Origin of the sequence: Paraburkholderia nodosa (assembly GCF_001718195.1) — a bacterium.
Classification (GTDB): Bacteria; Pseudomonadota; Gammaproteobacteria; order Burkholderiales; family Burkholderiaceae; genus Paraburkholderia; species Paraburkholderia nodosa_A.
Genome location: NZ_MCNV01000006.1, coordinates 1 through 112,199, shown reverse-complemented (window position 1 = coordinate 112,199; position 112,199 = coordinate 1). Strand labels below are relative to the sequence as shown.

Genomic DNA, 112,199 nt, shown 5'->3' with positions numbered 1-112,199 from the left:
CACGGGCCTCGGCACTGTGGAAGGCCGCATGCTGATCCTGATGGACATCGAAAAACTGATGACGAGCCGCGAGATGGCTCTGATCGAGGCGCTGGTCTAACGCGCCGAGAGTTAAACCGGGGGGCCGCGAGGCCAGCGTGAGAGAGAGCGGAAAGCCGCCGCCAAAGAGCGGCAAGCCGCCTTCGTTTTCGCGCGCGCTTCGCGCAGGGGCCCGGGCGTCGCCGTGCCTATGCCGGCCGCGCTTGACCGCACAGCCCGCCCCGATTCGTACAGGACAGGAGCAAACGAGATGCTGCAAAGATGGTCGATCCGCACGACGCTCACGGGCGTCGGGGTCATTCTGGTTGCGCTGACCGTGCTGGTCGGCACACTCGGGCTCGTCGCGCTCGGGCGTGCGAGCGATGCGTTCACCGAAATCGTGCGAGGCGATCTCGTGGCGATGCATGCGCTGAACGACGCGTCGTCGTATCTGCTGCGCACGCGTGTCGCGATCGACCGCGCCAGCGCGCTCACGGCAGCAGGCCAGGCCGACGATGCGAAGAAGGTGATCGATCGCGCCCAGGAATTGCTCGGCAAATCCAACGAAGCCTGGCAAGCGTTCCAGAACGCGCCGAAGGGCGGTCTCGACGCCGCCGCGCTCGACGCGCTCGTGGCAAAGCGCGCCACGCTCATGCAAGACGGCGTGCAGCCCGAATTCGCGGCCCTGCGCGCAAACGATCAACCGGCCTATCACGCCATCGCCGACACGAAGATCAGTCCGATGTTCGTCGATTACGACAACGTCGCCGGTCCGCTCGCGCAGGCCCTGGAACAAAGCGCGCAGGCTCGCGAGGCTGGCGCGCACGACAAGATCGCCGTCATGCGCATCGCGATTGGCGCGGCGATCGCCGTGGCGCTCGTGCTCGTCGTGGTGATCCGCTTCGCCATGCGCGGCCTCATCGTGCAGCCGCTCGAGGACGCAGTGACGTGCTTCGAGCGCATCGCCCACGGCGATCTCACGCAGCCGGTCACGGTCTACAGCGACAACGAGATCGGGCGTCTGTTCAGCGGCATCAAGCGCATGCAGGAAAGCCTCGTCACGCTCGTGAGCGCGGTGCATACGGGCGCAAGCTCGATCGACGTGGGCGCGCGCGAGATCGCCATGGGCAACACCGATCTCTCGCAGCGCACCGAGCAGCAGGCCGCTTCGCTGCAGGAAACGGCGTCGAGCATGGAGCAGCTCACCGGCACCGTGCGCCAGAACGCGGAGAACGCGCGTCAGGCGAGCCAGCTGGCCGTCAACGCCTCCGACATCGCGACGCGCGGCGGCGAGGTGGTGGGTGAAGTCGTGAACACGATGCAGGGCATCGCGGCGAGTTCGGCGAAGGTCGTGGACATCATCAGCGTGATCGAAGGCATCGCGTTCCAGACCAACATTCTTGCGCTCAACGCGGCCGTGGAAGCGGCGCGCGCGGGCGAGCAGGGCCGCGGCTTCGCCGTGGTGGCCGGTGAAGTGCGCAGCCTCGCGCAGCGCAGCGCCAGCGCGGCGAAGGAAATCAAGGAACTCATCAACGACTCGGCCGAGAAAGTGCAAAGCGGCTCGCAGCTCGTGGGCCGCGCAGGCGCGACGATGGAAGAAATCCTTCAGGCCGTGCGTCGCGTGACCGACATCATGGGTGAGATCAGCGCGGCTTCCGAGGAGCAGTCGGGCGGCATCGAGCAGGTCAACCGCGCCGTCACGCAGATGGACACCGTCACGCAGCAGAACGCGGCGCTGGTGGAGCAGGCGGCCGCTGCGGCCGCGTCGCTCGAAGAGCAGACGCGCCAACTGCAGAACGTGCTCGGCACGTGGACGACGGGCGGCGCGTCGGCGCGCAGCGTGGGTGCAGGTCCGGCTCGCGTCACGCCGGCCGCGCCGGTTGCCGCGAAACGCGCGACGCCGTCTTCGGCTGCGGCGGGGGCGAAGCCCGCGGCGGCAACGTCGTCGTCGGCGTCGTCGGCGTCGGCGGCACCGGCGGACACCGCGAAGCCTGCGACAAAGCCCGCTGCGCAACCGGCAAACAAGGCGGTGGCAAAGCCTGCAGCGAAACCGGCCGCGCCTGCGCGCGGCGAGACGTACGTGAGCACGGCAGCATCCGCTTCGGACGATTCGGACTGGGAAACGTTCTGATCGAACGCGGCATGGAAGAGTAGTGAAGTACTGAACACGACGAGCAACTGCAATGCACATGAGCGCTACACAACGGCAAGACCTGCCGCGCCGGGCCCCACGGCCCGCGCGTGCTGCGCAGGCCGCCCATGCGCCGCACGCATTGCAACCGGGCAGGCGCGGCGCGCAGCAGTCCTGCGCCGCGGTATCCCATGCAGTGGGCGGCGCGCAATGCGAAGGAGCATCAGCATGAAAGCGCTGCGAAATACACGCCAGGACGCCGGCGAGACGGGCGGTTCGGGCGTCGAGAGCAACCGCGATTTCGATTTCACCTCGGCGGACTTCGAGCGCATTCGCGCGCTCATTCACCGCCGCGCGGGCATCTCGCTCTCGGACCACAAGCGTGACATGGCATACAGCCGCCTTGCGCGGCGCCTGCGTACGCTCGGCCTCGACAGTTTTCGCGAGTACCTCGACCAGCTCGAAGCGCGCAACGACGCGACCGAGTGGGAAGCGTTCACGAACGCGCTCACCACGAACCTCACCGCGTTTTTCCGCGAGGCGCATCACTTCCCGATCCTCGCGGATTTCGTGAAGCGCAGGGCGGGGGTGGCAGGTGCGCAGCCGGTTTCGGTGTGGTGTTCGGCGGCTTCCACGGGCGAAGAACCGTACTCGATCGCGATGACGCTCGTCGAAGCGCTCGGCGACCGCGCCGCGCGCGAGGCGCGCGTGCTCGCCACCGACCTCGACACCCAGGTGCTCGCCAAGGCCGACGCGGGCGTCTACTCGTTCGACCAGGTGAAGCATCTGTCGCCGGAGCGTCTGAAGCGCTTCTTCTTCAAGGGCACCGGCTCGCACTCGGGACTCGTGAAGGTGCGCCCGGAGCTGCGCGCGATGGTCAAGTTCGAGCAGCTCAATCTCACCGACGCGGACTACGGCTTGCGCACGACGTTCGACGCGATCTTCTGCCGCAACGTGATGATCTATTTCGACAAGCCGACCCAGGCACAGGTGCTCACGCGCTTCGAGCCGCTCATGAAGCCGGACGGCCTGCTGTTCGCGGGCCATTCGGAGAACTTCACCTACGTCACGCAGGCGTTCCGTCTGCGCGGCCAGACGGTGTACGAACTCACGCGCGGCGCCGCTGCCAGTGCCGCGCCGCGCCGCGCGAACGACGCGCTCGGAGTGCCCGCATGAGCGCCCGCCTTCCGATCGCGACGAACCGCTATTTCGACGCGCATTTCCAGCGCCCCGGCGTCAAGCTGCTGCCCAACGAGTTCTACACGACGGGCGAGGACATGGTGCTCGTCACGGTGCTCGGCTCGTGCGTGGCGGCCTGCATTCAGGACCGCACCGCCGGCATCGGCGGCATGAACCACTTCATGCTCCCCGACGACGGCGCGGACTCCGCCCACGCCCTCACCGGCGCCTCCGACGCCATGCGCTACGGCGCCTACGCGATGGAAGTGCTCATCAACGAGCTGATCAAGGCGGGTGGCCGCCGTGAGCGTTTCGAGGCCAAGGTGTTCGGCGGCGCAGCCGTGCTCGCGGGCATGACGACGATGAACATCGGCGACCGCAACGCCGTGTTCGTGCGCCGCTATCTCGCGACCGAGAACATCCGCATCGTGGCCGAGGACCTGCAAGGCTCGCATCCGCGCAAGGTGGCGTTCCTGCCGCGCACGGGCCAGGTGATGGTCAAGAAGCTGCGTCTCTCGCAGGACACGAGCGTGGCCGAGCGCGAGCAGCAGCTCGCCGCGCAAACCGCCGAAGCGCGCGCCGAGCGGCTCGCGCGGGCGCGGGCGCGCGTCGAGCTGTTCGGCGTCGGCGGCGCGGGGCGTGCGGGCCCGGGCGCCACGTCGCCGGCAGCAAACTCGGCAGCTCATACGCCCCAGATTTCCCAATCCCAGCCGCAGGGCGCGCGCCCTCGCATCGAGCTGTTCGGCTCGAGCGTGTCGTCCGCGCTGCGCGCATCCGGTCAAGACAACGCCAGGACAGTAGAGGAGGCGTGAACGCTGTGCAAAAAATCAAGGTTCTCTGCGTCGACGATTCGGCGCTGATCCGCAGTTTGATGACGGAAATCATCAACAGTCAGCCCGATATGACGGTCGTCGCCACCGCGCCGGATCCGCTCGTCGCGCGCGAGCTGATCAAGCAACACAACCCCGACGTGCTCACGCTCGACGTGGAAATGCCGCGCATGGACGGCCTCGACTTCCTCGAGAAGTTGATGCGTCTGCGGCCCATGCCGGTCGTGATGGTGTCGTCGCTCACCGAGCGCGGCAACGAAATCACGCTGCGCGCGCTCGAACTGGGCGCCGTCGACTTCGTGACGAAGCCGAAGGTCGGCATTCGCGACGGCATGCTCGAATACTCGGAAAAGCTCGCCGACAAGGTGCGCGCCGCCGCGCGCGCCCGCGTGCGTGCGCACCATGCGCCCGCCGCCGCATCGGCGGGCGCGGCAGCGCACGCGCACGGTCACGCCGCTGCGCACCCCGCGGGCCCGGCGCCGATGATCAACAACCCGCTCGTCTCGACCGAAAAGCTCGTGATCGTCGGCGCGTCGACGGGCGGCACCGAGGCGATCCGCGAAGTGCTGCAGCCGCTGCCGCCCGACGCGCCCGCGGTGCTGATCGCGCAGCACATGCCGCCCGGTTTCACGAAGTCGTTCGCACAGCGCCTGAACGGGCTGTGCCGCATCACCGTCAAGGAAGCGGAGCACGGCGAACGGGTGCTGCCCGGCCACGCCTACATCGCGCCGGGCCACGCACACCTCTTGCTCGCACGCAGTGGCGCGAACTACATCGCGCATCTGTCCGACGACCCGCCGGTCAACCGGCACCGTCCGTCGGTCGACGTGCTGTTTCGCTCGGCGGCGCTGCACGCGGGCAAGAACGCCATCGGCGTGATTCTCACGGGCATGGGCCGCGACGGCGCAGCCGGGCTGCTCGAAATGCGCCAGGCCGGTGCGTACACGCTCGCGCAGGACGAGGCGAGCTGCATCGTGTTCGGCATGCCGCGCGAAGCCATCGCCATGGGTGGCGCCGACGAGATCGCCTCGCTCTCCGACATGAGCCGGCGCGTGATGACCCGACTCGCCTCGATGGGCGACAGGGTTCAGCGCGTCTAAGAAATTGCCGATATAGAGAGATCATGCAGGCCGCAAACGCTTGCTCGATCGCTCGCGATTAATTTATCTGGATAGGCAGTGCGCTTCTCTGGATAATTGCCCGGGTTTTCGCCTGGAGGAATGGAACGTGATGGATAAGGGAATGAAGATTCTGGTGGTGGACGATTTTCCGACGATGCGCCGGATTGTCCGCAACCTGCTCAAGGAACTGGGCTACTCGAACGTCGACGAAGCCGAAGACGGTGCAGCGGGCCTCGCCCGTCTGCGCGGCGGCAACTACGAGTTCGTGATCTCGGACTGGAACATGCCGAACCTCGACGGTCTCGCCATGCTCAAGGAGATCCGCGCCGACGCCAACCTGACGCATCTGCCGGTGCTGATGGTGACGGCCGAGTCGAAGAAGGAGAACATCATCGCTGCGGCGCAGGCTGGCGCGAGCGGCTACGTGGTGAAGCCGTTCACGGCCGCCACGCTCGACGAGAAGCTCAACAAGATTCTCGAGAAGATGGCCAAGACGGGGAGCTGACGTGAACGAGCCCATCAGTGAGCAGTCCGGCGCTCATTCCGGTGAGTGGCCGGAAGCCGATGGCATCGAGCCGCTCCCGCAGCCGCCCGAGTTCGACTTCGAGCCGTCCGCCGCGGGCGAAGCCGGCGAGCTGGCGACGGACCGCATCCTCGCGCGCATCGGACACCTGACGCGCAGCCTGCGCGACTCGATGCGCGAACTCGGCCTCGACAAGCATGTGGAGCGCGCCGCCGAGGCGGTGCCCGACGCGCGCGACCGGCTCCGCTATGTCGCGAACATGACCGAGCAGGCCGCCGAGCGTGTGCTGACCGCGATCGACATCGCCAAGCCGCTGCAGGAAACGCTCGAACGCGACGCGAAGGAACTGACGAGCCGCTGGGCGACCTGGTACGACGCGCCGATCGGCCGCGAGGAAGTGCGCCAGCTGATGGACGACACGCGCGCCTTCGTGGATGGCGTGCCGCAAGCCACCGCGGCGACCAACGAGCAACTCCTCGCGATCATGCTCGCTCAGGATTTCCAGGACCTGACGGGCCAGGTGATCAAGAAGATCATGGACGTGGTCTATCTGATCGAGCAGCAGTTGCTCACCGTGCTGGTCGAGAACATCGCGCCGGAGCGGCGCGAGCAGTTCGCGGCCACGGCGGCGGCGCTCGCGGAGACCCAGAGCAGCACGGGCAGCCCCGAAGGCCTGCTCAACGGCCCTCAGATCAATCCGGAAGGCAAGACCGACGTCGTGCAGGACCAGGCGCAGGTCGACGATCTGCTCGCAAGTCTCGGGTTCTGACCCCTAACGTGCAGCTAATCGTTCGGTTAGCTGCCGCATGTAGTCCAAGGCGGGCATACTAGTGCTCATGCCTTCGTGCCCTGCGGCGGCGAACGTCGCGGTGGGGCAACGAAGCATAGCCAGCCGTTGCCCGTCCTGCTGCGTCCCGCCGCGACCTTCCCGCGCGGCCCCGACAGCGTATGGTGCAACGCGCCATCGCAACAGGGAGGGGACGCCTTGTATCCATACACATCGTTCTGTGGCAACGCGGCGCGCTCGTTTGCGCGCCGCGTCAAACGCGGCCGCGCACCCGGCGCGGCGCTTCTCGGTTCCCTGCTTGGTGTGCTGCTCGCGGCGCCGGCGGCTCACGCCGCGCTCGGCGGTGCGCCCATGCCCACGCCGGCGGGCGCGAACGTCAGCACCCTGAGCGCCGCTTCGGCGGCAGCCGCGGCCGGCAACGCCTCGGCCGTGGCGCGCGCAGCGGTGCAAGGCGCGGCGTCTGGCGCTTCCACGACTCCCGCCTATACCGTTCAGCAGACCACGCTCGCCAACGGCACCGTCGTGCGCGAGTACCTCTCGCAGGCCGGCACCGTATTCGGCGTGGCCTGGGACGGCCCGCAGATGCCCAATCTCGCCACGCTGCTGGGCGGCTATTTTCCCCAGTACACGGCCGGCGTGAAGGCGAGCCACGCCGCCGGTCACGTGCGCGGGCCGGGCGTGGTCGAAAACTCGAACGTCGTGGTGCATTCGGGCGGCCACATGGGCGCCTTCTCCGGGCAGGCATGGCTGCCGCAGGCGCTGCCTGCGGGCGTCAGCGCCTCCGATATCCAGTGACGAGCGGAGGCCGAACGTGCTGACTTCAGTGCTGACTTCACGCTATTCGCGCAACGTGTGGCTGCGCCCTTTCCGGTTCCTTTCGGGCGCCGCGCTCGTTGCCCTGGTTTCGCTCGTCGCCGCCTGCGGGGGCGGGGGCGGCAGCAGCGGTAGCAGTAGCAGCAGCTCGAGCGGCAGCAGTGGCGGCAGCGGCTCCGCGGTTCCCAGTCCCACACAGCAGCCCACCGCGGCTACCGCCGCGAATACCGTGGGCGTCGTCGTGAACCGCGGACTGACCGGCACGCTGCCCAACATTCCCACTGTCAGCGTGACGATCTGCGTGGCCGGCACGAGCACCTGCGAGACCGTCGACAACATTCAGGTCGATACGGCGTCGTTCGGGCTGCGCCTGCTCGCGTCGGCGCTGCCGAACCTGTTGGGCTCGCTGCCCAAGGCCACAGCCAACGGCGGCACCCTCGCCGAATGCACGGCCTTCGCCGACGGTTACACATGGGGCACGGTGCGTCCCGCCGACGTGAAGATCGGCGGCGAAACGGCGTCCAATATTCCGATCCAGATCATCGGCGACCTGAACTCGAACACGGTGCCGTCGGCGTGCGCGAGCTTCGGCAGCGCGCAGGACACGGTGCAGGACCTGGGCGCGAACGGCATTCTCGGTATCGGCGTTGCGCCTTATGACAACCTCGGCACTTATTACTCCTGCCCCGGCGACACGAACTGCGTCACGGCAACGGTCACGCAAACCCAGTTGGTGGCCAATCCGGTGCCCAGGTTCGGCACGGACGGCAACGGCGTGATCCTCGAGATGGCCCCCGTCTCCGATACCGGCGCGCCCAGTGCGACGGGCACGCTCGTGTTCGGCATCGGTACGCAGTCGAACAACGCGATGACCGCCGCGCAAAGCTACAACACGGACTCGTGGGGCAGGCTCAGCTCCACCTTCAACGGGCGCACGCTCCAGACCTTCCTCGACTCGGGTTCGAACGCGATCTTCTTCGTCGACAGCGCCCTGCCGCAGTGCGGCGGCAATCTCGGCACGTTCTATTGCCCTACGTCCACCCAGTCCTTCAGCGCTGCACTCGCGTCCAATAACGGCGCAACGACGGGCACCGCGACCTTCAATGTCGCGAACGCGAACGCATTGCTCGGCAGCGGCGCGAACTATGCGGCCAACAACCTGGCAGGGCAGTTCGGGTCGGCCGCGGCGCTCGACCTGGGGTTGTCGTTCTTCTATGGCCGCTACGTGTACTACGGCATGGACATGAGCGCGTCCGGCGGCAAGGCGCCGTTCGTCGCGTTCTGAAATCGCGGGCCCTGAGGGTGCGTAGGCCGTGAAGTTGGCGGCCCGCGAGCGCGCGCGCATCGTGTGCCGGCGTTCGCCGATGATGCCGCCCCGGTTCCATCGGCCGAAATACCCTGATTTCCCCGTCCTACTCCGCCAATCGCCGCTTGGCTTGCGCGGCAATAATCGCTGTCACTGAAAAAGGGCGCGCGCCAGCCGCGCAGCCGCGACGAGCGGCGCGTGCCCGCGACCGGAGCATGCGTGGCTGAGGACAGCGACCTCGAGAAAACCGAATCCGCCACTCCCAAGCGCCTCGAAAAGGCGCGGGAGGAGGGGCAGGTTCCGCGTTCCCGGGAGCTGGCGACATTCGCGCTGCTCTCGGCGGGCTTCTATGGCACGTGGATGCTCTCCGGCACGATCGGCCAGCATCTGCAAGCCATGATGCGCGGCGCGTTCTCGTTCAATCACGCGGGGGCGTTCGAAACCAGCCGCATGCTGATCGGCGCCGGCGTCGCCGCGCGCGAAGGTCTCATGGCGCTCATGCCGGTGCTCGCGCTCACGGGGCTCGCCGCGCTGCTCGCGCCGATGGCGCTCGGCGGCTGGCTCATCTCGACGAAGGCGCTGCAGCCGAACTTCGGCCGCCTCAATCCGATGTCGGGGCTCGGGCGGATCTTCTCCGTGAACGGGCCGATCCAGCTCGGCATGTCGCTCGCCAAGACGCTCGTGGTGGGCGTGATCGGCGGCTGGGCGCTGTGGAGCCGGCGCGACGAGATTCTCGGGCTCGCCATGCAGCCCGCGGCGCGCGCGTTCGCCGACGCGATGCATCTGATCGGCGTGTGCTGCGGCATGACGGTCGCCGGCATGTTCGTGGTCGCCGCGCTCGACGTGCCGTACCAGCTCTGGTCGTACTACCGCAAGCTGCGCATGACCAAGGAAGAAGTGAAGCGCGAGCACAAGGAAAACGAAGGCGATCCGCACGTGAAGGGGCGCATTCGCCAGCAGCAGCGCGCCGCCGCGCGCCGCCGCATGATGACTCAGGTGCCCAAGGCCGACGTGGTCGTGACCAACCCGACGCACTTCGCCGTCGCGCTCAAGTACGCCGATGGCGAGATGCGCGCGCCGAAGGTCGTCGCCAAGGGCGTGAACCTCGTGGCCGCGCGCATCCGCGAGATCGCGACCGAGAACAACGTGCCGCTGCTCGAAGCGCCGCCGCTCGCCCGCGCGCTCTATTACAACGTCGACATCAACCGGGAAATTCCGGGTCCGCTCTACGGCGCGGTCGCCCAGGTGCTGGCGTGGGTCTATCAGCTCAAGCGCTTTCGCGAGCATGGGGGCGACGTGCCGATGGAGCCGACCGACCTCGACGTGCCACCCGAAATGGACAAGGGCGCGATGAGTGACGAAGACGAAGCCAGCGAAGCCGACGAAGCCCTCACCCCCGAGGAGCGCGCGGCCGCCGAGGCCGCCAGTCGCGCGAACGCGGCAAATTCCACGAACGCAGCGAACGCGGCGAACGCAAACAACGCATCGAATACCGCTGGCCGCGCCGATGACAATCCGGCGCGCGACGGCACTGAAGGAGCAACAGAATGAACGCCCGCACCGGTTTCCTCGCGCGGCGCCCGGAGATGCTGCAAAGCACGAATCTGCGCGCGCTGGCGGGACCGATCCTGATCTGCATGATCCTCGGCATGATGATCCTGCCGTTGCCGCCGTTCCTGCTGGATCTGCTGTTCACGTTCAACATCGCGCTTTCGGTGATGGTGCTGCTCGTCAGCATGTACACCATGAAGCCGCTCGACTTCGCGGCGTTCCCGAGCGTGCTGCTGTTCTCCACGCTCCTGCGGCTCTCGCTGAACGTGGCCTCCACGCGGATCGTGCTGCTCGAAGGCCACACCGGCCCGGGGGCAGCGGGCCAGGTGATCGAGTCGTTCGGCCACTTCCTCGTGGGCGGCAACTTCGCCGTGGGTATCGTGGTGTTCGTGATCCTCATGGTCATCAACTTCATGGTGATCACGAAGGGCGCGGGCCGTATCGCCGAAGTGTCCGCGCGCTTCACGCTCGACGCGATGCCCGGCAAGCAGATGGCGATCGACGCCGACCTGAACGCGGGCCTCATCAACGAAGAAGCGGCCCGCAAGCGCCGCAGCGAGATTGCCCAGGAAGCCGAGTTCTACGGCTCGATGGACGGTGCGAGCAAGTTCGTGCGCGGCGACGCCATCGCCGGCCTGCTGATCATGGTGATCAACATCGTGGGCGGCCTGATCGTGGGCGTCGTGCAGCACGGCATGCCGCTCGCCTCGGCGGGCGAGACCTACACGCTGCTGACCATCGGTGACGGCCTCGTCGCACAGATTCCGTCGCTCGTGATCTCGACGGCGGCCGGCGTGATCGTCTCGCGCGTGGCGACCAACGAAGACATCGGCACGCAGCTCACCGGCCAGCTCTTCACGAACCCGCGCGTGCTGATGATCACGGGCGCGATCATCGTCATGATGGGCCTGATTCCGGGCATGCCGCACTTTGCGTTTCTGCTGCTCGGCGGCGGTGCGATCCAACTCGGCCGCACGCTGAAGAAGAACGCCGCAGCGAAGAAGGCGAGCGCCGTGATCGCCGACGCCGCGCCCGCCGCGCTTGCACCCGTCGAAAACGCCGAGGCGACCTGGGACGACGTGGCGCTCATCGACACGCTCGGCCTCGAAGTGGGCTACCGCATCATTCCGCTCGTCGACAAGAACACCGACGGCGAGCTGCTCAAGCGCATCAAGAGCATCCGCAAGAAGTTCGCGCAGGAAATCGGCTTCTTGCCGCCCGTCATCCATATTCGCGACAACCTGGAGCTGCGCCCGAACGCCTACCGGATTGCGCTGAAGGGCGTGGAAGTGGGCACGGGCGAGGCCTACCCGGGCCAGTGGCTCGCGATCAACCCAGGCCAGGTGAGCGCAGTGCTGCCCGGCACGCCGACCACGGACCCGGCGTTCGGCCTGCCCGCCGTGTGGATCGATTCGAACGTGCGCGAGCAGGCGCAGGTGTTCGGCTACACGGTGGTGGATTCGAGCACGGTGGTGGCGACGCACCTGAATCACCTCGTCGTCATGCACGCGGCCGAACTGCTCGGGCGCCGCGAAGTGCAGGCGCTGCTCGAGCGCGTGCAGAAGGACACGCCTTCGCTCGTGGACGACCTCGTGCCGAAGGTGCTGCCGGTCACGACGCTGCAGAAGGTGCTGCAGAACCTGCTGGAAGAAGGCGTGCCGATCCGCGACATGCGCACGATCATGGAATCGCTCGCGGAGCACACGCCGCGCATCACCGACGCCCACGATCTGACGGCGGCGGTGCGCATCGCGCTCGGCCGCGCGATCACGCAGCAATGGTTTCCCGGCAACGCCGACATGCAGGTAATGGGCCTCGACGCGAACCTCGAGCGCGTGCTGTCGCAGACGCTCACCTCCGGCCCGAACCCCGGCCTCGAACCGGGTCTCGCGCACACGCTGCTCACGCAGACCGAGCAGGCGATGGGGCGTCAGCAGGCGCTGGGTCTCGCGCCGGTGATGCTCGTGCAGCACGCGCTGCGGCCCATGCTGTCGCGCTTCCTGCGCCGCAGTCTGCCGCAGCTCAAGGTGCTGTCGTATGCCGAGGTGCCCGATACGCGCAACGTGAAGGTGGTGAACGTGATCGGGGCGCACTGATCGCGCTGCCGTATCTGGACGAGAAAAAGCCCGCTTCTTGCGGGCTTTTTCGTTAGCCGCGCCGCGTGCGAGCCTTTCTGCACGTAATTTTTGCCTGTGCGCAGCTCCGCCACCGATTCCGCGAATTGCCCGCATTTCTCCGCCCTGATCCATCGATCATGGGGGGCTCACCTTCGAAATAATTCCAACATCGGAAAAGGCCTTGCACAGGACGCCAGGCCGGCAGCAATCCAGCGCCATTCCAGCAACAGACGACCGGCGGCGGCATTGGCCGCTCACCTCATCAGGGGCTTAGCTTGAACATTCGCAAATTCATCGGTGGCACCAGCCGCGACGCGTTACGGCTCGTACGCGAAGCGTTGGGTGCGGACGCCGTCGTTCTGTCGAACCGTACGCTCGACGACGGCAGCGTCGAAATCGTCGCGCTCGCGGACCGCGATCTCGCGGCGATCGCGCCGGCCGATGCTGCCGCCGCGCAAGGCCTGAGTGGCCTCGTGGCGCAAAGTGGTCAAGGCGCCCCGTTCGCGCAGCCCTCCGCCGCCATGACACAGATGTCGCGCACGCCGCGCAGCGCGCCTGGCGCCGCTCCCGCGGCGCTCGCCGCCCCGGTGGGCGGTGCGAACCCCTACGCGAGCGGCATGCCGGACGTGTTCTCGTCGGTGTTCGGCGCGAGCCCGGAAGTGGGCGCCGAAAACGGCGGCGCGAGTGCCGACGCCGATGCCGATGGCGACCAGGCCGCCGACACCGCCGTCTCGCTCGGCAAGGAAGCGGCGGCCGCGTCGGCCGCCATTGCGCCGCTTTCGGCTTCGTCGCCTTCTTCGCGCGCCGCGGCAGGCCAGCAGGCCGCGCAATCGGCGATGCCGCCGACGCTGCAATCCGCGATGCAGGCCGCGCAATCGCAACAAGCTGTCCCGCATGCGCATTCGCCGCTGCAAATGGCGCTGCAGGCCGCGACCGACTCGCTCGCCTCGCCGGCCTTTGCACCATCGTTTGCGTCCACGGCGCCGACCGCCAACGCCAACGCCCAGGCCGCCGCACGTGAAGCCGCAGCGCGGCTCGAACAGGCCGCCGCCGCGCAGACGAGCGACGCGCCGCGCACGATGGCCGAATCGAACCCCTGGCTGATCGACCACGCCCGCCGTATCGCGAACCAGCAGAACGCGCCGCGCGTGCCGGGCATGACGCCTGCCACCGCCGCCGCGCGCGGCCTTGGCAGCGTCGCCGATCCGGTGCTGCCGCCCGACGTTGACGCCAGCACGCCCGACTGGGCGCTCGAGGCCGCTCATGTCGCCGCGCGCCGCGCCGCGCAGCGCCTCGGCCACGGTCCGGAAGCCGCGGGCCCCGCGCCCGGCAGCCGCAATGCGCAGGGCGCCGATGCGGCGCAAAGCGTGAGCGAAGCGATCCGCGCGCGCATCGAGCAGGTCGTCAACGAAACCGTGATGAACGAGCTCGCCTCCATGCGCGGCATGATGGAAGAGCAGTTCGCGGGCCTCCTGTGGGGCGAGCGCCAGCGCCGCAGCCCGGTGCAGGGCGCGCTCACCAAGCAGCTGTTCGCCGCAGGCTTCTCGGCGCAACTGGTGAAGATGATGATCGACCGGCTGCCCGACGTGCAGACCGAAGAGGCCGGCATGGAGTGGCTCCAGTCGGTGCTCGAATCGAACCTCCCCGTGCTCGAAGACGAACAGGCGCTGATGGAGCGCGGCGGTGTGTTCGCGCTGATGGGCCCGACGGGCGTGGGCAAGACCACGACCACCGCGAAGCTCGCCGCGCGCTGCGTGATGCGCTTCGGCGCGAGCAAGGTGGCGCTGCTCACCACCGACAGCTACCGGATCGGCGGCCACGAGCAACTGCGCATCTTCGGCAAGATCCTCGGCGTTTCGGTGCACGCGGTGCGTGACGGCGCGGACCTCCAGCTCGCGCTCACCGAACTCAAGAACAAGCACATCGTGCTGATCGACACGATCGGCATGAGCCAGCGCGACCGCGCCGTGGCCGACCAGATCGCCATGCTGTGCGGCGCGGGCCGCCCGGTGCAGCGCCTTCTGCTGCTCTCGGCGACCAACCACGGCGACACGCTCAACGAAGTCGTGCAGGCCTACCAGAGCGGCCCGGACAACGCGCCGCTCACGGGCTGCATCCTCACCAAGCTCGACGAGGCGACCAACCTCGGCAGCGCGCTCGACACCGTGCTGCGCTACAAGCTGCCGGTGCATTACGTCTCGACGGGCCAGAAGGTCCCCGAGAACCTTTACGTGGCGACGCGCCGCTTCCTGATCCGCAGCGCTTTCTGCATTCCGCGAGAGAGTTCGCCGTTCGTGCCGCACGAAGACGATATCCCGGCGCTGCTGTCGGCACTCTCGACGCGTACGAATTCGCAGGCTCCCGAGGTCAGGTTTGGATAAGTTCGTAATCGATCAAGCTGAAGGGCTGCGGCGGCTTCTCGCGCGTGAAGGCTCGCGCGTGGTCGCAGTGACGGGCGGTGCAGGTTCGCCCGGACGCACGACCACGGTGGTCAATCTCGCGGCGGCGCTCACCGCGCAGGGCAAGGACGTGCTCGTGATCGACGAGTGTCTGGGACCCCGCTCGGTCTGTGCGCTGGTGGGCGGTGTGCGCGGCGCAGGCAACTTCGCCGCCGTCGTGCGCGGCGAGCGCACGCTCGACGAAGCCGTGGGCCGCCATGCGCTCGGCTTCGGCGTGCTGGCCGCCTCGCGCGACAATCGCGCGCAGTACACGTCCGCCCAGCTGCAGAAGGTCATTTCGGGCCCCGCGGACATCGTACTGATCGACGCGCAGCTCGACGCCGATGGCGCGCTTTCGCCGCTCGCCATGCATGCGCACGATGTGCTGATCGTGATGCGCATCGGTGCGCAGTCGATCACGGACGCCTACGCGTGCATGAAACGGCTGCACTTCGCGCATGCGATCGCGCAGTTTCGCGTGCTCGCGAATCATGTGGCGAACGCGAGCGACGCGCAGGCCGCGATCGAGAATCTCGCAGGGGTGGCGAGCCGCTACCTGAGCGTGTCGCTCGACAGCGCCGGAAGCGTCGCCGCCGATCAGCACATGGCGCAGGCGCTCAGGCTTGCGCGCTGCATCGTCGATGCGTTTCCGTCGACGGCCGCCGCGCGCGATTTCCGCCACGTGGCCGCCGAACTGCCGCACTGGCCGATGCGACCCGCGGTCTCGGCGTGCTCGCCGGCCACGGCACGCGCGAATGCACTGTTCGGCGCGAAGGACGAAGAACATGAAGCGGCGGGCCACGCACCCGTCGACGATCCGGACGGCGCGCCGCAAGCCGGCGTCCAGCCCCACGCTACCCATGCAACAAACGCCGCACACAGCACGCTCGCCGCGAACGCCGATTCGTTCGTAGCGGCCGTGACGGGTGTGCATCCCGCACCCAACGCAACATCCGCGTCCGCTCCGGCCCATGTGGGCTGGCGGACCGATACGCCCGCGCAGCGGACGTCGCCGCAGCACGTCTGACGTGCGCACGACGACGCCAACAGGGAGATGAGAAGTGGAGAGCACGATGTATAACGCTCAAGGAAAAATTTCGCAGGCCGACGTGCTCGCGAAATACGCGCCGCTCGTCAGACGGCTCGGCTTGCAGCTCGTCGCCAAGATGCCGGCGAGCGTGGACCTCGACGACCTGATCCAGGCCGGCATGATCGGCCTGCTCGACGCGGCCAACCGCTACAAGGAAGATCAGGGCGCGCAGTTCGAGACCTACGCGAGCCAGCGCATTCGCGGCGCAATGCTCGACGAGCTGCGCAGCAACGACTGGCTGCCGCGCAGCCTGCGCCGCACCTCGCGTGAAGTGGAAAGCGCGGTGCACAAGGTGGAGCAGCGGCTCGGGCGCTCGGCGAGCGAGACGGAGATCGCCGAGCATCTGAGCATGCCGCTCGACGAGTACCAGAGCATGCTGCAGGAACTGCATGGCAGCCAGCTCATCTACTACGAAGACTTCGACCGCTCCGCCGAGGACGAACCGTTCCTCGACCGCTACTGCGTCGATCATTCGGACCCGCTTTCGGCGCTACTCGACGACAGCCTGCGCGGCGCGCTCATCGAGGCGATCGACCGGCTGCCCGAGCGCGAGAAGCTGCTCATGTCGCTCTATTACGAGCGCGGCATGAACCTGCGCGAAATCGGCGCGGTGATGGAGGTGAGCGAGTCGCGCGTGTGCCAGCTGCACAGCCAGGCGGTGGCGCGCCTACGCACGCGACTGCGCGAGATGTCGTGGGCCGGCCAGGAGAATTGAGGCGGTAGACGGCGCGCGCGGCGGCCAGCGCGAGCGGGACTGAAGTTGCAATGAAAGAGCCAGGGTGCGAGAGTGCCCCGGCTTTTTTGTTGGCGGACTGGACTCGCGCAAAACAAAAAAGCCGAAGCATCACTGCTTCGGCTTTTGTCTTTGGCGGATGCTCTACGCGCGCTTACAGCCCGAACGCCGGCAACCGCCCATCGGGACCGTACAGCATCGAGCCGTTGCCCGTTTCGCCGCGCAGGATCGAGAGCGCGCGGCGGTTATGTTCCATGCGCGTGCGGATCATCATGCCAATGGTGAGATTCTTGCGGCGCGCACGCTCGGTCGACCCCTTGAGCAGCGCCCACTGACTTGCCAGACGCGCGTCGCCGTCGCAGGCCATTTCGATGCCCTTGCGGCCGCCCGGCAGGCCGAGGCCGGCCAGTTGCGCGTCGCGCGCTTTTTCGAGGCCCGCGAGACGCTGCGTGAGCGTCGTCTTCTGCTCGACGATTTGCGGGAGCGCCTCCATGCCATCGGCCGACACGAGCGCCTTTTCTTCATAGGCGAGCAGCGACGCGAACGCCTCGACCGTGGCGTGTTCGTCGATCAGTGTGGCCAACAGGGCATCTTTCATTGCAAGGCACCAAAAAAAGCGAGGTTTGCGCGGCGCTCGCGCATCGGGCGTCAGTTGCCCGACGTCGGCTTCATGAGGTCGCGCGCGGTCTGGATCACGCCGTCGGCGATCTTGCCGGAGTCGATCTGCAACGTGCCGTTGCGGATCGCGTCCTTGATCGACTGCACGTGCGCCGTGTCGATGTCGGCGGAACCGCTCGCCGCGAGCGAGCGCATCGTCGACGAGAGCGACGACAGGCTCACGTTCGCGCCGCCTTGAGCGGCGGCGGTCGTGCTGCCTGCCGCGCCGGAGGTGGTAGCGGTGTCGGTGCTTACGCCGGTCGAATCGGCTTGCGAGCGCGCGAGGCCATCCTGCAGCGTGCGCGGATCATTGCGGGTGGAGGAGTCAACTTTCACGATGGGCGTTCCTGATCGATTTGACCTTGATAACGGCACAGGTCGGGCCGAACTTTAGCCGAAAAATCCCACCGTTACATGCTGTTACGTGTGCTGGCGCACAAAGCCGGAGACGGCCGGATCGGGCCGCCGGACGGGGCTCGGCGCGCCCTGATCCGGCCCTTGCCAGCGCTTACCGGCCCTAGATCTGCACCTGCACGGTACCCGCGTCCTTGACCACGCCCGAGATGATCTGGCCACCGCTCGTGCGCACGCGCACCTGCTGGCCCGGCTCGGCGTTGTTGAGCGCGCTGCCCTCGGCGGAGATCGTGAAGTTGCTGCCCACGGCAATCACCTTGACCGTCTGGCCGATGACCACCGAGGCGGCGCTGCGCAACATGTCGGTGCGCAGCGGCAGTCCCGCGGAAATCCGGGCGAGCGCGACGGCGCCGGTCGCCTGGTTGGGATCGGTGATGATGGTCTGCGGCAGGTTCGCGAGGTCGCCCGCGCGCGGCATGAAATCGGCGGCCGAAAGCGCTTCGCCCGCGCCGATCTGGCGCGAGGCCACGTAGTAGGTCACGTCCACCGCAATGCGCGCGCTCACATAGAGCGTCCACGGCTTCGCGCCGATGCAGCGCACGCCCACGGTCGTGTGGCCATAGGTGCGCGCGCCCGGCGGCATGAACGGCTCGAGTGACGTGCAGGCTGCGAGGCCACGCGGAAACACCGGCGCGACCGTGATGCTCACGTGGCCCGGCAAGCCTGCCGACTGCTGCTGCAGGAAGGCGAGCGCGGCGGCGCGGATCGATTCGCCGTCCTGCTGGCCCGGCGGCGTGGCCTGCACGTTCGTGGCGACGGCGCTGGTATTGGGATTCGGCGGCGCGCCGGTGCTTGCGCTGGCAACCGGCTTCGCGAGCGTCGCCGCGCCGGCGTCTACGACCACCGGGGCGACGCGGTTCGCGGCGGTAGACAGGTTCACGCGCTGCAGCGTGCCCGCGTTGTTCGCGTTGGCCGCCGGCACGCGCATGGGCTGGGCGCTCGCGCCCGGCGCGGGAACCGTGACGATGCGCGGCGCGTCGCCTTGGGGCGCGCGCTCGCCGGGACCCGGTATCGTGATCATGCCGTTCGACTCGACGCCCGCGCGTGCGTCCTCCGGCACGCCGCGCGAATTCAGATCGGCGTAGCTGGCCGCGCGCAACGGTGCGGCCTCATTGGCGGGAGCAACGCTGGCTACAGCCGCGGCGGGCTTCTTCGCATTGCTCGCGAGCATCGCGTTCATCTGCGCGGCGTCGGCGCCCGAGCGGTCGCCGGGGCCCGCAATGAAGATCTGGCCGCCGGCGGCTTCAGATTGCGCCGGAGTTTGTGCATGAGCGAGCGTGCCGCCAAAGAGCGCGCTGCCAAGGGCGCAGGCCAGCACGCACGTCCAGGACGCGCGCCACGACAGCGCGCGCGCACGCCGCTCCAGGCCGTCGTGCGGCCTACGGAAAGGGGCAGTCTGCGGCATTGTCGTTCTCCATCGATTGCATTGACACGCCTCGCATTCTAGGCGGCGCCCCCCGCGCGCTTGCGTCGAATAGAGGGGCGCTTTACCGGCTATTCGTCCGATTGGTTCTTGCCACCCCCGCCTAATATTCCACTCCATGCGCAAAGGCCTTCGGACCACGCGCCTAACGTTTGCGCCGGTTTCCCCGCCGCCTGGCGAGCCCGCCGCGCTCACGCCGAATCCTTTTCGTTTCACGGAGAACGCCCGATGCTGGACAAACTCGATGCCGAATTCGCCTTTGGGCGCGAAGCGCTCGATGTGCGCGCCACGCGGCAGGCATTGATCTCTTCGAACATCGCGAACGCCGACACGCCGGGCTACCAGGCGCGCGACGTGGACTTCGCGGCGTCGCTCGCCGGCGCTTTGCGCCAGCAGGGCGCCGGCGGCACGGTGGGCATGAAGGCCACCTCGGGCGGCAACGCCCAGCCGCTCGCCATGGCGCAGCCCGCGGGCGTGACGAGCGGCATGCAGATGGCGTCGACCAAGTCGGGCCACATGGCCGGCGACGCGAAGCTGATCCCGACGGGCGGCCCCGCCGACACCTACAAGAGCCAGCTCATGTACCGCACGCCGGTGCAGCCCGCGCTCGACGGCAACACGGTCGATCTCGACACCGAACGCGTGCAGTTCGCCGACAACGCGCTGCACTTCGAGTCGGGCATGACGGTGGTCTCGCAGCAGATCAAGACGATGCTCTCCGCGATCACCTCGGGTTCGAGCTGATCGCCGCACGCAACCGGAAGACGCAGTAACGAAGCCATGAACGACCAACGCGCGCGTGACGCGCACCTGATGTGAGGTCTACGAAACCATGCCATCCCTGATGAACATCTTCAGCGTTGCGGGCTCCGCCATGACGGCGGAATCGCAGCGCCTGAACGTGACGGCGTCCAACCTCGCCAACGCCGACAGCACGACCGGCCCCGACGGCCAGCCGTACAAGGCGAAGCAGGTCGTGTTCGCAGTGAACCCGCTCGGCGGCGCGCGCACGGCCTCGGGCCAGCAGGTGGGCGGCGTCAGGGTGACCGGCGTGGTGGACGACCCGACGCCCATGAAAGAGACCTACGATCCCGACAATCCCTCCGCCAACGCGGACGGCTACGTGACGATGCCGAACGTCGATCCGGTGCAGGAGATGGTGAACATGATCTCGGCGTCACGCTCGTACCAGGCCAACGTCGAAACGCTGAACACGGCCAAGACGCTGATGCTCAAGACGCTCACGATCGGAACGTAAAGCGGCAGCCTGAAGCACGGCAAGCCGCAGTCAGTACGGACACTGCAGTACATACAGAGACCAGCGGGCGCGAAATGAAGCAGCGCCTGCCACCACCACACGCCAAAGCACGAAGCGCAATCGAGGGAGAACGCGTTGAGTTCCAGCAACACAACCATCGGCGGCAGCACCGCCACCGTGTCGCAGCAACTGCTCGACACCATGAACGGCACGAGCTCGAGTTCGTCGTCGGCGTCGTCGAGCGGCACGAGCGCGAGCGACCTGCAGTCCACGTTCCTGCGGATGCTCGTTGCGCAGTTGCAGAACCAGGACCCGACCAATCCGATGGACAGCTCGCAGATGACCTCGCAGCTCGCCCAGATCAACACGGTGTCGGGCATCCAGCAGCTCAACACGTCGCTGTCGTCGCTCTCCACGCAGCTTTCGGCGGGCCAGAACGCGCAGGCCGCGCTGCTGATCGGCTCGACCGTGCTCGCCCCGGGCAGCAGCGCCGCCGTGTCGAGCGGCAGCGCGCCGCAGCTCGGCGTGACGCTGCCTTCGGCGGTCTCGGACGTGAAGCTCACGATCACCAATTCGGCAGGCCAGGTCGTCAACACGCTCGACCTCGGCGCGCAGTCGGCCGGCACCGTGCCGGTCACCTGGAACGGCAAGGACAGCTCGGGCAATACGGTCGCCGACGGCACCTACACGATCAGCGCCAGCGCGACGACCAACGGCCAGTCAGCCACGGCAACCGCGCTCGTCGCGAGCCAGGTGCAGGGCGTGGTCCAGAAGTCGGACGGCACCCCGAGCCTCTCGCTCGCCAACGGCAAGACCGTCGCGCTTACGAGCGTCGGCGCCATTCTCTGAACACGATAAACGCGGAGTAGACAACCATGGGCTACCAGCAAGGATTGAGCGGCCTCGCCGCGTCGTCGAACGACCTCGACGTGATCGGCAACAACATCGCCAATGCGAACACCGTCGGCTTCAAGCAGAGCACGGCGCAGTTCGCCGACGTCTACGCGAACACCATCGCGACGTCGGTGGGCAACCAGATCGGCCTCGGCGCCTCGCTCCAGACCGTGCAGCAGGACTTCGCGCAAGGCACGATCAGCACGACGGGCCAGGCGCTGAACGTCGCCATCAACGGCAACGGCTTCTACCAGATGTCGCACAACGGCACGATCACGTATTCGCGTAACGGCGTGTTCCAGCTCGACAAGAACGGCTTTATCACCGACGCGTCGGGCAACGACCTGATGGGCTATGCCGCCAGTTCGACGGGCGTGATCAACACCGCGCAGACCGTGCCGCTGCAGGTGCCGACCACCAACATCGCGCCGGTTGCGACCAAGAACATCACGGCGCAGCTGAACCTGAACGCGCAGGCCACGACGCCTACCACGACGACCTTCAGCGAAACCGACTCGACGAGCTACACGTATTCGACGTCGGTCACGGCTTACGACACGCTCGGCGGCGCACAGACGGTCAACATGTATTTCGCGAAAGACGCGACGAGCGGCCAGTGGACCGTGTATGCCGGTCAGCCCGGCTCGGTGGAAAAGCTCGGTACGGCGCAGTTCAGCTCGTCCGGCGCGCTGCAGAGCATCACGCCGGATCCGACCAACGCCACCGTGTCGAGCAACGGCACCACGTCGTTCACCTTCAGCATCAACCCGACGGACGGCTCCACGAAGCCCCAGTCGCTGACGCTCGACCTCGCGGGCACGACGCAGTACGGCTCGGCCAACGGCGTGAACAACCTCGCCCAGGACGGCTACGCGAGCGGCACGCTCTCGAACTTCTCGATCGCCGCGGACGGCACCATCACCGGCAACTACTCGAACGGCCAGACCATGTCGCTCGGCCAGATCGTGCTCGCCAACTTCAACAACCCGAACGGCCTTTTGAACCTGGGCGGCAACCAGTTCCAGCAAACGGCGGCCTCGGGCGTCGCGCAGGTCTCCACGCCGGGCAGCACGAACCACGGCACGCTCACGGGCGGCGCGCTCGAAGCGTCGAACGTCGACCTGACGAACCAGCTCGTCGACCTGATTACGGCCCAGCGCAACTACCAGGCGAACGCGCAGACCATCAAGACGCAGCAGACCGTCGACCAGACGCTGCTGCAGATGTAACGCGGCTAACCACGTACCGGGCACATCATGGACCGACTGATCTATACCGCGATGACGGGCGCGAGCCAGGCGCTCGAGCAGCAGGCCGTCGTCGCGAACAACCTCGCGAACGTCTCGACCACGGGCTTTCGCGCGCAGCTCGCCAACTTTCGCGCCGTGCCGATGTCGTTCGGCGACGGCTCGACGGTGAACGACCAGACCACGCGCACCTACGTGCTTTCGGCAACGCCTGGCTCGGACATGACGCCCGGTGCGATCTCGCATACCGGCAACCCGCTCGACATCGCGATTCAAGGCCAGGGTTTCATGGCCGTGCAGACGGCCGACGGCAACGAGGCCTATACGCGTGCGGGCAACCTGCACGTCGATGAAAACGGCCAGCTCGTCACGGCCAACAACCTGCAGGTGATCGGCGGCGGCGGCCCGATCGCGGTGCCGCCGGGCTCGGCGATCACGATCGGCAAGGACGGCACGGTATCGGCCATCGCGCCGGGCAGTCCCGCCAACGCGATCGCCATGATCGACCAGATCAAGTTCGTCAACCCGCCGGCAGGCGCGATTACGCGCGGTGACGACGGCCTGTTCCACACGTCGGACGGCAACCCCGCCGACGCGGACCAGACCGTCCAGGTCGCAACCGAGTCGCTCGAGGGCAGCAACGTGAACCCGGTGGCGGCGATGGTCTCGATGATCACCAACGCGCGCCAGTTCCAGATGCAGACCAAGCTGCTCCAGAACGCGGACCAGAACGAGCAGAGCGCGAACCAGCTGCTCAACTTCAGCTAAGCCATTTCAAGTTAAATGAAGGCCGCCTCGCGCTGCGCGCGAGGCCGGACCGGGAGAAAGACACCGTGAACCGATCGCTCTACATCGCCGCCACCGGCATGAACGCCCAGCAGGCGCAGATGGACGTGATCTCGAACAACCTCGCGAACGTGAGCACCAATGGCTTCAAGGGCTCGCGCGCGGTGTTCGAGGACCTGATGTACCAGACGCTGCGCCAGCCGGGTGCGAACTCGACCCAGCAAACCGAACTGCCTTCGGGCAGCCAGGTGGGCACGGGCGTGCAGCAGGTGGCGACCGAGCGTCTCTATACGCAGGGCAACCTGCAGCAGACCGGCAACTCGAAGGACGTGGCGATCAACGGCGCCGGCTTCCTCCAGGTGCAGATGCCCGACGGCACGACGGCCTACACGCGCGACGGCTCGTTCCAGACCAACGCGCAAGGCCAGCTCGTGACGGCGAGCGGCTACCAGGTGATGCCGGCGATCACGGTGCCCGCCAACGCCACCTCGCTCACCATCGGCAGCGACGGCGTGGTCACGGTCACGACGCCGGGCTCGAGCAATAACACGACCATCGGCACGCTGCAGCTCGCCATGTTCATCAACCCGGCCGGGCTGCAGTCGAACGGGCAAAACCTGTTGTCGGAAACGGCATCGTCGGGCGCGCCCACGGTTTCCACGCCGGGCCAGAACGGTTCGGGCACGCTCAATCAGGGCTACGTGGAATCGTCGAACGTGAACGTCGTGCAGGAACTCGTGAACATGATCGAGACGCAGCGCGCCTACGAAATCAACAGCAAGGCGGTCACCACTTCTGACCAGATGCTGCAAACCCTCAGCCAGATGCAGGTCTGAGGTCTCCCTGGTTAATCAAGTCGGTGAAGAATATGTCGCAGTCCGTTCGAAACCATCCTCGCATCCGCGCGCGGCATCCGGGCACCCCCCGGGCGCTCGTGGCGGCTGTGGCGCTCGCGATGCTGGCGGGCTGCGCCTACCTACCCAACCGGCAGCCGATCACGCAGCAGCCCATGACGGCCGTGCCGCCCCCGCCGCCCGCGAACACCTCGCCGGGCGCGATCTACAACCCCGGCTACGCGGGACGGCCGCTCTTCGAGGACCAGCGTCCGCGCAATACCGGCGACATCCTCACGATCGTCATCTCCGAAAACATCAATGCGACCAAGTCGTCGGGCGCGGCCACCAAGCGCGGCACCAGCGCCAGCTTCTCGGGCACCGCGAACTTCCTGCCGGGCTTCTTCAACCGCGCGAACCTGAATACGACGGGCGCGAACCAGTTCGACGCCACGGGCGGCGCGAACGCTTCGAACACGTTCACGGGCGTCATTACCGTGACCGTGACGAACGTGCTGCCCAACGGCAATCTCGTCGTGTCCGGCGAGAAGCAGATGCTCATCAACCAGGGCAATGAATACGTGCGCTTTTCCGGCGTCGTCAATCCGAACACCGTTGCCGGAGACAACTCTGTGCTATCGACCGACGTCGCCGACGCGAAGATCGAATACTCCGCGAAAGGCGTGATCGACGAGGCCGAGACGATGGGCTGGCTGCAACGCTTTTTCCTGAACATCGCGCCATGGTGAAGATCCGCTTCCATCGTTCGCGCCGCTCGCGCATGAAGGACGTGCTCGCCGCGCTCGGCGTGGCATTCGGCTTCGTGGTGGCCTGCGGTGCGCTCGTCGCCTACGCGACGCCGGCGCGCGCCGAGCGAGTGAAAGACCTCGCGACGTTCCAGGGCGTGCGTGACAACCCGCTCATCGGCTACGGCCTCGTGGTGGGTCTCGACGGCACCGGCGACCAGACGACCCAGGCGCCGTTCACGACGCAGACGCTCGCGAACATGCTCGCGAACCTCGGCATCTCGATCAACAACACGTCGAGCTCGTCGGGTTCCTCGTCGACGCTCAACAACATGCAGCTGAAGAACGTCGCCGCCGTGATGGTGACGGCCGTGCTGCCGCCGTTCGCGCGGCCGGGCGAGCAGATCGACATCACGGTGTCGTCGCTCGCCAACGCGAAGAGCATTCGCGGCGGTACGCTGCTGCTCACGCCGCTCAAGGGCGCCGACGGCCAGGTCTACGCGCTCGCGCAGGGCAACGTGGCCGTGGGCGGCGCGGGCGCCTCGGCCAACGGCAGCAAGGTGCAGGTGAACCAGCTCGCCGCGGGGCGCATTGCCGGCGGTGCGATCGTCGAGCGCGCGGTGATCTCGCCGGTTTCGCAGCAAGGCGGTCTGCTCACGCTGACCGTCAACGACATGGACTACGACACGACGCAGCGCATCGTCTCGGCCGTCAACAACATGTTCGGCCCGGGCACGGCCTCGCCGCTCGACGGCCGCACGATCCAGGTGCACGGGCCGGCCGATCCGGGGTCGCAGGTGGGCTTCATCGCGCAGATCCAGGACCTCAACGTGAATCCGGCCACGCCGGCCGCGAAGGTGATCCTGAACGCGCGCACCGGCTCGATCGTCATGAACCAGATGGTGACGCTGGAGAGCTGCGCGGTCGCGCACGGCAATCTCTCGGTCGTCGTGAACACGCAGACGGCGGTGAGCCAGCCCGGCGCGTTTTCCAACGGCCAGACGGTGGCGACGCGGCAGTCGCAGATCCAGCTGAAGCAGGACAACGGGTCGCTCAAGCTCGTAACGGCGGGTGCCAATCTCGCCGAGGTCGTGAAAGCGCTCAACGCGCTGGGCGCCACGCCGGCGGATCTGATGTCGATCCTGCAGGCGATGAAGGCGGCGGGCGCACTGCGCGCCGACCTCGAGATCATCTAAGGGGTGCAACTTGGATAATACGAAGAACATCGGCGGCGGCAGCCTCGACCTCACCAACCGCTTCGCGCTCGACGTGCAGGGCTTCGACTCGATGCGCGCCGCGGCGAACGCCTCGCCCCAGCAGGGCGTGAAGATGGCCGCGAAGCAGTTCGACGCGGTCTTCACGCAGATGATGCTCAAGAGCATGCGCGACGCGACGCCCGACGACGGCCCGCTCGACTCGCACGACGGCGCGCAGTTCACCTCGATGATGGATCAGCAGCTCGCCCAGCAGATGTCGAACAAGGGCATCGGCGTGGCGAACGCGATGCTCAAGCAACTCATGCGCAGCATGGGGGGCGCTGCCGGTGCCGATGGCGCGGGTGGTGCCGGTGGTGCGGGCGGCGTGGCGGGCGCGATCTCGGGGCTTTCGGGCAAGGACGCGAGCGAGGGCAACCTCGCCATGCTCAATGCGCTCGGCCGCGCCTACGGCAACACTGCCGCCAATGGCGCGCTCGCCAACGGCTCGGGCTACAGCGGCAACAGCGCGCTCACGCCGCCGGTCAAGGGCAACGGCGACGCTTCGGTGGACGCCTTCGTCGACAAGCTCGCCAACGCCGCGCAGCAGGCCAGCTCGACCACGGGCATCCCGGCGCGCTTCATTCTCGGCCAGGCTGCGCTCGAATCGGGCTGGGGCAAGCGCGAGATCAAGAACGCCGACGGCTCGGCGAGCCACAACGTGTTCGGCATCAAGGCGAGCAAGGACTGGACCGGCAAGACCGTCTCGACGGTCACGACCGAGTACGTGAACGGCCAGCCGCATCGTGTGGTGGAGAAGTTCCGCGCCTACGACTCGTACGAAGACGCGATGACCGACTACGCCACGCTGCTCAAGAACAATCCGCGCTACGCGTCGGTGATCAACGGCTCGAAGAGCGCCGAAGGCTTCGCGCACGGCATGCAGCGCGCGGGCTACGCGACCGACCCGCACTATGCGAAAAAGCTGCTGACCATCATGCAGCGGATGGCCTGACGATCGATTCGACGCCCGGCGCCACGGTTGACGTCAATTAGGCAACCGCAAACGTTGGCTCGGCGCAGTTGCCGGAAGAAGCTGCGCACGCGTGTTTCATGCAGGGAAAAGGCACATTTTTTTTACGCCCAATCCCTAAATTTTTCGTCATGTCTGCCGCTAATGCAGGCGAGATGGAAAAGCAATCCGGGCGGTCGGACCGCCCGAACGGCGCGTGCGGAAAGGGTCCGCTCTCGCGCCGGCACGTTCACGAATTTCCGGCAGGCCGATGAATACCGTTCAGTCGAATCCACAGGAAGCAGGCGAGGGCGCCGAGGGTGCCGACGGCTCCCACGATTTTGGGCGCCGCAATCCGCTCGAGATCGGCGTCCAGCTACGCAATCTCGTCAATCGCGGCGACTTCCTGACCCTCCAGTATCGCGGCGGACAGCTCGTCACGCGCATTCTGGCCGTCAACGGACGCGAGCGCACTTTCGTGTTCGACTGGGGCGCGATGCCCGAGCAGAACACGGGCGTGCTCGCGGCGCCCGAGTGCCTGTTCCACGCCTCGCCCGACGGCGTACGCGTGGAGTTCAAGACGGCTACGCCGCGGCGCACCGAGTTCGAAGGGCACCCCGCGTTCGAAGCCGATTTCCCCGAAGTGCTGTTCTACGTGCAGCGGCGCGAGTACTTCCGCGTCGACACGCCCGTGCTCGAGCCGTGCATCTGCCGCGGCGAGCTGCCGAGCGGCGGCCCGCGCTTTGCGTACGAGGTGCATGACCTCTCGCTCGGCGGCCTCGGACTGCGTACGACCGAGGAGCGCGTCGCGGACCTCGCCATGGGGCTCGTGCTGCCCGACGTCGAACTCGACCTGCGCGCGCACGGCAAGCTGCGCGTGGATCTCGCGCTCGTCGTGCTGCGCTTCATCGATCTGCCCAACGGCGACCGCCGCTATCACATGGGCTTTCGCTTCGACGCGCTGCCCGGCGCCTCCGAGAACACGCTGCAGCGCTATATCACGCAGCTCGAGATGAAGCGCCGCGCGCTCGCGCGTGCCTGAGCGGCACGCGCCTCGCCCGCACGATCCGCCACACCCCGGACGGCGCAGCGCATGCTGCGCCGGCGCGCCCGCCGCGCGGCAGCCGCGCACGCGCCCACTCGCTAACGTTTTCGTCCCCATCGGGCGCTCAATTTTTGCAGTGCGTTGCCGTTATACCGTGAGTACACCACGCGGTTTGCCAGGGGGCAGGCCGCTTTCGAGGATTACGCATGTCCAACATTTTCTCGATCGGTCTGAGCGGCCTGCAGGCGGCGCAGATTGGTATCTCGACCACCGGCGAGAACATCAGCAACTCGACGACCGCGGGCTACACCGTCGAGAAGCCGGTGTACCAGGAATCGGCAGGCCAGTACACGTCGAACGGCTATCTCGGCAGCGGCGTCACCACCGCCACCGTGCAGCGCGCGTACAGCCAGTACCTCACGACGGCCGTCAACAATGCGCAGACGGCCAGCAGCTCGTACACGGCTTCGTACAACCTCGCCACGCAACTCTCGAATCTCGTGGGCAGCCCGACCTCGGGCATCGCCACCGCGATCACGAACTTCTTCACGGGCCTGCAGAACGTCTCGAATTCGCCTTCGGATACCGCAGCGCGGCAAACCGTGCTCTCCGACGCGCAGACGCTCGCCACCCAGATCAACGCCGCGAGCCAGCAGTACGACGCGATGCGCCAGAGCGTGAACACGCAGCTCACGAGCGCTGTCTCGCAAATCAACACCTACACGCAGCAGATCGCGAACCTCAACGCGCAGATCACGTCCGCGAGCTCGAGCGGCCAACAGCCGAACCAGCTGCTCGATCAACGCGATCAAGCGGTCGCGAACCTCTCGCAGCTCGTGGGCGTACAGGTCGTGCAGGGCAGCACCGGCTACAGCGTGTTCCTCGGCAACGGCCAGCCGCTCGTGGTCAGCAGCCAGAGCTACAACCTCGGCACGCAGCCTTCGAGCACCAACCCGCAGGAACTGGCCGTGACCTGGCAGGGCCTGAACGGCGCGAGCGCCGCATCGCAAGGCGCGCCGCAGGTGCTGTCGTCGGCCGCGCTGCAAGGCGGCACCGTGGGCGGCCTCGTTTCGTTCGTCTCGTCCACGCTCGATCCGGCGGAGTCGCAACTGGGCGCGATCGTGACGAGTTTCGCCGCGCAGGTGAACTCGCAGAACGCACTCGGCCTCACGCTCTCGGGCGGTGCGGGCGGCAATCTGTTCACGGTGGGCAACCCGCTCGTCACGGCCAGCTCGACGAATCCCGACACGCAGACCACGGTCAGCGCGACGCTGACGAACAGCACGCAGCCGCTCACCGACAACTACAAGCTGAGCTACGACGGCACGAACTGGAACCTCACCGATACGACGACGAACTCGCTGGTCGCGACCCAGCCGAACGGCACTGCGCCGATCAAGATCGGCGGCTTTTCGATTACGCCTTCGGGCACGGTGAGCGCGGGCGACTCGTTCATGATCCAGCCGACGGCCGGCGCACTCGCGAGCTTCTCGGTCGCGACCAGCGACCCCGCGGCGATCGCGGCGGCCACGCCGGTCGTCGTGTCGGCGTCCACGACGAACGCAGGCACGGCTACCGTGACGCAAGGCGCGGTGGGTACGGGCTATTCGACGACGAACCTGCCGGTCACGCTGACGTACAACTCGACGTCCGGCACGCTGACCGGTCTGCCCAACGGCACGACGGTCACCATCACGACGCCGGGGTCGACGACCACCAGTACCGTGACGATCAACAGCGCCGCGACGCCGCCGGTGACCGGCGTGCCCTACAACCCGACCACGGGCGCGACCTTCACCATCACGAACCTCACGGATTCGGCCGGCGCGAACGCCACCGCGACCAACGTGAGCTTCACGATGACGGGCACGCCCTCGAACAACGACACGTTCACGGTGGCGGGCAACAAGAGCGGCACGCAGGACGGCCGCAACGCGCTCGCGCTCGCGAACCTCACGTCGAGCACGGCGTACACGGGATCGAGCACGCTCACCACGGCGTATGCGAACTACGTGAACTCGATCGGCGACACGGCAAGCCAGCTCAAGGCGTCGAACACGTCGCAGCAGTCGCTCGTGACGCAGCTCACCTCGCAGCAGCAGTCGGTGCAGGGCGTGAACCTCGACGAGGAAGCCGCGAACCTGCTGCAGTATCAACAGCTCTATCAGGCCAACAGCAAGGTGATCCAGACGGCGGCATCGCTGTTCCAGACCCTGCTCGGCATTTTCCAGTGAGGCGCTGACCCATGCGTATCGCGACTTCCCAGATTTTTTCCTCCAGTCTGTCGACGATGGAGAACCAGCAGTCTCAGCTCCTTCAGGTCCAGCAGCAGATCTCGACCGGTGTGGCGATTTCGAACCCGGCCGACAATCCGCTCGGCGCCGCGCAGGCCGTGACGCTTTCCGCGACGAGCGCGACGCTCACTCAGTATTCGTCGAACCAGACCACGGCGCTTACCGCGCTGCAGCTCGAGGACACGACGCTCTCGAGCGTGACGAGCACGATGCAGAGCATCCACTCGCTCATCATCGAAGCGCAGAACGGCTCGCTCACCGACCAGGCGCGCCAGGCGATCGCCAAGCAGATGCAAGGCGACCGCAACCAGCTGCTCACGCTCGCCAATACCACGGACGGCGCGGGCAACTACATCTTCTCGGGCTTCCAGAGCACCTCGCAGGTATTCTCGAACAAGTCGGGCGGCGGCGTGACTTACAACGGCGACGCGGGCCAGCGCGTGATGCAGGTGGCCGGCACGCGCAACATCGCGGTCGGCGACACGGGCACGACTGTGTTCCAGAGCGTGCAGGCCGTGGGTTCGGCCAACGTGGCCTCGGGCAGTTCGTCGAACAAGGGCACGGGCGTGATCAGCGGCGTGACGGTGACGGACCCGACCCAGGCGACCAACAACGACCACTACTCGATCGCGTTCGCCACCGACGCGACCACGGGCGCGCTCACCTACACGGTGACCGACAACAGCGTCAGCCCGGCGACGACCACGACGCCGGCCAATTACACCGAAGGCAATCCAATCTCGCTCGGCTCGGGCATGAGCGTGACGATGTCGGGTACGCCCAGTGCGGGCGACTCGTTCTCGGTGACGCCGGCCACGGCGTCGCAGAACACGGACGTGTTCGCGAGCATCGACAGCATCATCGCTGCGCTGAACACGCCCACGAGCGGCTCCACCGCCGCGGTCGCGAACCTCAACAACGCGCTGAACACGGGCCTCACGCAGATCGGCAACTCGCTGTCGAACGTGATCACGGTGCAGGCTTCCGTGGGCGGCCGCGAGCAGGAAGTGAAGGCGCTGCAAACGGTCACGTCGACCAACTCGCTGCAGGTCACGTCGAACCTCACCGACCTCACGAGCACCAACACAGTGGCCGCGATCAGCCAGTTCGAGCAGCTGTCGAACGCGCTCACGGCTTCGCAAAAGAGCTTCGCGGCAACGCAAAATCTCTCGCTGTTCCAGTACATCAATCCTTGATCGTGAGGCATTGAGCGGTCGAAAAAAAAGCGGATTCCGATCCGCTTTTTTATTGCGCTGCGCGCGCGTCGTGCGAGGCGCGTTTCAACCGTGCGGCCGCAGCGCGCCGGCCACGCGGCCCATCTGGTCGATACCGCTGTCGAACAGGCGCGCGAAGTAGGGAATCAGGTTCGGCATCATCAGCTGAATGAGCAGCAGGCCCACGAGCATCGTGAGCGCGAAGCCGATCTGGAAGATACCGATTTGCGGGGCCGCGCGGTTCAGAATGCCGAGCGACAGATTGGTGATGAGAAGCGCGACCACCACCGGCAGCGAAAGCAGCAGGCCCGAGGTGAGGATCGTCGCGCCATAGCTGGCGATCAGCTGCCAGCCCGAGGCGCCGAGCACGCTCGCCGTGACGGGCAGCGTCTGGAACGTGGCGACGAGCGCCGCGATCATCTGCAGATGGCCGTCGAACACGAGGAAGGCCAGCATCGCCATCATGTTCAGCCAGGAGGAAAGCGCGGGCGAACTGGTGTTGGCCTGCGGGTCGAAGAAGCTCGCGAAGCCCAGACCCATGCCGAGGCTCATCATGTCGCCCGCCGCGGTGACGACCGCGAACACGAGCTGCATCGTGAAGCCGAGCGCCACGCCGATCAGGAACTGGTTGACGAGGATCCACACGCCCTCGGCGGAAAACACCGTGACTTGCGGCATCGCGCCGAGCGTAGGCGCGACGATCAGCGTGATGAAGCCCGCGAGGCCGATCTTCACGCGCGTCGGCACGGAGCGGTTGCCCACCAACGGCGCGACCGCCACGAGCGCCAGAATGCGCGTGAACGGCCAGAGGAAGGCCGTGAGCCAGGCGTTGAGCTGCGCGTAGGTGACCGTAAACATCGTGTGCCGGAAGACGAGCGCCGAAAGCGCAGAGGGGCGGCCGGGGCTGCGCTTAGCCCGCGAGCTGCGGAATGCTCGTGAAGATGCGGTGCATGTAGTCGAGCATCGTCGTGAGCATCCACGGGCCGGCGATCACGAGCGTGACCGCGATGGCGACCAGCTTCGGGATGAATGCGAGCGTGGATTCGTTGATCTGCGTGGCCGCCTGGAAAAGGCTCACCACCAGGCCCACCACGAGCGCGACGAGCAGGAGCGGCGCAGCAAGCAGGAGCGCCACATACATCGCCTCGTGAGAGAGCGTCATGACCATTTCGGGCGTCATGTCTGTGTCCTCAGGTAAAGCTCTGCGCGAGCGAGCCGATCAGCAGTTGCCAGCCGTCCACCAGCACGAACAGCATCAGTTTGAACGGCAGCGAAATCGTCGCGGGCGACACCATCATCATACCCATCGACATCAGCACGCTCGCCACCACCAGGTCGATGATGAGAAACGGGATGAAGATCGTGAAGCCGATCTGGAAGCCCGTCTTCAGCTCGCTCGTGACGAACGAGGGCACGAGCAGCGTGAGCGGCACGTCCTCGGGTCCCTGCATGGGCGCCGCGTGCGAGATGCGCGCGAAGAGCGCGAGGTCGGACTCGCGGGTCTGGCGCAGCATGAAGGTCTTGAAGGGCGCGACACCCCGCGCCACGGCGTCGTCCATCGAAATCGTGCCGGCCGAGAACGGCTTGTAGCCGTCGTTGTAGGCCTTGTCGAGCACCGGCGACATCACGAACAGCGTGAGAAAGAGCGCCAGGCCCACGAGCACCTGGTTGGGCGGCGTGGTCGTCGTGCCGAGCGCCTGGCGCAGCAGCGAGAGCACGATGATGATGCGCGTGAAGCTCGTCATCATCAGCACCATCGCCGGCAGGAACGACAGCATCGTGAGCAGCAGCATCGTCTGCACGCTCAGCGAGTACGTCGTTCCGCCGTTGGGGCCGGGGCTCGTGTTGAAGGCGGGGAGGCCTTGCGGGCCGCCCGCGCTCTGCGCGTGCGCCAGGTGCGGCAGCGCGAGGGCGAAGGCGCCCGCGCCGAGCATCAGCGCGAACGGAAGCGCCGTTCTGGCGATCTTCGCGAGGGTAGCCGCGCGCGCGCGGACATCGCCGCCTGCGCCCGGCGCATGAAGGGAACTGCCGTGCATTTACTGCGCTCCGCCGTCGTGACGCATGAAACGCGCGTTGATGCGTTTGTTCGCCTCGCTTTTCAGCGCGTCACGAAAGCGCTGTGCGAAGGTGCCCGAGAGGGCGGGGGCGTTGGGGGCAGCCGCGGCGACGCCTGCGGGAACCTCGCCCGCGGGCAGCGTGTGGAGCAGGCGCACGTTGCCGGGCGCGGCGCCCAGCACGAGCCAGGTATCGCCGATCTCGACGACGGCCACGCGCTCCTTGCCGCCGAGCGATGCGCCGCCCACGGTCTTCACGAGCGCGTTCTTCGGGCCGCCCTGGAGGCCGAGACGCCGCGCGAGCCAGGCGCAGCCGAATACCACGGCAATCACGAGCGCCAGACCCAGCACCGTCTGCACCACCGCGCCGAACCCGAGCGCGGGGACCGCGCTGCCGGCGATCACGGCGGAGGCGCCCGAAGCAGCCGATGCCGCGCGCGTGGCTTCGTTGAGCGCCTGAAGGTCGGCGGCTCGCGCGCTCATGACCGCGAAGACGGCGGCGCCGGCGAGCGAAAGGTGTACAGCGAGGCGCCACGAGAATCGCAGCACGCGCGCGCCGCGGGACTTCTGCGTGCGTCGCGCGTTGGCGCCGGGAACAGCCTGGGGTTTCATCGGTTCAGCTTCCGGATCCGCTCGGACGGCGTGATGATGTCGGTGAGACGAATGCCGAACTTGTCGTTCACGACCACCACTTCGCCCTGGGCGATGAGGCAGCCGTTCACGAGCACGTCCATCGGCTCGCCGGCCATGCCGTCGAGTTCCACGACCGAGCCCTGCGCGAGTTGTAGCAGGTTGCGGATGGCGATCTTGGTGCGGCCCAGCTCCACGGTCATCTGGACGGGAATGTCCAGAATCATGTCGATGTCGTTGGCCGTTCTGGTCGAATCGACCTTCGAAAGCGGCTGGAACACGGCCGCCGGTTGCGCGGCGGGCGCTTCGTTGCTGTTCTGCTCGGCAAGCGCGCTCGCCCAGTCGTCCATCGAGTCGCTGCCCGCTTCCGGCGCCGCAGCCTCGAAACCCGGGTCGAGCACCGGCTCGTCTGCGCTCGTGCCGTTGATGTCACTCATATCCACCTTCCTTCATCGTGTCGGCTGCGCTGATCATCTTCTGGACCCGCAACGCGTATTGACCATTGAAAATTCCGTAGCCGCACTCCATCACGGGCACGCCGTCCACCTTGGCGGTGATGTGCTCTGCGATGTTCATGGGCAGCACGTCGCCCTTCTTCATGTTCAGGATCTGCTCGAACGTCACGGGCACCTGCGCGAGGTCGGCCGTGAGCTCGACTTCGGCGGCCTGCACCTGCTTCGAGAGCACGCGCACCCAGCGGCGATCCACGTCGAGCACTTCGCCTTGCAGCGGCGAGGCGAGCACGTCGCGGATCGGCTCGATCATCGAGTAGGGCATGCAGATGTGCAGCGTGCCGCCCGTCGGCCCGAATTCGATCGAGAACTGCGTGACGATCACGATCTCGTTGGGCGTGGCAACGTTTGCGAACTGCGTATGCATTTCAGAACGCACGTATTCGAACTGAAGCGGCCGCACGCTTTTCCACGCGGTCGTGTAGTGGTCGAACACGAGATTGAGCAGCTTGCCGATGATGCGCTGTTCGGTCTGCGTGAAGTCGCGGCCTTCCACTCGCGTGTGAAAACGGCCGTCGCCGCCGAACAGGTTGTCCACGACGAAGAACACGAGGTTCGGGTCGAACACGAACAGCGACGTGCCGCGCAGCGGCTTCACGTGCACGAGGTTCAGGTTCGTCGGGATCGGCAGGTTGCGGGTGAACTCGCTGTACTTCTGCACGCGCACCGGACCGACCGAGATTTCGGCGGTGCGGCGCATGAAATTGAAGATGCCGACGCGCAACAGGCGCGCAAAGCGCTCGTTGATGATTTCGAGGCCTGGCATCCGGCCGCGAACGATACGTTCCTGCGTCGCGATGTTGTAGGGCCGTACGCCCTGCTTCTCCGAGCCGCTCGAATCGGAATCGACTTCGCCGGTGACGCCTTTGAGGAGGGCATCGACCTCCTCCTGGGACATGAACTCGTCGTGACCCATCGTCATGATGACTGGCCCTCCATCGCGGGAATCATGTCAGTCACGCTCACTGGACGACGAATTCGGTGAACAGCACGTCGTCGACGTGCATCGGCTTCTCGTTCGCGCCGGCAGGCTGCGAGATCAGCACGGCGAGTTCCGTGGCGAGCGCACGCTTGCCGTCGAGCGGTGCGAGGTCGGACGGATGCTTGTTCGAGAGCGCGAGCAACAAGCGGCTGCGGATCTCGGGCATGCGCGCGACGAGCGCGTCCTGGGTGGCCTGGTTGTCGAGCTTGAGCGTGAGGCCGATGCGCAGGTAGTGCGACTCGCCGTCGTCGGCCTGCAGATTGACGGTCATCGGCTCGAGCGCGTAGTACACGGGCATTGCCGGCGGCGCGGCGGTCGGCGTGACCGGTGCGCTCGCCGTGTGGCGCGACATGAAGAACCACGTCGCGCCGCCCGCCGCGGCGGCGGCGAGGATCGCAATGAGCGCGATGACGATAATGCGCTTCATCGGTCCGGGTTTCGCGCCCTGGGGCGCGGCTTGCTGGGATGCGGTGGTGGTCGCCATGTCGAAAGTCAGCCTGGATGCTTGCAAGGGTCCGGGGCACCGACCTGGTGGTCAGTCCGGGCATGCTGCATTGTTCCGGCTTTTGCCTTTCAGCGATGGGAGGAATAGACGGGGGAATTCCGGCTATCTCGTGGTTTTGTTGCGCGCCGCGGCAAGCCGGGCGCGCAAGGACGAGAGGTCAGGGCGCGCAGCCGCTGGGCGCGGCTGCGTAAGGCAGGGTGTCAGAAAGGTGTCAGGCGAAGGTGTCGATCAGGCCGACGGAGCGCTGCGTGACGCTCGCGGCGCTGCTCGTATCGTCCACGGCATCCGTTGCGGCGAGCGTGCTGCCCGAGCCCGAACCGGAACGGCCGGAGCGGCCCGAACCGCTGCCGTCCTGCTGCGCCTGCTGGTTCATCTGGCGCGAGAACCCGTCGCTCACGCTCGCGCTGCCAAGGCCGATGCCGTTTTGCTCCATCGCCTCGCGCAGCTTCGGCAGGGCCGCCTCGACAGCTTCGCGCACCTGCTGGTGCTGGGAGACGAAGAGGGCGTGCGCGTGGGTGTCCGAGACCTGCAGCACGACCTGGAGCGGTCCGAGATCCTTCGGATTGAGCGTGAGTTCCGCCGACTGCTGGTGTGCGTTCGAGAGGAACACGACCTTCTGGCTGAGCGCGTCTTCCCAGTCGTTCGTGCCGACCTGCGGCGCGATCGACGCGGAGGCGGCCGCCGCCGCCGGATTCGCGCTTGCGCTGGCCGCCTGGGCGGCCTGGGCCTGCGCGGCCGTCGCGGCGGCGACCGCCGCGGCCTGGGTCGCGGCGAGCGCGTCGGTCGTCGCGGTGCTCGCCGTGGCGTCGGTCTGCGTGGCGGCGCCTGCCTGCTGCTGTGCCGCTGCCGTGAGCGCGTCGGTGGCGGCCTTCGCGGCGTCGGTCGCGGCCGTCGTGGCGCCCTTGGCCGCGTCGGCGCTCGCGCCGCTGCTTGCGGCCGTGCTGAACGCCTTGCTCTGGGCGGTCGCGCTCAAATGCGAGGCGAAGCTGCTGACGATGTTCGAACCCGAGCCCGTGCTGGCCGTGGTTGCGCCATTCGCAGCCGACCCGGCCGTGCTCACCGCATGCGTGGCGAGCGTAGCCGCGCCGCCGCGCAGTTGCGCGAGCGCGGCTTGCAGGGCGTCGTGCACCGACGTCGAGGCGCTGCTCGCGGCGCTGCCCGTGGCCGTGCCGTCGCCTGCCGCGCCGGCAACTGCTGTGGCTGCCGTGGCGGCCGCTGCTGCCGCCGCGGAGGCGACGCCGGCGAGCGTGCTGTCGCTGCTCGCCTGGCTGCCGTCGGCGTTCGCGTCGGTGCTCGTGCTGTCCTGGGTCTGCTGGCCCTGCTGCGCTTGCTGCGTTTGCTGCGCCTGCTGGGCTTGAGCCGCGGCGGCCTGCGCGCCTGCGTCAGTGGCCTGCTTTTGCTGGGCGCGCGCGGCGGCGGCGCGGCGATCGGCGCTCGAGGTGCCCTGCGAGGCCTGGCTCGAGTTCGAGCTGGACGTCTGCGATGCACCGCTGTTGCTGTTGGTGCTGCTTTGCGAGGCGCTGCTGCTCGACGTGTTCGAATTGGACTGCGCCGACGCATTCGACTGCGCGCTTTGCGCCGCCTGGGCGTTCTGGTTCGCCTGCGCGCTTTGCGCGTTCATCTGCTGCTGCAGCGTCTGCGCGAAACCCTGGCTGGCGGCATCGGCCTGGCTAACGGAGTTCGCTGCCGTGTTCGACACGGCGTTCGAGGTGGAATTGCCCGTCACGGCGTCCGTGGCGGCGCCGAACAGCGAAGAAAGGGAAGAGAGGAGCGACATACTGGCGGCCTCGAAAACGTGTTACGGATGTTGCGACGTTCGCATGCGCAGCACGCGGGCGGCGTGCTCGTCGGCGTCGCGCTGTTCGCGGCGGGCGTCCTTGCGGGCCTGCACATCGTCATGGCGGGTTTGCAGCACCTCGTACGAGCCGAGCTTTTGCTTGCTGCGCTGCCACTCGGGCTTGGCGGCCTCCACGCGCGCGGTGGCCTGCTCGAGCAGGCGCCGCTGCTGTTCGATCGCCGCGTCGAGCGTGTCGATGAACGCCTGGAAGTTGCGCACGTTGCCTGCAGCCATGCCGCTGCGCGCCGATTCGGTGAAACGCGTGTGGTACTCGTCACGGTAGGTGATGAGCGCCTGGAGCTGCTTTTCGACCTCGACGCGCTCGCGCTGCACGCGCCCGAGCTTCTGCGTGGCGGCGTCGACGTCGTCTTGCGCGAGGCCGATCAAGGTTTGCAGCGCGGTTTGTTTCGTCATGTCCTGGCTCCAATCAGCTGGCCGAGCATCTCGACGCTCTGATCATAGTTCGCGGTTTCGCGAAAACCCTGCTGAAGAAAGGCCTCGATGCGCGGATACAGCGCGATCGCGCGGTCGAGCACGGCGTCGCGCCCGCTCACGTACGCACCCACGTTGATGAGGTCGCGGTTGCGCTGGTAGCGCGAAAGCATCTGTTTGAGCGCGCGCGTCTGGTTCAGATGCTGGTCGTCGATCAGCGCGGTCATCGCGCGGCTGATCGAGGCCTCGATGTCGATGGCCGGATAATGCCCCGCTTCGGCGAGCGCACGGGAGAGCACGATATGGCCGTCGAGAATCGCGCGCGCCGAGTCGGCGATCGGGTCCTGCTGATCGTCGCCTTCGGTGAGCACGGTGTAGAACGCCGTGATCGAGCCGCCGCCCTCGGGGCCGTTGCCGGTGCGCTCGACGAGCGCCGGCAGCTTGGCGAACACCGAAGGCGGATAGCCCTTGGTCGCGGGCGGCTCGCCGATGGCGAGCGCGATCTCGCGCTGCGCCATCGCGTAACGCGTGAGCGAGTCCATGAGCAGTAGCACGTGCTTGCCCTGGTCGCGAAAATATTCGGCCAGCGACGTGGTGTACGCGGCGGCCTGCAAGCGCAGGAGCGGCGAAACGTCGGCCGGCGCGGCCACGACGACCGAGCGCGCAAGGCCGTCCTCGCCCAGGATCTGCTCGATGAATTCCTTCACTTCGCGGCCCCGCTCGCCAATCAGGCCGATCACGATGACTTCCGCGCTGGTTGCGCGCGCCATCGTGCCGAGCAGCACCGATTTACCGACGCCCGAGCCCGCGAAGAGGCCCATGCGCTGGCCGCGCCCGACCGTGAGCAGCGAGTTGATCGCGCGCACGCCCACGTCGAGCACCTTGTGGATCGGCTCGCGGTTCAGCGGATTGATGACGGGCGAGGTGAGCGGCGCGTCGGCCTCGGTGTTCAAGGGGCCCAGGCCGTCGAGCGGGCGGCCCGAGGCATCGACCACGCGGCCGAGCATGCCCCAGCCCACCGGCAGGCGTTTCGCACCGGCCTTCGGGTCGGCGATCGGCGCGGTTTCCAGCGGCCAGACGCGCGCGCCGGGCAACAGGCCCGCGACTTCGGTCGTCGGCATCAGAAAGAGTTTGTCGCCGCCGAAGCCGACCACTTCCGCTTCGGCCATCGGCAGCGAGCTGCCCGGCGGCAGCTCGATCATCACCTCGGCGCCCACGGAGAGGCGCAACCCCACGGCTTCGAGCACGAGGCCCGCCGCGCGCGTGAGGCGCCCGCAGCCGCGCAGCGGCAGGGCGAGCGCATTGCGCTCGCGCACGCCGCGCAGTTGCGCGTTCCACGAGGTCAGGAACGGGTTGGCCGGGTCGTAGTTCGCCGGCGGTACGTAGGGTGCGCTCGGGGTTTCGGCCGCCACGACCGGCGCGCCGTGATCCGTCATGCCTGGCGGCGCATCGGCGGCGTCCGCGGCGAGCGCGGCGTCGATCGCATCGATGGCGCCTTGCTCGCGTGCCTCGCGTTTGGCTGGAATGCCCGGAATGTCGAGGTCGCCCACGAGCAACGCGCCAAGCTGTGCCGGGTCGCTCGCGAGCGGGCCGAACGAGGCGAGCGCGAGTTCCTGCTCGAGCGGCGTGAGACCGCCCGTGTGGATGGTCTGATGGCTCGGCGGTTGCGGGTGGTTCACCATGGCCGTGCCTTGCCGAGCGCGGCCGTGACGCGCTCCCAGCGCGTGCGGATGCTGGCGTCGGTTTCGCCCGTCGCGGCCTGCGCGCGGCAGCCGCCGCGCTCGATGGTCGGGTCGGTGCGCACGCTCCAGCCGCGCGTCTGAAGGTCGTCCAGCAGATAAGCCTCGACGATCGGCAGATCGGCGGGGCTCACCACGAGCTGCGGGGAACCGGCGAGCTGCGGCTCGGCCACGAGCACTTCGCGCGCGACCGCGACGAGCGCCGTCGGGTCGTGCTGGACGTGCTGGCGCACGACCTGCTGCGCGATGTCGAGCGCGAGTTCCACGAGCGTCTCGGCCACGCCGGCCTGCGCCGTTTCGAGCGCGTCGCTAAAACGGCTGGCGAGCGCCGCGAGCTGTGCCGCCTGCGCGCGCGCCTCGGCCTGGCCCTGCTCGAAGCCCTGCTGGCGGCCCTGTTCGTGCCCGGCCTGATAGCCGAGCGCCTGGCCCGCCACGTGGCCGGAGCGCAACCCTTCCTGGTGGGCCGCGTCGCGCAGCGCATGGAGCTGGGCCTCGAACGCCGCGGTTTCGTCGGGCGTGGGCGGCGGCGGCGGGGGAGGCGGCGGGTCGAACGAGGCCATCTCCCAGCGCTGGTACGCCGAGCGATGGCTGTTCGCGGAGCTCGTGTCAGACATAAGCGTCTTCTGCCTTGCCGCCTAGAACGATCTGGCCGCTCTCGGCGAGGTTGCGCACGATCTGCAGGATGCGGCGCTGCTGTGCCTCGACTTCCGACACGCGCACCGGACCGCGCGCGTCGAGGTCTTCGGCGAGCAGTTCGGCCGCACGCTGCGACATGTTCGAGAGGAACTTGGTGCGCAGCGCGGGCGGCGCACCCTTGAGCGAAATGATGAGCGACTCCGACTCGACTTCCTTGAGCAGCAGCTGGATCGCGCGGTCCTCGAGGTCGAGCAGGTTCTCGAACACGAACATCTGATCGATGATCTTCTGTGCGAGTTCCGCGTCGTACTGGCGGACGTTCTCGATCACCCCTTCTTCGTGCTGGCTCGTCATGAAGTTGAGGATTTCGGCCGCCGTGCGGATGCCGCCCATCGGGCTGCGCTTGAGGTTGTCGCTGCCCGAGAGGAGGTTCGTGAGCACGTCGTCGAGCTCGCGCAGCGCCTGCGGCTGGATGCCGTCGAGCGTCGCGATACGCAGCAGCACGTCGTTGCGCAGGCGCTCGGTGAAGCACGAAGCGATTTCCGATGCCTGGTCGCGGTCGAGGTGCACGAGGATCGTCGCGATGATCTGCGGGTGCTCGTTCTTGATGAGTTCGGCAACCGACCCCGAGTCCATCCACTTGAGGCCTTCGATGCCGCTCGTGTCGCCGCCTTGCAGAATGCGGTCGATGATCGCGCCGGCCTTGTCCTCGCCCAGCGCCTTGTTGAGCACGTTGCGGATGTAGTCGTTCGAGTCGAGCGAGAAGGCGGTGTGCTGCTCGGCTTCCTTGACGAATTCCTGCAGCACGACTTCGATCTCTTCGCGCTTGACGTTCCTGAGCGCCGCCATGGCGGCGCCGATTTTCTGCACTTCGCGCGGACCGAGGAACTTGAAGACCTCGGAGGCCTCTTGCTCGCCGATCGACATGAGCAGCAGCGCGCTCTTGGTTGCGCCTTCAGCGTTCATCGTTCACCCAGCTTTTCACGACGGTTGCGACGATCTTCGGATCCTGGCGCGCGATGTTGCGCGCGTATTCCAGGTTGCGTTCGAACTTGTTCTTCTCGTTTTCGAAGGCGAGCAGGGCGGCTTCGCTTTCCGCGCTGTCTTCGCCTTCCGCGCCGGTGCCGCCGATGCGCACCGCTTCGGGGAGACCGTCGAGCATCAGCGGCTCGCCGTCGCCCATGCCGGGCAGCGCGGGCGCAACCGGCTCGGGCGGCGGGAACGCGCGGCGCAGCGCCGGCTTCACCATCACGAAATAGAGGAAGAGAGCCACCGCGCCAATGCCGAGCCACGTCGCGATCTGCTTGGCAAGGGCGAGGATGTCCGGTTGACGCCACCACGGCAGGTTCGCGTTCGGGTCCACTTCGGTCTGGAACGCGGCGTTCACCACGTTCACCGAGTCGCCGCGCTTGGCGTCGTAGCCCATGGCGTCCTTCACGAGCTGCTCGACCTGCGCGAGCTTCTGCGCGTCGAGCGGCTGCATGGTGGCGTGGCCCTTGGCGTCCATCTTCGGCTGATAGTTCACGATCACGGCGACCGACAGGCGCTTCACGTCGCCCGGCGCTTGTTGATAGTGGCGCACGGTCTTGTCGAGCTCGTAGTTCGTGGTGGTGTCGCGATGATCGGAGACCGGCACCGGAGCCGACGCGCCGTTGGCACCCGCCGGCGCGCTGATGGGCGCCGAAGCCGGCTGCGGCGGCTGATTCGTGAGCGCGCCGGGCACGCCGCCCGCGCCGCTTTGCTGCATTTCCGTCGAAATGTTCTGCTGCTGGCTGCGGATGGCGGCGGCCTGCGGATTGGCGTTCGGACCGTAGGCTTCGGAGGTCTGCTCGAGCTTCGAGAAGTCGAGATCGGCGCTCACCTGCGAGCGTGCGTTGCCGGCGCCGAACAGGGGCGCGAGGATCGCATCGATGCGCGCCTGGGTGTCGTGCTCGACCTGGCGCACGTACTTGAGCTGCGAGGCATCGAGGCCTACGCCCGTGGCGCTCTGCGTGAGCAGGTTGCCGTCCTGGTCGACCACCGTCACGTTGCGCACCGGCAGGTCCGGCACGGCCGAAGCCACCATGTGCGTGATCGCGGCGACCTGGCCGTCGTCGAGGATGCGGCCCGGATACAGGTTCACGAGCACCGAGGCGGAGGGCGCTTCGCGCTCGCGCACGAACACCGAGGGCTTCGGAATGGCCAGATGCACGCGCGCCGACTTCACGCTCGCGATCGACTGAATCGTTTGTTCGAGCTCGCCTTCGAGCGCGCGCTGGTAGTTCACCTGCTCGGCGAACTGGCTGATGCCGAACTTCTGGTTGTCCATCAGCTCGAAGCCGACCGAACCGTTCTTCGGCAGGCCCTGGGAGGCGAGGCGCAGGCGCATTTCGTTGACCTGCTCGGCGGGCACGAGGATGGCGCCGCCGGCGTCCGAGAACTTGTAGGGAACGTTTGCGGCCTGGAGCGCAGTAATGATGGCGCCGCCGTCGCGGTCCGACAGGTTGCTGTACAGCACCTTGTAGTCGGGCGCGCGCGACCACAGCACGAGACCCGCGACCACGGCCACGAGCACCGCCACGGCAAAAATGAGCGGCGCGCGCGGGTTGCCGCGCACGTTGCGCAACGACGAGAGCGAGCCGAGGCGTTGCGCGAAACCGCCGCCGAGGTCATCCGCGCCGCCCAGGCCTGCGCCCGCGCCAGCGCCGGGCGCGGCGCCCGCGCCAGAGGTGGCGAGGCCCATGCGGGCGTCGGGGTTGATCAAAGAATTGGCAGTCGAATCCATGCGACGGGTATCTCCGGAGGCTTCCAGGTCTCGCCTTGCATGGCGGAGACTTTCACGAGACGCATTATCCGGGGCCACTGGCAAGCCGATTGCGCGAATAGAGCCGGGTTTTCCCCCTAGTTTCGGGGCTGCCGAAACGGACCCGCTGCTATGCTCTCCTCCAGATTCGGCATCTGTCGGTGCGCCGTCTCGGCCGGGCCCGCAGGATCGCTGTGCAATCGCTGAAGATTGCGGCGCAATCGCTGAAACTCCGGCATTGGGGCTCGTCCCCGGAATACCCTGCCGTCCCCTTTTCGTGGAGCAAACATGACCGTGCCAGTATCCCCGCTCACGTCCGCCTTGGCGCAAATGCAGTCGATGGCGACCCAGGCGGCCGGCGGCCCCACCGCAGCCGACGAAAAATCGGGCGCGGCCACGGCCGGCGGGTTCGCGGCGGCGCTCAAGTCGTCGCTCGACCAGATCAGCGACGCCCAGCAGAAGGCCGTTGGCGAGTCGCAGGCGTTCGAACTGGGCGCGAACAACGTGTCGCTCAACGACGTGATGGTCGACATGCAGAAAGCCAACATCGGCTTCCAGTTCGGCTTGCAGGTGCGCAACAAGCTCGTGGCCGCCTACACCGACATCATGCAGATTCAGGTGTGACGGTGCCCGAAGCCTTTGCCCGCTCAACGCGCTAAAGCTTCTCCCCCTACGTTCCGATAACCCGGCTAGAAGAGTCCGTCGCTCGTGCTTGCACAGCGCGTCGGACGACCGCATTCAAGCCAAACGTATCAAGGAGAAGCGCCGATGTTTTCCCCTGCCCAATCTGGAGCTAACGCCTATGCACGCGTGGGCGTCGAAACGGGGGTCATGGGTGCGAGCCCGCACAAGCTGATCGTTCTCCTGTACCAGGGAGCGCGCCAGGCCATTGCGCAGGCACGTATGCATTTGCAGGCCGGCAACGTCGGGCCGCGTTGCGAGGCGATCGCCAAGGCGATCCGGATTATCGAGAGCGGACTTCAGCTCGCGTTGAACGTCGAGGCGGGCGGCGAGATCGCTCAACGCCTGAATGCGCTGTACAGCTATATGACGAAGCGCCTGCTGGAAGCCAATATTAAACAGAGCGAGACCATGCTGGTCGAGGTCGATCGACTGCTGGCTACGCTCGAAGAAGCCTGGTTGGGGATAGCGCCGGAAGTGGCGAGGATGGCCGAACAGGCATCCGCGTCAGCGTCCGGCTCATTGATGAGATGAGTTCAAAAGCAGACTACTTCGCCCGCTACGAAGCGATAGCGGCCGTGTCGGAGCAGATGCTCCATGCGGCGCGCGATGCGCACTGGAACGATCTGATCGGCTTGCAGGAGGAGTACCGGATCCTCGTCGATGCCTTGAAGGACGCCGAAGCCGCGGTTCGGCTCACGGTTACCGAACGGGCTCGCAAGTACGAGCTGATCCGCCAGATCCTCGCCGACGACGCCGCCATTCGCGATCTCGCAAGCCCTTGCATGGCACGGCTTTCGGCGCTCTTTTACGGCACCGTGCAGCCCGCGCGGGTCTTGCAGGAAATCTACGGCGCCCGCTAGCGCGGCGCGTGGCGCCTCGCGAGGCAACGGCGCGCAACGCCCCATGAACCGGCAGGTCAGCGCCGTGCGCAGATCCGGAACACCATGAACGGAATCGACACCGGAGCCGCCGCGCTCCTCGCGAGCCGCATTGCGGCGCTCACGCCGGTCGGGCCGCAGAGCGCCTCCGGCGCGGCGCAGACGGGCGTCTCCGCGCTCGCAACGGGCACTGCCGCACTCGCCGACACCGCGACCAACACCAGCAGTACGCAGGACTCGACCGAGACCGTCCTTTCGGCGGTTGCGCTGGCGCTCGACGCCATCATCCGCTCGGGCGGCGAAGCGACGCCCGCCGTAGTGGGCCGCGCGCCGCTCTGGGCCAGCCCCGCTGCCGACGCGGCGCCCGGCGGCGCGGCCACGTTGCCGCTGCCGGGTCTTGCCGGCGAGCAGGCGCAGGCGGCACAAGCGGCGCTGCTCGCGGACGTGGCGCTCGCGGCCCAGGGTCCGGCCGGCGAAGCGCTGGCCGCGGCGGCCGACGCCGGGACCGATGCTTCCGCGCAGACGGCGTCCTCGCAAAACCCGCAGGCCGGACAAACCACCCAAACCGCTCAAAGCGCGCAAACCGCCGCCGCACAGGCCGGCCCGGTCGCCGCGCTCGCGGCGTCGCTCGCGCAGACGGTCAGCTCGAGCGGACTCTTCTACGAAGCCCACCTCGCGCAATGGTTGCGCGGCCAGCTCTCGCCCGCCGACCTTGCCGACGAGCCGCAAAACCGTCTGCTCGGCGCGCACTCGCAACTGCCGCTCGACTGGAGCCCGGCCGACGACGAGATCGACGACGTGCAATGGACCGAGACGTTCGCCGACGCGCCGGGCGCCGCGCGCGGCGAAACGGGCAATGCCCAGAACGCGGCAAACGCGCTCAATGCCGCACTGGCGCGGGCCTTTCCCGGGCTGGCCGATCTGCACGGCGACGCGGCCGCGAACCAGGCCCAGGCGCGCGCGACGCTCGCCGACACCCTGTTGCCCGCGATGCATGAGGCCGCCGCGCAGGGCGCCGGGCCGACGGTCCATCCGGCCGTGATTCCGCTCGTGCGCCAGCAACTCGATCTGCTTGCCACCGGTGAGTTTCGCTGGAACGGCGAGGCCTGGCCGGGCGTGCGGGTGGACTGGAGCATCCAGCAGGACGACTACGATGCCCGCGACCCGCACTCGGGCGCAGGCGGTGTGGATGCCGACGACATCCCATGGCGCACGCGGCTCACGCTTGCGCTGCCGAAGCTCGGCACCGTCGACGCGGAACTGACGCTCACAGGCTCGACGCTCGCCGTGCGCGTGCAGGCGAATGCGGGCGGCGCCGCGCGCCTGACCGCAGAAAGCGAATCGCTGCGCGGTCGGCTCGAAGCGCTCGGGCTCACGCTCGCGGGGCTCTCGATCCGCGAGATCGGCAGCGGCCCCGCGGCAAGTCCCGCCGAGGCGGCCAGGGCAGCGAGCGCTGCGAGCGCCTACGCCGCACAAACCACTTCCGCCGCATCCACCACGCAGACCGCGCAGGCTGGCGCCGCGGCGGAGGCGTCCGCCGCGCGACCGGGCGCCGACGCGACCGACCAGCGGCACCACCGCCTCGACCACGACTGGGAGTTGTGATGAGCCGCACGCACCGCAAGAGCGCCGCCGCGCTCGCCTACGACGCCCCTGAAGGCGACGGCGCGCCACGCGTGGTCGCGAAGGGCTACGGCCTCGTCGCGGAGATGATCGTGCAACGCGCGAAGGAAGCGGGCCTCTACGTGCACGAAGCGCCGGAGATGGTCTCGCTGCTCATGCGCGTGGACCTCGACGCCAAGATCCCGCCGCAGCTCTATCAGGCGGTGGCCGAACTGCTGGCGTGGCTGCACCGCCTCGAAACGGAAAACGACGCGAAGGTCAAAGCCGCCGCGCAAACGCAAGCCGCCGGAGCGACAGCCGGCGGCGCCCCACGCGATATCAGCGACATCCGCAGGATCGCCGGCACCCGCCCCGCGCTGCCCTTCAACTCCTCAACATCAACTTGATCAGCCAGGCGACGCGCTTGCCGTAGGGCGGCGCGATGAGCCCGCGCGCATTCAGCCGCGCCTGGGTGAAGACCGGCTTCATCTTCGAGAACGTGACGAAGCCCTCGTAGCCGTGATACGCGCCCATGCCGCTCGGGCCGACGCCGCCGAACGGCAGCCCCTCGGCGGCGATATGCATGAGCGTCTCGTTCACCGACATCCCGCCCGCCACCGTTTCGTGCGTCACGCGCTCGACCGTGCGCGGGTCGTCGGCATAGAGATAGAGCGAGAGCGGGCGAGGGCGCGCATTCACGTAGCGCAACGCTTCGTCGAGCGTGTCGTAGGGCACGAGCGGCAAGAGCGGCCCGAAGATTTCCTCCTGCATGAGCGCCGTCTGCGCGCCGGCGTTCGTCACGATGACGGGCGCGAAGCGCCGCGTGGCCGCGTCGTGCGTGCCGAGCGCGTGCAGTTGCGCGCCGCGCGCCTGAGCTTCGTCGGCGAGGCGTTGCAGGCGCTCGAAGTGGCGCGCCGAGATGATCGACGTGTAGTCGCGGTTGTTCGCGAAGTCCGGATAGAGCTGCGCGAAGCGCGTGCGCGCGCGAGCGATGAACGCCTCCTCCTGGCCGCGCGGCAGCAGCACGTAGTCGGGCGCGATGCAGGTTTGCCCCGCGTTCAGCGTCTTGCCGAGCAGCAGGCTGTCCACGGCGTAGTTCAAGCGCGCGTCTTCACCGATGATTACGGGCGACTTGCCGCCCAGTTCGAGCGTGACCGGCGTGAGGTTCGCGGCAGCTGCGCGCATGACCTCGTGCCCCACGCGCGTCGAGCCGGTGAAGAGCAAATGGTCGAACGGCAGCGCACTGAAGGCGGCGCCGACCGACGCGTCGCCGTTTACGACCGCCACGTGGTCGCGCGCGAAGGTCTTGCCGATCAGCTCCGCGAACAGCGCGGACGTGCGCGGCGTCAACTCCGACATCTTGATCATGGCGCGGTTGCCCGCCGCGAGCGCACACACGAGCGGGCTCGCGGCCAACTGCAGCGGATAGTTCCACGGCACCACGATCCCCGCCACGCCAAGCGGCTGCGGCACCAGCTTCGCGCGTCCGGGCAGCAGCCATTTGCCGACCGGTCTGCGGCGCGGCTTCATCCAGCGCGCGCCGTGCCTGAGCGCCGCGTCGATCTCCTGCTTGAGGACGACGAATTCCGCGAGCGCGACCTCCGCCTTCGAACGCTGGCCGAAGTCGGCGTTCATCGCCTCGGCGAGCGCGTCGCGGTTCGAGAACAGCACGTCGCGCAGCGCCCTGAGATGGCGCGCGCGTGCGTCCCACGACGGGAACGGGTCGCGCAGGAAGGCTTCGCGCTGCGCGGCGAGCAGCGTGTCGAGCGCGGCGCGCGGGTCGTCGGGGGCGTCGTGTGCGTTGATCGCGAAGTCTTCGGGCAGGTCCTGCTTCATGGTCGGTCCTCTTGGGTTCGCCCACGCTTTGGCGCGCGGGCGAACGGAAAAATCGGTTCGTGCTATCGGTTCGTGCTGAGTGGTCACACCGGGCGCGACGGAAACGCCCGCTCGATGATCGCGGCGTGATCGAAGCGCGCGGGCAGCGTGCCGAATACGCGGTCGCAGTCGGCGTCGTGTTCGTCGAGGCGCGTGGCGATGAACGCTTCGGCGATCTCCGGCGGACCGTCGCGCAGCAGCATGGCCTGCGCGATCAGCACGATCTGCTGCGCGATGCGCCGCGCGCTCGCCTCGCGCGTGCCCGGCGCGCCATTGAGCAGCACCGAGAGGCGGTCGAGCGCGGCGTTCAGAACCGGGTGAGTCTGCGCGTCGCGCCGCCACGCGAGAAAGAGCGCCTGGGCGGCGTCGGCCTCGCGCTCCAGCGCGCGCAGCACGTCGAGGCACATCACGTTGCCCGAGCCTTCCCAGATCGAGTTGACGGGCGCTTCGCGATAGAAGCGCGCCATCGGCCCTTCCTCGACGTAACCGTTGCCGCCCCAGACTTCCATGGCCTCGCCCGTGAACGCGAGCGCGCGCTTGCAGACCCAGAACTTCGCCGCCGGCGTGACGATGCGCCGCCAGGCGCGTGCTTCGAGCAACGTGTCGTCGGTATCGCCGGGTTTCGCTTCGGCGCTGTCTTCGAAGGCGCGCGCAAGCCGCATGAAGAGCGCCGTCGCCGCTTCCGATTCGAGCGCGAGATCGGCGAGCACGTTTTGCATGAGCGGCTGCTCGGCGAGCACGCGGCCGAACGCGCTGCGGTGGCGCGCGTGGTGGATCGCCTGCACGAGCGCCGCGCGCATGAGCGCCGCGCTGCCGATCACGCAGTCGAGCCGCGTGTAGTTCGCCATCTCGATGATGGTCGGCACGCCGCGGCCTTCGTCGCCGATCATCACGCCGTACGCATCGAAGAATTCCACTTCGCTGCTCGCGTTCGAGCGGTTGCCGAGCTTGTTCTTCAGGCGCTGCACATTGACCGCGTTTTTCGTGCCGTCCGGCCGGTAGCGCGGCACGAAGAAGCAGGAAAGTCCGTCGTGCTCCGTGGTGCGCGCGAGCACGAGATGCGCGTCGCACTGCGGCGCCGAGAAAAACCACTTGTGGCCGGTGAGCAGATACGCCGCGCCGCGGCCGGCTTCGATGCCCGCGGGGCGCGCCTCGGTGCGGTTGCTGCGCACGTCCGAGCCGCCTTGCTTCTCGGTCATGCCCATGCCGATCATCATCGAACGCTTCTGCGCGAGCGGCAGGTCGCGCGCGTCGTGCTCGCGCGTGTAGAGCGGCGCGCGCAGCGTTTCGAACAGCGCCGGTTCGCGCTGCAGCACGGCGATGCTCGCGAACGTCATGGTCAGCGGGCACAACGACCCCGATTCGAGCTGCGCGTGCAGGAAGTAGCCTGCGCAGCGCGCGGCCATCGCGCCAGGCTGCGGGTCCGAATAGGGCAGCGCGTGCAAGCCCTGCTCGCGCAGCAGCGTGAGCAGCTCATGCCAGGCGGGGTGGAATTCGATCGCGTCGATACGCTCGCCGCGCGGGCTATGCGTGTGCAGTTCGGGCTCATGGCGATTGGCGAGATCCGCGAGCGCGAGCGTTTGCGCCTTGCCGAGGGTCTCGCCATGGCGCGCTAGCGTTTCGCGGTGCCAGTTCGCGCCAGCGCGCGCGAGGGCCTCGCCGAGCGCTGCGTCGGTGGTGAAGAGGTTGTAGTCGGCGAGCGGCGGCGCCTGGTTCGTCACTTCGTGGGTCGTGCCGGGGCGATGCGTGACTTCCGTCGGGTTCATCTGCCTGTCTCCGATGCAAGGCTGCTGCGTGCGGCGTGCTTCACGCGCGGCCGTTCGTGTTGTATTCGCTCTCGTGACGGGGGAGGCGTGCGCAGCGGCCGCTCCATGGGAAGCGTCCGTGAGGTGAGTGATTCTTGTGCGCTCCAGCGCTCCCTTTGCCGCTTGCTGGAATCTCGCGGGTTTCAGCTCTGGCGGCTGAACCGCCTTCCATCATAGGCGTCGATCCGCTGTCAGGTTTAGAGGAGATGCTCTGACATAAAAGCTGACCTCCGAATCAGACGCTTCCTACAATGCGCCATTGAAGCCGAAAACGAACGAGCGTGCAATTAGCGCGCCGGGGCCTCGCAAGAGGCAGGCATGGGGCAGGAGACGGAGACGATGCAATACGACTACATCATCGTAGGCGGCGGCTCGGGTGGCGCGTCGCTGGCGGGCCGGCTGGCCGACCGTTGCCCGCAGGCGAGCATCGCGCTCGTCGAAGCCGGGCCGCATACGGCGCGCAACCCGTTCGTCAACATGCCGCTCGGCGTCGCCGCGCTCGTCCCGTTTCGCACGAAAAACAACTACGCCTATGAAACCGTGCCGCAGCCGGGACTCGCCGGACGGCGCGGTTACCAGCCACGCGGCCGCGGCTTCGGCGGGTCGAGCGCCATCAACGCGATGATCTACACGCGCGGCCATCCGCTCGATTACGACGAATGGGCGCAGCTCGGCTGCACGGGCTGGGCGTGGCGCGATGTGCTGCCGTACTTTCTGCGCGCCGAGGACAACGAGCGCGGCGCGAGCGCCTGGCATGGCGCGGGCGGCCCGTTGGGCGTCGCCGACCTGCGCGAGCGCAATCCGGTGGCCGCGCGCTTCGTCGAGGCCGCGCGCGAGGCGGGCTTTCGTATGAACGACGACTTCAACGGCGAGGAACAGGAGGGCGTCGGCTTCTATCAGGTGACGCAGCGCGGCGGCGAACGCTGCACGGTGGCGCGCGCGTATCTGTATGGGCGCGAGCGGCCGAACCTGCATCTGATCGCCGATGCGACGGTCCTGCGCGTGCGCTTCGACGGCGCGCGCGCGAGCGGCGTGGAGCTTGCGCGCGGCGGTGCGATCGAGACCCTGCGGGCGCGTGCCGAGGTGATCCTCGCGGCGGGCGCGTTCAACTCGCCGCAGTTGCTGATGTGCTCGGGCATCGGCCCCGCCGACGAACTGCGCGCGCTCGGCATTGCGGTGCGCCACGACGCGCCCGAAGTCGGCCGCAACCTGATCGACCATATCGATTTCACCTTCAACAAGCGCGTGCGTTCGAGCGACACCGTGGGCTACTCGCTGCGCGGCGCGGCGCGCATGACGGCGGGCTTCGTGCGCTATCTGCAGGGGCGGCGCGGCATGCTCACGACCAACGTGGCGGAGGCGGGCGGCTTTCTGAAGAGCCGCCCGGAACTCGACCGGCCCGACCTGCAGCTGCACTTCTGCACGGCACTCGTCGACGATCACAGCCGCCGCCTGCATTGGGGCCACGGCTATTCGCTGCACGTGTGCGTGCTGCGCCCGGCGAGCCGCGGCACGGTCACGCTCGCGAGCGCCGACGCGCGCGTGGCGCCCACGATCGACCCGCGCTTTCTCTGCGATCCGCGCGACCTCGACGCGCTCGTGCAGGGCGCACGGCTCGCGCGGCGCATACTCGACGCGCCCGCGCTCGCGCAGCTGGGCGGCCGCGAACTCTACACGCATGGCGAGCAGAGCGACGCGCACTTGCGCGAGACGATCGCCCGCCATGCCGACACGATCTATCACCCCGTCGCGACCTGCCGCATGGGCGGCGACGCGCGTTCCGTCGTCGATCTGCAGTTGCGCGTGCGCGGCGTGACGGGGCTGCGCATCGCCGATGCTTCGGTCATGCCGACACTCATCGGCGGCAACACGAATGCGCCTTGCGTGATGATCGGCGAGCGGGCGGCCGACTTCATCGCACAAACGAGATGCGAACGCGATACGGCGCTTCAGCACGTCGACGCCTGAGGGTTCGCCCTCGCTCGTCGCAGGTTTCAGCCAGGCTTGCCCGGCTGCTTTTCCATCCCCGGCGGGTGCACGAAGTCGTCGAGAAACGTGAAGGGCTTGCCGTATTCCGAGCGCGCGACGTCGAGCCACGCGCGCGCCGCGTGCGAGAGATAGCCGCTGCGTTTCCAGCCGATCGCCATGTCCCAGGTGATCTGCGGCTCGCTCACGGGCAGGCAGGTGAAGCGCTCGGCGTCGAGCCGGCGCACGTACGGCGCGGGCAGCAGCGCAATGCCCACGCCCGCGAGCACGAGTGCGGCCATCAGGTCCCAGTGGCCGCTACGTCCCACCACCTGCGGCACGAAGCCGGCCGTGCGGCACGCGTTCAGCACGACGTCGTTGAGCGCGAGGCTTTCGCCGTAGAACACGAACGGCTCGCCGGCCAGCTCCGCGAGCGGCACGGCGAGCTTGTTGTCCCAGCGCGAGCCGCGCCGCGCGACGAGCCACAGCACCTCGTGCGAGATCGGCAGGACGTCGATCAGTGCGGGATCGACGGGCAGCAGCACGCCGCCCAGTTCCAGCTCGCCTGAGATCAGCGCGGCTTCGATGGCACGCGACCCCTGCTCGAAAAGCTTCAGCTCGATCTTCGGATAGCGCTGGCGAAACGTGGCGATGGCGGGCGTGAAGAGCGAGCCGCCCATCGGCGGGATACCGATGGTGAGTTCGCCGCGCCCGAGGGTGCCGAGATCGGCGAGTTCGGCCTGGAGCTGCGCCTGCGCAGCGAGCACGTCCTGGCCGCGCTGGTAGACGATGCGTCCGGCGTCGGTGAGCACCATCTGGCGCGCGTCGCGCAGCAGGAGCTGGGTGCCGGTCTCGTCTTCGAGCGCCTTCACCATCTTGCTGATGGTCGGCTGGGTGACATGCAGTTTTTCGGCCGCGGCGGTGAAGCTCTGTTGCCGCACCACCTCGATGAAATAGCGAAGCGCGCGCAGTTCCACGATCGGGACTCCACAAATGTGCAGAAAACACGCTCAGCCGGGTGCTGAGTTGGTGCATTCCAATATGGAATGTAGCAGATGATCTTAAGTCATTATGTTTATGCTGCGCTGCACCCTATACTGACTTCCATTCCAGTGTCACTTAGGGTTTGCCATGACTACCTCCAACGCGACCGCGAAAGTCTCCGAAAACGCCGAGCGTAAAGCGGGCGGCATGTCGAGCTTCGGGCGCCGTATCGGCCGCATTACCGTGCAATCGGCGCTGCTCGCAGGCGTCTGGTACGCCGCCGACGCCCTCACGCGCTTCACGCACCTGCCGGTGCCGGGTGGCGTGGTGGGCCTCGTGCTGCTGCTCGCACTGCTCTTTTGCGGCGGCGTCACGCCGCGCTGGGTCAAGGCGGGCGCCGACTGGCTGCTTTCCGACATGCTGCTGTTCTTCATTCCGGCTGCCGTCGCAGCCGTGAAGTACGGCGGCCTCTTTCGCGCCGATGGCTGGCGACTCGCGCTCGTCGTGGTCGGCGGCACGCTGATGGTGATGGTGGCCGTGGCGTTTGCGGTCGAACAGGCCGCGAAGCTCGAGCGGCGCCTCGCGCTGCGCCGCGTGCGCGATTCGCGGCACTCGCGCCATCTGGCGCGGGCTTGAGGCTGCAACGTCCTGAATAGAGTGAGGATGATTCCGTCATGAACACGTTTTATTCGTCCCTGTTCGCCGACGACGCGGCGCGGCTCATCGCCGCCGGCTGCTTCATCCTCACCGTTGCGCTCTATTTCGCCTCGAAGGCGCTCTATGCGCGCTTTCGCTCGCCCTGGCTCACGCCGCTCGTTGCGGTGCCCGCCGTGCTCGGCGTGTTCGTGCTGGTGCTCCATATTCCGTACCCCGTGTACTTCCAGGACACGCGCTGGCTCATGTGGCTGCTCGGGCCGGCCACCGTGGCCTTCGCGGTGCCGATCTACGAGTACCGCGACCTGCTCAGGCGCCACTGGATCTCGCTCACCGTGGGTGTGACGGTCGGCATCGTCGTGGCAGTGGGCGGTTCGCTCGCGCTGGCCAAGCTCCTGCACCTGTCGCCCGATCTGCAGCGCAGCCTGATGACGCGCTCGATCTCCACGCCGTTCGCGCTCGCGGTGTCGGACAAGATCCACGCGCCGCGTGACCTCACCGCGCTCTTTGTGATCGCCACGGGCGTGTGCGGCATGCTGTTCGGCGAACTGGTGCTGGGCCTCGTGCCGCTGCGCACGCGCCTCGCGCGCGGCGCGCTCTTCGGCGCGGCGGCGCACGGCGTGGGCACGGCGAAGGCGCGCGAGCTGGGCAGCGAAGAAGGCGTGGTGGCGAGCCTCACGATGATGATCGCGGGCGTGGTGATGGTGCTGCTCGCGCCGGCGCTCAGTTTCTTGCCGGTTTAAAGTCCTGCGGGCGCGTTCGCGCCCGCTTTTATCGGCAATGCGCACGCGCGCGGACGCCATCCCGATTTGCTACAATCTCGGCTCGCTTTCGAGGAGCGTTGCGACGGGTTTTCTGTAACCCGCCAGGCTCGAAAGTGCTTCAATCCGGTTGAATCCACTGAATCAACCGCACTGAAACGGCGCTCACGTCTTTAATTTCTAGTCACTTTTAGAAAGGAGGGCGTGATGAACGCCGCAGTTCCGCAAGATCAAGCCAAAGATTTCATCGTCGCCGATATGTCGCTTGCCGCCTGGGGCCGCAAGGAACTCAATATCGCCGAGACCGAAATGCCGGGCCTCGTGCAAACCCGCGAAGAGTACAAGGCACAGCAGCCGCTCAAGGGCGCGCGCATCGCCGGTTCGCTGCACATGACGATCCAGACGGGCGTGCTGATCGAGACGCTCACCGCGCTCGGCGCCGACGTCCGCTGGGCCTCGTGCAACATCTTCTCGACGCAGGACCACGCCGCCGCCGCGATCGCGCAGGGCGGCGTGCCGGTGTTCGCATTCAAGGGCGAATCGCTCGACGAATACTGGGAGTTCTCGCACCGCATCTTCGAATGGCCGAACGGCGAGTTCGCCAACATGATCCTCGACGACGGCGGCGACGCCACGCTGCTGCTGATCCTCGGCTCGAAGGCTGAAAAGGACCGCTCGGTCATCGCCAAGCCGACGAACGAAGAGGAAGTTGCGCTCTACAAGTCGATCGCCGCGCACCTCGACGTCGATCCGCAGTGGTACTCGAAGCGCCTTTCGCACATCCAGGGCGTGACCGAAGAAACCACGACCGGCGTGCACCGCCTGTACCAGATGGAGAAGGAAGGCCGTCTGCCGTTCCCGGCCATCAACGTCAACGACTCGGTCACGAAGTCGAAGTTCGACAACCTCTACGGCTGCCGCGAGTCGCTCGTGGACGGCATCAAGCGCGCGACCGACGTGATGATCGCGGGCAAGATCGCGGTCGTGGCCGGTTACGGCGACGTGGGCAAGGGCTGCGCGCAGTCGCTGCGCGGTCTCGGCGCCACGGTGTGGGTCACGGAAATCGATCCGATCTGCGCGCTGCAGGCCGCGATGGAAGGCTACCGCGTCGTGACGATGGAATACGCCGCCGACAAGGCCGACATCTTCGTGACGGCCACGGGCAACTACCACGTGCTGAACCACGATCACCTGAAGGCGATGCGCCACAACGCGATCGTCTGCAACATCGGCCACTTCGACTCGGAAATCGATGTCGCGTCGACGCGCCAGTACCAGTGGGAAAACATCAAGCCGCAGGTCGACCACATCATTTTCCCGGACGGCAAGCGCGTGATCCTGCTGGCCGAAGGCCGCCTCGTGAACCTCGGTTGCGCCACGGGCCACCCGTCGTTCGTGATGTCGAACTCGTTCACGAACCAGACGCTCGCGCAGATCGAACTGTTTACGCAAGGCAAGAAGTACGAGAACAAGGTGTACGTGCTGCCGAAGCACCTCGACGAAAAGGTTGCACGCCTGCACCTCGCGCGCATCGGCGCGAACCTGACCGTGCTGTCGGACGACCAGGCTTCGTACATCGGCGTCGACAAGAACGGTCCGTTCAAGCCGAACCACTATCGCTATTAAGCCGATACAACGCGATACAAAGCGGGCTGCTGTTTTAAGCCCGCTTTAAGCGGTCAGGCGGATGCTGACCCCAATCCCTGCGCGCGCAACGCGTGGGGACTGCGGGCGGCATCCGCCGCCGGCACCTGGCGATACAAAAGCAACGACGCAAAAGGAGTCCTTATGACCGTGCTGCTGACCTGGCTGATCAACGCGCTCGCGCTCCTGATCATCACCTGGCTCGTTCCGTCGATCCATATTCGCAGTTTCGGCACCGCGCTCATCGTCGCGATCGTGCTCGGACTCATCAACGCCGTGCTGCGCCCGCTGCTGATCGTGCTCACGCTGCCCGTGACCATCCTCACGCTCGGCCTCTTCATCCTCGTGGTGAACGCGCTGTGCTTCTGGCTGGCGGCGTCGCTCCTCAAGGGCTTCGAGGTGTCGGGCTTCTGGTCGGCATTTTTCGGCTCGATCCTGTACAGCATCGTGTCGTGGCTGCTGTCGGCGCTGATTTTCGGCAACCGCAGCCTCGGCTGACGCGGGCCGGGCCGCCCACGTTCGCGGCCCGGCCTCACTGGCCTCATCAACATGAAACCGATCGAACTCTCATTCGAATTCTTCCCGCCGAAGACGCCGGACGGCCTGGAAAAGCTGCGCGCTACGCGGGCGGAACTTGCCACGCTCAAGCCGAAGTTTTTCTCGGTGACGTTCGGCGCGGGCGGCTCGACGCAACAGGGCACGCTCGACACCGTCGTCGACATCGCGAAGGCTGGCATCGAGGCGGCGCCGCATCTCTCGTGCATCGGCTCCTCGAAAGAGAGCCTGCGCGCGATTCTCGGCGAGTACCGCTCGCACGGCATCCGCCACATCGTGGCGCTGCGCGGCGACTTGCCCTCGGGCATGGGCGCGGTGGGCGAATTGCGCTACGCGTCGGAACTCGTCGCGTTCATCCGCGAGGAGACCGGCGACGCGTTCCACATCGAAGTGGCCGCGTATCCCGAGTACCACCCGCAGGCGCGTTCGCCGCGTCACGACCTCGAAGCGTTCGCGCAAAAGGTGAAAGCGGGCGCCAATTCGGCGATCACGCAGTACTTCTTCAACGCGGACGCGTATTTCCGCTTCGTCGACGACGCGAAGAAACTGGGCGTGGATATTCCCATCGTGCCCGGCATCATGCCGATCACGAACTACTCGCAGCTCATGCGCTTTTCGGAGATGTGCGGCGCCGAAGTGCCGCGCTGGGTCGCCAAGCGTCTGGAAAGCTTCGGCGACGATCGCGAGTCGATCCGCGCATTCGGGCTCGACGTGGTGACCGACCTGTGCCGCCGTCTCGTCGAGGCAGGCGTGCCGGGCATCCACTTCTACACGCTCAACGCGGCGCCGGCCACCAAGGCCATTTGCGAGCGGCTGGGCTTCTAGGGCCCGCACGCTCGACCCGCCAAACGGCAACAAACCGCGCGGTTCCCGGACTCCCGGGCCGCGCGGTTTTTTATTGAGATGCGATTGCGCGATTTGCATCAGCAAGGCTGCGCGCCCCGGCTGCGCGCGTCATTTCGGCGCGCTATGTTCCTGATCGGCAAGAGAAAAAGAAGGGTGAAGCTACGTTGCACCGCAGCATGCTGCAACCTCAACGCCTGTCAACCCGGCGTTTTCCACAAGCGACGGGACTTTTGGCTTGCTTGTGACTGCGGCACCTGCTGTGTAAGATCGCGCTACGCTGGCGCAAGCCGGCACTGAACTGGAGGAAACATGAAAGAAAACAAACTGTTGCGTGCTGCACGAATGACGTCTCTCGTGGCGCTCGCAGCGGCATCGATTGCTGGAGCCCCGCTCGCGCACGCCGCGCAAAGCATTCCGAACAAGACGCTCGTCTACTGCTCGGAAGGCAGCCCCGCTGGCTTCGACCCGGCCCAATACACGACCGGCACCGACTTCACCGCGAATACGTTCACCGTCTACAACCGCCTCGTCGAATTCGAGCGCGGCGGCACCAAGGTCGAACCGGGTCTCGCAGAATCGTGGGACGTTTCGCCGGACGGCAAGACCTACACGTTCCATCTGCGTCATGGCGTGAAGTTCCAGACCACCTCGTTCTTCAAGCCCACGCGCGAATTCAATGCGGACGACGTCGTGTTCTCGTTCGACCGCATGCTCGACCCGAACAATGCGTTCCGCAAGGCGTACCCGGTGTCGTTCCCGTACTTCACCGACATGGGCCTCGACAAGCTGATCGCCAAGGTCGAAAAGGTCGACCCGTACACGGTCAAGTTCACGCTGAACGAGCCGAACGCGCCGTTCATCCAGAACATGGCGATGGAATTCGCCTCGATCCTCTCGGCTGAATACGCGGATCAACTGATGAAGGCCGGCAAGGCCGCCGACATCAACCAGTTCCCGGTCGGCACGGGTCCGTTCATCTTCAAGAGCTACACGAAGGACGCGACGATCCGCTACGACGGCAACCCTGACTACTGGAAGCCGGGCGCTGTGAAGCTCTCGAAGCTGATCTTCTCGATCACGCCGGACGCCAGCGTGCGCGTGCAGAAGATCAAGCGCGACGAATGCCAGGTGATGAGCTATCCGCGGCCCGCCGACATCGCGCCGCTGAAGGCCGAGCCGAACATCGCGATGCCGTCGCAGCCGGGTTTCAACCTGGGCTACCTGTCGTACAACGTCACGCACAAGCCGCTCGATAACGCGGACGTGCGCCACGCGCTCGACATGGCGATCAACAAGAAGGCGATCATCGACTCGGTGTACCAGGGCGCGGGCCAGCTCGCAACCAACCCGATGCCGCCGACGCAGTGGTCGTACTACAAGAACCTGCCGGCCAATTCGTACGACCCGGAAAAGGCCAAGGCGCTGCTCGCGAAGGCGGGTCAGGGCAACGGCTTCGAGATCACGCTGTGGGCCATGCCCGTGCAGCGCGCCTACAACCCGAACGCACGCTTGATGGCCGAAATGATCCAGGCCGACTGGGCGAAGATCGGCGTGAAGGCGAAGATCGTGACGTATGATTGGGGCGAGTACATCAAGCGCGCTCACGCAGGCGAAGACGATTCGATGCTGATCGGCTGGACGGGCGACAACGGCGATCCGGACAACTGGCTCGGCACGCTGCTCGGCTGCGAAGCCGTGAACGGCAACAACTTCGGCAAGTGGTGCTACAAGCCGTTCGACGACCTGATCCAGAAGGGCCGTCAGACCTCGGACGTGGCGCAGCGCACCAAGTTCTACCAGGAAGCGCAGCAGATCTTCGCGAAGCAACTGCCGTTCTCGCCGATCGCTCACTCGACCGTCTATCAGCCGGTCAGCAAGAAGGTGACCGACATGCGCATCGAGCCGCTTGGCTACGCGCGCTTCGACGGCGTGGGCATGCAGTAAGGATAATCGGGTAAGACTTTCCGCTCGGTCCGCATATCAGCCAGGACCGGCGGAAAATGGTCCGGCGACCGGGGTCACGAGCCCCTGTCGCCGGTTGCGTTTCATTTCAAGCTTTTGGGGGAACACCACATGTTCCGCTTCGTATTGCGCCGCATCGGCATGGTCATACCCACGTTCATCGGGATCACCATCCTTGCGTTCGCACTCATCCACCTGATTCCGGGCGACCCCATCGAAGTGATGATGGGCGAGCGCGGCGTCGATCCGCAAATGCACGCCGAGGCGATGCACCGCCTGGGGCTCGACGAGCCTCTGCCGATGCAGTATGTGCACTACGTCTGGCACGCCGTGCACGGCAATCTCGGCACCTCGATCATCACCAACACGAGCGTGATGGGCGAGTTTCTCGCGCGCTTTCCCGCCACCGTCGAGCTGTCGATCTGCGCGCTCGTTTTCGCGCTCGTGATCGGCTTGCCCGCCGGCGTGTTCGCGGCGCTGCGGCGCGGTACTGCCGTCGATCACGGCGTCATGGGCACCGCGCTCACCGGCTACTCCATGCCGATTTTCTGGTGGGGGCTCATCCTCATCATGGTGTTCTCGTCGAAACTCGGCTGGACGCCGGTGTCCGGCCGCATCGCGGTGGAATTCGACATTCCGCACGTGACCGGCTTCATGCTGATCGATTCGCTGCTGCCCGGCACCGACGAAGGCGCGTTCAGGTCGGTGCTGAGCCACCTGATCCTGCCGGCCATCGTGCTCGGCACGATTCCGCTCGCCGTGGTCGCGCGCATGACGCGCTCGTCCATGCTCGAAGTGCTGCGCGAGGACTACATCCGCACCGCGCGCGCCAAAGGTCTTTCGCCCGTGCGCGTGATCGTCGTGCATGCGCTGCGCAACGCGCTCATTCCCGTGGTGACCGTGATCGGCCTGCAGGTCGGCACGCTGCTCGCGGGCGCGGTGCTCACTGAAACGCTATTTTCCTGGCCCGGCATCGGCAAATGGCTGATCGACGCGATCAGCCGGCGCGACTACCCGGTGGTGCAAGGCGGCATTCTCATGATCGCGACGCTCGTGATCGTCGTGAACCTGTTCGTCGATCTGCTGTACGGCGTGCTCAACCCGCGCATTCGACATACGAGGTAAGCGAGCCATGAAAATGCGAACCCCACAACACACTATTCAACACCAGGAGGCATGATGGCTGACATTCAGAACACCGTGCCTCGCGCCGTCACGCCGCCTTCGGGCCGCGCGCTCGTGCTGCGCGAATTCTGGGCGAACTTCTCGCGCAACAGGGGCGCCGTGGGCGCGGGCGTGATCGTGCTCGCGCTGATCGTCATCGCGATCTTCGCGCCGCTGATCGCGCCGCACAGCCCCATCGAGCAATACCGCGACTACGTGAAGATTCCGCCCGCCTGGCTCGACGGCGGCAACTGGAAGTTCATCCTCGGCACCGACGAAGCGGGCCGCGACATCCTCTCGCGTCTCATGTACGGCGCGCGGCTTTCGCTGTGGATCGGCTGCGTCTCGGTCGTGCTCGCACTGGTTCCGGGCATCGTGCTCGGGCTCGTCGCCGCGTTCTTCGAGAAGTGGGCCGACACGCCGATCATGCGTCTCATGGACGTGCTGCTCGCGCTGCCTTCGCTGCTGCTCGCGGTGGCCGTGGTCGCGATCATCGGACCGGGTCTCACGAACACCATGCTCGCGATCGCGATCGTGGCGCTGCCCGGCTACGTGCGTCTCACGCGCGGTTCGGCTCTCGGCGAACTGCACAAGGAGTACGTGACCGCTTCGCGCGTGGCCGGTGCCGGCACGCTGCGCCTGATGTTCTCGCAGGTGCTGCCCAACTGTACGGCTCCGCTCATCGTGCAGGCGACACTCGGCTTTTCCTCGGCGATTCTCGACGCCGCCGCGCTCGGCTTCCTCGGCCTCGGCGTGCAGCCGCCGCGTGCGGAGTGGGGCGCGATGCTCGCTTCGGCGCGCGACTACATCGACAGCGCATGGTGGATCGTCACGATGCCGGGTCTGTCCATCCTCATTTCGGTCCTCGCGATCAACCTGCTCGGCGACGGGCTGCGCGACGCGCTCGATCCCAAGCTCAAGCGGATGGCCTGACATGAAAACGACCCCCACACTCCCTTCGGTCGTTGCCCCCCGAGGGGGCGTCAGTCCTCTTGGGGCGGCCCGGCGAGGACTGACATGAACAACGAACTTTTGACCATCCGTAATCTGGCGGTGAACTTCAACGGCCTGCCCGCCGTCGACCGCGTCAATCTGTCGGTCGCGCCTGGCGAAGTGCTCGGCATCGTCGGCGAATCGGGCTCGGGCAAGAGCGTGACGATGATGGCGCTGATGGGCCTCATCGACGCCCCCGGCAAGGTGAGCGCGGATTCGATCACCTTCGACGGCCGCGATCTGCTAAACGCCACCGGCAAGGAGCGCCGCCGCATCGTCGGCAAGGACATCGCCATGGTGTTCCAGGACGCGCTCACGAGCCTGAACCCGAGCTACACCGTCGGCTATCAGATCAAGGAAGTGCTCAAGCTGCACGAAGGGCTGCGCGGCTCCGCGCTCAACGCGCGCGCGCTGGAACTGCTCGACCAGGTCGGCATTCCCGACGCGAAGAACCGCATCGACAACTTCCCGCACCAGATGTCGGGCGGCATGAACCAGCGCGTGATGATCGCCATGGCCGTGGCCTGCAACCCGAAGCTGCTGATCGCCGACGAGCCCACCACGGCGCTCGACGTGACGATCCAGGCGCAGATCATGGAACTGCTCGTGCGTCTGCAGAAGGAGCGCGGCATGGCGCTCGTGCTGATTTCGCACGATCTGGCCGTGGTTTCGGAAGTCGCGCAACGCGTGGCCGTGATGTACGCGGGCGAGATCATCGAGACGAACCGCGTGCCGGATATCTTTTCGCGTCCGCATCATCCGTACACGGAAGCGCTGCTCGCCGCGATTCCCGAGCACAACAAGGGGGCGATGCGGCTTGCCGCGCTGCCCGGCATGGTGCCCGGCCGCGACGACCGGCCGAGCGGCTGTCTGTTCGCGCCGCGCTGCAAGTATGTGGTGGATGACTGCATGAAGGCGCGGCCCGCGCTCGACGCGGTGACCGATGAAAGCGGTTACGCGCAAGTGCGCTGCATCAAGCCGCTGAACGCGGCGGTGACTCAATCCAGTGGAGGCGCGCGATGAACGCAGTCCAGCAACACGCGGCTCGTCAGGACCATCAGGACGACAAGGTTCTCGTCGCCGACGATCTCAAGAAGCATTACACCGTCAAGCGCGGCATGTTCGGCACGGGCACCGTGAAGGCGCTCAACGGCGTGTCGTTCTCGCTCACGCGCGGGCGCACGCTCGCCGTGGTGGGCGAGTCCGGCTGCGGCAAATCGACGCTCGCGCGCCAGCTCACGATGATCGAGCCGCCCACCGCGGGCAAGCTGACCATCGACGGCGAGGACGTTGCGCACGCAAACGCCGCGAAGATCGCCGCGCTGCGCCGCCGCGTGCAGATGGTGTTCCAGAATCCGTTCGCCTCGCTCAATCCGCGCAAGACCGTGGAGCAGACGCTAGGCGAGCCGCTCGCCATCAACACGCGCCTCACGGCAAACGAGCGCGCGGACCGCATCGCGCACATGATGCGCATCGTCGGCCTGCGCCCCGAGCATGCCAAGCGCTATCCGCACATGTTCTCGGGCGGCCAGCGCCAGCGCGTGGCGATCGCGCGGGCCATGATTCTCGACCCGCAGATCGTCGTGGCCGACGAGCCGGTTTCCGCGCTCGACGTCTCGATCCAGGCGCAGATTCTCAATCTGTTCATGGACTTGCAGGAGCAGTTCCGCACGAGCTACGTGTTCATTTCGCACAACCTGGCCGTGGTCGAGCACATCGCCGACGACGTGATGGTGATGTACCTGGGCGGCGTGGCGGAACTGGGCGACAAGGACACGGTGATCTCGCGGCCGCGCCATCCGTACACGCGCTCGCTGCTTTCGGCCACGCCCGCGATCTTCGAAGCGGACCGCCGCGTGAAGATCAAGCTCGAGGGCGAATTGCCTTCGCCGCTCAACCCGCCGTCTGGTTGCACGTTCCATCAACGTTGTCCATACGCAGTCGAGCGGTGTCGTAAGGAAGTGCCTGTTCTTCGCGAAGTGGACGGCCGTCAGGTATCCTGCCATCGTGCAGAGGAGGTGGGGGAAGAGGATGGGCGGCCCATGCCGGCCTGAAGCGACGGCGGCGCGTCGTTTTATTGCTACGCGCCGCCAGTTGATGGGCGGCCGTCGTGCCGCCTTTTTCACTGGTTTTCCCACCGTTTTCTCCGCCGCTCTTTCAATCGTTCCGGCTGCCGCCGTTATCGTGGCGGCCGGGCTGGGTACGGCTGTTCGGGTGACATTCGGTGTGGCTTTTGGTGTGGCATTCGCGGTGGCGTTGCGTGCGGCGTTGAAGCAGGCGTCGAGCGCTGCGGCGCGCGCGGCGCTCACGCTGGTCCTGGCGATCGGCGTTCTCGCGGGCGCCTCGGGCCCGGCGTTCGCCGGCGGCGCCGTCGCCAACACGCCCGGTGTGCATCCGGCCGTGCCCATGCCGCCCGGCACCTCACGCGGCGCGAACGGCGGCATTCCCGGCTTTCACGCCGCGCCCGCCGTGCCGAGCTACGCATCGGGCACGACGGCTGGCGGCCCGGTGCGCACCCAGCCTGCGCGCATGCCGTTCTATGTCGCCACGCGCGGCAACCTCACGATCTATCTGCTCGGCACGCTCCATGTGGGCGACCCCGCCGACTACCCGCCCGCCCAGCCGTTTCGCCCGCAGATTCTCGCGGCGCTCGCCGCGTCGCCCATTCTCGCGCTCGAGCTTTCCCCCGACGATCTGCTGGTTTCCCAGGACGACGTCTCGAAATACGGGGTGTGCAAACGGCCCTGCCTGCCGGGCCTGTTGCCCGATCCGCTCTGGCAGAAACTCGAGGCGCGCATGCGCGGCAATCCCGAGGCGCTCGCCGAGATCCGCAAGATGCGGCCGTGGCTCGCCTCGCTGCTGGTGGAAACCTACGATTCGCTGAGCGCCGGCCTGCAGACCGAGTTCGGCACCGAGGCGCAGTTGCAGAACGTGTTCCTGCGCTGGAAGGGCCGCCGCATCGTCGGCCTGGAGACGCTCGGCGAGCAGATGCGCGCCTTTACGAATCTGAGCCTCGCGCAGCAGCGCGAGATGCTCGCCCAGGACCTCGCGCAGACGCCGGCGCAAAACGTGTCCGACGTGCAGACGCTGCTGCACCTGTGGCGCGTGGGCGACGCCGACGCGATCGCCGCATGGGAATCGGCGCGCACCGAAAAGCTCTCGCACGACGCGCGGGTGGCGGCGTCGGTCGACAACCGCATCGTCTACGAGCGCAACCGGCGCTTCGTTTCGCGCATGCAGCAGTACGTGGCGCCCAACAAGCCGCTCTTCGTCGCCGTCGGCGCGTTGCATCTGGGCGGACCTAAAGGCGTGCTCCAGCTGTTGCGCCAGCGTGGGTTCAACGTCGACCCGGGTTGAGCCAGGCCGGGCCTTTGCGCTCGCATCTTGTGCTCGCGCGCGGCCTGAATGCGGAAAAGCCGGCTTTCGCCGGCTCTTCTTGCGAGCGCATGCGTACGCGGGTCAAAACCCGAACACGTTCAGCAGTACGATATTCGCCGCGAGGATGCCGAGCGCCGTGGGCACCTGCACGCGGATCACCGCGTTCTTGTCGGGCAGCTCCAGCAGCGCGGCGGGCACCATGTTGAAGTTCGCGGCCATCGGCGTCATGAGCGTGCCGCAGTAGCCCGAGAACATGCCGATGGCGGCCATCATCGCCGGATTGACGTGGAACACGCCCACCAGCACCGGTACGCCCACGCCGCCCGTCATCACCGGAAACGCGGCGAAGCCGTTGCCCATGATGATCGTGAAGAGCGCCATGCCCACGCAATAGACCACCACGGCCACGAAGCGCACGTCCATGTTGATGTACGACGTCGTCACGTGCGCGACGGCCTTGCCGACGCCCGCGTCCGAGAACACGAGGCCGAGCATGCCGAGCATCTGCGGCAGGACGGCGGCCCACGAAAGCGCGTCGACGAGGCGGCGCGTTTCCTTCATCGACTGGCCGACGCTGTCGCGCGTGATGATGCAGGCAATCGCGAGCGCGATCACGCAGCCGATGCCGAAGCCGATCAGCGTGACGTTCTTCGGGTCGAAGAGCGGCTTGCCGCCGAAGACGAGATGGCTGGCCGCGAGCGTGAGCACGACGGTAATGACGGGAATGGTGAGCGCGGGCACGAAGAGCTTGTTGCCCAGTCGCTTCGCGCTGGCGATACGCGTTTCGAGCGCGAGCACCTTGGGCTTCGCGGCCGTCACGCCGCCGAGGCCGGCGATCAGCGCCATGGCGAGCACGAGCACGCCTACGACTTCGGCGGGCAGCAGGTCGCCGACGAGAAAGATGAGCGCGTAGAGCAGCCAGAAGCCGCCTGCCGTGAAGCGGCGCGGATGCTCGCGATCCATCACGATCATGCCGCCGACGATCAGCAGCACGATGCCGAGCAGCCAGAAGAGCCAATTGAGGGTGAGCGTCATGCTTCGTCTCCTTGTGCGCGGTTTGCAGCCTTTGCGTCGCTCGCGTTGCGCATGGCGCCCAGTTCGCGTTCGAGCTTGCGGTCGAGCAGCCAGAGCCGGAAGCCGTGAATCAGGAACGCGCAGATCGCCGTGGGAATGCCCCAGAACGCCACGTGGATCGGCTCGACCGAAACGCCCGCTTCCTTGAGCAGCGTGACCATCAGCACGATCGCGCCGAACGCGACGAAGATGTCCTCGCCAAAGAAGAGACCCACGTTGTCGGTCGCGGCCGAGTAGGCGCGCAGCTTGTAGCGCACGGCGTCGGAGAGCTTGCCGAAGCGGTTTTCGGTGGCGCCTTCGGCCATCGGCGCGATGAGCGGGCGCACCATCTGCGGATGACCGCCGAGGCCCGTCAAGCCGACCGCGGCGGTCAACTCGCGCACGAGCAGATAGACAATGAGCAGACGCCCGGCGGTGGCCGCCTTGATGCTGCCGATCCAGATCTGTGCGCGCTCACGCAGGCCGTGGCGCTCGAGCAGCCCGATCACGGCGAGCGGCAACAGGATGATGAGGGGAATGTTGCGGGTCTTGATGAAGCCGGTGCCGATGGCGGCGAGAATCTTCGCGACCGGAAAACCCCCGGCGAAACCGGTGACGACGGCCGCCGCGGCGACGATCAGCATCGGATTGAAACGTAGCAAGAAGCCGGCGATGATGACGGCCACGCCGATCAGCGGCCATAAGTTGACGGTGCTCTGCATGTAGATCTCCAAACGTATTGGCTTGTCGTTGATTGCCGCGGATAGCGGCGTTGACTTCACGGCTCTGACGGCCGTTCGCACAACTACGAACCTGCTCGGTACAACTACGCCTGGCAAGCTTGCGCTGCCGGGGGTTTGCCTTGTGAAAACCTTCGGTGATACGTCTCTAGCGGCGCGCGGCGCATGCCGCGCGCTTTGCTGCGTTCGAACGCGCGTGGGTCAAACTTCGCCGGCCCCCGCCGCGCGCACGCCGATGCCTGCGTCGTCGAGCGCCGTGCGGATGCGCCGTGCGAACGCGAGCGCGTGCGGGCCGTCGCCGTGCAGGCAAATGGTCTGCGCGTTCAGCGGCACCCAGGCGCCGTTCACGGCCTGCACGCGCTGCTCGCGGATCATCGCGAGCGTGCGCGCGAGCACAGTGTCTTCGTCGTCGAGCAACGCGCCCGGCTCGCTGCGCGGCACGAGCGAGCCGTCCGCGCGATAGCCGCGGTCGGCGAACACTTCCTCGATCGCGACGAGCCCCGCCTCGCGCGCCGCCGTCACGAGGCCGCTGCCCGCGAGCGCGAACACCGTCACGGACGGATCGAAGTCGTGCACCGCGGAGACGATGGCCTCGGCGATCTGCGGGTCACGCGCGGCCTGGTTGTAGAGGGCGCCGTGCGGCTTCACGTGGGCGATGCGGCCGCCTTCGGCCTGGGCGATGGCGGAGAGGGCGCCGAGCTGATACAGCACGCCCGCGTAGATTTCCTCGGGCGGCAGGTTCATCTCCTTGCGGCCGAAGTTCTCGGGGTCGTTGAAGCTCGGATGCGCGCCGATCGACACGCCTTTCTCCACGGCCCAGCGCACGCATTCGCGCATGGCGTTGGCGCCGCCCGCGTGCCAGCCGCACGCGATGTTGGCGGAGCTCACGAGGTCGAGCAGCGCCTCGTCGGAGCCGCAGCCTTCGCCGAGATCGGCGTTCAGATCGATGGTGGTCATGATGGGTTCCTCTTACTGCCTGTCTTACCGATGGTGCTTGAAAATCACGCGCTCGCGGCCGCGTTCGCGCGGCGGTTCGCAAGGCGTTCGTCGTGCATGGCGATCGCGGTGTCGATCTGCCGCAAATACGCCCGTTCCTCTTCCAGCGCCGCGCGCGCGGCGGCCGGCGTCGCTTCCACGAAACGCACGCCACCGGTGAGCCGCACCTGGGCGAGCTTCCACCAGTCGGCGCGAATCACGGAGCCGATCTTCGGGTAGCCGCCCGTGGTCTGCGCGTCGGCCATCAGCACGATGGGCTGGCCGCTCGGCGGCACCTGGATCGTGCCCGGCAGCACCGCGTGCGACAGCAGATCCACGCCGTTCGCGCGCACGAGCGGCGTGCCCGTGAGCCGAAAGCCCATGCGATTGCTGTTGGGCGTGATCTGCCATTCGTCGGACCAGAGCGCGCGCTGCGCCTCGGGTGTGAAGCTGTCGTACTCGGGGCCGCGCAGCACGCGCACGGGCACGGCCCAGGCCATGCCGTCCGGATGGCGTCCGCGCCGGTGATGCGGCTCGTCCGCGAGCGCGAAGTTGCACCACACGGGCGCCTTCACGCCGAAGGCCGGCGCGCCCGGGTCGAGCGCAGCGCGCTCGCGGCCCGGCGCGAACGAGGCGCCCGTGGCGAGACGGTCGCCGTCCTTGAGCGCGCGACCTGCGAGGCCGCCGAAGCCCGCCGCGAGGTCGGTGCTGCGCGAGCCGAGCATGGGCAGCACGTCGACGCCGCCGGCCACGCACACATAGGCGCGCATGCCGCGCTTCGCGCCGTTCAGCACGAGTTCCTCGCCGGCGGCCACGGGCAGGCTCCACCACGACCAGACCGGGCGGCCGCCGAGCGTCGCGCCGAAGTCGGTGCCGGTAATGGCGATGCGGGTGGCGCGCGCGAAGCGCAGCGCGACGGGGCCGAAGGTGATTTCCACGCCGGCGGCGTCGGGCCGGTTGCCGACGAGACGGTTGCCCACTTCGAGCGCGAGCGTATCGAGCGCGCCGCCGGTGGCGACGCCCAGATGCCGGTAGCCGGGGCGGCCGAGATCCTGGACCGTGGTGAGCAGGCCCGCGCGCAATACTTCGATCATGCGTGGAGCTCCGCGATGGTGAAACGCACGCGGTCGCCAGGCATGAGCAGCGAAGGCGGATTGCGCGAAGGGTCGAACAACTTCGCGGCGGTGCGGCCGATCAGTTGCCAGCCGCCTGGCGAGGCGGCCGGATAAATGCCCGTCTGCTCGCCGCCGATGCCCACCGATCCGGCGGGGACGGCCAGGCGCGGCTCGCGGCGGCGCGGCGTGTGCAGCGCGGGTTCGAGACCGCCGAGATAGGCGAAACCGGGCTGAAAGCCGAGGAAGAACACCGTGTAGACACCCGCGGCATGGCGCGCGGCGACGTCGGCGGCGGCGAGCGCGCAATGCTGCGCGACCGCTTCGAGATCGGGGCCGTCTTCGCCGCCGTAGACCACGGGTATCTCGACTTCACGGCCTGCCGCGCTCGCGTCTTCGGCCTCGCGCCATGCGTCGCGCAGCGCGAGCGCGAGCGCCGCGGCGTCGGCCGAGAGCGGATCGAAGGTGATCGTCAGGTTGTTCATGCCGGGCACCACTTCGCGCACCGGCGCCCAGCCGCGCGCCAGCGCGGCGACGGCCCAGACGCGGCGCTGGACCTCGAGCGTGGCGGGCGGCGGCGCTTCGCAGACGAGCGCTTCGTCACCGAGAGGAAAAATGCGAGGGTCAGAATTCGGCATGTTGGATCGATCAAGGGACGGTTCGACCGGTCGGAAATAAGCGCACGAAAGATGCACAGGCGGTGCCGGTGCCATTCCTTCCTAGCGTACATTGTCGATAAAATATCTACAAATTATCAATAAGCGTTTTCGCCAGGCGCACGGCAGTCGCGCTGCAATTACACTCACGCCACGCCGCTTTGCCTTTTCGAACACCGACTACCGGGTTATCTGCCATGTCGCGCCAGCCGACCAAGATCGTTTCGTCCGAACATCTCGTCTCCGAGTCGAGCGCCGAGCTTTCCGAATTCGAGTACGCGCTCATCATGGCGAGCAATGCGTTCAACCGCTGGATGGTGCGCTGCATGTCGGCGGCGGGCGTGAAGGACATGACGCCGATCGAGGTGTCGCTGCTCCATCACGTCGGCCATCGCGAGCGGCGCAAGAAGCTCGCGGATATCTGCTTCGTGCTCAACATCGAGGACACGCACGTGGCCACGTATGCGTTGAAGAAGCTCGTCTCAAGAGGGTATGTAAAAAGCGAAAAGACCGGCAAGGAAGTCTTCTTTTCGGTCACGCCGGAAGGCCAGGCGCTGTGCCTGCGCTATCGCGACGTGCGCGAGAGCTGCCTCATCGCGACGCTCAAGGAAAGCGGCCTCACGAATCAGCAGATCGGCGATGCCGCGCAACTCATGCGCAATGCGTCGGGGCTCTATGACACGGCCGCGCGCGCGGCGGCTTCGCTCTGAGCGATCAAGGCGCGTTCAGCGTTCAACGTTCACGTGAACGTTGGCAAAGGTGCGTGGCGGCTTCCGTCACCACGGCGTCGAGCGGCAGGTCGTGCGCCTCGCGCGCAAGCACGCCGTCGTCGATGCGGCATGCTTCATACGCAATGCCAACCGTGACGGGCAACGCAACGCCCGGCCAGGCGGCCAGCGTGCGGTCGTAGTAGCCGCCGCCGTAACCGAGGCGATAGCCGTCGCGATCGAAACCCACGCAGGGCACGAAAAGAAGATCAGGCACGATCACTTCCTGCGATTGCGGCTCGAGGATCCCGTGATGGCCTTCGCACATCGGAGCATCGGGCGTCCAGGCGTGAAAGACGAGTGGCGTATGGCGCTCGGGAATGGCGGGGAGGGCGGCGCGGCGTGACGCATCGGCGGCGAGCCAGGCGGTGATCCAGGCGCGCGCATCGAACTCGCCGCGCAAGGGCCAGTAGAACCCGATCGAACGCGGCGAAAATTGCGCGACGAGCACATCGAGACGAGCCGCGAGTGCCGCACCGATTGCCACGTCGGAAGCCGCCTCAATTCGCCGAGGAAGCAGCCTTGCACGCCAGTCCTTTTTGGATTCCGTGTGAGGGTTGCGTGCTATGCTTGGGTTCACCTCGCGCTCCAGAAATAACGATGTCCAAACGCCTTGTCCGAGTATATCGCGTGGTCGGTCTCGCACTGACTGCCGCGGCACTCGTAGCATGCAGCACGGCGGACGCCGTGCGCCCCGTCGCACTGCCCATAGGCGCAGTCCTTTCCAACGACGATCAGACTTTCATCCAGCTTCGCGAAGCCGCGCGCAACAACGATCCCGCGCGCGCCGCGCAACTCGCTGCGATGATTCCCGACTACCCGGCGCCGTCATACCTCGAATACTTCCAGCTCAAGCCGCAGCTGTTCGATTCGCAGGGCCATGCGCGCATCGACGCGCCCGACGCGCCGGTGCTGTCGTTCCTGCAGCGCTACGACGGTCAGGCGATCGCCGACCGCATGCGCAACGACTATCTGACCGTGCTCGGCGCGCGCCACGACTGGACGAATTTCGACCAGCAATATTCGCGCTTCGTGCTCAACGACGACACGCAGGTGAAGTGCTACGCGCTGGAGTCGCGTGCGGCGCGCGGCGAGAACGTCGCGAACGACGCGCGTGCGCTGCTCACCGAGCCGCGCTATTACGGCGACGGCTGCGTCGATCTCATCACCGCGCTTGCCATCAAAGGCCAGTTCTCGAGCGACGACGTGTGGCAGCAGATCCGCCTCGCCTACGAGCAGAACCAGACCTCGACCGGCGCGAAGCTGCTCGACGGCCTTTCGCAGCGCCCCGACCCGAGCGCGTTCAGCCAGGCCGTGAGCACGCCGCCGCTCACGCTCGCGCAAGGCGTCACCGCCGACCCGCAATCGCACCAGCTCGCGCTGCTCGCCGTCACCGTGATGGCGGCCAACGATCCGGCCATGGCAGCGGCCACCTTCGCCACTGTCGCACCGCAGCTCAGTTCGCCGGAGCGCGCGACAGGCTGGGGCACGATCGGCTATCAAGGGGCGTTGAAGCGCCTGCCCGCTTCGCTCGGCTGGTACCGCCTCTCGGCGAATGCGCCTCTCTCGAACCCGGCTTACGAATGGCGTACGCGCGCCGCGCTGCTGGGCGGCGACTGGACCATGGTGCGCTGGTCGATCGAACAGATGCCGGCCGCGCTGCGCGCGCAGCCGTCGTGGGTGTACTGGCACGCACGCGCGCTCAAACAGGCCGGCGAAACGGGCGCAGCGAACCAGGAATTCGCGTCGATTTCGCAGGGCTATCACTTCTACGGCCAGCTCGCCACCGAAGAACTCGGCCAGAAGATCACCATCCCGCCGAAGACCACGGTGAGCGACGCCGAAATCGCCCAGGCTGCGCAAACGCCGGGCTTCGCGCTCGCGCAGCGCTTCTACGCGCTGAACCTGCGGCTCGAAGGCAATCGCGAATGGAACTGGCCGCTGCGCGGCATGAGCGATCGGCAACTGCTCGCCGTCGCCGAATACGCGAAACGCATCCAGTTGCTCGACCGCACCGTCAACACGGCCGACCGCACGCAAACGGAGCACGACTTCTCGCTGCGCTATCTCGCGCCGTTCCGCGACGTCGTGGAGCGCGACGCGCAAACGAGCGGCCTCGACGTCGAATGGGCCTACGGCCTGATTCGCCAGGAATCGCGTTTCATTCTCAATGCGAAATCGGGCGTGGGCGCGAGCGGCCTCATGCAGATCATGCCGGCCACGGCGCAGATGGTGGCGAAGAAGATCGGCCTCGGGCCCCTGTCGCGCGACCAGCTCAACGATCTCGACACCAATATCCTGCTCGGAACGAATTATTTGTCGATGATCTACAATCAGTTCGACGGCTCCGCCGTGCTCGCCACCGCGGGCTACAACGCCGGGCCGGGCCGCCCGCGCGCATGGCGCCAGACTTTGCAGGGCGGCGTCGAGGGCGCCATCTTCGCGGAAACCATTCCGTTCCAGGAAACCCGCGATTACGTGAAAAACGTGTTGTCGAACACGGTCTACTATGCGGCGCTGTTCGAGGGCCGTCCGCAATCGCTGAAGGCGCGTCTCGGCTATATCTCGCCGTAAGCGCCGGGCCGTTGGACCGCGCCGCTTCCCTTCATACGGAAACGCGCACGGCAGACGGCACGCTGCGTGCTCCGTCTTCTGACTGGCGCGCCGCGGGACGAACCGGACCTCGTACGCGGCGGCGCCGCCTGCCCGAGGAGGTCGAAGATGCGACATCAAGCCATTGCGGTCATCGGCGGTTCGGGATTCATCGGCAGCCATCTCGTCAACGCGCTCGTCGAGGCGGGCAAGGACGTGCGCGTCGCCACCCGACGCCGCTACAACGCCCGCCATCTCACCCTGCTGCCCGTCGACGTGATCGAGGCCGATGTGTCCGATCCGGTCGCGCTCGCGGCGTTCGTCGAAAATGCGGACGCGGTCATCAATCTTGTCGGCACGCTCAACGGCGGGCGCGGCGATCCCTACGGCCCGGGCTTCGCGAAGCTGCACGTCGACTTGCCCACGAAGGTCGTCGCGGCCTGCGAGGGCAAGGGCGTCCATCGCCTGATCCATGTGAGCGCCCTCGGCGCCGACCCGCGCGGGCCGAGCATGTACCTGCGCTCCAAGGGCGACGGCGAGAAAGCCGTGCACGCGGCCCCGGCGCTCGCTACGACCATCTTCCGGCCTTCCGTCGTGTTCGGTCCCGAGGACACCTTCCTCAACCGTTTCGCGCTCCTGCAGCGGCTCTTCCCGATGATTCCGCTCGCTATGCCCGACGCGAAGTTCCAGCCGGTGTTCGTGGGCGATGTGTCGAAGGCGATCGTCAACGTGCTCGATCTCGACGCCGCGAGCGGGCACACTTACGAACTCGGCGGCCCGACGGTCTACACGCTCGAACAGTTGCTGCAGTATTGCGGCGAAGTGGTGGGTCGGCACGCGCGCATCGTGCGGCTGCCCGACGCGTTCGGCCGCCTGCAGGCGCTCTCGTTCGAAATGGCGCCGGGCGTGCCGGTGCTCACGCGCGATAATCTCGATTCGATGAAGGTGGACAGCGTGCTGACCGGGCCGCTCGCCCCCGAGCTCGATATCGAGCCCGCGAGCATCGAGACGATCGCGCCGCTCTATCTCGCCGACGCCTCGCTGCGTTCGCGGCTGAACATCTTTCGCGCCAGTGCCGGCCGATAGCCCAACGCGGACTCTCAGCCGGCGCTTATTCAACTCACAACGGTCATTGGAACAATGAAGCTCGTAATCGGAGACAAGAACTATTCGTCGTGGTCGATGCGTCCGTGGGTGCTGCTCAAGCACTTCGGCATTGCGTTCGAGGAGGTGTTGATCGAGCTCGACGAGCCGGCCACCAGGTCGTCGATCCTCGCGTTCTCGGCCTCGGGCAAGGTGCCGTGCCTCGTTGGCGACGACGGCTTTGCCGTGTGGGATTCGCTCGCGATTGCCGAGACGCTCGCCGAGCGCTTCCCGCAGCACGCGCTGTGGCCGCGCGACGCGAACGCGCGCGCCCGCGCGCGCAGTGTGAGCGCGGAGATGCATTCGGGCTTCGGCGAAGTGCGCAACCACATGCCGATGAACATCCGCAAGGTGAAGCCGGGCGCCGGCGCGACGCCGGGTGCGCTCGCCGACGTCGCGCGCATCGACGCGCTCTGGCGCGAGTGTCTCGCCGCGAGCGGCGGGCCGTTCCTGTTCGGCGAGTTCAGCATTGCCGACGCGATGTACGCGCCGGTCGTCATGCGCTTCAACAGCTACCAGCCGAAGCTCTCGCCCGAAGCGGCGGCGTACGCGCAGCGCGTGAGCGCACTGCCCGCGGTGACCGAGTGGGTCGAGGCGGCGCGCCGCGAAACGCACATCGTCCAGGACGACGAGCGCGACGACGAATGAAGATCTATGTCGTAGGCGGCGCGATCCGCGACGAGATGCTCGGGCTGCCCGTGCGCGACCGCGACTATGTCGTGGTGGGCGCGACGCCCGAGCAGATGGCCGCGCAGGGCTATCGTCCGGTGGGCAAGGACTTCCCGGTCTTTCTGCATCCCGAAACGCACGCGGAGTACGCGCTTGCGCGCACCGAGCGCAAGACGGCGGCCGGCTATCACGGCTTCCAGTTCTTCTACGCGCCTGACGTGACACTCGAGGAAGATCTCGCGCGGCGCGATCTCACCATCAACGCGATGGCGCGCGAAGTGCAGCCGGGCGGCGTGCTCACGGGGGAGGTCGTCGATCCGTTCGGCGGCGCGCGCGATCTCGAGGCGCGCGTGTTCCGCCACGTGAGCGACGCGTTTCTCGAAGACCCCGTGCGCATTCTTCGTATCGCGCGCTTTGCCGCGCGATTCGCCGATTTCACCGTCGCGCCTGAAACGCTCGAACTCATGCGCGAGATGGTCGCTTCGGGCGAAGTCGATTCACTCGTGCCTGAGCGCGTGTGGCAGGAAATCGCCCGCGGTCTCATGGAAGCGAAGCCGTCGCGCATGTTCGAGGTGCTGCGCGATTGCGGCGCGCTCGCGCGCGTGCTGCCCGAGGTCGACGCGCTGTGGGGCGTACCGCAGCGCGCCGACTATCACCCGGAGATCGACACCGGCGTGCACGTGATGATGGTGATCGACCATGCGGCCGCGCAGGGCTACACGCTGCCGGTGCGCTTCGCGGCGCTCACGCACGATCTCGGCAAGGGCACGACGCCCGAGGACGTGCTGCCGCGTCACCTCGGCCACGAAGGGCGCAGCGTCGATCTGCTCAAACCGCTGTGCGACCGTCTGCGCGTGCCCAACGACTGCCGCGAGCTGGCGGTGCTGGTCGCGCGCGAGCACGGCAACGTGCATCGCGTGATGGAGATGGGCGCGGCGGCGCTCGTGCGCATGCTCGAACGTTGCGACGCGCTGCGCAAACCCGCGCGTTTCGCCGAGGCGTTGCAGGCCTGCGAGGCCGATTTGCGCGGGCGGCTGAACTGGGAGAACGCGCCTTATCCGCAGGCGGAGCGCCTGCGGATCGCGCTCGTGGCTGCGCGCGGCGTCGATGCGGGGGCGATTGCGCGCTCGATCGAACGCGGCGGCGCCGAGAAGATCAAGGAAGCGGTGCACGAGGCGCGCGTGGCGGCGGTGGAAGGCGCGCTCGCTGCGGCTTGACCGGTCGAGCGCGCTCGCTCAGAGCGCGCGCACGAGAAACGAAAGCGCCATCGAAAGCACGAGCGTCGACATGAACGGCAGCGGATATTCGCGGCCGAAAATGCGCAGCGTGATGTCGCCCGGCAGCCGCCCGATGCCGAGCTTTCTGAGCCAGGGCTGGGCGCTCGAGAGAATCGCCACGGCGATGAAGGTGGTGAGAAACCAGCGGATCATGGTCGCGCGGCGTGAGCCTCAGAGTGTGTGGCTGCGGTCGCCGCGCGCAAACGCCGCGATGGTCTCGTCGATGCCGCGCGAAAACGCGATCACCTTGAACAACTCGCCCATCTCGCTTTCCGATACGAGTTTCTGCACCGCGTTCGCGGCGGGCAGAAAGCGCTGCGCGTCGTGCGGATCGATCTCGCTCAGCACGTCGGTAATGCCCGCGTTCATCAGAAAGCGCGCCTGTGTGGTATAGCCGAGCAGGTCCGCGCCCGCTTCGACGCCCGCTTCGGCAATGCCCGTGAATTCCACGTGCGCGGTGATGTCCTGCAAACCGGGATAGAGGAACGGGTCGCCATGCGCGCGGTGCCGGTAGTGGCACATCAGTGTGCCTTGCGCGCGCTGCGCATGGTAGTACTCGTGGCGCGGAAAGCCATAGTCGATGAAGAAAGCCGCGCCGCGCTGGAGCATCGCGCAAACCGTGCGCGTGAAGGCGAGTGCGGCTTCGTGCGTTTCGGTCACGTAGTCTTCGCTGCCTTCCACGCCTGCGAGCGCGCTCTCGGGCCAGTTGGCATCGCGCCCGGAGTTCGCCGGCTGATCGGAAAAGACGAAGGCGCCTTCTGCGTTTGCGCTCACGCCGCGCTCGTGCCAGACGGCGTCCTTGCGCGAGAAGAGGCGCACCGGCATGGCGTCGAGCACCTCGTTGCCGATCACCACGCCTTCGAACTGCGCGGGCAGCGCATCGAGCCACGTCACGCGACTCAGCAGTGCCGGCGCGAGCTGCACGATGGTCTTGCGCTGGCGCTCGCGCAACTCGCCCGACAGATCGACGATGGCGTAGGAGTCGAACGCCACGCCTGCTGCGTCGAGTGCGAGCATCAGACCCGCCGCGAGGCGGCCCGTGCCCGCACCGAATTCCATCAGACGGTGCGTGCCGCTGGCGGCGAGCGCTTCGCCCACGGCGCGCGCGAGCGTCGCGGCAAAGAGCGGCGAAAGCTCGGGCGCGGTCACGAAGTCGCTGCCGTCGCCGGCAAAGAGGCCGAATTTGCGTGCGCCGCCGCCGTAGTAGCCGAGTCCCGGCGCATAGAGTGCGCGCTCCATGTAGCGGTCGAACGGGAGCCACCCGCCCGCCGCGGCGATCTCGGCGCGCAACGTGGCCGCGAGCGCCTCGGACTGCGCGAGCGCGATCGGCTCGGGAACAGGTAAACTATCGGGTTCGTGAGCTTTCGGATTCATCCCGGCATTGTAAATGAGCGCAACTCCCGGCATCCGCCCGGCTGACGCCGACATGAGTGCATCCGACAACGGATCGCGCCCCGATTTTGGCGTAGCGGCGCCCGTCGTGCTGGTCACGGGCGGAGCACGCCGTATTGGCCGCGAGTTCTCGCTCGGCTTTGCGCAGCGCGGCTGGGACGTCGCGGTCCATTACGGTGAGTCGCGCGAGGCCGCCGACGAAGTCGTCGCGCAGATCGCGGCGCTGGGCCGCCGGGCTGTGGCGCTGCACGCCGACCTCGGCGACGAAGCCCAGGTGGCGCGGCTCGTGCCGGATTGTGTCGCGGCGCTCGGTCGTCCGGCGTGCGTGCTCAACAATGCCTCGCGCTTCGACGAGGACACCGCGCAGGATGTGGGCTACGCGAAGCTGCTGCAGCTGATGGCGATCAACGTGGGCGCGCCGCTCGTGCTCTCGCGCATGCTGTACGAGGCAACGCCCGAAGCGGCGGCGGACGACGAGACGCTGCGCCCATGTGTGATCAACGTGCTCGACCAGAAGCTGTACAACATGAATCCCGACTATCTGTCGTACACGCTGACGAAGGCCGCGCTGCAGAACGCCACCGTCGCGCTTGCCCAGGCACTCGCGCCGAAGGTGAGGGTGGTCGGGCTCGCGCCCGGCCTCACGCTGCAGTCGGGCGACCAGACGCCGGCGAGCTTCGCCGCCGCGCATCAGGTCACGCCGCTCAAGCGCGCGTCGCGGCCCGCCGATCTCGTGGAAGCCGCGCTGTATCTGGCGCGGGCGACCGGCGTGACCGGCACGACGCTCGTCGTGGACGGCGGCCAGCACCTCCTGCCGCTGCCCCGCGACGTGATGTTTTTGACGGGCGGCTGACGCCCGAACGTGGATTGCATCTAGTTTTGCAACTAAATGCACAGCCCGCTGCCAGCAGAACGGCGAGCCTGCGGTGCTGACGAAGACAAAGGAATGCAAGCCGCCGCGCACGAGCGGTTTTGCAGACCGGCTGAACGACCCGCCGGGCGCGCCGCGCCGGCATACGTGCGAGAGAACGCACGCTTTTATCGACTGGAACCCGTATGTCCACCGTTTTGCTTCACCCCCGGCTCGCCGATTGCCGCCGGCTCTTCCTGCGCGACTACGAAGTGCACATCAACATCGGCGTGCATGAGTTCGAGAAGCGCGGCGAACAGCGCGTCATCATCAATGTCGACCTGTTCGTGCCGCTTGCTTCGACCACGCCGCAAGAGGACAAACTGCGCGAAGTCGTCGACTACGACTTCATGCGCTCGACCGTCGCCGAACGCGTGGGCAAAGGCCATATCCATCTGCAGGAGACGCTCTGCGACGATCTCGCCGCGGCGCTGCTTTCGCACGAACTCGTGCGCGCGGTGCGCGTTTCGACCGAGAAGCCCGACGTTTATCCGGACTGCGACGCGGTGGGCGTCGAGGTCTTTCGCATCAAAGAGGACTGATTCATGAACGCCCCCGAAACGCTACCCGTTGGCGAGGACGCCGCGACCGAAGAGACGGGCCGCCAGGTGCTCACGCGCCGCGAGCAGAAGGAAGCCTACGAGAACAACAAGCTGTTCAAGCGCATCGTGCGTCAGGTCGGCCAGGCGATCGGCGACTACAAGATGATCGAGAACGGCGACAAGGTCATGGTTTGCCTGTCGGGCGGCAAGGACAGTTACGCGATGCTCGACGTGCTGCTGCGCCTGCGCGAGCGCGCGCCGATCGACTTCGACATCGTGGCCGTGAACCTCGACCAGAAGCAACCGGGCTTTCCGGAGCACGTGCTGCCCGAATATCTCGACCGCGTGGGCGTGCCGTATCACATCGAGAACCAGGACACGTACAGCATCGTCAAGCGCCTCGTGCCCGAGGGCAAGACGACCTGCTCGCTGTGCTCGCGCCTGCGCCGGGGCATTCTGTACCGCGTGGCGGGCGAACTGGGCGCGACCAAGATCGCGCTCGGCCATCATCGCGATGACATTCTCCAGACGCTGCTGCTGAACCTGTTCTACGGCGGCAAGCTCAAGGGCATGCCGCCCAAGCTGCAGTCCGACGACGGCAAGAACGTCGTGATCCGGCCGCTTGCCTATGTGAAGGAAACCGATCTCGAGAAGTACGCGGTGCTGCGCGAATTCCCGATCATTCCATGCAACCTGTGCGGCAGTCAGCCGAACCTGAAGCGCGCGGAGATGAAGGCGCTGATCCGCGAGTGGGACAAGCGCTTCCCGGGCCGCGTGGAGAACATGTTCAACGCGCTCGGCAACGTCGTGCCGTCGCATCTCATGGACGCGAACCTGTTCAACTTCGCGGACCTGCGCGCGACGGGCGTGGCCGATCCGGCCGGCGACATCGCGTTCGACGAAGAACCGTGTTCCACCGACCCGGCGCCAGCGGAAGGCACGGCGATCAAGTTCACGCCGTTCGACGATCTTTGAGCCTTACCTCAGATCGCCTCTGTGGTTCTGAAACGCTCCGACCCCGCATCGGAGCGTTTTTACTTCCGCCTGTCGATCCGAAGAAAAGCAGTTGTAAAACAATGTTTTTCGGGGCACGAGAGCCCGGCCGGCCGGCATGTCGGGGATATCCCGCATGCTAAAATCGGCCGCTTCATCCTCATTCAGTCACTGATGCAATGAACATCGTGATCCTCGCGGCAGGCATGGGCAAACGCATGCACTCCGCGCTGCCGAAAGTGCTCCATCCGCTCGCCGGCAAGCCACTCCTCTCGCACGTCATCGATACTGCCCGCACGCTGTCGCCCACGCGCCTCGTCGTCGTGGTCGGCCATGGCGGCGAAGCCGTGCGCGAAGCCGTCGGCGCGCCCGACGTCCAGTTCGCGCTGCAGGCGCAGCAGCTCGGCACGGGCCACGCGCTCGCGCAGGCGCTGCCGCTGCTCGACGCGAACGTGCCCACGCTCGTGCTCTACGGCGACGTGCCGCTCACGCGCGCTTCCACGCTCAAGCGTCTCGTCGACACCGCTGGCGAGAACGGCTACGGCATCCTCACCGTCACGCTCGACGACCCGACCGGTTACGGCCGCATCGTGCGCGACGCGGCGGGCAAGGTCGAGCGCATCGTCGAGCAGAAGGACGCGAACGAGGCGCAGCGCAAGATCGCCGAGATCAACACGGGCATCGTCGTGACGCCCACCGCGCCGCTCGCGGGCTGGCTGGCCGCGCTGAAGAACGACAACGCGCAGGGCGAGTATTACCTCACCGACGTCGTGGAAGCCGCGATCGCCGCCGGTCACCCGGCCGTGACCGCGCAGCCCGACGCAGAATGGGAAACGCTCGGCGTGAACAGCAAGCAGCAGCTCGCCGAACTCGAGCGCGTGCATCAGCGCAACGTGGCCGAAGCGCTGCTCGTCGCGGGCGTGACGCTCGCGGATCCCGCGCGCATCGACGTGCGCGGCTCGCTCACCTGCGGGCGCGACGTGTTCATCGACGTGAACTGCGTATTCGAAGGCGAGGTGACGCTGGCGGAAAACGTGAGCGTGGGCCCGAACTGCGTGATTCGCAGCGCGTCGCTCGGCGCGGGCACGCGCGTGGACGCCTACACGCATATCGAAAACGCGGCGGTCGGCGCGAACGCGGTGCTCGGGCCGTATGCGCGTCTGCGTCCCGGCGCGAAGCTCGCCGATGAAGTTCACGTGGGCAACTTCGTCGAGGTGAAGAACGCGAACATCGGCGTGGGCTCGAAGGCGAATCACCTGAGCTACGTGGGCGACGCCGATGTCGGCGCGGGCGTGAACATCGGCGCGGGCACCATCACCTGCAATTACGACGGCGCGAACAAGCACCGCACGATCATCGAGGACAACGTGTTCGTGGGCTCGGATACGCAGCTCGTCGCGCCCGTGCGCGTGGGCCGCGGCGTAACGATCGCGGCGGGCACGACGGTGTGGAAGGACGTGCCGGAAGCCACGCTCGTGCTCAACGAAAAAACGCAGATCGCGAAAACCGGCTACGTTCGGCCGGTGAAGAAAAAGAACTGAACGGTTGAAACCCGGCGCCGCTGTGCGAAGACGCGCGGCGCCCACGCCTCTCATTGCAAAGGATCGAATCCATGTGCGGCATCGTCGGCGCGGTTGCGCTTCGTAACATCGTTCCCGTCCTGATCGAAGGACTGCGGCGGCTCGAATATCGCGGCTACGACTCGTGCGGCGTGGCCGTCGTGACGGCCGACGGCCCGCAGCGCGTGCGCAGCGTGGCGCGCGTGGCCGAGCTCGACGAGCAGGTGCGCGAGTCGCACTTCGAAGGCGTGACCGGTATCGCGCACACGCGCTGGGCCACCCACGGTGCGCCCACGGTGAACAATGCGCACCCGATCTTCTCACGCGACACGCTCGCGATCGTGCACAACGGCATCATCGAGAACTACGAGTCGCTGCGCGAAATGCTGCGCGCGAAGGGCTACGAATTCGTTTCGCAGACCGACACCGAAGTCATCGCGCATCTGATCCACAGCCTGTATCAGGGCGACCTGTTCGTCGCCGTGCGCGCGGCCGTGCAGCAACTCGCGGGCGCGTATGCGATCGGCGTGGTGCACAAGAGCCAGCCGCATACGGTGGTCGGCGCGCGCGCCGGGTCGCCGCTCGTGGTGGGCTATGGCAAGGGTGAGAATTTCATCGCGTCGGACGGGCTCGCCATCGCGGGCAGCGCCGAGCACATCAGCTATCTGGAAGAGGGCGATGTGTGCGAGATCACGCTGGAAGGCGTGCGCATCGCCGATCGCGCGGGCAATATCGTGACGCGCGAAGTGCGCGACGTGCAGGCCTATGGCGCGTATGGCGGCGCGGTCGATCTCGGCCCGTATCGCCACTACATGCAGAAGGAAATCTTCGAGCAGCCGCGTGCGATCTCCGACACCATTCCCGCCACCGACGCCTTCACGCCCGAACTCTTCGGCGAGAACGCGGGCGAGGTGTTCAAGGGCATCGACAGCATCCTGATTCTCGCGTGCGGCACGAGCTATTACGCGGGCCTCACGGCGAAGTACTGGCTCGAATCCGTGGCGAAGATCCGCACCGATGTCGAGATCGCGAGCGAATACCGCTATCGCGAGTCGGTGCCGAATCCGCGCGCGCTCGTCGTGACGATTTCGCAGTCGGGCGAAACCGCGGACACGCTCGCCGCGCTCAAGCACGCGCAGTCGCTCGGCATGGCGCACACGCTCGCCGTGTGCAACGTGGCGACGAGCGCGATGGTGCGGCTCACCGCGCTCAAGTTCCTCACGCACGCAGGGCGCGAGATCGGCGTCGCGTCGACGAAGGCGTTCACCACGCAGCTCGTCGGCCTTTTCATTCTCGCCGTCACGCTCGGCAAGCTGCGCGGCCATGTGAATGCCGAACAGGAAAGCGCGCACCTGAAACTGCTGCGCCATCTGCCGGCCGCGCTCAACGGCGTGCTCGCGCTGGAGCCGCAGATCATCGCGTGGTCCGAAGAGTTCGCGCGCAAGGAAAACGCGTTGTTCCTCGGGCGCGGGCTGCATTATCCGATCGCGCTCGAAGGCGCGCTCAAGCTCAAGGAAATCTCGTACATCCACGCCGAGGCGTATCCGGCCGGCGAGCTCAAGCACGGGCCGCTTGCGCTCGTGACCGAGGCGATGCCCGTGGTGACCGTGGCGCCCAACGACGCGCTGCTCGAGAAGCTCAAGTCGAACATGCAGGAAGTGCGCGCGCGCGGCGGCCAGCTGTACGTGTTCGCCGACGCCGATACGCACATCACGAGCGAAGACGGCATCCACGTGATCCGCATGCCGGAGCACTACGGGCTGCTGTCGCCGATCCTGCACGTCGTGCCGCTGCAACTGCTCGCGTATCACACGGCGTGCGTGCGCGGCACCGATGTGGACAAGCCGCGTAACCTCGCGAAGTCGGTGACGGTGGAGTGAGGTTGTTCGCGCGCTGATCGCGCCTGTTGAAAAAAGGGATGCCATAGCGGCATCCCTTTTTTATTGGCCGATCGCGGCAGAAGGCGTTGAGAGGCCTCTCAAGCGGCTGCCGCGACCCGGCGCGTGGTCAGGGGTGATCAGACGCCCTGCGCCGGTTCTGGGGGCGCACAGCGCGCTCGTCGGGACCATGCGCCTGTCCGCCATGGCGAACCTCTGCCGAAACGCCGCTGGACGGTCATAATGTCGCCGTTCGATCAAGGAGGCGAAAGTGGCAAACGTGGCGCAATCCCGGCAACCGGGGCAGTCCGGCAGACTCCCCCGCCTGTTCGTGTTTTCCGGTGCGGGACTGTCTGCGGAAAGCGGCATTTCGACGTTCCGCACCGGCGACGGCATCTGGTCCCATGCGAGCATCGACGAGGTGTGCAATTACCTCACGTGGCGCCGCAACCGGCCCGCGGTGTTCCGTTTCTACAACCAGCGCATCGCCGAATGCGGCGACGCGCGCCCGAACGCCGCCCACGAACGGCTCGCGAAGTGGCAGGACGCCTGGGGCACGGAGCGCGTGCATCTCGTCACGCAGAACATCGACGACATGCTCGAGCAGGCCGGCGCGCGCCAGGTGACGCATCTGCACGGCGACATGATTTCGCTGCTGTGCACCGATTGCGACTATCGGTTTCCCGTGTCCGGCCGCGCGCTCGATCCGCAAGCGGCCTGTCCGTCCTGCGGGCAGGTGGAGGGCGTGAAGCCCGGTGTAGTGTTTTTCAACGAGGCCGCGCCCGAGTACGAGACGCTCTGGCGCATTCAGAGCGACATGACGCCGGACGATCTCTTCATCGCCGTGGGGACGGCATTCGAGGTGATCCCGCCCGAGCGGCTTCTGCCGCCTGCGCGTTGCGGGCATTACGCGCGCAATTTCCTCGTCGATCCGGCGCCACAGCGCACGGAATGCTTTGGCGTCGTCGAGGCCAAGCCCGCGACCATCGGTTTGCTCGACCTCGAGCCGACGATCGAGCGGATGATGGCGGACGACTAGCCCCCACAGTGTCCTCACGCGATGCATTCGGCAAGGGCGTGCCTCCTCGGGGCACGCCTTTTTTCATTGCGCATGCGTGGGACACTTGAACACAGCGTGGAATGACTTTGCGCGAATGCGCAGCACGCGAACGAAGCGAGCGTCGCGTATATCCCCATAGTCTTTTCAGTATTTATATTTATAAGTAGTAGCAGTTAACAAGTCCTGGCATTAACTGTGGACAACACGAAAATTGCCTGTCGGCTCATACCGATGCAAAACGGATAGCCATGCGGACAAAGCTTGTACGCGTTGCGAGCTGCTGGGATAACTTTTCAGGTCGCAACGCCAGGCGCGTGGTTATCAAGAAGTGGTCCACAGGTCGTTCGCCAGGTCGTCCCCAGGTTGTCCAGAGGTGGGCGTGGATAACCTGGTTCGGCGCGACGCAATTACGCGTTATCCACACGAAAAAAATGGCGCCACTCGAAAGCGACGCCATTTGTCGAAATAGTGCGGAGCGCGAGATCAACGCCAGAAAATCATGGCGCGTTTTTACGCCGTTTCGGCAGGTTGCGCAGCGGCGCGCTGCTTCGCGAGCATGCGCGCTTGCCAGGCCGGCAGGAGCTGGCAGGCGAGCAGGCCGGCGAGCATGAGCGCGCAGCCGGCGAGTGCGCGCGGCGTGAGCGTTTCGCCGAGTGCGGCCCAGCCCGCGAGCGCGGCGAACACGCCTTCCATGCTGAAGATCACGGCGGCGTGCGCGGGCGCGGCGTCGCGCTGCGCGACGACCTGCAGCGTATAACCGATGCCCACCGAAAGCGCGCCGCCATAGAGGATGGTGGGCGCGGCGCGCACGATGTCGGCGGCGCGCAGCGGTTCGCACGCGAGCCCGATCGCGAGGCACACCACGCCGCAGGCGACGAACTGCACGATCGAAAGCGCAAGCGGATCGTGGCGCGGCGCGTAGTGGCCCACGAGCATGACCTGGATCGAGATCACGAGCGCGCAGCCGAGCTGGTACCAGTCGCCGTACATCACCGAAAAGTGCTCGTTGATGCTGAGGAAGTAGAGCCCAACCGCGGCGAGCGCGGCGCCGAGCCATGTGCCGACGCCCGTGCGATGGCGCAGCAGCACGCCGAGCATCGGCACAATCACGACATAGAGCGAACTGATGAAGCCGGCGTTGGCGATCTTCGTGTAGCCGAGTCCGATCTGCTGAAGCGAGATGGCGACGGCCAGCACGAGGCCGAGCACGGTGCCCGAGCGCAGCAGCGCGCCGTTGAACAGCGCCGGCGCCGCCGTGTTGCCGCGTTCCGCAGCGCCGCGCCCGCTGGTGCGGCGGCGTGCGAGCAGAAAGACCGAAACGACGCCGGCGCCCAGCAGGAAGCGCAGGCCGGTGAACAGGAACGGGCCGATGGCGTCGAGGCTCAGGCGCTGGGCGACGAACGCCGAGCCCCAGATCAGGGCGGCGGTCAGCATCAGGAGATTGGCGCGCAGGTGGCGGCGGGAGGCGGATTGCAAGCGGAGATCTCTTTTCGCGGGGAACTGTCAATCTGGCCCGAATTCACTTGGAGCAGGCCAATTCAGCGTATTACGTGAAAAAACAACGAACATCCGGAAAACGGACGCGTAAAGGCCGATCGTATCCGAATTGAAAGGGAATTGTCTCCCGGAAAATACACCCGGCCATTAGCGGATGACAAACGCCCTACGCTGCGTAATACTGCTTCGCGCGAAACGCCCGCCCAGATCGGCAAGCGGATCGTTTTGCGGTTTCACGCTGTTCTAATTCACAACGTGCCGGTCATTATTTGTCAGGTTTTGGGGAACAACAGATGAAAAAGATTCTCGCCTCGCTCATCGCAGCATCGTTCGCACTGGTCACGGCTTCGGCATTCGCACAAGACGCTTCGGCTCCCGCTGCGACCGCACCGGCAGCCAGCGCGCCCGCAAAGGCCAAGAAGCAGCACAAGCAACTCAAGCACCACGGCAAGCGTGCCGCTGTGTCGGAAGGCGCATCGGCCGCCGGTACGGCAGACAAGGGCCAGGCAAACTAAAGCGCCCTTCAGTCGTAAAAAAGCCAGAGCAACTGCTCTGGCTTTTTTTTGCGCGTTCGCCGCGGGTGCGAACTCAGGACGCTTCGCGTGCGAGCCCGGCCTCCAGCAATTCCGTCAGCAGGCCGTTCACGCCGCCGGGATGACCCTCGGCGCGCGCCTTCAGCTTCTCGACGAGATCGGCGTTGAGCTTGCACGCGAAGGGCACGAGCCCTTGCGCCTGGTCCAGCTTGCGCTGTTCGCGGCGGTCCAGCGCCGGTTGCGCCGCACCCTTGCCGAAGCGGTCGGGCCCGCTCTTGTGCGTCGCTTGCATCAGTTTCAGTGCCTTGTTCTTCTCAAGGTCGGTTTTCTTCATGGCCATATGTCGTGCTCCGGTGTTGGGCGGTGGCGCGCATTGTACGCAAACGCCCGCGTGCGTCCATCGCGGCGACTGGTCTCGTGAGCGCCATTCAGCCGCATCGAGTACCCGTGAATACCACTACGCGTCGCCACCGCGATCCGGTCCCTCATGGCCGTTGTGGCGCTCGAGCCGGTCATGTGCCGCGTGCGCCTCGTTCACGGGGCGCGTGAGGCCGTCGATCAGCGTGCGCATGCGCTGCCAGTGCGAGCCTTCCCAGAACACCCGCCGGCAGACGTCGCAGGTCACGAAGCGCGTCTGCCGGTCGTAGACGCCGGCGGGCACGCGCTCGCGCACCGCGGCTCGCTCGATCGGCCGCAGCGGCGAGTTGCACATGAGGCAGAGGCGGAACGGCCGCGCGCTCGCGGCGAGGTCGAGCCGCTCGAAAATCTCGTGGACCTGGGCGCGCGGCTTGAGCGCGCGCACGTAGCAGCCGTGCGTGATGCTGCGCCGCTTGAGCAGCTCGCGGTCGCGCGTGAGGACGATGCGGTGTTCGGCGGCGGCGAGCGCCTCGATCTCGTCGTCGGGGAAGTGGTTATCGTAGAGCGTATCGAAACCGGCCAGCCGCAGCAGTTGCGCGAGGCCGCCCAGATGCGCGTCGGCGACGAAGCGCAGTTCGCGCAGCGGCGCGTCGCGCACGCGCAGCAGCGGCCGGATGTCCAGCGCCTCGAACTTCGGGTAGACGGCCACGCGGTCGCCGTCCGCGAGCGCATGGTCGAAACCCACCGATTCGCCGTTCACGAGGATCAGTTCGACCTCCGTGTGCGGCACGCCGAGCGCTTCGATCATGTGCTTCGCCGTCGCGTTGCGCGCGCAGGCGCAACTGAACGCACGCCGGCGCAGCGGCCGCGCAAGAAAGTCGTTCAGCTCCTCGTAAAAACGGAAGGTGGCGGTGACCATGCCAAGCAGTATCGCACCGCCTGCCACAGCGCGCGTGCGTTCGCGCGGCGTGAGGGTCCGCCTGCAGCGTGGCCCGTCTTGTGCTGTACTGCACCTTTGCCCCGGGTTTTCCCTCGTTTTTCATGGAAGGAGCAGGCGATGGACATCGGATTTATCGGTCTTGGCGAAATGGGCGGTGCGATGGTCGGCAATCTGCTGAAGGCGGGCCACACGGTGCGCGTGTGGAACCGCACGGCCGCGAAGGCGCAGGCGCTTGCCGACGCGGGCGCGCGCATCGTCGGCACGCCGGGCGAGGCCTTCGCCGGCGACGCCGTGTTCTCGATGCTCGCCGACGACGCCGCGCTACGCGAGGTCATCGACGCGACGCTGCTCGACCATGCGCCACAAGGGCTCGTGCACGTGAACATGGCGACCATCTCTGTCGCACTGGCCGAAGCGCTAGCACAGGCCCATGCCGGGCGTGGCCTGCACTACGTGGCGGCGCCGGTGCTCGGGCGCCCGGACGCCGCGCAGGCGGCGAAGCTCACAATCATGGCGGCAGGCGCGACCGAGGCGATCGACCGCGTGCAGCCGCTGTTCGACGTGATCGGCCAGAAAACGTGGCGCGTGGGTGCTGTGCCGCAGCAGGCGAACGTGATGAAACTCGCCGCGAACTTCATGCTGGCTGCGGCAGTCGAGTCGCTCGGGGAGGCCGCGGCGCTGCTCGACGGCTACGGCGTCGCCATGCGCGACTTCCTCGACGTCGTGACGGGCGGCCCGTTCCCGGGCCCGGTGTATGCGGGCTACGGCGGCATGATCGCCCAGCGGCGCTACGAGCCCGCACTCTTCAAGGCGCGCCTCGGCCTGAAGGACGTGCGGCTCGCGCTGGCCGCGGCCGACGCCACCGCAACGCCGATGCCGCTCGCGAGCGTGCTGCGCGACAGCCTGCTCGAAGCCGTGGCGCACGGCGACGGCGACTCCGATTTCGCCGTGCTCGGCAAGGTGGCCGCGCGGCGCGCGGGCCGCGGTTGACGAGTCTGCGTGAAATGAAGGGCGCAATGAGGCGCGGCGAACGTCCGGGGGTGGTTTGCGATCAAAATCTTCAGACGACCGCGCGGTGACGCACAAAGACCCGGCGTGCGGTTGAGCACAATGTGACGCATCTCGATGGATGGCGACCGGTTTGACGGCGCCGCCCGCGATGTGGGGACGGGGAACCGATGACGACGACAGGGCACGCACCGGATCCAGCGGGAGATGCGGCTGCGAGGCCATTTTCAGGGTAGGAGAACGGCGGATGGAGACGCGCATCCTGATCGCCGATAACGACGAGAAGTCGCTGGGCGGGCTCAGCACCTTGCTGACCGATCTCGGCTACGGCGTATCTGTGGCACGCACGCTCGACGAGGCGCTCGACCTGGCTGCGCGCGGCGCGCCCGACGTGGCGATCGTGGCGCTTTCGCTCGCGCAGGACGAGCCCGGCGCGATCGTGCGGGCTTTGCGCGCGATCAGCGGCGAGCGCGTACCGCTGATGATCGCGCTCGCCGGCTGGGGCGAATCGCGCCACCGCGACGAGGCGCTTACGGCGGGCTTCGACGTGCATCTGGTGCGGCCGGTGGGGCTCGATCAGCTGATGTTTATTTTGTCGATGACAGGACAATGATGGCTGTGTTGTTTTGAAGCAACATTCAGGGTGCGCACTACTTTACATGTTGCATCGCATCACGCTAGTCGATATACTGCTTCTTGTCTCCTCCATGTCTCCTCTGATATGGATTCAGCCCGCCAACCATTGGCGGGCTTTTTTTCGTCTGCAGGTTTTGCCTTGGCGCAAGACGAGGGCGTGGGGGCAAAAAAAACCGGCTCAGCGAGCCGGTTTTTTGTTTGCGCTGCGAGTCCCGCTGCTTCAGGCATGCAGGCCGGTATTTTCAGCCGCGCCAATTGCGAGATTCATGCACTGGATCGCTGCGCCCGAAGCGCCCTTGCCCAGGTTGTCGAGGCGGGCAACGGTGACGAATTGCTCGTCGTTGCCGAACACGAACAGGTCGACACGGTTCGTGTCGTTGTTCGCCTGAACGTCGAACATGCCGGCGTCGAGGTTCTCATCGGCGTTGAACGGCGCCACGCGCACGAACGGCTCGCCTGCGTAGTACTCGGCGAACAGCGCCTGCACGTCCTGCGGCTTGGCGCCGCGCGTGAGCTGCTTCGGCGAAAAATAGGTGGTGACCGAGAGGCCCTTGTAGAACGGCCCGACGATCGGCGTGAACACCGGTGCCGACTTCAGGCCGCCGTGCACCGCCATTTCCGGCAAATGCTTGTGCGTGAGGCCGAGCGCGTACGGGCGCGGGCTCGCGAGCTTCGCGTTGCCGCCTGCTTCGTACTCCGCAATCATCTTCTTGCCGCCGCCGCTGTAGCCGGTGAGCGAGTAGCTGTGCGCGGCGAAATCCGGCGCAACGAGGCCGGCTTCGACGAGCGGACGCATGGCGAGAATGAACGCCGAAGCGTGGCAACCGGGCACGGCGATGCGCTTCGATTTGCGCACCTTGTCGCGTTGGGCTTTGGTCAGCTCGGGCAGGCCGTAGGCCCAGTCGGCCTGGGTGCGGAACGCCGTACTCGCGTCGATCAGCACGGTGCGATCGTTTTCGACGAGCGAGGCCGACTCGCGCGAGGCGACGTCGGGCAGGCACAGGAACGTCACGTCCGAAGCGTTGATGAGACGGCGGCGTTCTTCGACATCCTTGCGCTTCGCATCGTCGATACGCAGGATCTCGACGTCGGCGCGCGGCGACAGGTATTCAAAAATCTTCAGGCCGGTCGTGCCTTCCTGTCCGTCGACAAAAACTTTCGTGCTCATCTCAGTCTCTCTGAACGCGGGGATTGGGGGCGCCATCACCCAAGGCGATGCTGGAACGGTATTTTAAGACGTCATGCGGACGCGCGTGTGAACGCGTCCGGAAAAAATCGGGGCTTACCCGTAAGCGCTCAGACGCTCGCCGGGCGCAACCGCCCCCGCTCAGCGGCCGTACGTGACGGTGATTTGTGCGCTTCCGAGCGTCGAGCCACTGATCTCGCGATCGAACAGCGCTGCCGGGCGGCCTTGTGCGAGCGGCAGCGCTTCGACGTTCAGCGCATAGACGGTGACGACGTAGCGGTGGGGATTGCCCGGCGGCGGGCACGGTCCACCATAGCCGTCGATGTTGAAATCGTTGCGCGCCTCGATCGCACCAAGCTTGCGCAACGCGCCCGTGGCGCTCGCGTTCTCCGGCAGGCTCGTTACGCGCGCCGGAATATTCGCGACGGCCCAGTGCCACCAGCCGCGTCCTGGCGCGTCGCGATCGAAGATCGTGATGGCAAAGCTCCGTGTGGCTGCGGGAGCATTGCGCCAGGTCAAACTGGGTGACTCGTTGGGTCCATTGCAGCCCGCATCGTTGAAGACCTGGCGCGGGCCGATTTTTCCGCCGTCGCTGAAATCGGCGCTCGATACTGTGAATGTTTCGCCTGCATAGGCTAAATTGGCTGTCGCCACAACGCTCGCCATCGCGAGCCACGCGCATAGGCGCGCACGGCGCGCGCAACCTGGCTGAAAGTCATATGGAGTACGCATCAGCGAGCTCTCCTGCATGTTTGTGAAATTCCGGCCACGTTTTTCTGAAGGAAACATTTGAATTGTTCGATGGTCCGAATCTGATCCAATATAGCGGTATAAGCGAGCGAGCTTTCGCTTGCGCGCGTACCAGGTGCGCGGGAGGATTTCGTTATAGTCGTATATTCTCCCGCTTAGGCACGTGGAGCTGTCGGACGCCGGAACAACAAGCGAAATGTGGACTGGCCGAGCGCCAAAGCAACAAGCAGGTTTGCCTACACGGAGGGCTAATGCAGCAACCAATCAGGGTCGTAGTCGCCGACGATCATCCGGTGATCTTGTTTGGTGCGGAACATGCACTGCTCAACTTTCCCGGCATCAAGGTAGTAGGGCGCGCCCGTCAGTCCACCGAACTCGTCAAGGCGTTGCAAGCCGGTCCCTGCGATGTGCTGGTGACTGACCTTGCCATGCCGGGCGGCCAGTACGGCGACGGTTTGCCGCTCATCGGCTACCTGCGGCGCAACTTCCCGAACGTTCCCATCGTCGTCCTCACGATGCTCGAAAATCCCGCGTTGCTCAAACGCCTCGGTGAACTCGGCGTGTTCGCGGTGGTGCACAAATCCGACGACCTGAGCCACATCGGCCTCGCCGTGCAGCATGTGAGCCGCAATCTCGAATACATGAGCCCACAGGTCAAGACCGCGCTCGATCAACTGCGCATTAACAGCGGCGGGAAAACCGATGAAGTGATTCTCTCAAAGCGAGAACTCGAGGTCGTGCGACTCTTTGTTTCGGGCATGACGATTAAAGAAATATCCGAGAAGCTGAACCGCAGTATTAAGACTATTAGTACTCAGAAGAACACGGCGATGCGCAAGCTCGGACTCGATCGAGACTCCGAACTGTTCCAGTACGCGCAGAGCAATGGCTTGCTCAATCTCTCCTCGTACGCGCCCAATGTGCCCGAAGCGGGCGGCGAGGCAGAAACGGCGCATTGATCCTGCCGCGCGACCCCCGCTCGACATTCGCTCGACGTTCGCTCGACGTTCGCATTACACCGCTGCACCAGCCAGAAAAAAGGCCATCTGCCCAGAGGCAGATGGCCTTTTGCCACGCGCTCACGCTTGTGCGAGCGCGATTCGAGCGCTTACTGCGGCGCCGACGTCGCGCCGCCGTGCGCAGCCGACCACTCAGCCGGTGCGTGCAGGAATTTCTCGACTTCGTCGAGCGTCTTCGTTTCGAAGTAGCCCGACTCCTTGGCGACGCGCAGCACGTCCCACCAAGTGGCGAGCGCGTGCAGGTCGACGTCGATGTCCTTCAGGACCGAGACGCTTTCCTTGAAGATGTTGTAGTGGAACAGCACGAAGCAGTGGTTCACCTGCGCGCCGGCCGTGCGCAGCGCGTTGATGAAGTTGATCTTGCTGCGGCTGTCGGTGGTCAGGTCTTCGACGAGCAGCACGCGCTGGCCTTCGGTGAGCAGACCCTCGATCTGTGCATTGCGGCCGAAACCCTTCGGCTTCTTGCGCACGTACTGCATGGGCACCATCAGGCGGTCGGAGAGCCAGGCCGCGAACGGAATGCCCGCGGTTTCGCCGCCGGCCACGGCGTCGATCTGTTCGTAGCCGACGTCGCGCAGGATCGTGGCTTCGGCCATTTCCATCAGGCCGCGGCGCACGCGCGGATACGAGATCAGCTTGCGGCAGTCGATGTAGACCGGGCTCGCCCAGCCGGAAGTGAAGATGAAGGGCTTTTCGGCGTTGAAGTGCACGGCCTTCACTTCGAGCAGCATTTTCGCGGTTGCGTCCGAGATCGTCTGGCGATCGTAGCCTGTCATGGGCGAATCCTTGGATATGAGTGCGAGAGGAGGGTGGGCGCGTGGCCCAGTGGCGCTGGCACGGCGGGCGCGAAGCGTGGCTTCGGCGTCTGCGGTGCGCGGCCCGGGGGCGTGGATCGCCTGACCTTTTTCACTGCATGGGGTCAAGGCGACTCGCCCGGTCCGGACGGCTTCTCTTGCGCGCGTAGGCCGGTATTTTACCCGACTTGACGACTGCCGACGAGTCGCGCGGGCAAGCGCCGGCAGCGATGTGGGGCGCGAACGCCGGCGGCGCTGCGCTATGTGCGCCTGGCGTCGCGGTTGTGACGGCCCGGCCACGCCTTTACACTCACGCCGGTTTGCGCTCCCCGTGCACGTACGTTTCTCAGGATTGCCCACATGACCGCCGTTTCTACCAACCCTGCCGCCGCCACGCGCAGCCACGCCCTGCGTGCGCTGGTCGCCGCCGTGCTCGGCTACGCCATGGACGGCTTCGATCTGCTGATGCTCGGCTTCATGCTGCCGGCGATCAGCGCCGATTTGCATCTGTCCGGCGCGCAGGCGGGCGCGCTCGTCACCTGGACGCTCGTCGGCGCGGTGATGGGCGGTATCGTGTTCGGGCTGTTGAGCGACCGCTACGGCCGCGTGCGCGTGCTCACGTGGACCATTCTGCTGTTCGCCGTCTTCACCGGCATGTGCGCGCTGGCGCGCGGCTACGGCGACTTGCTCGTCTACCGCACGATCGCGGGCATCGGGCTGGGCGGCGAGTTCGGCATTGGCATGGCGCTCGTCGCCGAGGCATGGCCCGCGCAACTGCGCGCGCGGGCGTCGTCGTATGTCGGGCTCGGCTGGCAGCTGGGCGTGCTGGCCGCGGCGCTGCTCACGCCGCTGCTGCTCCCGCTGATCGGCTGGCGCGGCATGTTCGCCATCGGGCTGCTGCCGGCGGTCGTCTCGTTCGTGGTGCGGCGGCGCGTGGAGGAGCCCGAGCTTTTCATCGCACATGCGCAGCGCATGGCCGCTGCCGCCAGGGCCGAGCGCCCCCGCGCCCTGCGCATGCTCGTGGCCGATGCGCGCACCGCGCGCGCGAGCCTCGGGGTAGCCGTGCTCTGCTCGGTGCAGAACTTCGGCTACTACGGGCTCATGATCTGGTTGCCCGCGTACCTTTCGAAGTCCTTTGGCTATTCGCTCACGAAGTCGGGGCTGTGGACCGCCGCGACGGTTGCCGGCATGGCGCTCGGCATCTGGCTTTTCGGCATCGCCGCCGACCGGTTCGGGCGCCGGCCCGCGTTCCTGTTCTATCAGGCGGGCGCCGTGGTCATGGTATTCGTCTATGCGCAGCTTTCCACGCCGTTCGCGCTGTTGATCGGCGGCGCAGCAATGGGCGTGTTCGTCAACGGCATGATCGGCGGCTACGGCGCGCTCATCTCCGAGCTGTATCCCACTGCGGCACGCGCCACCGCGCAGAACGTGCTGTTCAACATCGGCCGCGCCGTTGGCGGCTTCGGGCCGCTCGCCGTGGGCGCGCTGGCCGCGCGCTATTCCTTCACGGCGGCGCTCGGCATGCTCGCCGCCATCTACGTGCTCGACATCCTCGCGACCCTCTTCCTGATTCCCGAACGACGCGGCGCCGCGCTCGAATGAGCAGCGCGCAACCGTAAGACAAAAGCGCGGAACTATTCCGCAATATCGGCCGCGCGAATTCCCGGTATCAGTCTTTGACCCACGTGGACGCGAACGGCGCCAGGTGTACACTATTCGGCCCTGCTGGAACGCTCGTGCCGTGCGGGCCGGCGGGCCTACGACCATAAAAGATTCTCTCTCACGTCTCTCACCTCTCACGTCCAGGCAGGCCTGAAAATGGATGAACAACTGAAGCAAAGCGCGCTCGCGTATCACCAGAATCCGAGGCCAGGCAAGATTTCGGTCACACCGACCAAACCGCTCTCGAACCAGGTCGATCTTTCGCTCGCTTACTCGCCCGGCGTTGCGGCCGCGTGCATGGCGATTCACGAAGAACCGCTCGATGCGCAGAAATACACCTCGCGCGCCAACCTCGTCGGCGTCGTGACGAACGGCACGGCCGTGCTCGGCCTCGGCAATATCGGCCCGCTCGCGGCCAAGCCGGTGATGGAAGGCAAGGGTTGCCTTTTCAAGAAGTTCGCCGGCATCGACGTGTTCGACATCGAACTCGACGAAACCGACCCGGACAAGCTCGTCGAAGCCATCGCGATGCTCGAGCCCACGCTCGGCGGCATCAACCTCGAAGACATCAAGGCGCCCGAGTGCTTCTACATCGAGAAGAAGCTGCGCGAGCGCATGAAGATTCCGGTCTTCCACGACGATCAGCACGGCACGGCCATCATCGCTTCGGCGGCGATTCTCAACGGCCTGAAAGTGGTCGAGAAGAAACTCGATGAAGTGAAGCTCGTGTGCTCGGGCGCGGGCGCAGCGGCGATCGCGTGTCTGGACCTGCTCGTGAATCTCGGTCTGAAGAAAGAGAACGTCCTCGTCACCGACTCGAAGGGTGTGATCTACGAAGGCCGCGGCAATCTCGATCCGTCGAAGGCGCGTTACGCCGCCAACACCGAAGCGCGCACGCTCGGCGACGCGATCAAGTCCGCCGACGTGTTCCTCGGCTGCTCGAGCGCAGGCGTGCTCAAGCCCGAGATGGTCAAGGAGATGGGCGACAAACCGCTGATCCTCGCACTCGCGAACCCGGAGCCGGAAATCCGCCCGGAAGACGCGAAGAAGGTGCGCCCGGACGCGATCATCGCCACGGGCCGTTCGGACTATCCGAACCAGGTCAACAACGTGCTGTGCTTCCCGTTCATCTTCCGTGGCGCGCTGGATGTGGGCGCGACGACCATCACGGAAGAGATGAAGCTCGCGTGCGTGCGCGCGATCGCGGAACTCGCCGAGGAAACCGATCAGGGCGACGAAGTGGCGAAGGCCTATGAAGGCCACACGCTCGAGTTCGGCCCGGAATACCTGATTCCGAAGCCTTTCGACCCGCGCCTCATCATCAAGATCGCGCCGGCCGTGGCGCAGGCCGCGATGGATTCGGGCGTGGCCACGCGCCCGATCCAGGACATGGAAGCCTACCGCGAGCAACTGGGCGCGACCGTGTATCGCTCGGGCATGGTGATGCGTCCGGTGTTCGCGGCGGCGAAGGCCAACTGCGCGCGCATCGTGTTCGCCGAAGGTGAGGACGAGCGCGTGCTGCGTGCCGCGCAGTTCGTGCTCAACGAGAAGATCGCCAGGCCGATCATCGTGGGCCGTCCGTCGGTCGTGGAAATGCGCCTGAAGAAGATGGGCTCGAAGCTGCGTCCGGGCACCGACTTCGAGATCGTCGATCCCGAAGACGATCCGCGCTTCCAGAAGAGCTGGCAGGCGTACCACGAACTCGGTGCGCGTCAGGGCATCACGCCTGAAGTAGCGAAGGCTTCGGTGCGCAAGTTCAACACGCTGATCGGCGCGATTCTCGTGCATCTGGGCGACGCCGACGGCATGGTCTGCGGCCTGCTCAACAGCTTCGACTATCACCTCAAGTTCATCGATCAGGTGTTCGGCAAGGCGAAGGAAGCCGGGAACTACGCCGCGATGAACCTGCTGATGCTGCCGGGCCGCAACATCTTCATCAGCGACACCTACGTGAACGAAGTGCCGAGCGCCGAGCAGCTCGCCGACATGACGATCCTCGCCGCGCGCGAAATCGAGAAGTTCGGCATCACGCCGAAGGTCGCGCTGCTTTCGTCGTCGAACTTCGGCAGCGTGCGTTCGTCGACCGCGCAGCGCATGCAGGCCGCACGCGAGCTGATCGCCGCGCGCGCGCCGCAGCTCGAAGTGGACGGCGAAATGCACGGCGACGCGGCGCTCTCCGAGCTGATCCGCAAGCAGTCGTTCCCGGGCACGACGCTCACGGGCGAAGCGAACCTGCTGATCATGCCGAACGTGGAAGCGGCCAACATCGCCTACAACCTGCTGAAGGTGATCGGCGGCGAAGGCGTGACGGTCGGCCCGTTCCTGCTGGGCGCGTCGAAGCCGGTGCACATCCTCACGCCGGCCGCCACCGTGCGACGCATCATCAACATGACGGCGGTGGCTTCGGCGAACGCGAACGTGGCGAAGGCTGCAGCGAAGTAAATCGCTTTGGCGTGAATCGCCTGATGTGAAAAGGGCGCTCCGTATTGCACGGAGCGCCCTTTGCTTTTACCGCCTCGAATCAGGTGAGCGTCAAGCCGCGTGCCGCGCCGCGCCGTTTTCCGGCGAGCGCCATTTCGCGAGCAACGTGGCCCACTTCGCGCGCGCGGCCTTGAGGTTGTTCTCCTTGATATGGCCGTAACCGCGAATCGCGTCGGGCAGGTTCGCGAGTTCCAGCGCGAGCGGCAGATTCGCCTCGCTCAGACCGCCGATCACTTCGCGCATCAGCGTTTCGTACTCGCCGATCAATGCGCGTTCGTGACGGCGTTCCTCAGTGCGGCCGAACGGGTCGAGCGCCGTGCCGCGCAGGAACCTGAACTTCGCGAGCACGCGCATGGCCGTGAGCATGCGCGGGCCATACTGCTTCTTCACGAGCTGGCCTTTGTCGTCATGCTTCGCGAGCGAGGGCGGCGCGAGATGGAAATTCACCTTCCAGTCGCCTTCGAAGCTCGCCTTGATCTTCTCGATGAACGCCGGGTCCGCGTAGAGGCGCGCGACTTCGTACTCGTCCTTGTACGCCATCAGCTTGTGCAGGTTCTTCGCAACAGCCTCGGTGAGCGGAGAGTGGCCGTCCACATGCTCGAGCTTCGCTTCGGCCTCGCGCACGCTTTCGACGAACGCGCGATAGCGCCGCGCGTATGCCGCGCTCTGATACGCGGCGAGATACTGCGCGCGCTTTTCGATGAGCGTGTCGAGCGCCTTTGGCGTGTGCAGCGAGACGATCTTCGCGCCGGCCGCTTCGGCGTTCTGCTCGGGCATCGGCTTCTTCACGAGCTGATCCACGGCGGCGCGATCGTGCGCCACGCGGCGGCCCCATTCGAACGCCGCGAGATTCTTCTCGACCTGCACCGCGTTCAACTCGATCGCGCGCACGAGCGACTCGTGCGTGAGCGGCAGCCAGCCCTTTTGCCACGCGTAGCCGAGCACGAACGGGTTCGTGTAGATCGCGTCACCGAGCAGCGCGAGCGCGTAGCGGTTCGCATCGACGGTCGCGACGTGGTCCGTGCCCGCCGCGGCGCGCACGTCGGCTTCGGTGTTGGAGCCCGGGAACTGCCACTGCGGATTCTTGATGAACTCGGCGGTCGGCGTGGGCGCGCTGTTGAGCACCACGTGCGTCATGCCCTCCTGCATGCGCGAGACGCAGTCGTCGCCGGCCGTCACGATGGCGTCGCAGCCGATCACGAGGTTCGCCTCGCCCATGGCGATGCGCGTCGCGTGGATGTCGCCGGGGCGGTTGGCGATCTGCACGTGGCTCATCACCGCGCCGCCCTTTTGCGCGAGGCCGGTCACGTCGAGCACGGTCACGCCCTTGGATTCGAGGTGCGCGGCCATGCCGAGCAACGCCCCAATCGTCACCACGCCGGTGCCGCCCACGCCCGTCACGAGCACGCCGTAGGGGCGGTCGATAGCGGGCACGTCGGGCGTCGGGACGGTCGGCATCGCTTCGTTCGCGACGCTGCTCGTCTTCGGCTTGCGCAGCTGGCCGCCTTCCACCGTCACGAAGCTCGGGCAGAAGCCCTTCAGGCACGAGAAGTCCTTGTTGCAGGTGGACTGGTTGATCTGGCGCTTCGTGCCGTATTCCGTATCGAGCGGCTCGACGCTCAGGCAATTCGACTGCACCGAGCAATCGCCGCAGCCTTCGCACACGGCCTCGTTGATGACCACGCGCTTCGCCGGGTCCGGATACGTGCCGCGCTTGCGGCGGCGGCGCTTTTCGGTGGCGCAGGTCTGGTCGTAGATCAGGATCGTCGTGCCGGGAACCTCGCGCAGTTCGCGCTGGATCGCATCGAGCTGGTCACGGTGGTGGATCGTCACCCCCGGCGCGAGCTTCGTGGCGGGTTCGCCTTCGTACTTTTCGGGTTCGTCGGTGACGATCACGATCTTTGCTGCACCTTCGGCGGCGACCTGATGCGTGATCTGCGGCACCGTGAGCGTGCCGTCGACCGGCTGGCCGCCCGTCATCGCGACCGCATCGTTATAGAGGATCTTGTAGGTGATGTTCGCCTTCGAGGCGATCGCCGCGCGGATGGCGAGCAGGCCCGAGTGGAAGTAGGTGCCATCGCCCAGATTGGCGAACACGTGCTTGTCGTTCGTGAAAGGCGCCTGACCGACCCACGCCACGCCTTCGCCGCCCATCTGGCTGAAGGTGCTCGTGCCGCGGTCCATCCACACCGTCATGTAGTGGCAGCCGATGCCGGCCATCGCGCGCGAGCCCTCGGGCACGTTCGTCGATGTGTTGTGCGGGCAGCCCGAGCAGAACCACGGCTTGCGCTCCGCCTGGACGCGCGGCTTCGCGAGCGCCTTTTCCTTGGCCTCGATCACGCTCATGCGCGCCGCGATACGCGCGCGCACGTCCGAAGGCAATTCGAACTTGTCGAGCCGCGTGGAGATCGCCCGGGCGATGATCGCCGGCGACAGCTCGTAGTGCGCGGGCAGGAGCCAGTTGCCCATCGGCACCGACCATTCGCCGCCCGCACCGTCCTTTTCGTCGAACTTGCCGTACACGCGCGGACGCTGCGCGTCGGGCCAGTTGTACAGCTCTTCCTTGATCGCGTATTCGAGAATCTGGCGCTTTTCCTCGACCACGAGAATCTCTTCGAGGCCGCGCGCGAAGGCGTGCGCGCCCTGCGCCTCGAGCGGCCACACGCAGCCGACCTTGTAGAGCCGGATACCGATGCGCGAGCAGGTTTCGTCGTCGAGGCCGAGGTCGGTGAGCGCCTGGCGCACATCCAGATACGCCTTGCCGCCCGTGATGATGCCGAAGCGCGCGTGCGGCGAATCGATCTCGATGCGGTCGAGCTTGTTGGCGCGCACATAGGCGAGGCCCGCGTACCACTTGTAGTCGAGCAGACGCGCTTCCTGTACGAGCGGCGGATCGGGCCAGCGGATGTTAAGGCCGCCCTCGGGCATCGCGAAGTCTTCGGGGAGGATGATGTTCGTGCGATGCGGATCGAGCTCGACCGACGCCGACGATTCCACCACGTCGGTCACGCATTTCATTGCGACCCAGAGGCCCGAGTAGCGGCTCATCGCCCAGCCATGCAGGCCGAAGTCGAGATATTCCTGCACGTTCGAGGGGAACAACACCGGTAGTCCGCAGGCCTTGAAGACGTGCTCCGACTGGTGCGCTAGCGTGGACGATTTGGCCGCATGGTCGTCGCCGGCGAGCACGAGCACACCGCCGTGCGGGGACGAGCCGGCGGAGTTGCCGTGCTTGAACACATCGCCGCTGCGGTCGACGCCCGGGCCCTTGCCGTACCACATCGAAAACACGCCGTCGTATTTCGCGGACGGGTACAGGTTCACCTGCTGCGAGCCCCACACGGCGGTCGCGGCGAGGTCTTCGTTCACGCCTGGCTGAAAGACGATCTGATGCGCGGCGAGATGCTGCTTCGCCTTCCAGAGGGACTGATCGAGACCGCCGAGCGGCGAGCCACGATAGCCTGAGATGAACCCCGCGGTATTGAGACCGGCGGCCTTGTCGCGCTCCTGCTGCAGCATCGGCAGGCGGACCAGCGCCTGGATGCCGCTCATGTACGCGCGGCCGCGTTCGAGGGTGTATTTATCGTCGAGCGTGACGGAAGCGAGTGCGGCTTCGAGCGAAGCGCGCTGACCTGCGTCTAGCGGGGCATTCATTATGTGTCTTCCTCCATCCAACCAATCCGTTGTGGGATCGCCAGAACTTCAGGGCCTCGGCATCTTGTGAATGCTCTGGCCGGGGTCGCCATATTGGCTTCTTTCTTTCGATAGTAGCACTCGGATAAACCCGCCGCTTCGAGCCTCGGAGCGCAGCGCCGCACTCCGCTGCATGTTTCGGGCCCGCGGCGCCTTGTCGCGCAAGCGGCCTGAAACCCCTGTGTAATAACGGATGTATCGAATTCCTCAGAGGAGTAACAACGTGTAAAACTTGCACTACCTGGGAACCGGACTTGAATATCCTGTCTAACTCCCTCACCTGTGCGAACCGCGCAGCTTCCCTGGCTGTTAACAGTTATTAAAAGGGGCACTACTGCAACAGGCAGTCTAAAAAAGGAGTCCAGCATGAATAATCGACATATCCAGACCTTCCTGACGGTCTCGGCTGCGTTCTTTGCCATGAGCGCGCCGCTGCATTCGAACGCCAGCACAAAGAGCGGCGAGAATGCGACGACCCGATGCGCCCAGTACACGCTGAGCATGAAGGCTGATACGAACGCCATGCCGGCCGCGAAGGCCGAACGCAAATCCTGATGCCGCGCTGATCCGCGCAGTATTCCATTCACCCGAATCCGGCGCCGGGGTGTGCGGCGGCGGATTCAAAAGTCAAAAAGGGCGAAGATCGCGCGATCTTTCGCCCTTTTTGTTTGGCTTTGGCCGAAATTACTGATGCGAGTGCGTCATGCCTTGTCCTGCACAACGCCACGGCGGATCTGATCGAGTTCGATCGATTCGAACAGCGCCTTGAAGTTGCCCTCGCCGAAGCCCTGGTTGCCCTTGCGCTGGATGATCTCGAAGAAGATCGGGCCGATCTGGTTCTCCGTGAAGATCTGCAGCAGCAGGTCTTCGGGCATGCCGTCGATCAGGATCTTGCGCTTCTTGAGTTCTTCGAGCGGCTCGGTGTGGCCCGGAATGCGGCGGTTTACGAGCTCGTAGTACGTGTCGATCGTGTCGAGCAGCGCGATTTCGCTGGCGCGCAGGCCGTCCACGGTGCGGTAGATGTCGTTCGTGCCGAGCGCGATGTGCTGGATGCCTTCGCCGTGATAGGCGTCGAGATATTCCTGGATCTGGCCTGCCGTCTCGCCGCCTTCCTCGTTGATCGGGATGCGGATCTTGCCGCAGGGCGAGGTCATCGCCTTCGACTTCACGCCGGTGACCTTGCCTTCGATGTCGAAGTAGCGGATTTCGCGGAAGTTGAAGAGGCGTTCGTAGAACTCGGCCCATTCGTTCATGCGGCCGCGGTGGACGTTGTGCGTGAGGTGGTCGATATAGGTGAGGCCGTGGCCGACCGGGTTCTGCTCGGCGCCCGCGATCGGCTCGAAGTCGACGTCATAGATGCTGATGTCGCCAATGCTGCCCGGCGCCGCGCCGTTCTTGCCGCGCCAGCGGTCGACGAAATAGATCAGCGAGTCGCCAATGCCTTTGATGGCCGGAATGTTCAGCTCCATCGGGCCCGTCTTGTTGTCGAAGCCCCACGCGCCGAGTTCGAGCGCGTGCTTGTAGGCCTTGGCGGCGTCCTGCACGCGGAAGGCGATCGCGCAGATCGACGGGCCGTGCAAACGCGCAAAGCGCTGGGCGAACGAGTCGGGTTCGCCGTTGACGATGAAGTTGATATCGCCCTGACGATAGAGCGTCACGTCCTTGTGGCGATGGCGCGCGATGGCCGTGAACCCCATGCGTTCGAACAGTTTGCCGAGCGCCTTGGGGTCCGGCGCGGTGTATTCGATGAATTCGAAGCCGTCGGTGCCGACGGGGTTCTCCCAGTTGGGGACCTGCATGATTGTCTCCTGGCTGATGTAGATCAGATTTCGTGCTGCACAGTGTAGTCCGCCGTATTGGGAGAAAACTTGCGAGTTGGGTCGCATTGCTGTCGATCTACGCTATAAACTGCCTTAAATGAGTGTTGAGAAGGCAGAAAATGGCAAGCATCGAATTGGACGCGATCGACAGGCGCATTCTGGCAATCCTTCAGGAGAATGGCCGGCTCTCGAACCAGGAGATCGCCGAGCGCGTGAATCTCTCGCCCAGCCCGTGTTTGCGGCGCATCCGGCGGCTGGAGGAAAGCGGCGTGATCCGCAGCTACGTGGCGCTGCTCGATGCGCAGAAGCTGGGGCTCGACCTGCTAGCCTACGTGAACGTGCGGCTGGAAAAGCGCGGGCCGACGGCGGCGGGGCGCGAAGGCGTGACGCACGCCCAGCTGTTTCGTGCGGCGGTGCAGACCTGGCCGGAGGTGGTGGCCTGCCACGCGATGACGGGCGACATGGATTTTCTGCTGCGCGTGCAGGTGGAGGATATGGCGCACTTCTCGCGCTTCGTGCAGGACCAGTTGCTGCACCATCCTTCGGTGATCGACGTGAAGTCCAGCTTTTCGCTCGACACGTTCAAGGAAACGACGGCTTTGCCGATCCGCTGACTGCGCGGCACTGTGCAGCAGACGCAAAAAAAGCGGCCGAAGCCGCTTTTTCAGTGCATCAGTCTGTCCCGAAGGGCAGGAGTCACGCCGCGACAGCCTGCGGCAGGATCGATTCCATCAGCTTGCTGGCCTGGCGCGCCTGACGCTTGAGCGCGTAGTCGAACACGGCGGCCTGTTCCTGGAGCATTTCGGCGATGATGCTGCTCTGGTCGGCCGGCTCGAGCGAGAGATAGGCGTCGGCTTCGCCGTAGGCGTACTCGATCTTCATGCCCGACTTCTTCGCGATGTGCATCATCGTCGAGTTGCGCGACAGGCAGTGCATGTAGAGCGTGGTGACGTGCGTGTTGCGGCTGCGGATGGCGGCGCGCTCGAACAGCTTCGAGCCGATGCCCTGGCCGCGCGCGCTTTCCAGCACGGACACGCCGAACTCGGCCGTGCGGCCGTTGCCGTCCGCCGGCAGGTAGGCCAGATGGCCGACGCCCACGAGTTGCAGCTGATGGTTGAACACGCCGAACACGGTGTCGCGCGTGAAGTCCATCGAGCGCACGTACTTTTCGATCACGTGGTCCGGCGCGGCCTGGCCGAAGCGCAGCAGACGGTCATCGCTGTCGAGCGAGAGGAAGTGCGCGAGCAGGCGTTCGCGGTCTGCCGAGGTGAGCACTCGCACCATGACGGGCGCATGACCGGACGTCAGCGGACGAACGGACGATATGATCGGCACGTTGGCTTGGGTCGAAAGCGGGTTCATGGTGGGTTCTCCTTAAAATGCATGCCGCATGATGCAGCGCAAAACGCATTCTAGCGGAAACCCTAGGTGCGCTCTAGGGAAAACCCGGAGTGCAAATTTGAGTGTTGCGCCTAATTAATAAAAATCTGAGCGCAAACCACTGATTATTAAGGTTTATTCTGAGTGGGTCGTTTGACTCGTCAACTGTTGTCCTGACGCATCATGTCGCGTTGCAGCAATCTGGCCCGAAAAGTTCTGTCGCCCGGAGCACCGTCCCAAGCCACCTTCAGGCGCCCTTCAGACCGTGATCGACCATGGCGATCACCTGCTCGGCGAAGTCGCGATATCCCATGCGGCCGCCGGGTTTGAGCCACGTAAACGTCCAGTTGATCATGCCGAACACCATCATGGTCAGCGCAGTCTGGTTTTCGCTCGTGACGTGGCCCGGATACGCGCGCGCGAGTTGGCGCGTAAATGCGGCGACCACGTCGCGCTGGCGGTTCAGGATGATCTCGCGCTGGGCGTCCACGAGGTATTTGACGTCGTTCAGGAGCGCCACGTGGCGGCTGTGCGAGGTTTCGTACTCGGCGAGAAACGCGCGAATCAGCTCCGCGAAGCTCTCGCGCTCGTCGTGACCGCGCCGCTGGCTTGCGCCTTCGACCTCCGCGATGATCAGCATGAGCCGCTTGGTGTAGCGATCGAGCAGGTCGAAGAGGATCGCTTCCTTGCTCTCGTAATAGTGATAGAGCCGCGCCTTCGAGGTGCCGCTGGCGGCCGCGAGATCCGACATCGAGGTGCTCGGGTAGCTCGTCTGCGCAAATTTGGCGGCGGCGAGCTCGAGGATCTGGTCGCGTTGGGTTTCGTGGTCGGGCGCTCGGGTGCGTGCCATGGGAATTCAGCGGGGGAGGGAAAGGTGCGCGGCGGTTTGCGGCAGCGGCGGACGCGCGGCGCGCGCGGCAGCGGCGAGCGGGGCGCAGGCGGCGCACATATCGTCGCGCAGGCGCAGTTCTTCGGCCGCGCACAACTCGCGCAGGCGCCACAGCACGACCGGCTCGCCAACCGTGAAGCCGGCGCCGCCACGCGTGAGGGCTGCGCCGAGCACGTCGCTGGCGAGCCAGGATGCGTCCGCCGGACGGTCTTCATGGGCGTCGAGCACGTCGAGGATCATGGCGTCGAGGTCGCTCCACGTGCCGCTCGTAAAGGTGTTGTCGCGCCAGCGGCGCGTCTCGCCATTGGCGAACTTGGCTTCCTGCCACTCCAGCGCGAGACGCGTGATGCGCAGGACCGAGATCGGCGCGGCGTCCGGCAAGCGCGCCTCGATGCGGGTTGCAGCGTTCGGGCCCGAAATTTCGTCGGCAGTCAGACGCACTTCATTCAGGCGCTGCGGGACGTCGCGCAAGCGGTAGCAGACCCGCCGCAACGCGAGCTGGTGGGCGGCGTCGTGCGTGTGCCAGAACACCACGTGGGAATCGTCGGCTTCGAGCGCACCCAGCGCCGCACAGTCGTCGTGGGCGAGGGTTGGCGGCGCATCGCTCAGGCGCTCCCAGAAGGCGGCGCGTTGCGCGACGCCTGGGTCGCCCGCCACGTCGATGTCGCGCAACGGACCGACCGTCAGGTCGTCGCGCAGGGCGATCACGCGGTCCGGACGGCCTGCCGCTTCGAGAGCCTGTCGTAGCGCCGTCACGGCCGGCTCGCCGTAAATGAGGTGAATCGTGGTCATCGACAACTCGTTGCGTTCACGCTGAACGCCCTGTAAGCCCGAAAGCACGCAAATAACAAAAGGAGCCGCCCGCGGGTGCTGCAGCGCTGCGCTGCAACACCCGCGGGCGGCCCCTAGTGTAAGCGGATCGCCTGCGGGCCGAAAGCGTGCTGTTGCTCTAACGCCTTAACGTTCGTCGAAACTCACGACCACACGCTCACTCACCGGATGGCACTGGCAGGTGAGCACGAAGCCGTCCTTCACCTCCTGCTCCTCGAGCGTGTAGTTCTTGTCCATCTTCACTTCGCCTTCGAGCACCTTGGCGCGGCAGGTGCAGCACACGCCGCCCTTGCACGCGTAAGGCAGCGCCAGACCCGCCTTCAGGCCGACGTCGAGCAGGCTTACGCCCTCGTATGGCAGGCGCATCTTGCGCTTCTTGCCGTCGATGACGATTTCGAGGTCGGCCGCCGGCGTGTTTTCGGTGATCTCGACGTTCGGCACGCCCGCCTGCGGCAGCGGCGAGCCGAAGCGCTCCACGTGCACCTTCTGCGGCGGTACGCCCGCGTCCTTGAACGCGGCTTCGGCGGCGTCCATCATCGGGCCGGGGCCGCAGATGAAGGCTTCGTCGATCTCGTCGGCGGGCAATAGCGTTTCGAGGAACGCCGCGCACTTGGCCTGATCGAGCACGCCGTTGAAGAGCTCGACGTCCTGCAGGTCGTCCGAGAGCACGTGATAGAGGCGGAAGCGGCTCATGAAGCGGTTCTTCAGGTCTTCCAGCTCTTCGGCGAACATGATCGAGTCGACGCTGCGGTTGCCGTACACGAGCGTGAACGCGCTGCGCGGCTCCGTTTCGAGCGTCGTCTTGATGATCGCGAGCACGGGCGTGATGCCCGAACCGCCCGAGAACGCCACGTAGTGCTTGCCGTGCTCGGCATTCAGGTGCGTGAAAAAGCGGCCATCGGGCGTCATCACGTCGATCTCGTGGCCGGGCGCGAGCTGGTCGAACGCGAAGTTCGAAAAACGCCCGCCGCGCACGCGCTTGATGCCGATGCGCAGCTCCCCATCGCGGTCGTAGTCGGTGACGCCCACGCAGATCGAGTACGAACGACGCGTTTCTTCGCCATCGATGTGCGTCTTGAGCGTCACGAACTGCCCCTGGGTGAAGCGAAACGCCTCGCGCAGCTCGGGCGGGACTTCGAAAGCGACAGAGACCGCGTCCGCGGTTTCGGGCCGCACTTCGCGGATGCGCAGCGAATGGAATTGCGGAGTGGCCATATCAGTACGGTTTGAAGTAGTCGAAGGGTTCGCGGCAGTCGATGCAGCGGTAGAGCGCCTTGCACGCGGTCGAGCCGAACTGCGCGAGGCGTTCGGTGTGCTGCGAGCCGCAGTGCGGGCAGGCGGGCGCGGGCAACGGCTTCGGTTTCGCGATGAAGGTGATCGGCTGTTCGGCCGATCGAGGCGCGGAGCCGCAGTTGCCTGTGGGCGGCGCGATGCCATAGGCGCGCAGCTTCTCGCGCGCTTCGTCGGTGATCCAGTCGGTGGTCCACGCGGGCGTGAGGGTCGTCGCGATGCGGTAGGGCGCGAGCGCGGCGGCGTCGAGCGCGTGCGCGACGTCCTCCGCGATCTGCGACATCGCCGGGCAGCCGGAGTAGGTGGGCGTGATGACCACTTCGATCTGGCCGTCGTCGGCGCGGCGCACGTCGCGCAGAATGCCCAGTTCGCGGATCGACACGACCGGAATCTCCGGATCGGGCACCGATTCCAGCACTTCCCAGGCGCGTTCGAGCGCGTGATCTGCCGTTGCTTGCATCGTGACTTCCTTTGTTCCTGCGGGGGTGCTTACCAGCGCGCGTCCGGGTGCTGGCGCGCGAGGCTCTGCATCTCGGCCAGCACGAAACCCATGTGCTCCGAGTGCTCGCCGTGCTTGCCGGTCGTGACGTGCAACACCGGCGCGGGCATGGCGAGCGTGGCTTCTTCGAGCGCGGCTTCCACGTCGGTGCGCCACGCCGCTTCGAACTGTGCGGCGAGCGGCGCGATGCCGGCTTCGGCCACGGCCGTTTCCACGGCATCGGTGCTGAAGAATTCCCGCGTGTACGGCATCAGCCAGTCGATGGCGGCCTGGGCGCGGCGGTGCGATTCGTCGGTGCCGTCGCCGAAACGGATCAGCCACTCGCGCGCATGGTGCACGTGGTAGCGCGTTTCCTTGATCGAGCGCTCGGCGATTGCGGCCAGTTGCGGGTCGGCGGAGCGCAGCAGCGCGGTCCACAGATGCCCCATCAGCGTGGCGTAGAGGAAATTGCGCACGATCGTCACGGCGTAGTCGTTGGCCGAATGCGTCGTGCCGGCGAGCGGGCCGAAGTGCGGCAGTTCTGCGAGCGTGTAGTTCGCGAACTCGCGCTCGGCGCGGAAGTAGGCGTAGTCGTCCTCCGTGCGCTCGCGGCCGGTGAGGGCCTTTTCGAGCGTGGCGGCATGCGTGTAGAGCAGGCGCGCCTGACCGATCAGGTCGAGGCTCATGTTGGCGAGCGCGATGTCTTCTTCGAGGATCGGGCCGTGGCCGCACCATTCCGTATTGCGCTGACCGAGGATCAGCGCCGTATCGGCGAGGCGCAGCACGTACGCGAGTTGTTCAGGCGTGGGCGTCGTCATGTTGCGCTCTTACATGTGGTTGACTTCGTCGGGCAGCGTGTAGAACGTCGGGTGGCGATAGATCTTGTCGCCGGCCGGCTCGAAGAGCTCGGCCTTTTCGTTCGGATCCGATGCCGTAATTGCCGACGACGGCACCACCCAGATGCTCACGCCTTCCTGGCGGCGCGTGTAGACGTCGCGCGCCATGCGCAGCGCCATCGAGGCGTCGGAGGCGTGCAGGCTGCCACAGTGCTTGTGGTCGAGGCCCTGCTTGCTACGCACGAACACTTCCCAGATCGGCCATTCCTTGTTCATCGTGGATCTCCTTCCTTCCTGATTCATGTATGAGGTGTGCTCAAGCTGCGTGCTTTTCGGCGCGCTGACGTTGCTTTTCGGCGTGGGCGAGGGCGGCTTCGCGCACCCACGCGCCTTCGTTGTGCGCCTTCACGCGCGTGCCGAGACGCTCGCGGTTGCACGGGCCGTCGCCGTTCACGACGCGCCAGAATTCTTCCCAGTCGATCGTGCCGTAGTCGTAGTGGCCGCGCGCTTCGTTCCATTTCAGATCGGGATCGGGCAGCGTGACTCCCAGCACCTTCGCCTGCTCGACCGTCGCATCGACGAACTTCTGGCGCAGGTCGTCGTTCGAAATGCGCTTGATGCCCCATTTGGCGGACTGGTTGCTGTGGACCGAATCGGCGTCGCTCGGGCCGAACATCATCAGCACCGGCCACCACCAGCGGTTCACGGACTGCTGAACGAGTTCGCGCTGCGTTTCGGTGCCGCTCATCATGGCGAGCAGCGCGTCGAAGCCCTGACGCTGGTGGAACGACTCTTCCTTGCAGATGCGGATCATGGCGCGCGCGTACGGGCCATACGTGCAGCGGCACAGCGGGATCTGGTTCATGATCGCCGCGCCGTCCACGAGCCAGCCGATCACGCCGACATCGGCCCACGTGGGCGTCGGGTAATTGAAGATGCTCGAATACTTGGCCTTGCCGGCGTGCAGGGCGTCGACGAGCTGGTCGCGCGAAACGCCGAGCGTTTCCGCCGCGCTATACAGATAGAGGCCGTGGCCTGCTTCGTCCTGCACCTTGGCGAGCAGGATCGCCTTGCGCTTGAGGCTAGGCGCGCGCGAGATCCAGTTGCCTTCCGGCAGCATGCCGACGACTTCCGAGTGCGCATGCTGCGAGATCTGGCGCACGAGCGTCTTGCGATAGGCTTCGGGCATCCAGTCCTGCGGCTCGATCTTGCCGTCGGCGGCCATGATGGCGTCGAACTGCGCCTGCTCCGGCGAGGTTGCGTCCGCGCCGAGCGGGGCAACGTTGCCGGGGATGTCGAGGGATTGCGTGTACATGGAGACGCTCTCGTCGAAGTTGGGTATGTCGCGCAGTATAAACCAACCGACCGGTCGGTAAATGAATTTTTTGAGGTAGGGCAAAGAAATCGGGTCTACCGCTGAGTTTTAGTGGGGTAGCAGCAGGAATGCCTGGGATTTGTTGGTGCGGGCGGCTTGTGCGTGGGTTTCGCGTGGTTTCGTGCGCTGGATTGTCAGGTGGATGGAAGGCTGCGCACCGGGCCATGGGGCACAATGCCCCTTTGCCTGCGCACTCGTTCACGGATGAAGATTTCTTTTGCTCCCCTCGCGGCCGCGACCGCTTTGTTCATTTCGCTTGGCGCCACGTCTCCGGCGTTCGCGGATCAAGCCCCGAGCCCCTGGGTCACGAGCTGGGCGACGCCGCTGCAGTCGATTCCCGAGCGCGACGCGCTCCCTGCGCTGTACCGTGCGCCCGAGGTGGCCGGACGTACCGTTCGCCAGATCGTGTATCCGACGCTGGGCGGCACGGTCGCGCGGGTGCATGTGAGCAATCTCTATGGGCGCACGCCGCTCGTGATCGAGGCGATGGCGATTGCACCGTCGGCCGGCGGCGCGGCGGCGAGCGAGGCGGGCACGGTGCACGTGACCTTCGGCGGGCGGGCGTCGGTGTCGGTGCCGCCCGGCGCGGCGCTCGATAGCGATCCGGTCCAGATCGATCTGAAGGCGCACGCGCCGTACGCGATCAGCTCCTATATGGGAGCCGAGCAAAAGATGGTTGCGTGGCACCGCGTGGCGAGCCAGGTGAATTACGTCTCTCGTCCGGGCAATCACGTCGCCGATCCGTCGATTGGCGCGTTCACCCAGCGCTTTACGCAGTACGCGTGGGTGACGGGGCTGGCGGTCGAGGCGCCGGGGGCGTCGACAGTCGCGGCGATCGGCGATTCTATTACCGATGGCATGCGTTCCTCGCTCAACCAGAACCGTCGCTGGCCGGACGCGTTGGCGCGCCGCATCGCCCAGTCGCAGCGCACGGATCTCGGCGTGATCGATCTCGGGATCAGCGGCAACCGGCTGCTGAGCGATTCGCCTTGCTATGGCGAGGCGCTCGAGCGGCGCTTTGGCCGCGACGCACTCGGCCATCCGGGCGTGAAGACCGTGGTGGTGCTCATCGGCATCAACGACATCAACTTCCAGGCGATGCCGGCGCGATCGGGCCTCGACTGCGACTTTCCTCATACGCACGTGGACGCGAACGACCTGATCGCGGGCTACCGCCGCGTGATCGCGCAGGCACATGGGCGCGGCGTGCGCATTTTCGGCGCGACACTCACGCCAGCTTCACTGCCGCCGGAGCGCGAGGCAATCCGCACGGCGGTGAACCAGTGGATTCGGACGAGCGGGGCGTTCGACGGCGTGGTCGACTTCGATGCCGCGCTGCGGGACCCGGCAGATCCGGCGCGACTGCGTTACGGCTATGACAGTGGCGACCACATCCACCCAAGCGATGCGGGCTACGCGGCGATGGCGAATGCGGTGCCGCTGGAGGTCCTTACCCGCAAGTGAGGAATATTTTCGCCACCCCCTTGCACAGGGCCGGCGGGGGCGATAAGATTCGCCCCCTTCGCAGTTCGATGTCTCCGACGTCAGGGCAGCGAGGGCCGCCGCGGAAACCGGCGGACGCAGGAGTCAGCAAGCTTTTTCAAGCGGTGAGCGAAGAAAAGGGGTTGACGAAGCGGAAAAGATTCTTCATAATCTCGTTTCTCTGCTGCTGACGCAGCAACGCAGAAAGAAGCCGGTAGTTGAGCAGTTTTAACGGCGCTTTCGCGATCGATCTTTAAAAATTTACAGCCGATAAGTGTGGGCGCTTGATGCGGTGGCGACCCGGCCTCGTTCTTCGGAATGAAGCCGGGAGCAGCAAAAGTATCAAGAGTCTCACACTAAAGTAAGTCAGGTTTTTGAATTTATTCAGAACCTGTCAGCTTTGAGTGAGCGACCGGTCTCGAGAGAGACCGAA

104 protein-coding genes, 2 pseudogenes and 1 riboswitch (1 of these 107 running past the window's edge) are annotated in these 112,199 nt (G+C 66.4%); of the genes and pseudogenes, 63 read left to right on the top strand and 43 right to left on the bottom strand.

Annotated elements, in window-relative coordinates:
* From cheW to BFD71_RS13150, 14 genes and pseudogenes are all read left to right on the top strand, one after another.
* Positions 1-100, top strand: the 3' portion of a protein-coding gene (gene cheW / locus BFD71_RS13215) for a chemotaxis protein CheW (protein ID WP_028203349.1). 437 nt of this gene lie to the left of the window's left edge; only the last 100 of its 537 coding nucleotides appear in the window; the start codon falls outside the window, past its left edge; its stop codon occupies positions 98-100.
* Positions 101-289: 189 nt separating this feature from the next.
* Positions 290-2,149 (top strand): methyl-accepting chemotaxis protein, encoded by a 1,860-nt coding sequence (locus BFD71_RS13210; protein ID WP_069264372.1) that lies wholly within the window; start codon positions 290-292, stop codon positions 2,147-2,149.
* Positions 2,150-2,377: 228 nt separating this feature from the next.
* On the top strand, positions 2,378-3,325 hold the full coding sequence (locus BFD71_RS13205) for a CheR family methyltransferase (RefSeq protein ID WP_069264370.1): 948 nt from the start codon (positions 2,378-2,380) through the stop codon (positions 3,323-3,325).
* Positions 3,322-4,140, top strand: coding sequence for a chemoreceptor glutamine deamidase CheD (gene cheD, locus BFD71_RS13200; protein ID WP_069264368.1), 819 nt, complete (start codon positions 3,322-3,324; stop codon positions 4,138-4,140). The genes BFD71_RS13205 and cheD overlap by 4 nt, the downstream gene beginning before the upstream one ends.
* Positions 4,137-5,258 carry a protein-glutamate methylesterase/protein-glutamine glutaminase gene (locus BFD71_RS13195; RefSeq protein ID WP_141710660.1) on the top strand — a complete coding sequence of 374 codons (1,122 nt, stop codon included), beginning with the start codon at positions 4,137-4,139 and terminating at the stop codon, positions 5,256-5,258. Before cheD ends, BFD71_RS13195 begins: the two co-directional genes overlap by 4 nt.
* A gap of 130 nt (positions 5,259-5,388) precedes the next feature.
* Positions 5,389-5,784, top strand: coding sequence for a chemotaxis response regulator CheY (gene cheY, locus BFD71_RS13190; RefSeq protein ID WP_028203354.1), 396 nt, complete (start codon positions 5,389-5,391; stop codon positions 5,782-5,784).
* Positions 5,785-5,914: 130 nt separating this feature from the next.
* Positions 5,915-6,571, top strand: coding sequence for a protein phosphatase CheZ (gene cheZ / locus BFD71_RS13185; protein ID WP_069264724.1), 657 nt, complete (start codon positions 5,915-5,917; stop codon positions 6,569-6,571).
* Between the two features lie 312 nt (positions 6,572-6,883).
* Positions 6,884-7,384 (top strand): DUF2844 domain-containing protein, encoded by a 501-nt coding sequence (locus BFD71_RS13180; RefSeq protein ID WP_069264722.1) that lies wholly within the window; start codon positions 6,884-6,886, stop codon positions 7,382-7,384.
* A 19-nt stretch (positions 7,385-7,403) separates the two neighbouring features.
* Complete coding sequence (locus tag BFD71_RS13175; protein WP_083245250.1) at positions 7,404-8,687, top strand: DUF3443 domain-containing protein; 1,284 nt, start codon at positions 7,404-7,406, stop codon at positions 8,685-8,687.
* 240 nt (positions 8,688-8,927) lie between these two features.
* Positions 8,928-10,133: pseudogene (flhB, locus tag BFD71_RS13170) on the top strand (flagellar biosynthesis protein FlhB); the annotation flags it as partial.
* 122 nt (positions 10,134-10,255) lie between these two features.
* Positions 10,256-12,355, top strand: a complete 2,100-nt coding sequence (gene flhA, locus BFD71_RS13165; protein WP_069264366.1) for a flagellar biosynthesis protein FlhA — start codon at positions 10,256-10,258, stop codon at positions 12,353-12,355.
* Positions 12,356-12,651: 296 nt separating this feature from the next.
* Complete coding sequence (gene flhF, locus BFD71_RS13160; RefSeq protein WP_069264363.1) at positions 12,652-14,757, top strand: flagellar biosynthesis protein FlhF; 2,106 nt, start codon at positions 12,652-12,654, stop codon at positions 14,755-14,757.
* Positions 14,750-15,532 (top strand): annotated as a pseudogene (locus tag BFD71_RS13155) (nucleotide-binding protein); the annotation flags it as partial. The gene flhF and the pseudogene BFD71_RS13155, both read left to right, overlap by 8 nt.
* 355 nt (positions 15,533-15,887) lie before the next feature.
* Positions 15,888-16,619 carry an RNA polymerase sigma factor FliA gene (locus tag BFD71_RS13150; RefSeq protein ID WP_069264361.1) on the top strand — a complete coding sequence of 244 codons (732 nt, stop codon included), beginning with the start codon at positions 15,888-15,890 and terminating at the stop codon, positions 16,617-16,619.
* Positions 16,620-16,791: 172 nt separating this feature from the next.
* Here the strand turns inward: BFD71_RS13150 and BFD71_RS13145 are convergent, their stop codons facing one another.
* From BFD71_RS13145 to flgA, 3 genes are all read right to left on the bottom strand, one after another.
* Entirely contained in the window at positions 16,792-17,235 is a 444-nt protein-coding gene (locus tag BFD71_RS13145; protein ID WP_069264359.1) for a flagella synthesis protein FlgN, read from the bottom strand.
* Positions 17,236-17,285: 50 nt separating this feature from the next.
* Positions 17,286-17,630 carry a flagellar biosynthesis anti-sigma factor FlgM gene (gene flgM, locus BFD71_RS13140; protein ID WP_069264357.1) on the bottom strand — a complete coding sequence of 115 codons (345 nt, stop codon included), beginning with the start codon at positions 17,628-17,630 and terminating at the stop codon, positions 17,286-17,288.
* 181 nt (positions 17,631-17,811) lie between these two features.
* Entirely contained in the window at positions 17,812-19,113 is a 1,302-nt protein-coding gene (gene flgA / locus BFD71_RS13135) for a flagellar basal body P-ring formation chaperone FlgA (RefSeq protein WP_069264355.1), read from the bottom strand.
* A 246-nt stretch (positions 19,114-19,359) separates the two neighbouring features.
* Here flgA and BFD71_RS13130 point away from each other — a divergent pair, with 246 nt between their 5' ends.
* The 12 genes from BFD71_RS13130 (at position 19,360) to flgL (ending at position 31,635) form a co-directional block, all read left to right on the top strand.
* Positions 19,360-19,875, top strand: a complete 516-nt coding sequence (locus tag BFD71_RS13130; RefSeq protein WP_069264353.1) for a flagellar basal body protein — start codon at positions 19,360-19,362, stop codon at positions 19,873-19,875.
* A gap of 88 nt (positions 19,876-19,963) precedes the next feature.
* Complete coding sequence (flgC, locus tag BFD71_RS13125) at positions 19,964-20,389, top strand: flagellar basal body rod protein FlgC (protein WP_028203363.1); 426 nt, start codon at positions 19,964-19,966, stop codon at positions 20,387-20,389.
* A gap of 201 nt (positions 20,390-20,590) precedes the next feature.
* Positions 20,591-21,238 carry a flagellar hook assembly protein FlgD gene (locus BFD71_RS13120; protein WP_083245249.1) on the top strand — a complete coding sequence of 216 codons (648 nt, stop codon included), beginning with the start codon at positions 20,591-20,593 and terminating at the stop codon, positions 21,236-21,238.
* Positions 21,239-21,264: 26 nt separating this feature from the next.
* On the top strand, positions 21,265-22,512 hold the full coding sequence (flgE, locus tag BFD71_RS13115; protein ID WP_069264350.1) for a flagellar hook protein FlgE: 1,248 nt from the start codon (positions 21,265-21,267) through the stop codon (positions 22,510-22,512).
* A 27-nt stretch (positions 22,513-22,539) separates the two neighbouring features.
* Entirely contained in the window at positions 22,540-23,298 is a 759-nt protein-coding gene (gene flgF, locus BFD71_RS13110) for a flagellar basal-body rod protein FlgF (RefSeq protein WP_069264348.1), read from the top strand.
* 65 nt (positions 23,299-23,363) lie between these two features.
* A complete protein-coding gene (gene flgG, locus BFD71_RS13105; protein WP_069264346.1) occupies positions 23,364-24,152 on the top strand; it encodes a flagellar basal-body rod protein FlgG in 789 nt (262 codons plus the stop codon).
* A 14-nt stretch (positions 24,153-24,166) separates the two neighbouring features.
* Entirely contained in the window at positions 24,167-24,898 is a 732-nt protein-coding gene (locus BFD71_RS13100; RefSeq protein ID WP_370684274.1) for a flagellar basal body L-ring protein FlgH, read from the top strand.
* Between the two features lie 32 nt (positions 24,899-24,930).
* Entirely contained in the window at positions 24,931-26,091 is a 1,161-nt protein-coding gene (locus BFD71_RS13095) for a flagellar basal body P-ring protein FlgI (protein ID WP_069264718.1), read from the top strand.
* A gap of 10 nt (positions 26,092-26,101) precedes the next feature.
* Positions 26,102-27,103, top strand: coding sequence for a flagellar assembly peptidoglycan hydrolase FlgJ (gene flgJ / locus BFD71_RS13090; RefSeq protein WP_069264342.1), 1,002 nt, complete (start codon positions 26,102-26,104; stop codon positions 27,101-27,103).
* A gap of 268 nt (positions 27,104-27,371) precedes the next feature.
* Positions 27,372-28,142 carry a flagellar brake protein gene (locus BFD71_RS13085; protein ID WP_028203371.1) on the top strand — a complete coding sequence of 257 codons (771 nt, stop codon included), beginning with the start codon at positions 27,372-27,374 and terminating at the stop codon, positions 28,140-28,142.
* Positions 28,143-28,351: 209 nt separating this feature from the next.
* Positions 28,352-30,379, top strand: a complete 2,028-nt coding sequence (flgK, locus tag BFD71_RS13080) for a flagellar hook-associated protein FlgK (RefSeq protein WP_069264340.1) — start codon at positions 28,352-28,354, stop codon at positions 30,377-30,379.
* Positions 30,380-30,390: 11 nt separating this feature from the next.
* Complete coding sequence (gene flgL / locus BFD71_RS13075) at positions 30,391-31,635, top strand: flagellar hook-associated protein FlgL (RefSeq protein ID WP_069264338.1); 1,245 nt, start codon at positions 30,391-30,393, stop codon at positions 31,633-31,635.
* Positions 31,636-31,719: 84 nt separating this feature from the next.
* Here flgL and fliR read toward each other — a convergent pair whose 3' ends face one another.
* From fliR to fliF, 13 genes are all read right to left on the bottom strand, one after another.
* Positions 31,720-32,511 carry a flagellar biosynthetic protein FliR gene (gene fliR / locus BFD71_RS13070; RefSeq protein WP_069264337.1) on the bottom strand — a complete coding sequence of 264 codons (792 nt, stop codon included), beginning with the start codon at positions 32,509-32,511 and terminating at the stop codon, positions 31,720-31,722.
* 52 nt (positions 32,512-32,563) lie between these two features.
* The gene (gene fliQ / locus BFD71_RS13065; protein ID WP_069264333.1) at positions 32,564-32,833 is read right to left on the bottom strand and encodes a flagellar biosynthesis protein FliQ; all 270 of its coding nucleotides are present in this window, start codon (positions 32,831-32,833) and stop codon (positions 32,564-32,566) included.
* 10 nt (positions 32,834-32,843) lie between these two features.
* Entirely contained in the window at positions 32,844-33,587 is a 744-nt protein-coding gene (gene fliP / locus BFD71_RS13060) for a flagellar type III secretion system pore protein FliP (RefSeq protein ID WP_246089067.1), read from the bottom strand.
* A gap of 102 nt (positions 33,588-33,689) precedes the next feature.
* Positions 33,690-34,319 carry a flagellar biosynthetic protein FliO gene (gene fliO, locus BFD71_RS13055; RefSeq protein WP_176732876.1) on the bottom strand — a complete coding sequence of 210 codons (630 nt, stop codon included), beginning with the start codon at positions 34,317-34,319 and terminating at the stop codon, positions 33,690-33,692.
* Positions 34,316-34,774: a flagellar motor switch protein FliN gene (gene fliN, locus BFD71_RS13050; RefSeq protein ID WP_069264329.1), complete on the bottom strand. Its 459-nt coding sequence runs from the start codon at positions 34,772-34,774 to the stop codon at positions 34,316-34,318. The genes fliO and fliN overlap by 4 nt, the downstream gene beginning before the upstream one ends.
* The gene (gene fliM / locus BFD71_RS13045; RefSeq protein WP_069264713.1) at positions 34,767-35,765 is read right to left on the bottom strand and encodes a flagellar motor switch protein FliM; all 999 of its coding nucleotides are present in this window, start codon (positions 35,763-35,765) and stop codon (positions 34,767-34,769) included. Before fliM ends, fliN begins: the two co-directional genes overlap by 8 nt.
* 46 nt (positions 35,766-35,811) lie before the next feature.
* Complete coding sequence (gene fliL / locus BFD71_RS13040; RefSeq protein ID WP_069264327.1) at positions 35,812-36,315, bottom strand: flagellar basal body-associated protein FliL; 504 nt, start codon at positions 36,313-36,315, stop codon at positions 35,812-35,814.
* Positions 36,316-36,547: 232 nt separating this feature from the next.
* A complete protein-coding gene (locus tag BFD71_RS13035; protein WP_069264325.1) occupies positions 36,548-38,113 on the bottom strand; it encodes a flagellar hook-length control protein FliK in 1,566 nt (521 codons plus the stop codon).
* Positions 38,114-38,134: 21 nt separating this feature from the next.
* Complete coding sequence (fliJ, locus tag BFD71_RS13030) at positions 38,135-38,587, bottom strand: flagellar export protein FliJ (protein WP_069264319.1); 453 nt, start codon at positions 38,585-38,587, stop codon at positions 38,135-38,137.
* Complete coding sequence (gene fliI / locus BFD71_RS13025; RefSeq protein ID WP_069264317.1) at positions 38,584-40,287, bottom strand: flagellar protein export ATPase FliI; 1,704 nt, start codon at positions 40,285-40,287, stop codon at positions 38,584-38,586. Before fliI ends, fliJ begins: the two co-directional genes overlap by 4 nt.
* Entirely contained in the window at positions 40,281-40,958 is a 678-nt protein-coding gene (gene fliH, locus BFD71_RS13020) for a flagellar assembly protein FliH (RefSeq protein WP_069264316.1), read from the bottom strand. Before fliH ends, fliI begins: the two co-directional genes overlap by 7 nt.
* Positions 40,951-41,946, bottom strand: a complete 996-nt coding sequence (gene fliG, locus BFD71_RS13015) for a flagellar motor switch protein FliG (protein WP_069264314.1) — start codon at positions 41,944-41,946, stop codon at positions 40,951-40,953. The genes fliH and fliG overlap by 8 nt, the downstream gene beginning before the upstream one ends.
* On the bottom strand, positions 41,936-43,744 hold the full coding sequence (fliF, locus tag BFD71_RS13010) for a flagellar basal-body MS-ring/collar protein FliF (RefSeq protein ID WP_069264310.1): 1,809 nt from the start codon (positions 43,742-43,744) through the stop codon (positions 41,936-41,938). Before fliF ends, fliG begins: the two co-directional genes overlap by 11 nt.
* A 306-nt stretch (positions 43,745-44,050) precedes the next feature.
* Between fliF and fliE the strand changes: the two genes are divergently transcribed.
* The 5 genes from fliE to BFD71_RS12985 all read left to right on the top strand — a co-directional run bounded on the left by fliE (position 44,051) and on the right by BFD71_RS12985 (position 47,333).
* The gene (fliE, locus tag BFD71_RS13005) at positions 44,051-44,386 is read left to right on the top strand and encodes a flagellar hook-basal body complex protein FliE (RefSeq protein WP_069264308.1); all 336 of its coding nucleotides are present in this window, start codon (positions 44,051-44,053) and stop codon (positions 44,384-44,386) included.
* A 144-nt stretch (positions 44,387-44,530) separates the two neighbouring features.
* Entirely contained in the window at positions 44,531-44,977 is a 447-nt protein-coding gene (gene fliS, locus BFD71_RS13000) for a flagellar export chaperone FliS (RefSeq protein WP_069264306.1), read from the top strand.
* The gene (locus tag BFD71_RS12995) at positions 44,974-45,306 is read left to right on the top strand and encodes a flagellar protein FliT (protein ID WP_069264304.1); all 333 of its coding nucleotides are present in this window, start codon (positions 44,974-44,976) and stop codon (positions 45,304-45,306) included. Before fliS ends, BFD71_RS12995 begins: the two co-directional genes overlap by 4 nt.
* Positions 45,307-45,390: 84 nt before the next feature.
* A complete protein-coding gene (gene fliK, locus BFD71_RS12990) occupies positions 45,391-46,929 on the top strand; it encodes a flagellar hook-length control protein FliK (RefSeq protein ID WP_069264302.1) in 1,539 nt (512 codons plus the stop codon).
* Positions 46,929-47,333 carry an EscU/YscU/HrcU family type III secretion system export apparatus switch protein gene (locus BFD71_RS12985; RefSeq protein ID WP_069264300.1) on the top strand — a complete coding sequence of 135 codons (405 nt, stop codon included), beginning with the start codon at positions 46,929-46,931 and terminating at the stop codon, positions 47,331-47,333. The genes fliK and BFD71_RS12985 overlap by 1 nt, the downstream gene beginning before the upstream one ends.
* On the opposite strand, the gene BFD71_RS12980 is transcribed toward BFD71_RS12985, so the two are convergent.
* Together BFD71_RS12980 and BFD71_RS12975 are read right to left on the bottom strand one after the other, a co-directional pair.
* Complete coding sequence (locus BFD71_RS12980) at positions 47,311-48,762, bottom strand: coniferyl aldehyde dehydrogenase (RefSeq protein ID WP_083245230.1); 1,452 nt, start codon at positions 48,760-48,762, stop codon at positions 47,311-47,313. The genes BFD71_RS12985 and BFD71_RS12980 overlap by 23 nt on opposite strands.
* Positions 48,763-48,845: 83 nt before the next feature.
* Positions 48,846-50,567: an isovaleryl-CoA dehydrogenase gene (locus BFD71_RS12975; RefSeq protein ID WP_069264298.1), complete on the bottom strand. Its 1,722-nt coding sequence runs from the start codon at positions 50,565-50,567 to the stop codon at positions 48,846-48,848.
* Between the two features lie 378 nt (positions 50,568-50,945).
* Between BFD71_RS12975 and BFD71_RS12970 the strand changes: the two genes are divergently transcribed.
* A complete protein-coding gene (locus tag BFD71_RS12970; protein ID WP_069264296.1) occupies positions 50,946-52,574 on the top strand; it encodes a GMC family oxidoreductase in 1,629 nt (542 codons plus the stop codon).
* Between the two features lie 26 nt (positions 52,575-52,600).
* Here the strand turns inward: BFD71_RS12970 and BFD71_RS12965 are convergent, their stop codons facing one another.
* A complete protein-coding gene (locus BFD71_RS12965) occupies positions 52,601-53,548 on the bottom strand; it encodes a LysR family transcriptional regulator (RefSeq protein WP_069264295.1) in 948 nt (315 codons plus the stop codon).
* A gap of 214 nt (positions 53,549-53,762) precedes the next feature.
* Here BFD71_RS12965 and BFD71_RS12960 point away from each other — a divergent pair, with 214 nt between their 5' ends.
* From BFD71_RS12960 to BFD71_RS12910, 11 genes are all read left to right on the top strand, one after another.
* Complete coding sequence (locus BFD71_RS12960; RefSeq protein ID WP_069264709.1) at positions 53,763-54,191, top strand: CidA/LrgA family protein; 429 nt, start codon at positions 53,763-53,765, stop codon at positions 54,189-54,191.
* Positions 54,192-54,229: 38 nt separating this feature from the next.
* A complete protein-coding gene (locus BFD71_RS12955) occupies positions 54,230-54,952 on the top strand; it encodes an LrgB family protein (protein ID WP_069264294.1) in 723 nt (240 codons plus the stop codon).
* A gap of 84 nt (positions 54,953-55,036) precedes the next feature.
* Positions 55,037-55,144, top strand: a riboswitch (S-adenosyl-L-homocysteine riboswitch).
* A gap of 33 nt (positions 55,145-55,177) precedes the next feature.
* Complete coding sequence (gene ahcY / locus BFD71_RS12950; protein WP_069264292.1) at positions 55,178-56,596, top strand: adenosylhomocysteinase; 1,419 nt, start codon at positions 55,178-55,180, stop codon at positions 56,594-56,596.
* 162 nt (positions 56,597-56,758) lie between these two features.
* Positions 56,759-57,112 carry a phage holin family protein gene (locus tag BFD71_RS12945; protein WP_028203399.1) on the top strand — a complete coding sequence of 118 codons (354 nt, stop codon included), beginning with the start codon at positions 56,759-56,761 and terminating at the stop codon, positions 57,110-57,112.
* Positions 57,113-57,163: 51 nt separating this feature from the next.
* On the top strand, positions 57,164-57,994 hold the full coding sequence (gene metF / locus BFD71_RS12940; RefSeq protein ID WP_069264291.1) for a methylenetetrahydrofolate reductase [NAD(P)H]: 831 nt from the start codon (positions 57,164-57,166) through the stop codon (positions 57,992-57,994).
* A 330-nt stretch (positions 57,995-58,324) separates the two neighbouring features.
* The gene (locus tag BFD71_RS12935; RefSeq protein ID WP_069264289.1) at positions 58,325-59,959 is read left to right on the top strand and encodes an ABC transporter substrate-binding protein; all 1,635 of its coding nucleotides are present in this window, start codon (positions 58,325-58,327) and stop codon (positions 59,957-59,959) included.
* A 129-nt stretch (positions 59,960-60,088) separates the two neighbouring features.
* Positions 60,089-61,102, top strand: coding sequence for an ABC transporter permease subunit (locus BFD71_RS12930; RefSeq protein ID WP_069264287.1), 1,014 nt, complete (start codon positions 60,089-60,091; stop codon positions 61,100-61,102).
* A 54-nt stretch (positions 61,103-61,156) separates the two neighbouring features.
* Positions 61,157-62,074, top strand: coding sequence for an ABC transporter permease subunit (locus BFD71_RS12925; protein ID WP_069264285.1), 918 nt, complete (start codon positions 61,157-61,159; stop codon positions 62,072-62,074).
* Between the two features lie 84 nt (positions 62,075-62,158).
* Entirely contained in the window at positions 62,159-63,157 is a 999-nt protein-coding gene (locus BFD71_RS12920; protein WP_069264283.1) for an ABC transporter ATP-binding protein, read from the top strand.
* Positions 63,154-64,188: a peptide ABC transporter ATP-binding protein gene (locus BFD71_RS12915; RefSeq protein ID WP_069264281.1), complete on the top strand. Its 1,035-nt coding sequence runs from the start codon at positions 63,154-63,156 to the stop codon at positions 64,186-64,188. The genes BFD71_RS12920 and BFD71_RS12915 overlap by 4 nt, the downstream gene beginning before the upstream one ends.
* A gap of 160 nt (positions 64,189-64,348) precedes the next feature.
* Positions 64,349-65,491, top strand: a complete 1,143-nt coding sequence (locus BFD71_RS12910; protein WP_256094654.1) for a TraB/GumN family protein — start codon at positions 64,349-64,351, stop codon at positions 65,489-65,491.
* A gap of 102 nt (positions 65,492-65,593) precedes the next feature.
* Here BFD71_RS12910 and BFD71_RS12905 read toward each other — a convergent pair whose 3' ends face one another.
* The 5 genes from BFD71_RS12905 to pxpB all read right to left on the bottom strand — a co-directional run bounded on the left by BFD71_RS12905 (position 65,594) and on the right by pxpB (position 70,030).
* Positions 65,594-66,547 (bottom strand): DUF979 domain-containing protein, encoded by a 954-nt coding sequence (locus BFD71_RS12905; RefSeq protein WP_069264276.1) that lies wholly within the window; start codon positions 66,545-66,547, stop codon positions 65,594-65,596.
* Positions 66,544-67,287 carry a DUF969 domain-containing protein gene (locus BFD71_RS12900; protein WP_069264274.1) on the bottom strand — a complete coding sequence of 248 codons (744 nt, stop codon included), beginning with the start codon at positions 67,285-67,287 and terminating at the stop codon, positions 66,544-66,546. The genes BFD71_RS12905 and BFD71_RS12900 overlap by 4 nt, the downstream gene beginning before the upstream one ends.
* Positions 67,288-67,506: 219 nt before the next feature.
* Positions 67,507-68,262, bottom strand: a complete 756-nt coding sequence (pxpA, locus tag BFD71_RS12895; RefSeq protein ID WP_069264272.1) for a 5-oxoprolinase subunit PxpA — start codon at positions 68,260-68,262, stop codon at positions 67,507-67,509.
* Between the two features lie 44 nt (positions 68,263-68,306).
* Positions 68,307-69,374, bottom strand: coding sequence for a biotin-dependent carboxyltransferase family protein (locus BFD71_RS12890; protein WP_069264270.1), 1,068 nt, complete (start codon positions 69,372-69,374; stop codon positions 68,307-68,309).
* Positions 69,371-70,030 (bottom strand): 5-oxoprolinase subunit PxpB, encoded by a 660-nt coding sequence (gene pxpB, locus BFD71_RS12885; protein WP_069264268.1) that lies wholly within the window; start codon positions 70,028-70,030, stop codon positions 69,371-69,373. The genes BFD71_RS12890 and pxpB overlap by 4 nt, the downstream gene beginning before the upstream one ends.
* Positions 70,031-70,245: 215 nt before the next feature.
* On the opposite strand from pxpB, the gene BFD71_RS12880 reads away from it, so the two are divergent.
* Positions 70,246-70,758, top strand: coding sequence for a winged helix DNA-binding protein (locus BFD71_RS12880; RefSeq protein WP_028212076.1), 513 nt, complete (start codon positions 70,246-70,248; stop codon positions 70,756-70,758).
* 22 nt (positions 70,759-70,780) lie between these two features.
* Here BFD71_RS12880 and BFD71_RS12875 read toward each other — a convergent pair whose 3' ends face one another.
* Positions 70,781-71,407, bottom strand: a complete 627-nt coding sequence (locus tag BFD71_RS12875; RefSeq protein WP_083245248.1) for a 5-formyltetrahydrofolate cyclo-ligase — start codon at positions 71,405-71,407, stop codon at positions 70,781-70,783.
* Positions 71,408-71,415: 8 nt separating this feature from the next.
* Here BFD71_RS12875 and BFD71_RS12870 point away from each other — a divergent pair, with 8 nt between their 5' ends.
* The 4 genes from BFD71_RS12870 to BFD71_RS12855 all read left to right on the top strand — a co-directional run bounded on the left by BFD71_RS12870 (position 71,416) and on the right by BFD71_RS12855 (position 76,436).
* Positions 71,416-73,389: a lytic transglycosylase domain-containing protein gene (locus BFD71_RS12870; RefSeq protein WP_069264266.1), complete on the top strand. Its 1,974-nt coding sequence runs from the start codon at positions 71,416-71,418 to the stop codon at positions 73,387-73,389.
* Positions 73,390-73,536: 147 nt separating this feature from the next.
* Positions 73,537-74,493 carry a complex I NDUFA9 subunit family protein gene (locus tag BFD71_RS12865; protein WP_069264264.1) on the top strand — a complete coding sequence of 319 codons (957 nt, stop codon included), beginning with the start codon at positions 73,537-73,539 and terminating at the stop codon, positions 74,491-74,493.
* Positions 74,494-74,547: 54 nt separating this feature from the next.
* Positions 74,548-75,198, top strand: a complete 651-nt coding sequence (locus BFD71_RS12860; protein ID WP_069264262.1) for a glutathione S-transferase family protein — start codon at positions 74,548-74,550, stop codon at positions 75,196-75,198.
* Positions 75,195-76,436: a multifunctional CCA addition/repair protein gene (locus tag BFD71_RS12855; protein ID WP_069264260.1), complete on the top strand. Its 1,242-nt coding sequence runs from the start codon at positions 75,195-75,197 to the stop codon at positions 76,434-76,436. Before BFD71_RS12860 ends, BFD71_RS12855 begins: the two co-directional genes overlap by 4 nt.
* Before the next feature lie 18 nt (positions 76,437-76,454).
* Here the strand turns inward: BFD71_RS12855 and BFD71_RS12850 are convergent, their stop codons facing one another.
* Both BFD71_RS12850 and BFD71_RS12845 read right to left on the bottom strand, forming a co-directional pair.
* Positions 76,455-76,649: a DUF2905 domain-containing protein gene (locus BFD71_RS12850; protein ID WP_069264258.1), complete on the bottom strand. Its 195-nt coding sequence runs from the start codon at positions 76,647-76,649 to the stop codon at positions 76,455-76,457.
* Positions 76,650-76,667: 18 nt separating this feature from the next.
* Positions 76,668-77,870: a class I SAM-dependent methyltransferase gene (locus tag BFD71_RS12845; protein ID WP_069264700.1), complete on the bottom strand. Its 1,203-nt coding sequence runs from the start codon at positions 77,868-77,870 to the stop codon at positions 76,668-76,670.
* Between the two features lie 52 nt (positions 77,871-77,922).
* On the opposite strand from BFD71_RS12845, the gene BFD71_RS12840 reads away from it, so the two are divergent.
* From BFD71_RS12840 to BFD71_RS12815, 6 genes are all read left to right on the top strand, one after another.
* Positions 77,923-78,741 carry an SDR family oxidoreductase gene (locus BFD71_RS12840; RefSeq protein ID WP_069264255.1) on the top strand — a complete coding sequence of 273 codons (819 nt, stop codon included), beginning with the start codon at positions 77,923-77,925 and terminating at the stop codon, positions 78,739-78,741.
* A gap of 203 nt (positions 78,742-78,944) precedes the next feature.
* Entirely contained in the window at positions 78,945-79,340 is a 396-nt protein-coding gene (locus tag BFD71_RS12835) for a dihydroneopterin aldolase (protein WP_069264253.1), read from the top strand.
* Positions 79,341-79,343: 3 nt separating this feature from the next.
* Positions 79,344-80,315 carry a tRNA 2-thiocytidine(32) synthetase TtcA gene (ttcA, locus tag BFD71_RS12830; RefSeq protein ID WP_069264251.1) on the top strand — a complete coding sequence of 324 codons (972 nt, stop codon included), beginning with the start codon at positions 79,344-79,346 and terminating at the stop codon, positions 80,313-80,315.
* Between the two features lie 197 nt (positions 80,316-80,512).
* Positions 80,513-81,874: a bifunctional UDP-N-acetylglucosamine diphosphorylase/glucosamine-1-phosphate N-acetyltransferase GlmU gene (gene glmU, locus BFD71_RS12825; RefSeq protein WP_069264249.1), complete on the top strand. Its 1,362-nt coding sequence runs from the start codon at positions 80,513-80,515 to the stop codon at positions 81,872-81,874.
* Between the two features lie 71 nt (positions 81,875-81,945).
* Positions 81,946-83,772: a glutamine--fructose-6-phosphate transaminase (isomerizing) gene (gene glmS, locus BFD71_RS12820; RefSeq protein WP_069264247.1), complete on the top strand. Its 1,827-nt coding sequence runs from the start codon at positions 81,946-81,948 to the stop codon at positions 83,770-83,772.
* A gap of 268 nt (positions 83,773-84,040) precedes the next feature.
* Complete coding sequence (locus BFD71_RS12815; RefSeq protein WP_256094653.1) at positions 84,041-84,808, top strand: SIR2 family NAD-dependent protein deacylase; 768 nt, start codon at positions 84,041-84,043, stop codon at positions 84,806-84,808.
* Positions 84,809-85,339: 531 nt separating this feature from the next.
* On the opposite strand, the gene BFD71_RS12810 is transcribed toward BFD71_RS12815, so the two are convergent.
* Positions 85,340-86,263, bottom strand: a complete 924-nt coding sequence (locus BFD71_RS12810; protein WP_069264696.1) for a DMT family transporter — start codon at positions 86,261-86,263, stop codon at positions 85,340-85,342.
* 356 nt (positions 86,264-86,619) lie between these two features.
* On the opposite strand from BFD71_RS12810, the gene BFD71_RS12805 reads away from it, so the two are divergent.
* Positions 86,620-86,841, top strand: coding sequence for a hypothetical protein (locus BFD71_RS12805; RefSeq protein WP_028203426.1), 222 nt, complete (start codon positions 86,620-86,622; stop codon positions 86,839-86,841).
* Positions 86,842-86,914: 73 nt separating this feature from the next.
* Here BFD71_RS12805 and BFD71_RS12800 read toward each other — a convergent pair whose 3' ends face one another.
* Together BFD71_RS12800 and BFD71_RS12795 are read right to left on the bottom strand one after the other, a co-directional pair.
* Positions 86,915-87,199: a hypothetical protein gene (locus BFD71_RS12800; RefSeq protein ID WP_069264245.1), complete on the bottom strand. Its 285-nt coding sequence runs from the start codon at positions 87,197-87,199 to the stop codon at positions 86,915-86,917.
* A gap of 117 nt (positions 87,200-87,316) precedes the next feature.
* On the bottom strand, positions 87,317-88,135 hold the full coding sequence (locus tag BFD71_RS12795; RefSeq protein ID WP_069264244.1) for a Mut7-C RNAse domain-containing protein: 819 nt from the start codon (positions 88,133-88,135) through the stop codon (positions 87,317-87,319).
* 138 nt (positions 88,136-88,273) lie between these two features.
* Between BFD71_RS12795 and BFD71_RS12790 the strand changes: the two genes are divergently transcribed.
* Both BFD71_RS12790 and BFD71_RS12785 read left to right on the top strand, forming a co-directional pair.
* Positions 88,274-89,146, top strand: coding sequence for an NAD(P)-dependent oxidoreductase (locus tag BFD71_RS12790; RefSeq protein WP_069264243.1), 873 nt, complete (start codon positions 88,274-88,276; stop codon positions 89,144-89,146).
* A gap of 265 nt (positions 89,147-89,411) precedes the next feature.
* The gene (locus BFD71_RS12785) at positions 89,412-89,777 is read left to right on the top strand and encodes a response regulator (RefSeq protein WP_069264241.1); all 366 of its coding nucleotides are present in this window, start codon (positions 89,412-89,414) and stop codon (positions 89,775-89,777) included.
* A gap of 243 nt (positions 89,778-90,020) precedes the next feature.
* On the opposite strand, the gene argC is transcribed toward BFD71_RS12785, so the two are convergent.
* Positions 90,021-90,968, bottom strand: a complete 948-nt coding sequence (gene argC / locus BFD71_RS12780; protein WP_069264239.1) for an N-acetyl-gamma-glutamyl-phosphate reductase — start codon at positions 90,966-90,968, stop codon at positions 90,021-90,023.
* A 159-nt stretch (positions 90,969-91,127) separates the two neighbouring features.
* Complete coding sequence (locus BFD71_RS12775) at positions 91,128-91,718, bottom strand: YbhB/YbcL family Raf kinase inhibitor-like protein (RefSeq protein WP_069264692.1); 591 nt, start codon at positions 91,716-91,718, stop codon at positions 91,128-91,130.
* Positions 91,719-91,987: 269 nt separating this feature from the next.
* On the opposite strand from BFD71_RS12775, the gene BFD71_RS12770 reads away from it, so the two are divergent.
* Positions 91,988-92,695 carry a response regulator gene (locus BFD71_RS12770; protein ID WP_069264237.1) on the top strand — a complete coding sequence of 236 codons (708 nt, stop codon included), beginning with the start codon at positions 91,988-91,990 and terminating at the stop codon, positions 92,693-92,695.
* A gap of 149 nt (positions 92,696-92,844) precedes the next feature.
* Here the strand turns inward: BFD71_RS12770 and BFD71_RS12765 are convergent, their stop codons facing one another.
* Positions 92,845-93,531 (bottom strand): orotate phosphoribosyltransferase, encoded by a 687-nt coding sequence (locus tag BFD71_RS12765; protein WP_028203433.1) that lies wholly within the window; start codon positions 93,529-93,531, stop codon positions 92,845-92,847.
* 378 nt (positions 93,532-93,909) lie between these two features.
* Between BFD71_RS12765 and BFD71_RS12760 the strand changes: the two genes are divergently transcribed.
* Positions 93,910-95,151, top strand: coding sequence for an MFS transporter (locus BFD71_RS12760; RefSeq protein ID WP_069264235.1), 1,242 nt, complete (start codon positions 93,910-93,912; stop codon positions 95,149-95,151).
* A gap of 216 nt (positions 95,152-95,367) precedes the next feature.
* Complete coding sequence (locus BFD71_RS12755) at positions 95,368-97,653, top strand: NADP-dependent malic enzyme (protein WP_069264231.1); 2,286 nt, start codon at positions 95,368-95,370, stop codon at positions 97,651-97,653.
* 90 nt (positions 97,654-97,743) lie between these two features.
* Here BFD71_RS12755 and BFD71_RS12750 read toward each other — a convergent pair whose 3' ends face one another.
* Positions 97,744-101,346, bottom strand: coding sequence for an indolepyruvate ferredoxin oxidoreductase family protein (locus BFD71_RS12750; protein ID WP_069264230.1), 3,603 nt, complete (start codon positions 101,344-101,346; stop codon positions 97,744-97,746).
* Between the two features lie 405 nt (positions 101,347-101,751).
* Here BFD71_RS12750 and BFD71_RS12745 point away from each other — a divergent pair, with 405 nt between their 5' ends.
* Positions 101,752-101,940, top strand: a complete 189-nt coding sequence (locus BFD71_RS12745; protein WP_028203437.1) for a hypothetical protein — start codon at positions 101,752-101,754, stop codon at positions 101,938-101,940.
* A gap of 146 nt (positions 101,941-102,086) precedes the next feature.
* Here BFD71_RS12745 and hppD read toward each other — a convergent pair whose 3' ends face one another.
* Positions 102,087-103,184: a 4-hydroxyphenylpyruvate dioxygenase gene (gene hppD / locus BFD71_RS12740; protein ID WP_069264228.1), complete on the bottom strand. Its 1,098-nt coding sequence runs from the start codon at positions 103,182-103,184 to the stop codon at positions 102,087-102,089.
* 140 nt (positions 103,185-103,324) lie between these two features.
* Between hppD and BFD71_RS12735 the strand changes: the two genes are divergently transcribed.
* Entirely contained in the window at positions 103,325-103,819 is a 495-nt protein-coding gene (locus BFD71_RS12735; RefSeq protein WP_069264226.1) for an Lrp/AsnC family transcriptional regulator, read from the top strand.
* 82 nt (positions 103,820-103,901) lie between these two features.
* On the opposite strand, the gene BFD71_RS12730 is transcribed toward BFD71_RS12735, so the two are convergent.
* The 8 genes from BFD71_RS12730 to paaA form a co-directional block, all read right to left on the bottom strand.
* Entirely contained in the window at positions 103,902-104,567 is a 666-nt protein-coding gene (locus BFD71_RS12730; RefSeq protein ID WP_069264224.1) for a GNAT family N-acetyltransferase, read from the bottom strand.
* A gap of 265 nt (positions 104,568-104,832) precedes the next feature.
* The gene (locus tag BFD71_RS12725; protein ID WP_069264222.1) at positions 104,833-105,435 is read right to left on the bottom strand and encodes a TetR/AcrR family transcriptional regulator; all 603 of its coding nucleotides are present in this window, start codon (positions 105,433-105,435) and stop codon (positions 104,833-104,835) included.
* 6 nt (positions 105,436-105,441) lie between these two features.
* Positions 105,442-106,266, bottom strand: coding sequence for a DUF1835 domain-containing protein (locus tag BFD71_RS12720; protein WP_069264220.1), 825 nt, complete (start codon positions 106,264-106,266; stop codon positions 105,442-105,444).
* A 165-nt stretch (positions 106,267-106,431) separates the two neighbouring features.
* Positions 106,432-107,520 (bottom strand): 1,2-phenylacetyl-CoA epoxidase subunit PaaE, encoded by a 1,089-nt coding sequence (gene paaE / locus BFD71_RS12715; RefSeq protein WP_069264219.1) that lies wholly within the window; start codon positions 107,518-107,520, stop codon positions 106,432-106,434.
* Between the two features lies 1 nt (position 107,521).
* A complete protein-coding gene (gene paaD / locus BFD71_RS12710; protein WP_069264216.1) occupies positions 107,522-108,055 on the bottom strand; it encodes a 1,2-phenylacetyl-CoA epoxidase subunit PaaD in 534 nt (177 codons plus the stop codon).
* A 29-nt stretch (positions 108,056-108,084) separates the two neighbouring features.
* Entirely contained in the window at positions 108,085-108,891 is an 807-nt protein-coding gene (gene paaC, locus BFD71_RS12705) for a 1,2-phenylacetyl-CoA epoxidase subunit PaaC (RefSeq protein WP_069264213.1), read from the bottom strand.
* A gap of 9 nt (positions 108,892-108,900) precedes the next feature.
* Entirely contained in the window at positions 108,901-109,185 is a 285-nt protein-coding gene (gene paaB, locus BFD71_RS12700) for a 1,2-phenylacetyl-CoA epoxidase subunit PaaB (protein WP_028203445.1), read from the bottom strand.
* A 40-nt stretch (positions 109,186-109,225) separates the two neighbouring features.
* A complete protein-coding gene (gene paaA, locus BFD71_RS12695; protein ID WP_069264211.1) occupies positions 109,226-110,224 on the bottom strand; it encodes a 1,2-phenylacetyl-CoA epoxidase subunit PaaA in 999 nt (332 codons plus the stop codon).
* Between the two features lie 264 nt (positions 110,225-110,488).
* On the opposite strand from paaA, the gene BFD71_RS12690 reads away from it, so the two are divergent.
* Positions 110,489-111,748 carry an SGNH/GDSL hydrolase family protein gene (locus BFD71_RS12690; RefSeq protein WP_069264209.1) on the top strand — a complete coding sequence of 420 codons (1,260 nt, stop codon included), beginning with the start codon at positions 110,489-110,491 and terminating at the stop codon, positions 111,746-111,748.
* Positions 111,749-112,199: the final 451 nt, after the last annotated feature.

What these genes read in the sequence shown, in the direction of transcription:
- BFD71_RS13150 (WP_069264361.1), top strand. Translation starts at nt 15,888, where the DNA reads ATGTATAACGCTCAAGGAAAAATTTCGCAGGCCGACGTGCTCGCGAAA.
- BFD71_RS13095 (WP_069264718.1), top strand. Translation starts at nt 24,931, where the DNA reads ATGAAGGACGTGCTCGCCGCGCTCGGCGTGGCATTCGGCTTCGTGGTG.
- BFD71_RS12735 (WP_069264226.1), top strand. Translation starts at nt 103,325, where the DNA reads ATGGCAAGCATCGAATTGGACGCGATCGACAGGCGCATTCTGGCAATC.
- BFD71_RS12745 (WP_028203437.1), top strand. Translation starts at nt 101,752, where the DNA reads ATGAATAATCGACATATCCAGACCTTCCTGACGGTCTCGGCTGCGTTC.
- BFD71_RS12805 (WP_028203426.1), top strand. Translation starts at nt 86,620, where the DNA reads ATGAAAAAGATTCTCGCCTCGCTCATCGCAGCATCGTTCGCACTGGTC.
- fliE (WP_069264308.1), top strand. Translation starts at nt 44,051, where the DNA reads ATGACCGTGCCAGTATCCCCGCTCACGTCCGCCTTGGCGCAAATGCAG.
- BFD71_RS12975 (WP_069264298.1), bottom strand. Translation starts at nt 50,567, where the DNA reads ATGAACCCGACGGAAGTCACGCATCGCCCCGGCACGACCCACGAAGTG.
- BFD71_RS12795 (WP_069264244.1), bottom strand. Translation starts at nt 88,135, where the DNA reads ATGGTCACCGCCACCTTCCGTTTTTACGAGGAGCTGAACGACTTTCTT.
- BFD71_RS12725 (WP_069264222.1), bottom strand. Translation starts at nt 105,435, where the DNA reads ATGGCACGCACCCGAGCGCCCGACCACGAAACCCAACGCGACCAGATC.
- BFD71_RS12765 (WP_028203433.1), bottom strand. Translation starts at nt 93,531, where the DNA reads ATGACAGGCTACGATCGCCAGACGATCTCGGACGCAACCGCGAAAATG.
- BFD71_RS12840 (WP_069264255.1), top strand. Translation starts at nt 77,923, where the DNA reads ATGAGTGCATCCGACAACGGATCGCGCCCCGATTTTGGCGTAGCGGCG.
- BFD71_RS12855 (WP_069264260.1), top strand. Translation starts at nt 75,195, where the DNA reads ATGAAGATCTATGTCGTAGGCGGCGCGATCCGCGACGAGATGCTCGGG.
- BFD71_RS12690 (WP_069264209.1), top strand. Translation starts at nt 110,489, where the DNA reads ATGAAGATTTCTTTTGCTCCCCTCGCGGCCGCGACCGCTTTGTTCATT.
- BFD71_RS12970 (WP_069264296.1), top strand. Translation starts at nt 50,946, where the DNA reads ATGCAATACGACTACATCATCGTAGGCGGCGGCTCGGGTGGCGCGTCG.
- BFD71_RS12945 (WP_028203399.1), top strand. Translation starts at nt 56,759, where the DNA reads ATGACCGTGCTGCTGACCTGGCTGATCAACGCGCTCGCGCTCCTGATC.
- hppD (WP_069264228.1), bottom strand. Translation starts at nt 103,184, where the DNA reads ATGCAGGTCCCCAACTGGGAGAACCCCGTCGGCACCGACGGCTTCGAA.
- BFD71_RS12720 (WP_069264220.1), bottom strand. Translation starts at nt 106,266, where the DNA reads ATGACCACGATTCACCTCATTTACGGCGAGCCGGCCGTGACGGCGCTA.
- fliI (WP_069264317.1), bottom strand. Translation starts at nt 40,287, where the DNA reads ATGGTGAACCACCCGCAACCGCCGAGCCATCAGACCATCCACACGGGC.
- fliF (WP_069264310.1), bottom strand. Translation starts at nt 43,744, where the DNA reads ATGGATTCGACTGCCAATTCTTTGATCAACCCCGACGCCCGCATGGGC.
- BFD71_RS13210 (WP_069264372.1), top strand. Translation starts at nt 290, where the DNA reads ATGCTGCAAAGATGGTCGATCCGCACGACGCTCACGGGCGTCGGGGTC.
- BFD71_RS12775 (WP_069264692.1), bottom strand. Translation starts at nt 91,718, where the DNA reads ATGCGTACTCCATATGACTTTCAGCCAGGTTGCGCGCGCCGTGCGCGC.
- BFD71_RS13145 (WP_069264359.1), bottom strand. Translation starts at nt 17,235, where the DNA reads ATGAAAGATGCCCTGTTGGCCACACTGATCGACGAACACGCCACGGTC.
- paaB (WP_028203445.1), bottom strand. Translation starts at nt 109,185, where the DNA reads ATGAACAAGGAATGGCCGATCTGGGAAGTGTTCGTGCGTAGCAAGCAG.
- BFD71_RS12760 (WP_069264235.1), top strand. Translation starts at nt 93,910, where the DNA reads ATGACCGCCGTTTCTACCAACCCTGCCGCCGCCACGCGCAGCCACGCC.
- paaE (WP_069264219.1), bottom strand. Translation starts at nt 107,520, where the DNA reads ATGGCCACTCCGCAATTCCATTCGCTGCGCATCCGCGAAGTGCGGCCC.
- BFD71_RS12925 (WP_069264285.1), top strand. Translation starts at nt 61,157, where the DNA reads ATGGCTGACATTCAGAACACCGTGCCTCGCGCCGTCACGCCGCCTTCG.
- fliP (WP_246089067.1), bottom strand. Translation starts at nt 33,587, where the DNA reads ATGCTCGGCGCGGGCGCCTTCGCCCTCGCGCTGCCGCACCTGGCGCAC.
- BFD71_RS12930 (WP_069264287.1), top strand. Translation starts at nt 60,089, where the DNA reads ATGTTCCGCTTCGTATTGCGCCGCATCGGCATGGTCATACCCACGTTC.
- ahcY (WP_069264292.1), top strand. Translation starts at nt 55,178, where the DNA reads ATGAACGCCGCAGTTCCGCAAGATCAAGCCAAAGATTTCATCGTCGCC.
- BFD71_RS12810 (WP_069264696.1), bottom strand. Translation starts at nt 86,263, where the DNA reads ATGCTGACCGCCGCCCTGATCTGGGGCTCGGCGTTCGTCGCCCAGCGC.
- paaA (WP_069264211.1), bottom strand. Translation starts at nt 110,224, where the DNA reads ATGTACACGCAATCCCTCGACATCCCCGGCAACGTTGCCCCGCTCGGC.
- fliQ (WP_069264333.1), bottom strand. Translation starts at nt 32,833, where the DNA reads ATGACGCCCGAAATGGTCATGACGCTCTCTCACGAGGCGATGTATGTG.
- BFD71_RS12755 (WP_069264231.1), top strand. Translation starts at nt 95,368, where the DNA reads ATGGATGAACAACTGAAGCAAAGCGCGCTCGCGTATCACCAGAATCCG.
- BFD71_RS12955 (WP_069264294.1), top strand. Translation starts at nt 54,230, where the DNA reads ATGAACACGTTTTATTCGTCCCTGTTCGCCGACGACGCGGCGCGGCTC.
- glmU (WP_069264249.1), top strand. Translation starts at nt 80,513, where the DNA reads ATGAACATCGTGATCCTCGCGGCAGGCATGGGCAAACGCATGCACTCC.
- fliN (WP_069264329.1), bottom strand. Translation starts at nt 34,774, where the DNA reads ATGAGTGACATCAACGGCACGAGCGCAGACGAGCCGGTGCTCGACCCG.
- argC (WP_069264239.1), bottom strand. Translation starts at nt 90,968, where the DNA reads ATGAGCACGAAAGTTTTTGTCGACGGACAGGAAGGCACGACCGGCCTG.
- BFD71_RS13205 (WP_069264370.1), top strand. Translation starts at nt 2,378, where the DNA reads ATGAAAGCGCTGCGAAATACACGCCAGGACGCCGGCGAGACGGGCGGT.
- flgL (WP_069264338.1), top strand. Translation starts at nt 30,391, where the DNA reads ATGCGTATCGCGACTTCCCAGATTTTTTCCTCCAGTCTGTCGACGATG.
- BFD71_RS12900 (WP_069264274.1), bottom strand. Translation starts at nt 67,287, where the DNA reads ATGCAGAGCACCGTCAACTTATGGCCGCTGATCGGCGTGGCCGTCATC.
- BFD71_RS12800 (WP_069264245.1), bottom strand. Translation starts at nt 87,199, where the DNA reads ATGGCCATGAAGAAAACCGACCTTGAGAAGAACAAGGCACTGAAACTG.
- fliM (WP_069264713.1), bottom strand. Translation starts at nt 35,765, where the DNA reads ATGGGTCACGACGAGTTCATGTCCCAGGAGGAGGTCGATGCCCTCCTC.
- fliH (WP_069264316.1), bottom strand. Translation starts at nt 40,958, where the DNA reads ATGTCTGACACGAGCTCCGCGAACAGCCATCGCTCGGCGTACCAGCGC.
- BFD71_RS12960 (WP_069264709.1), top strand. Translation starts at nt 53,763, where the DNA reads ATGTCGAGCTTCGGGCGCCGTATCGGCCGCATTACCGTGCAATCGGCG.
- fliL (WP_069264327.1), bottom strand. Translation starts at nt 36,315, where the DNA reads ATGGCGACCACCACCGCATCCCAGCAAGCCGCGCCCCAGGGCGCGAAA.
- BFD71_RS12985 (WP_069264300.1), top strand. Translation starts at nt 46,929, where the DNA reads ATGAGCCGCACGCACCGCAAGAGCGCCGCCGCGCTCGCCTACGACGCC.
- flgE (WP_069264350.1), top strand. Translation starts at nt 21,265, where the DNA reads ATGGGCTACCAGCAAGGATTGAGCGGCCTCGCCGCGTCGTCGAACGAC.
- cheD (WP_069264368.1), top strand. Translation starts at nt 3,322, where the DNA reads ATGAGCGCCCGCCTTCCGATCGCGACGAACCGCTATTTCGACGCGCAT.
- fliJ (WP_069264319.1), bottom strand. Translation starts at nt 38,587, where the DNA reads ATGACGAAACAAACCGCGCTGCAAACCTTGATCGGCCTCGCGCAAGAC.
- BFD71_RS12835 (WP_069264253.1), top strand. Translation starts at nt 78,945, where the DNA reads ATGTCCACCGTTTTGCTTCACCCCCGGCTCGCCGATTGCCGCCGGCTC.
- BFD71_RS12730 (WP_069264224.1), bottom strand. Translation starts at nt 104,567, where the DNA reads ATGAACCCGCTTTCGACCCAAGCCAACGTGCCGATCATATCGTCCGTT.
- BFD71_RS13085 (WP_028203371.1), top strand. Translation starts at nt 27,372, where the DNA reads ATGAATACCGTTCAGTCGAATCCACAGGAAGCAGGCGAGGGCGCCGAG.
- BFD71_RS12865 (WP_069264264.1), top strand. Translation starts at nt 73,537, where the DNA reads ATGCGACATCAAGCCATTGCGGTCATCGGCGGTTCGGGATTCATCGGC.
- BFD71_RS12980 (WP_083245230.1), bottom strand. Translation starts at nt 48,762, where the DNA reads ATGAAGCAGGACCTGCCCGAAGACTTCGCGATCAACGCACACGACGCC.
- BFD71_RS12860 (WP_069264262.1), top strand. Translation starts at nt 74,548, where the DNA reads ATGAAGCTCGTAATCGGAGACAAGAACTATTCGTCGTGGTCGATGCGT.
- fliK (WP_069264302.1), top strand. Translation starts at nt 45,391, where the DNA reads ATGAACGGAATCGACACCGGAGCCGCCGCGCTCCTCGCGAGCCGCATT.
- BFD71_RS12995 (WP_069264304.1), top strand. Translation starts at nt 44,974, where the DNA reads ATGAGTTCAAAAGCAGACTACTTCGCCCGCTACGAAGCGATAGCGGCC.
- ttcA (WP_069264251.1), top strand. Translation starts at nt 79,344, where the DNA reads ATGAACGCCCCCGAAACGCTACCCGTTGGCGAGGACGCCGCGACCGAA.
- BFD71_RS13130 (WP_069264353.1), top strand. Translation starts at nt 19,360, where the DNA reads ATGCTGGACAAACTCGATGCCGAATTCGCCTTTGGGCGCGAAGCGCTC.
- BFD71_RS12935 (WP_069264289.1), top strand. Translation starts at nt 58,325, where the DNA reads ATGAAAGAAAACAAACTGTTGCGTGCTGCACGAATGACGTCTCTCGTG.
- fliS (WP_069264306.1), top strand. Translation starts at nt 44,531, where the DNA reads ATGTTTTCCCCTGCCCAATCTGGAGCTAACGCCTATGCACGCGTGGGC.
- metF (WP_069264291.1), top strand. Translation starts at nt 57,164, where the DNA reads ATGAAACCGATCGAACTCTCATTCGAATTCTTCCCGCCGAAGACGCCG.
- cheY (WP_028203354.1), top strand. Translation starts at nt 5,389, where the DNA reads ATGGATAAGGGAATGAAGATTCTGGTGGTGGACGATTTTCCGACGATG.
- BFD71_RS12785 (WP_069264241.1), top strand. Translation starts at nt 89,412, where the DNA reads ATGGAGACGCGCATCCTGATCGCCGATAACGACGAGAAGTCGCTGGGC.
- paaD (WP_069264216.1), bottom strand. Translation starts at nt 108,055, where the DNA reads ATGCAAGCAACGGCAGATCACGCGCTCGAACGCGCCTGGGAAGTGCTG.
- BFD71_RS13035 (WP_069264325.1), bottom strand. Translation starts at nt 38,113, where the DNA reads ATGTCGCTCCTCTCTTCCCTTTCTTCGCTGTTCGGCGCCGCCACGGAC.
- BFD71_RS12920 (WP_069264283.1), top strand. Translation starts at nt 62,159, where the DNA reads ATGAACAACGAACTTTTGACCATCCGTAATCTGGCGGTGAACTTCAAC.
- BFD71_RS12850 (WP_069264258.1), bottom strand. Translation starts at nt 76,649, where the DNA reads ATGATCCGCTGGTTTCTCACCACCTTCATCGCCGTGGCGATTCTCTCG.
- BFD71_RS12880 (WP_028212076.1), top strand. Translation starts at nt 70,246, where the DNA reads ATGTCGCGCCAGCCGACCAAGATCGTTTCGTCCGAACATCTCGTCTCC.
- BFD71_RS12870 (WP_069264266.1), top strand. Translation starts at nt 71,416, where the DNA reads ATGTCCAAACGCCTTGTCCGAGTATATCGCGTGGTCGGTCTCGCACTG.
- BFD71_RS13120 (WP_083245249.1), top strand. Translation starts at nt 20,591, where the DNA reads ATGAACGGCACGAGCTCGAGTTCGTCGTCGGCGTCGTCGAGCGGCACG.
- flgC (WP_028203363.1), top strand. Translation starts at nt 19,964, where the DNA reads ATGCCATCCCTGATGAACATCTTCAGCGTTGCGGGCTCCGCCATGACG.
- BFD71_RS12770 (WP_069264237.1), top strand. Translation starts at nt 91,988, where the DNA reads ATGCAGCAACCAATCAGGGTCGTAGTCGCCGACGATCATCCGGTGATC.
- fliG (WP_069264314.1), bottom strand. Translation starts at nt 41,946, where the DNA reads ATGAACGCTGAAGGCGCAACCAAGAGCGCGCTGCTGCTCATGTCGATC.
- flhA (WP_069264366.1), top strand. Translation starts at nt 10,256, where the DNA reads ATGAACGCCCGCACCGGTTTCCTCGCGCGGCGCCCGGAGATGCTGCAA.
- fliR (WP_069264337.1), bottom strand. Translation starts at nt 32,511, where the DNA reads ATGTTTACGGTCACCTACGCGCAGCTCAACGCCTGGCTCACGGCCTTC.
- BFD71_RS12750 (WP_069264230.1), bottom strand. Translation starts at nt 101,346, where the DNA reads ATGAATGCCCCGCTAGACGCAGGTCAGCGCGCTTCGCTCGAAGCCGCA.
- BFD71_RS12845 (WP_069264700.1), bottom strand. Translation starts at nt 77,870, where the DNA reads ATGAATCCGAAAGCTCACGAACCCGATAGTTTACCTGTTCCCGAGCCG.
- glmS (WP_069264247.1), top strand. Translation starts at nt 81,946, where the DNA reads ATGTGCGGCATCGTCGGCGCGGTTGCGCTTCGTAACATCGTTCCCGTC.
- BFD71_RS12905 (WP_069264276.1), bottom strand. Translation starts at nt 66,547, where the DNA reads ATGACGCTCACCCTCAATTGGCTCTTCTGGCTGCTCGGCATCGTGCTG.
- BFD71_RS12915 (WP_069264281.1), top strand. Translation starts at nt 63,154, where the DNA reads ATGAACGCAGTCCAGCAACACGCGGCTCGTCAGGACCATCAGGACGAC.
- fliO (WP_176732876.1), bottom strand. Translation starts at nt 34,319, where the DNA reads ATGAAACCCCAGGCTGTTCCCGGCGCCAACGCGCGACGCACGCAGAAG.
- pxpB (WP_069264268.1), bottom strand. Translation starts at nt 70,030, where the DNA reads ATGCCGAATTCTGACCCTCGCATTTTTCCTCTCGGTGACGAAGCGCTC.
- flgK (WP_069264340.1), top strand. Translation starts at nt 28,352, where the DNA reads ATGTCCAACATTTTCTCGATCGGTCTGAGCGGCCTGCAGGCGGCGCAG.
- BFD71_RS12790 (WP_069264243.1), top strand. Translation starts at nt 88,274, where the DNA reads ATGGACATCGGATTTATCGGTCTTGGCGAAATGGGCGGTGCGATGGTC.
- flgA (WP_069264355.1), bottom strand. Translation starts at nt 19,113, where the DNA reads ATGCCGCAGACTGCCCCTTTCCGTAGGCCGCACGACGGCCTGGAGCGG.
- flgF (WP_069264348.1), top strand. Translation starts at nt 22,540, where the DNA reads ATGGACCGACTGATCTATACCGCGATGACGGGCGCGAGCCAGGCGCTC.
- BFD71_RS12890 (WP_069264270.1), bottom strand. Translation starts at nt 69,374, where the DNA reads ATGATCGAAGTATTGCGCGCGGGCCTGCTCACCACGGTCCAGGATCTC.
- paaC (WP_069264213.1), bottom strand. Translation starts at nt 108,891, where the DNA reads ATGACGACGCCCACGCCTGAACAACTCGCGTACGTGCTGCGCCTCGCC.
- pxpA (WP_069264272.1), bottom strand. Translation starts at nt 68,262, where the DNA reads ATGACCACCATCGATCTGAACGCCGATCTCGGCGAAGGCTGCGGCTCC.